The following is a 108991-nucleotide window of genomic DNA, read 5'->3' as shown; positions in this document are numbered from 1 at the left end:
ATAGGATCCGCGGCCGTAGCGGCGGTCGTAGTCGTCGCGGGCCCGCTCATAGGCGGCGCGGTCGCTCTCCCACTAGCGGCGCTGGGCGTCGTAGTCGGCGACATCCCTCGAGTCGTAGTTCTGGCCGCTGGTGGCGAAGCGGCGGGCTTCGTCGGGGTAGCGGCGGTCGTAGGCGCCGCGGCCGTTGCGACGGTCATAGGCGTCGCGCGTGCGCTGATAGGCGGCGCGGTCGGCCTCGAACTGGCGCTGTTCGGCGTAGTAGTCGCCGCTGGTGGGGTAGGCCGGCGTGCGCCAGCGACTGGCTTCGCTAGGATAGCGGCGGTCATAGGCCCCGCGGCCATAGCGGCGGTCGTAGTCGTCGCGGGCGCGCTCATAGGCGGCCCGGTCGGCGTCGTACTGGGCCTGGCGGCTGTCGTAGTCCGCGCGGCGGGCCTCGTAGGACGAGCGCTGCTGCTGATAGGTCTGCAATTGCTGCTGGTAGGCGCTATCGCTCTGAGTTTCGTACTGCGCCATGGCGGGCGCGGCCGAGGTGATGGCGACGGCGCCGGCCATCAGCCAGGCCAGACGACGGGAGGTCATGGGGAAGTCTCCGTTCCGACGAACGGATCGGGCGCTCCGCCCCACGAGAGGCGCCGATCCAGGTTCCAAGTCCCTGCGGCGAAATAAGCCGCAGCGAAGGTCAAGGTTCCCGGAAAAGGTCTCGAAAAAGGACTGGGATCAGTCGGTCAGCCAGGTGACGGCGAAGCGCTCGCCGGTCCAGACCGCCACGGCCATGGACGCTTCCTCGGTTCCGAACGACAGGGTCGGGGCCTTCAGCTCGACCTGGCGCGGCTCGTCGGCGGCGCAGGGCGCGCCGACGTCCTTGGCGCAGGTGGTCGGATAGGTCCCGGCCGGCTGGGCGGCGATGAAGAAGTTGGACGCGTCGGCGACCAGGGTGACGGTCTCGGGCTTGCCGGGCGCGGCGCCGCGCTCGACCACCAGCACATGCGCCCCGCCACGCGGCTCCAGCTTCGCCAGGTCGGCCTTGCCGTCGCCGTCGAAATCCCCGGCCAGCGAAGGCAGGGCGGCGGCGAGGGCGAGCAGCAGGGCGGGCATGGGGAGTACTCCAGGGTTACAGCCGGAGGTTGGCGCGCGGCCGCGCGGCGTCAAGCCTCTTTCAGGGCGGCCTTGATGCGTTCCTGTTCGAGCGCTTGCTCAACCGCTATGCGAACGGCTTCATGTGGCGTGCAGCCGAGCTGGCGCGCCAATTCATAGATCCTCGACAGGATCTTCTGGTCGCTGATGATGAGCGGTCCAGTCTCGGACATGACGCAGTTTTACCGCGAACCCCGTTCGGCGTCACGCCGCCGGCTTGGTGACCGTCATCATGTAGTTGATGTCGACGTCGGTGGAGCGGCTCCAGCGGCCGGTCAGCGGGTTGTAGGCGACGCCGAACGGGCCGTGCATCTCGACCGGCTCGCCGGCCAGGAAGGCGCGCAGCTCCTCGGGCTTGAGGAACTGCTTCCACTCGTGGGTGCCGGGCGGCACCCAGCGCAGCACGTATTCGGCGCCGATTTTCGCAAGCGCCAAAGCCTTCAGCGTGCGGTTCAGGGTGGCGACGATCATCAGGCCGCCGGGCTTGAGCAGCTGGGCGCAGGTGCGCAGGAAGGCGCCCGGATCGGCCACGTGCTCGATGACCTCCATGGTCAGCACGACGTCGAACGGACCCGCGCCCTCGGCGACCAGCTGTTCGGCGGTGGCGGGGCGGTAGCCGATGGAAAGGCCCTGCTCGGCGGCGTGGGCCGCGGCGGTCTTGATGTTGTTTTCCGAGGCGTCGATGGCGGTGACGGTGAAGCCCAGGCGCGCCATCGGCTCGCTCAGCAGGCCGCCGCCGCAGCCGATGTCGATCAGGGACAGGCCCTCGAACGGCGTGCGCTCGTTGCCGTCGCGGCCGAAGCGCTCCAGCGCCTGCTCCCGGATGAAGCCCAGCCGGCAGGGATTGAACACATGCAGCGGCGCGAACTTGCCCTTCGGGTCCCACCACTCGGCGGCGATGGCCGAGAACCGCGCCACGTCGGCGGGGTCGATGCTCCAGTTGGGCGTATTCGGGGCGCTCTGAGTCATGGTCAGCGTATGAGCACGACTTCGACCGGCAGGTCCAGATCGCTCCAGGCCCGATCGGTCGTCATGACCGGGAGACCTTCCCTGATGGCCAGGGCGAGGCAGGCGCGGTCGCCGAGCGACAGGCCCTTGTGGCGGGTGGCGGCGCGGAGAAGGCCGGCCTGGATGGCGAGGTCGCCATCGAAGTCAGCGATGTTCAGCGCCAGCGTCGAGAGGCGGCCTTCGACGTCCGAAGGCGTTGCGCCGCGCTCTATCAGCTTGGTGACCACTTCAGCCAGGTTGACGGTGGATATCCGGGCGTCCTTGAGCGCCGCGGCGGCGCGATCCTGGCCGGATTCGCCAAACAGGATCGCCAGGACGGCGGAGCAATCCATGATGAATTCAGTCGTCATGGCGGCGTTGAGCCTCCCAGGCCCGGGCTTCCTCTTCCTCCTGGGCGGCCTCTCGGCGGCGATCTTCGATCAACTCGTCGGACGCCAGTTTGTCGGAGGGGATAGCGAAGCTCGCCACCCAGTTCTGCAGACGACGCACGGACTCCGGAAGGCTGATGAGCTTGAAGAACTCGCCATCCAGCTCGGCGATGATCACGCCGTTCGCTCCAGCGCCGAGCGCCGCGAGCACCTCGGGTGGAAGCGTCAGCGATCCGTTCCTGAGTTCCAATCGGTAGCTCTTCGGCCGATCGTGGACAAAGGCTCCGGCGTCGCCTTCCGCCATTCCTATCGGCGCGACCGTCTCAGCCGGACGGGCCTCCTCGAGCACATTCCGCACGTGCTGGTAGCGCTTGCCGAGGATGCGGGCGATGTCGGCGCGCTTGTAGCCGGCGGCGGCCAGGGCGCGGATCTTGCCGGCGACGGTGGTCTGGCCGGCCAGCAGGCGTTCGACCTCGGGCGACATGGCGCTTTCCGATCGTCTGTGGACAGGTAGATAGTCAGTCAGGTTGCGCCCTGCGTCAAATCCTCGCCCCATCGCGAGAAAAAAGACACATCCGCGACATTGCCGTTGCGCCAAGGCCCCGCTAGAAGGCGCGGGCTTGCGCGGAAGGACGGGTTCCGACCGCGAAGGCGCAAGAAAAAACCGCTTTGGTTCGAGGATTTAGAGACGTGTCACGTCTGGTGATGAAGTTCGGCGGCACCTCGGTGGCCGACCTGGAGCGCATCCGCCGGGTGGCGCGCCTGGTCGCCGCGGAAGTCGCCACGGGCAAGCAGGTCGCCGTCGTCGTTTCCGCCATGTCGGGCAAGACCAACGAGCTGGTCGCCTGGACGGACGGAGCCGGCCGCGCCGCCGCGGGCCTTCCCGCGTCTGACGACGAGTACGACGCCGTCGTGGCGTCGGGCGAGCAGGTGACCGCCGGCCTGCTGGCCATGACCCTGCGCAACATGGGCCACAAGGCCCGCTCGTTCCTGGGCTGGCAGGTGCCGATCCTCACCAACGAGGCGCACGGCAGCGCCCGCATCGAGGACATTCCGCCGGCCAATCTGGAAGCCTGCTTCGAGGCCGGCGAGATCGCCGTCATCGCCGGCTTCCAGGGCGTGACCAGCAAGCAGCGCATCACCACGCTGGGCCGTGGCGGTTCGGACACCAGCGCCGTGGCCATCGCCGCCGCGGTGAAGGGCGCCTGCGACATCTACACCGACGTCGATGGTGTCTACACCACCGACCCGCGGATCGAGAGCAAGGCCAAGCGCCTGGCCAAGATCAGCTACGAAGAGATGCTGGAAATGGCCTCGCTGGGGGCCAAGGTGCTGCAGACCCGTTCGGTCGAGATGGCCATGGCCCATCGCGTCCCGGTGCGGGTGCTGTCGAGTTTCGTCGAGCCGGGCGAAGCCCCGGGCCAAGGTACGATCGTCTGCGACGAGGAAGAAATCATGGAAAAGCGCATCGTCTCGGGCGTCGCCTACAGCCGCGACGAAGCCAAGATCACCCTGCTGGGCCTGCCCGACCATCCGGGCGTGTCCTCGCAGATCTTCGGCCGTCTGGCCGACGCCAATGTGAACGTCGACATGATCGTGCAGTCGCGCGCCCGCAGCGCCGACACCGCCAACATGGAGTTCACCGTCGGCAAGCGTGACGCCGCCCGCGCCGTCGAGATCGTCCGCGCCGCCCAGGTCGAGATCGGCTTCGAGGACGTGGCCGTCAACGAGGACGTCGCCAAGGTGTCGGTGATCGGCGTGGGCATGCGTTCGCACGCCGGCGTCGCCCAGTCGATGTTCGCGGCCCTGGCCGAGAAGAACATCAACATCCAGGTCATCTCGACCTCGGAGATCAAGATCTCGGTCCTGATCGACGCGGCCTACACCGAGCTGGCCGTCCGCGCCCTGCACGCCGTGTACGGCCTGGACCAGCTGTAAGAACGCGCATCCCCTCGTCCCAGGCGGGGCGAGGGGATCGCCGTTGCCTAAACGTCGTGCTCTGACGTTATGAAGGCGCACCAGCCTTCGAGAGTCCCATGTCCGACGTCTTCAAGTTCGATCCCGCCGCCAAGACCGTCACCTTCCACGGCGACGCCGGCCTCGAGCTGCTTTACGACCTGCTGCTGCGCGCCAAGTTCGGCGACGGCTACGAAAAGCCGCTGCTGGTCAGCCCGTGGCTGGCGGCGCTGCTGCGCCAGCTGGACCAGGCGCTGCCGGACGACGGCCAATGGTTCCCCGAAAAGCCCGGCCAGCCGATCTTCGACACCGACGACCTGCTGGCCATGGGCGACGCCGTGATCGAGGAAGGCCACACCGTCGGCTGGTGGACCATGACCGAGCCGGAAAAGCGCGACTACCTGCGCGACGTCGTCGCCGCGCCGCACCCGCTGACCGACCTGCAGGTCGAGTTCATCGAGAGCGACATCGACGCGGCCCTGGAGCAGGCCCGCCGCCTGGTCATGGACGCCGAGGAGCCCCTGGCCCTGCCGGGTCACGGCTGAGTTCGCTATAGTGAGGTCATGGGCCACGACCTGACCGCCCCCGCCGAGCTGTCCTTTCGCCGCTACAGCGTCGAAGCCATCTCGCACGCCCACGACTTCGACCAGATCGTGCTGCCGCGTCGCGGCGTTCTGGAGATCGAGATCGACGGCCGCGGCGGCCGGGTCGATCCGGGCAGCGCGGCGGTGATTCCGCCGGGCACGCGCCACGTCTGCGCCGCCGACGGCGAAAACCTGTTCGTGGTGGCCGACATCGGGTCCTCCCTGATGGCGCCGTTCGAGCGCCTGCGCGAAAAGCCGTTCGCCTGCGTCACCAGCCCGGTGCGCGGCCTGCTGTCGTTCCTGTCGGGCGAGGCGCCGGGCGGGATCGACGACGGCGTCGCGGGGCTGTGGACGCCGCTCCTGCTGCGCGGCCTGTCGAGCGGCCCGATCGCCGTCGATCCGCGCCTGGCCCGCGCCGCGGCGATGATCGAGGCCCGCTACCACCAGCCGCTGACCGTCCGCGACCTGGCGGCCGAGGCCGGCATGAGCCAGAGCCGCTTCTTCGACCGCTTCGCCGCCGCCTACGGCGCGACCCCGCACGCGGCCCTGATCCACGCGCGGCTGCGGGCCGCCCAGCGCCTGCTCGACGATCCTCTCCTCTCCGTCGCGGAGATCGCCGTCCGCACCGGTCACGGCGACCAGAGCACCCTGACGCGCCGCATGAAGGCCGCCCTGGGTGTCACGCCCGCGGCCTGGCGCAAGGGGCGGCGCTAGCCCCGGCCATACGTCCCGATCTGGCGTGGGGGGATGGTGCTCTTGGGGCTCCAACGCCCCCGCGCCGTGCGGTGGCTCCAAACAAAAGGAGCTCCAAGGATGACCGACGAACCCGTCTCCGACTTCATGAAACCCATACTGCTGTCGCCCGACGCGACGGCGGCCCGCGCCGGTTTCGGCTTTACCGGAACCGACAAGCTTCTGGGCTGGGGCAGCTATTTCCTGCCTTCGGCCGATAGCGCGGTCGACAAGCAGTTCGCCGTCGTGCAACGCCAGCAGCAGCCGGGCGGCGTGCTGGGCGCGATCTACGGCCAGAAGGTCTCGGACTATACCGGCGGCTCGTCCAGCGACGCCGACGCGCCGGTCAACGCCGCCGTGCACGGCTACAACCAGGTCGGCGCCAACGTGACCTACTGCAACGAACTGGGCGGTCTGTTCGTGACCGACAACTACTCCTATCACGGCCAGGGCTCGGGCGTGTTCTGCCAGGGCAACGCCAGGCATGGCGGCCGCGCCTGGGGCGTGCTCGGCGAGGGCAAGGAGTGGCCCGAACTCCTCACGGCCACGGCCGGGCAGACCCATTTCGACGTCCCGAACCATGTCCCCGGCAAGGTCGTGGTGCTGAAGAACAAAGTGGCGCTGCAGCGTGGGACCGATTTCACCGACAGCGACGGGCAGAAGATCGTCCTGAGCTCGCCGGCGGCCGCCGGCGACGAGATCAGGGCCTATCGCGAAGATCCGGCCTACGCGGTCATGGGCGCGGAGCTCGACGTCTACGCCGGCGCCGGATCGGACAACGCCAATCCCATTTCGGGTAACCGCGTAGGCCTTTCGATCTTCGCCTACCGGCTGTTCAAGGATGTCGTGCTGCCGGCCAGGGTCGGCACGCTGCTCAACCTGGTGTCCGATCCGGCGGACGGCGAGAACGTTACCGTCGACCGAGGGGTGCTGTTCCAGGGCAGGTTCGCCGCCGGGATCGATTTTTCGGCGACCAACGCCGCCTTCACCGACTACCTCATCAAGTTCCGCAACGGGGCCGGGGTCTCGGAGGCGGGCAACCTGGCGATCGGCGACGCGCCGCCGCTAGACACGCCCGGCCATGCGACTATCCGGGTGCGCAACGACACGTCGGGCGGTCTGATCGAGGTCGGCGGCGGCCAAACCCTCGGGCGCGTCCAGGCCTCGAACGGCTCCGGCGTCGTCTTCGGCTCGGATACCGACACCGACGTGCTGGTGACGCGCAAGGGCCTCGAGAGGCTGCGTGTGGGGGCAGGGGCGATCACCGCTTCGGTTCCGATCCGGCATCCGACCTACATCCGGTCGACCGCGCCCAGTCCGGCCATCGGCGCGGGCGCCGAGATCTACGTCTCCGACCTGACCGGCGGCGCCGAACTTTGCTTCTCGGACGGGGTGAACTGGCGTCGCAACTCCAACCGCGAAGTCATGTCCTGAGCCGGTCATTACGATTGAGACCAGGATCCATCCCTATGAACTGCTGATCCGCTGGACCGACGGCGTGATGACCGGCGCGCACTATGTCGAACTGGTCCAGACCGTGCGCGACGGGGTGGTGATCTCCACGGCTCCGACCGCCCCGCGCAGCATCGTCGACGCGGGGCGGCTGGCGGGCGAAGTGCTGGGCGTCGTCCAGGCCAGCGCCGTCGCCGACAAGCTGCGGGCGGAGGCCGAACTGGCCCTCGCTCTGGAGCGTATCGCCGTCCTGGAGGCGGGGCGCTAGAAGCCGCCGGGATCGGGCGCGGGCGGGAGCCTTCGCCCGATCTTCGGGAGTTTTCGCCAAAGCCAGGGCTTCACGCGCCTGCTAGGTCCGGGGTCATGATCAGTCCCCGGAACCTTCTGCTCGGTCTTCTCTACGGTCTCGTCGCCGGCGCCCTGTGGGGCGGGGTGTTCCTGGCGCCGAAGCTGCTGGAGGCGTTCACGCCGCTGCAGATGACCGCCGGTCGCTACATCGCCTACGGCCTGGCCGCCGCCGTGCTGCTGGCCCCGAGCTGGACGTCGGTGATGGCGCGGATGGACCGCCGCGACTGGCGCGATCTCGCCGGGCTGAGCCTGCTGGGCAACCTTGTCTACTATGTGGGCCTGTCGGTGGCGGTGCAGACGGCGGGGGTGGCCCTGGCCTCGCTGATCATCGGCCTGCTGCCCGTGACCATCACCCTGGCCGGCGCCCGGAAAGGCGAGGGGGCCCCACTGCGGGCCCTGGCCGCGCCGCTGGCCCTGATCATCGCCGGCGGGGTCTGCATCAACGTGGCGGTGTTCACGACGCCGTCGGACGTCCCGGTCGGCAAGCTGATCCTCGGCGTGCTTGGCGCGACCCTGGCCCTGGCGGTCTGGACCGCCTACGCCGTCTGGAACGCCCGCCGCCTGGCCGCGACCCCGAAGTTCAGCAGCCACGAATGGTCGCTGCTGACGGGCCTGGTCACGGGCTTGCTGTCGCTGGTGCTGGTGGTTCCGGCCTTCCTGATGGATGGCAAAGTTCATCCGCCGGCCGCCTGGGGCTGGTTCTGGATGGTCAGCTTCGCCGTCGCCATCGGGGCCTCGGTGATCGGCAACGGCCTGTGGAACGGCGCCAGCCGCCTCTTGCCGCTGTCGCTGTCGGGGCAGCTGATCGTGTTCGAGACCCTGTTCGCCCTGCTCTACGGCTTCCTGCACGAGGGCCGCTGGCCGCACGTGCTGGAGTGGTCGGCCATCGTGCTGATGCTGGCCGGCGTGCTGTGGTCGGTGCGGCTGCATCGACCGGGGGCGGCGCACGCGGGGGAGTAGCCTACCCCAAACCGTAAAATCCCCGCGAAAGCGGGGACCCAGGCTTTTTCTGAAACCCTCAGCGCTCGACGATAAAACACCTGGGGCCCCGCTTTCGCGGGGAGGGGAGCGCTGAAAAGCTCCGGAAAAACCTGACACCAACATGAACAGGCGCGTTCAGGTCGGGTTCAAACGACAAGGCTCATAAACATCCTCAACAGCGCCGCCTCCGGGTTTGGCGACGCTTCTGGAACAAGGAGCACTGCCATGAAGACCTTCGGTAAGTTCAGCAAGATCGCCATCAGCGCCACCATCGCCGGCGCGCTGGTCCTGCCCGCCACGGCCGCCTTCGCCGGCGATCGCGGCAAGAGCAACAAGACCGAGCGCGCGATCCTGGGCGCGGTCCTGGGCGGCGCGGCGGGCGCCATGCTGGGCGACGGCGACGGCGGCGCGATCGCGGTCGGCGCCCTGGCCGGAGGCGCCATCGGCGCGGCCACCGCCAAGGACAAGCGTCATCACCGCTACAGCAGCCGCTACGACGAGCGTCGCCCGTACTACAGCGACACCCGCTACGGCTATAACGACCGCTACGACCGTCGCGACCATCGCGATCGCTACGACAGCCGCTACGACTATTACGGTCAGCGCCGCTAAAGCTTGACCGCTGACAAGCTAGGCAAGACGCCGCCCCTTTCCGGAGGGGCGGCGTTTTTTGCGCTTAAGGGTCGAGGAAAAACACCGCGCTCACTGTGCGGCGCGCGAAATCTGCTATAGCGCGCATGACAGGACGACGTGCTTCGACGCGTCGGAACCAAGGGAGCGCACGACAGGCGACATGGCAGGCCCCGGCATCGCCGTTCGAGGACCCAGAAGCCTGCTTCGCCAGATCCGCGAGGCCATGGCCGGCGGCGGACCCGCCCAGGCCAAGCTCGACATGGTGGTGCGCACCATCGCCGTCTCGATGGTCGCGGAAGTCTGCTCGATCTATCTGCGCCGCGCCTCGGGGGATCTCGAGCTCTTCGCCACCGAGGGCCTGTCGCGCGACGCCGTCCACGTCACCCGGATGAAGCCGGGCGAAGGCCTGGTCGGCGAGACCATGCGCCTGGGCCGGCCGCTGAACCTGTCGGACGCCGCCAGCCACCCGTCGTTCTCCTATCGTCCGGAAACGGGCGAAGATCCCTACCACGCCTTCCTGGCGGTGCCGCTGCTGCGCGGCGGCCGGGCCATCGGCGTGCTCGTCGTCCAGAACCGCACCGAGCGGGTCTATGAGGACGAGGAGGTCGAAGACCTGCAGATAATCGCCATGGTGCTGGCCGAGATGGTCAGCTCCAGCGAGCTCCTGGGCGCCGATGAGCTCAAGGACGTCGAGCTGGCGCCGCACAAGCCCGAGCGGCTGAAGGGCGCGCGCTTCGCCGAGGGCCTGGCTTATGGCGTGGCCGTGCTGCACGAGCAGCCGGTGGCCCCCGAACAGCTGCTGTCGGACGACGCCCTGGCCGAGGAGGCCCGGCTGAAATGGGCCATCGAGGCCCTGCAGACTCAGATCGACGAGATGCTGGACGGCCAGCACGGCCTGGTCGGCGCCAGCTACGAGGTGCTCGACACCTATCGCCTGTTCGCCCACGACCGGGGCTGGAACCGGGGCCTGCAGGAGGCCGTGCGCTCCGGCCTGACGGCGGAAGCCGCGGTGGAGCGCGTGCGCTCCGAGCACCGCGCGCGCCTCGGCCAGGCCCGCGACCCCTATCTGCGCGAGCGCCTGCACGACCTGGAAGACCTCAACGACCGGCTGCTGCGGCACCTGTCGGGCGATGTCCACGCCGTGCGCCAGCTGCCCGAGGACGCCATCCTGATCGCGCGGAACCTGGGTCCCGCCGACCTGCTGGAATACGACCGCACCAAGCTGAAGGGCATTCTGCTCGAAGAAGGCTCGGCCGCCAGCCACGCCGGCATCGTCGCCCGGGCGCTCGACATTCCGTGCGTCGGCCGCCTGGCCGGCCTGCGCGACCGGGTCAGCGAGGGCGACCCGGTGGTGGTCGACGCCGAGACGGCCGAGGCCTGGCTGCGCCCGCGCCCCGACGTCGTGAAGGCCCTGAAGGCCCGGATGGAGGTCCGCGCCCAGCGCAAGGCCGAGTTCGCCCGCCTGCGCGACACCCCGGCCTTCACCCGCGACGGCTCGAAGATCACCCTGCTGATGAACGCCGGCCTGGCCGTCGATCTCGACATCCTGGGCGAGACGGGCGCGGAGGGCATCGGCCTGTTCCGCACCGAGTTCCAGTTCATGGTCGCCGAGGAGATGCCGCGGCTCGAGGCCCAGACGTCGCTCTACGAGAAGGTGCTGGAGGCCGCGAACGGCATGCCGGTGACCTTCCGCACGCTCGATCTCGGCGGCGACAAGCTGCTGCCGTACATGGAGCTGGAGCGCGAGGACAATCCGGCCCTGGGCTGGCGGGCCGTGCGCATGGGGCTGGACCGTCCGGCCCTACTGCGTCTGCAGATCCGCGCCCTGATCAAGGCCGCCGCCGGCCGCGAGCTGCGGATCATGTTCCCGCTGGTGGCCAATGTGGACGAGTTCCGCGCCGCCCGCGCCTTCGTCGACCAGGAAGTCGCCTGGGCCCTGAAGCGCGGCCGCCCCGCGCCGGCCCGCCTGGACGTCGGGGCGATGGTCGAGGCCCCGTCGCTTCTGTGGCATTTGGACGCGTTGCTGCCGATGACCGACTTCGTTTCGGTCGGCACCAACGACCTGATGCAGTACCTGTTCGCCGCCGACCGGGGCAATCCGCGGGTGTCGGACCGCTACGACCCGCTGTCGCCGGCGGCTCTGCGCGCGCTGAAGACCATCCAGCAGGCCTGCGAGGACACTGGCACGCCGGTGTCGGTGTGCGGCGAGATGGCGGGCCGTCCGCTGGAGGCTTTCGCCTTGGTGGCCTTGGGTTTCGACCGCCTGTCGATGCCCCCGGCCGGCATCGGTCCCGTCAAGCAGATGGTGCTGTCCTGCGACCGCGAGGCCGCCCGCCGCAACGTCGAAGCTCTGCTGAAAGGGTCCGGCGGGTCCTTGCGGGGCGAGATCGAAACCTTGGCCAGGAAGCTCTATGTCGCCGTCTAGACTGAGGGCGCGTTAACCTTGCGGCCAAGTTTAGTGCATTGAATCCGGCTACTTACTTTGATATCCACAATCAAATGTTAACAAAGGCCGGCTAGAGTCGGCGCAAGATCGGTCGGACTCTCGTGCGACGCGAATTTTCTGGGGTGATCTGTTCGTCATGCCGCTCGACACGGGCAGGGTGAGTCATTTGAGTCTGGTCGCCGAGGGCGACCGGGACGAGGCTGGGGCCATGACGGCCGGTCAGCCTTCGGTCGATCACGGCGTCGACCTGGGCGAAGCCCTGCGCGCCGCCCGCCTGTTCCACGGCATGACCTTGCAGGACGTGGCCGACGCCACCCGCATCCGCCAGGCCTATGTCGAGGCGCTGGAGGACATGCGCCTGGACGAACTGCCCTCGCGGCCGTTCACCATCGGCTACATCAAGGCCGTGGCCAACCTGCTGCACCTGGACGCCGAGGCGGCCGTGGCCCGCTTCAAGCTCGAAGCCCACGACGACGTCGAGCCCCTGCGCGCGCCGATCGGCGTGCATCGCCAGCGCGACCCGCGCCTGGGCCTGCTGCTGGCCGGCGGCCTGCTGGTCGGCGGCGCCATCGTGCTGTGGAACGTCGCCCAGCGCGCCATGACCCATGACGCCGAGCCCAAGGCCCAGGTGGCCGCTGGCGCGGTCCCCCAGAACACCCCGACGGCCGTCGCCGCCGGCGGCGCTGGTGGTGACGGGGGCGGCTCGGTGTCGCTCGGCGCGCCGCTGCCGGCTCCGGTCGAGTCGACCACCCCGACGCCTTACGTGACCCCCGGCCTGGAAGCCGCCGCCGCCGCCGGCGGTTCGGCCGACGCCGTGGCCGCCGCCGCCAAGGCCCGCAAGGAAGCCGAGGCCCAGGCCGCGCCCGAGGCGATCGCCAATCTCGGCGCGCCGTTCAAGTCCAAGGGCGCGATATACGGCGCGGCTGCGGCCGACTCGTCGGGCGTGATCCTGCAGGCCCGCAAGTCGACCTCGCTGGTGGTGCGCGGCGCCGACGGCGCGGTCTACTTCACCCGCTGGCTGTCGGCGGGCGACGCCTTCCGCGCCCCGCGCACGCCGGGCCTGGTGGCCGACATCGCCGAGCCGGGCGCCGTCGACGTGTTCGTCGGCGGGGTGCTGACGACGCGCCTGTCGGCCCCGCAGACGCCGCTGGCCAAGCTGGTTCCGGTCGCGCCCAAGCCCGTCGCGACCCCGGCCGCTCTGGCGCCGGCCAAGCCGCAATAGGGTCTTTGGTCGAAGCCTTCGCGCTCGGGCCTTCTATCCGTCACCAAGACCCACTAGATTGGCGCCATGGCCGCTGACCACACCCACGTTCGTCCCTGGCGCATGATCGAGCGCCGCAAGTCGCGCAAGATCCGCGTCGGCAGCGTCGAGGTGGGCGGCGACGCGCCGATCTCGGTGCAGTCGATGACCAACACCCTGACCAGCGACGCCGCCGCGACGCTGAATCAGATCCGCCAGCTGGAAGAGGCGGGCGCCGACATCGTCCGTGTCAGCTGCCCCGACGTCGACAGCACCGCGGCCTTCAAGACCATCGCCCGCGAGGCGAAGGTGCCGCTCGTGGCCGACATCCACTTCCACTACAAGCGCGGCATCGAGGCGGCCCAGGCCGGCGCGGCCTGCCTGCGGATCAATCCGGGCAATATCGGCAGCCCCGACCGCGTGCGCGACGTCGTCAACGCCGCCAAGGACCACGGCTGCTCGATCCGCATCGGCGTCAACGCCGGCTCGCTGGAGCGCGAACTGCTGGAAAAGTACGGCGAGCCGTGCCCCGACGCCATGGTCGAGAGCGCGCTGAACCACGCCCGCATCCTGCAGGACCACGACTTCCACGAGTTCAAGATCAGCGTGAAGGCGTCCGATCCGTTCATGACGGTGGCGGCCTATCACCAGCTGTCGGAACGCATCGACTGCCCGCTGCACCTGGGCGTCACCGAGGCCGGAGCCCTGCGCACCGGCACGGTGAAGAGCGCCATCGGCATGGGCTCGATGCTTTGGGCCGGCATCGGCGACACCATCCGCGTCAGCCTGGCCGCCGATCCGGTGGAAGAGATCAAGGTCGGCTTCGACATCCTGAAGTCGCTGGGCCTGCGCCACCGCGGCGTCAACATCATCGCCTGCCCGTCCTGCGCCCGTCAGGGCTTCAACGTCATCAAGACGGTGGAGCAGCTGGAAGAGCGCCTGGCCCACATCGCCACGCCGATGTCGCTGTCGATCATCGGCTGCGTGGTCAACGGCCCGGGCGAGGCGCTGATGACCGACATCGGCTTCACCGGCGGCGGGGCCGGGGCGGGCATGGTCTACATGGCCGGCAAGCCCGACCACAAGCAGTCCAACGAGGGCATGATCGACCACATCGTCGAGCTCGTGGAGAAGAAGGCCGCCGAGCTGCAGGCGGCCCAGGCCGCCAAGGCGATCGCGGCGGAGTAGAGCGGGCGGCGGGAGGCCTCTCGCCGACGTCGTCGCAAAAGCTTCAATTTTTCAAGGGCGTGCGGGCTGTCGCCGCCTCCTGTCGGTTTGAATTATTTCGATAACGACACTATGTTGCAGCTAGACTGTGCAATTGACCGCGTCTAGGTTGAGCTCTGTAACTTTGAGTTGGGGGCTACATGAACACCTATCTTCGCGGCGCGTCGCTGTTCCTGGCGGCGGCCTCCCTGAGCGCGTGCGCCACCGTCACGCGCGGCACCACCCAGTCCTTCACCGTCGAATCCTCGCCGCCGGCCGAGGTGAAGACCTCGACGGGCTTCAGCTGCCCGTCGACGCCCTGCACCCTGAAGCTGCCCCGCAAGGAAGGCTTCACGGTCACGGTGACCAAGGCCGGCTACAAGACCCACACTTCGGAAGTCGTCAGCAAGATGAGCGGCGGCGGCGGCGCGGCCCTGGCCGGCAACGTCCTGGCCGGCGGCATCATCGGCATGGGCGTCGACGCCTCGAGCGGCGCGCTCAACGACCTGACGCCCAACCCGCTGAAGGTGGTGCTGGAGCCGGAAGTCGCCACGGCGCCCGCGGCTGAAGCCGCCGCCGCCCCGGCCGCGAGCGGCACGCCGTGAGCGCGCTTCGCACCTTCGCCCGCGTCTCGCGCGCGGCCCTGGTCGGCGCCGGCCTGCTGACCCTGGCCGCCTGCGCCAGCGCCTCCAAGCCCGAGCAGATGACCATCACCGCCAGCACGGTTCCGGCCGCCGCTCCCGGCGCGCCGGGCTACAAGGCGTTCCGCGTGGCCGCCGTCCAGGGCGGCGGCGAGACCAACCCGCTGTGGATGTCCAACGTCTCCGACAAGGACTTCAAGCTGGCGCTGGAAACCTCGCTGAAGGGCCTGAACTATCTGGCCGACAGCAGCGACAAGGCTTCGCTGGAACTGAAGGCCAGCATCGTCGACCTGCAGCGGCCGATGGCCGGCATCGACATGTCGGTGACCTCGAAGGTGCGCTACAGCGCCATCCCGGTCGGCGGCGGCGCGCCGGTGTTCGACGACACGGTCGCGGCCACGGGCACGGCTCACTTCGGCGAGTCCCTGCTGGCCGTCGAGCGTCTGCGCAAGGCCAACGAGGCGGCGATGCGGGCCAATATCGAGGCCTTCGTCAAGCGCCTGCAGGAAGGCCTGAAGACCAAGGGCGGCGCCAGCAGCGCCAGCATGTACCAGCAGTAGGCGCTCGCGCCTTCGGCTGTGACGCAAGGACCCGGCGACGCCATGCGTCGCCGGGTTTCCTGTTTCCGGAGGGGAGCGGCTTCAGATCACCGGCCTCAGATCACTGGTCTCAGATCACCGGTCGGGCGCGCTCGTCGACGTCGGCCAGGGCGGCGGCGACGATCCGCAGGCCCTCTTCCAGCTCGACCCGGTCGGCCGCCGCGCCCAGCGCCAGGCGCACGCCGGTGACCAGGCCCGGCTCGACGATCGGCGCGGCGGGCGGGGTGACCTCGGCGCCGCCGCGCAGGGCGCGGCCGGCCAGGCGCTCGGCCTCCAGCTCGCTCATCGGCAGCCACAGGTGCGGCGCGGTCGGGGTGGCAGGGCCGGAAAGGGCGTTGCCCAGGATCGAGCGGGCCAGGGCGACGCGGGCGGCGGTCTCCTCGCGGATCTCGGCCAGGATGGCGTCGGCCGTGCCGTCCTCGATCCATTGGCCGGCGATCAGCATGCCAAAGCCCGGCGGGGCGTAGGCGATGGCGCGCATGGTCTCGAGGATCCGCTCCAGGGCCGCGTCGTCGGGGGCGATCACGAAGCCGGCCCGCAGGCCCGGGGCCAGGGTCTTGGACACGCCCGAGACGTGGAACGTCCGCTCGGGCGCCAGCATGGCGAGGGGGGGCGGGGCGCTGGGCGCATAGGCGCCGTAGATGTCGTCCTCGATCAGGATCAGGTCGAGGCGGCGGGCGACCGCGACGATCGCCTCGCGCCGGGCCAGCGACATGATCCGCCCGGTGGGGTTCTGCAGGGTGGGCAGCACGGCGACCACCCGCGCGCCGGTGGCGGCGACGGCGGCTTCCAGGGCGTCGGGCCTCAGGCCCTCGTCGTCCATGGCCACGCCTTTGAGACGATAGCCGGCGTGGGCGGCCAGGGCGCGGATGCCGTGGAAGGTCGAGGCCTCGCACAGCACCGCGTCGCCCGGCCGCGCCACCGCGCCGAAGGCCAGGGCCAGGCCCTGCTGGGCGCCGGCGCAGCAGACCAGGCGTCGCCAGTCGGCGGTCTCGAAGCCAGCGCTACGGGCCAGCCACTCGGCGGCGGCGCGACGATGCCGCTCCAGCCCGGCGGCGGGCGAATAGTCCAGATGGTCGGCGAGGTCGGGGCGGCGACGCAGGCGCTGCATCGTCTCGCTGATCACCCGCGAGGCCGGCCAGTTGAGGGCGACGTTCTGGGCCAGGTTGATCGGCCCCTCGCGGCGGCGCGGCGAGCCGATCGCGCCGGGGGCGTTGACGAAGCTGCCCCGGCCGACATGGGCGCTGACCAGTCCCGCCTTCTCGGCCTCGACATAGGCGCGCGTGACGGTGCCCAGGCCCAGGCCCAGCCGGTGGGCCAGGTCGCGCTGCGGCGGCAGGCGGGTTCCGGCCGGCAGGGCGCCCGAGGCGACGTCGGCGCGCAGGGCCTCGACCAGGCGCTCGTAGATCGGCGCGTCGCCATCGGGCAGGGCGGGGGTCCAGGCGGCGGCCATCGGGCGCTCCAGCTACATTGTCACTGTATCAATATAAGTTTTGACTCATGGATCAATCAAAATCATCACCGTGACATTCCTGTCCAGGGAGGTCCCGATGACCCCGCAACTGATCCTCGCCTTCGTGCTGTTCGCCTTCGCCACCGCCGGCACGCCCGGTCCCAACAACATGATGCTGCTGGCCTCGGGCGCGAACTTCGGGTTCCGCCGCACGATCCTGCACATCCTGGGGATCAGTCTGGGCCTGGGGGCGATGGTGCTGGCCATGGGCTTTGGGCTGTCGGGCGTGTTCAAGGCCTGGCCGGTGCTGCACGAGATCCTGCGCTGGGTCGGGGCGGGCTACATGCTGTGGCTGGCCTGGAAGATCGGCACGGCCAAGGGGGTGTCTGAGCGCGAGGCCGGCGGCAAGCCGATGGGCTTCTGGGCCGCGGCCGCCTTCCAGTGGGTCAATCCCAAGGCCTGGGCCATGGCCTTGGGCGCGGTGACCACCTATGCGCCGGAGGGCGGTTCGATCCTGGTCGTGCCGATGCTGGCGGGCCTGTTCATGCTGGTCGGCGCGCCGTGCAGCGCCGCCTGGGCCGGCTTCGGCATGGCCCTGCGCCGGTTCCTCGATCGGCCGGCGGTCCTGCGCGGCTTCAACATCACCATGGCCGTGCTGCTGGTCGTGTCGCTCTACCCCACGATCTTCGGCGGCGGCCATGCGCCGAAGACCGCGCCGCGCGACCTGGCGCTGATCAGCAAGCCCCTGGTCTTCGCCTGGCGCGGTTGAGGGGTCTTGCTACTGGACTCGGCGACGACCGTCTCCCAAGCTTGGCTTCTCAAGGGGGAGAGGTGCATGCCAGACGTTGGCGAGAGGATTTTTCGACGGTTCGCCAAGCTCTTCGGAGCGCTGTGCTTCGTCTATGCGGCGGTGTGCGCGTTCAGGACGACAGCGCACACGCTGGACCCGAGCCGGTTTCCTGATGAAGGAGGTTTGGACAAGTTCCTGATCTTCATCGCCCTGGGTTATGGCCTGCGCCTGCTGGCGCGGATCGACCAGAAGCTCGACGAGCGTCTTGCAGCGCCGTCGAACTGCAAGACGGACTGACTTGCGCCGGCGCGCCGCGCGGGATCACATCGTCGGGTCCTTTGGAGTTTCCTCGATGCGTCTCGCCGCCGCCCTCGCCGCAACCGTCCTGGCGCTCGCCCCCGCCGCCTTCGCGCCTTCGGCCTGGGCCCAGGACATCAAGGTGACCGTACAGGGCCGCGACAGCATCGTGCTGACCCCGGCCGACTTCGCCGCCCTGCCGCGCGGCAAGGCGACCATGGTCGAGGGCGGCAAGAGCGCGGTCTACGAGGGCGTGCTGCTGAACGCCGCCCTGGTCCAGGCCGGCGTGGTGCACGGCGACCGGCTGATGGGCCGCTACCTGAACCAGGTGGTGATCGTGAAGGCGGCCGACGGATACACCTCGATCCTGTCGCTGGCCGAGACCGACCCGTTCTACCGCGACAATCCGGTGGTCATCGCCGACCGCAAGAACGGCCAGCCGCTGGACGCCCGCGAGGGTCCCTACCGGGTGGTGGTGGATGGCGACAGGAAGCCCTCGCGCTCGGCCAGGCAGGTGAGCGCCATCGAGGTGCGGCCGGCCTACTGAGCCTGGACAATCGACGCGAACCGGCGAAGCCTGCTCGCTAAACGATTGTGGGGCTTTCCGTGACCAAGCTTATCCTCAACCGCCGCGGCCTGCTGGCGGCGACCCTGGCCTTCGCCGCCGCGCCGGCCCTGGCGCACGCCGCGGCGGCGACTTCGACCACCACCCTCAAGGTCGGCGACCGCGACGTCGAACTGACCATCGTGCGCCCGGAGGGGCCCAAGGGCGTGGTGATCTTCTCGCACGGGGCGGGCGGCTGGCCGGCCGCCTACGGCGCCCTGTTCGATCTGTGGAGCCAGGCCGGCTTCATGGTGGTCGCGCCGCTGCACGTCGATTCCCAGAAGAACCCCAATCGCGCCGACCTGCGCACGGCCTTCCCCTTGCGCCTGGCCGACCTGGCCGCCGCCGCCGACTACGCCGCCAAGGCCGCGCCGGGCCTGCCAATGGCCTCGGCCGGCCACTCCTACGGCTCGCTGATGTCGCTGATCCGGGGCGGGGCGCTGGAGGGGATGATCCCGGCCCAGGACCCGCGCACCAAGGCCGTGCTGTGCTTCTCCAGCCCCGGCGTCATCAAGGGTCTGATCGGTCCGACCGCCTATCAGGGCGTCAAGGGACCGATGATGATGATCACCGGCGACAAGGACGTGCTGCCGGGCATGATCGAGGACTGGCATGAGCACCTCTATCCGTTCGACACCAGCGCGGCCGGGGGCAAGTACCTGTGGGTCGGCAAGGGAGTCGGCCACAGCATGTCCTACCAGCCTCAGGCGCTCGGTTTTCCCGAGGCCTCGGCGCTGAGCGTGGCCTTCCTGAAGGCCAAGGTGCTGGGCGACGCGGCCGCCGAGGCCGCGCTGGCGGCGCAGGCCTCGACGCCCCTGGCCGACTGGAAGACGCGATAGGGCTGGCGGGCGGCCCTAGGCCGCCCGCACCCGTTCCGCGCCGAGGTTCAGATAGTCGCGCTTGCCCAGCGGCACGCCGTGATGGCGCAGGATGTCGTAGGCGGTCACGACGTGGAACTGGAAGTTCGGCAGGGCGAACTCCAGCAGGTAGTCCAGCCCCGTGAAGCCCAGGGTGAGCGGCCCGGCGGGGAACACCACCTCGCGGGTCTCGGCCCCTTCGAAGGCTTCGGCCGGAACGCTTTGCACATAGGCCAGGCTGCGGGCCACGCGATCCTGCAGCTGGGCGAAGGTGGTCTCGTCGTCGGTCATGGGCGGGGCGATGCCGCCACTTAAGCGGGCCATGGCGCCGCGGGCCGCGTCGGAAGCGCGCTGGATCTGGCCGGCCAGCGGCAGCATGTCTTCGAACAGACGGGCCTGGACGAAGGCGTCCGGGTCGGCGCCGGCGGCTTCCGCATGGGCTTTCGCCTTGTCGAGCAGGTTCGACAGCGTGGTCAGGCCGCGCGTGAAGGCGGTGGCCGTGACGTGGTGGATCGAGAAGGACATGGGCGTTTCCCTGGCAGGCCGCGTCGCGCGGCCGGCTCTTCACCTAGCTAATCCCAGTCCGGTAAGTTTTCAAACGATACTGATGACGATGAGCGTCAGCAGCCGACGGCTCGGCCGCGCCTCCATTCCCTTCCCTCCGGAAAGGGCCTAGAGAAGCCGGCCCCATCCTTCAGCCGTGCGATCTCTTCCCTTGCGACTGCCCCAGGCCCGCCTCGACCAGGTTCTCGACCGTTTCCGCGAAGTGGAGGCCCGCATGGGCGCGGCCACCGACGGCGGCGAGATCGTCAAGCTCTCCAAGGAGCACGCCGAGCTGCGGCCGGTGGCCGAGGCCGTCGAGCGCCTGGCCAAGCTGAGCGCCGAGCGCGCCGAGCTGGACGAGATGGCCGCCGATCCCGAGATGGCCGCCATGGTCCGCGACGAGATCGAGGCTCTCGACGAGCGCCTGCCGATCCTGGAGCGCGAGCTGGCCTTGATGCTGGCTCCCAAGGACAAGGACGAGAACGCCTCGGCCATTCTCGAAGTGCGGGCCGGCACGGGCGGCGACGAGGCGGCCTTGTTCGCCGGCGACCTCTTCCGCATGTACCAGCGCTACGCCGTCACCCAGGGCTGGCGGGTCGAGGTCGACAGCGTCTCCGAAGGCGAGATGGGCGGCTACAAGGAAATCATCGCCTCGATCACCGGCGACGGCGTGTTCGGCCGGCTGAAGTTCGAGAGCGGCGTGCACCGGGTGCAGCGCGTGCCCGAGACCGAGGCCCAAGGCCGCATCCACACCTCGGCCGCGACGGTGGCCGTGCTGCCCGAGGCCGAGGACGTCGAGATCGACATCAAGGAAAGCGATCTGCGGATCGACACCTACCGCTCGTCCGGCGCCGGCGGCCAGCACGTCAACAAGACCGACTCGGCCGTGCGCATCACCCACTTGCCGACCGGCGTGGTGGTGACGTCGTCGGAAAAGAGCCAGCACCAGAACCGCGCCAAGGCGATGAAGAACCTGAAGGCGCGGCTCTACGACATGCAGCGCCAGGCCCTGGACGACGCCCGCTCCGACGCCCGCAAGAGCCAGGTCGGCAGCGGCGACCGCTCCGAGCGCATCCGCACCTACAACTTCCCGCAGGGCCGGGTGACGGATCACCGCATCAACCTGACCCTCTACAACCTGGCCAAGGTGATCGAAGGCGAGTCCCTGGACGACGTCATCAACCCGCTGATCGCCGAGGACCAGGCGGCGAGGCTGGCGAGCCTGGAAGACTAAGGCCCTTCTCCCCTTGCGGGAGAAGGTGTCGGCGCAAGCCGACGGATGAGGGGTTTCTCAGAAATCAGACGCCGCGAAAGCTGATCGGCTTTCGCGGCGTTTCTGTGCGTGCGACCCCTCACCCGACCTCCTTCGGAGGCCACCCTCTCCCGCAAGGGGAGAGGGATCAGATGGCTTTTTCCATCACCACGAACGCCAGATCATCCCGCAGCGGCTTGCCGAAGCGGTCGTCGCCGTGGGGGAAGGGGCGGGTTTCGCCGGTGAGGGCGTAGCCGCGGCGTTCGTACCAGGCGATCAGGGTGTCGCGGATGTGGACCACGGTCATCTGCATCCGGACCGCGCCGCGCTCGCGGGCGAAGGCCTCGCCGGCCGCCAGCAGGGTGCGGCCCAGCTGCCGGTCCTGCAGGTCGGGGCGGATGGTCAGCATGCCCAGGTACCAGACGCCCGGCTCGGCCGGCTCCAGCCAGACCGAGCCCAGGATCGGGCCTTCCGCCTCATCGCGGGCGGTCAGGATCACCGCGTCCGGCGAGGCGGCCAGATCGGCCTGCAGGCTTTCCAGGTCGATGCGCTGGCCGTCGATATAGCCAGCCTCGGTGGTCCAGCCGGCCTGGGCGCCCTGGCCGCGATAGGCGGAATTGACCAGGGCGACGAGGGCGTCGTGTTCGGCGGGGAGCGCGGGGGCGAAGATCATGACCGCGAGCTAAGCCATGGGTCGCGCGCGGCGCCAAGCCCGGGTCTTGAGGCCTCAGGGCTCGGTCGGCGGCGGTTCCTTGCGGCCCATCCGCGTCGCATGCCCCCAGTAGCGGCCGCCGATGCGTTTGACCGTGCCGGCCTCGCGCTTGATCATCTCCCAGGGATGGAAAGCCAGGCCGACGGTGTCGGCCATGGCCGCGCCGCGCGCGCCCATCGGCTTTTCGGGGCCGGTGGTGGAGTCGTGGGCGGTCTGGTGCTCGATCTCGGCGTTGAGCTCGGCCCCGATCAGCACGGTCATGATCGAAAACCACACCCAGACCATGAAGGCGATCACCGCGCCCAGCGGGCCGTAGGTGGCGTCGTAATGGGCGATGCGGTTGACGTAGAGCGAGAAGCCCAGCGAGCCGATCAGCCAGGCGGCCGCCCCGAACAGCGCGCCCAGCACCACCCAGCGCCAGCGCGGACGGGCCCGGCAGGGGGCGAAGCGGTAGAGCATGGCGAAGGCCAGGGCGGTGACCAGCCACACCGTCAGCCAGCGCAGCGGGATCCACAGGGCGGCGATCGCGCCCAGGCCCAGGCGTTCGAAGGCGATCGGCAGGGCGATCAGCACCGCGGCGATGAACACCGCATAGACCAGGGCGCACAGGGTGAAGCCGTAGGTCAGCAGGGTCTTGCCGACGAAGTGGCGTTTCTCGTCCTCGTCATAGGCGACGTTCAGCCCGTCGAAGAGCGCCTTCATGCTGGCGTTGGCGCTCCAGATCGACAGCAGCAGGCTGACCACGAAGGCCAGGCCCAGCTTGCTTCCCTCCTGGCTGGCCAGGCGCAGCATCTGCTCGCCGACGATCTGGACGACGCTGGCGGGGAAGACGGTGGCCATCTCCTGCAACTGCTTCTCCACCGCCCCGACGTCGGCGAACAGGCCGTAGAGCGAGACGAAGGCGCCGATGGCCGGGAACAGGGCCAGCAGGGTGTAGAAGGTCACGCCGCCGGCGACAGAGGGCAGCTTGTCGACGCTGATCTCGCGGGCGGTGCGCCAGAGGATGTCGCGCCAGCCGAGCAGGGGAATGCCATGGGGATGCCGGGCGGCGCGGCCGCGCCGGGGCTCGGCGGCGTCGAACTCGTCGGGCGGCATGGTCCGGTCTTCCGACAAGCCGGGCGGAGGGGCGTGGGGCTCCTCGACCGGCTCCAGCCGCTTGGGGAAGGCGAACGGCGCGACCGCCAGCAGCAGGATCCAGGGCGCGAGGTGATAGGGCCGCGTGGCCAGCCACGACCGGATGGGGCGTCGCGGCGCGGTGTCGGTCATGAACGGGTCTCCCGGGCTTGGGAAATTCGCGAGCGGGCGCTGCGTTCCTTGATCTTGCCAAGCCCCAGTTGCGCGACCACCTTGCCGCCATGCAAGCCCAGGTCGCCTCGCTCTATCGTCATCCCGTCAAGGGCTTTACGCCCGAGCGCCTGGAGGCGGCGACGCTGAGCGCGGGCGCCTGCTTCCCGTGCGACCGGCTCTATGCGGTCGAGGACGGTCCCAGCGGCTTCGACGCGGCCGCGCCGGGCCACCTGTCGAAGATGAAGTTCACCGTGCTGGCCAAGATCCCGCACGTGGCCAGGGCCCGCACGGCCTATGACGAGGAAAGCGGCGTGCTGACCGCTTCGGCCGAAGGGCTGGACGCCTTCGCCGGCGATCTACGCGGTGCGGAAGGCCGGCGCGGTTTCGAGGCCTGGCTCGCGGCCCTGCTGGGCGACGAGGCGAGAGGTCCGCTGCGGGTGCTGGAGGGGCCGGGCGCGCACCGGTTCATGGACAGCAAGTCGGGCTTCGTCTCGATCGTGAACCTGGCCAGCGTGCGCGACCTTGCCGAAAAGGTCGGGCGTCCGGTCGATCCCCTGCGCTTCCGCGCCAACCTCTATGTCGAGGGCTGGCCGGCCTGGGCCGAGAACGACTGGACGGGAAAGACGGTGAGCGTCGGCGCGGCGACCGCCCAGGTTCTCAAGCCCATCGTCCGCTGCGCGGCCACCCACGTCGACCCGATCACCGCCGAGCGCGACATCCAGGTGGTGAAGGCCCTGTTCGACAACTACGGCCACACCTTCTGCGGCATCTACCTGAACGTCACCGAGGGCGGCGCGGTGGGGCAGGGGGATGCGGTGGTGGTCGCGGCCTGAGGGCGAGCGCTCAGCGCCAGAGCGTCAGCGCGGGGTCCTCGCGCACGGGTGCGAACAGCGGATCGTCTCGCTCCATCGCCGCCCATTTCGGATTGAGGCGATGCAGGGCCGAGAGCGCCTGAACGGCCGCGGCGCGGTCGCCCATCGACATCTGCAGGCGCGCGGCCCGGCGCCAGACGCGGTCCCAGTCGCCGCCCAGGCCGATGGCGACGGCGATGTCGCTTCTGGCGGCGTCCAGACGGCCCCGGCGCGCGGCGCGCTCGGCGCCGGCCAGCCGTTCGTTGGCCTGGCGAAGGTTCAGCAGCCGGCGAAGGTCGGCGATCGGGGCGTCGGAGGCGTCCACCCGCAGGTCGACGTCGCTCCAGCCGCCCTCGACGGTGCGGACCAGAAGGGCCGCCGACATCCGCCCGGTGGTCTGGCCGCCCGCCGCCTCGCCGGCTTCCAGGGCGGCGAGCAGGCGATCGGGCAGGGGACCGGCGGTCCGCGCGAACGCCGCCCGCATCGCCTCGAGCACCTTGGCGCTTTCCAGGCCGTTGCCCTGGACGCTGTAGCCGGCCAGCGCCTGATGACCGGCCCAGGCCGAGGCGGCCGCCTTGTCGCCGGTGAAGGCGAAGGCCCGTCCGTCGGCCGCGACCACGGCGACCTGGCGCCAGCTCTGGTCCTGGTCCTCGAAGCCGCCGTCCTCGGCCAGCAGAGTGGCGACGACCTTCTGCGGATCCTGGCCCTGGGCAAGCAGGCGCAAGCCCTTGGGACCGTAGTGCGGATTGGTCTCGAACTGGGTGACGACCGCGCCGACGCCGCCCTCGGCGTAGGCCACGCTGGCGCCGACGGCCAGGTTGTTGGTGGCGACCGCCACCCCGCAGGTCTTCTGCGCGTCGCAGGCGGCGATGGAGAAGGTGGCGCTGGCGGGCGTGGCCAGGGCGACGAGGCCGCAGCCGGCGAGACCCGCGATGATCGAACGAAACACGTCGTCTTCCCCCTCAACTGCACCGCGACTGTTCGTGATCGCGTCGCCGGGTGTCACGTGAAAAGCGGTTCATGCCGAGGGGGCGGTCCATGGCAGGTCCGGACAAGCAACGGCGCATCGCCGACGCTAATCCATCTGCAATCTCGCCCTCGCCGCCGCGACGCGCTATTGGAGCCGCCATGACCCTCACTCTCGTCAAAGCCTGGAACGGCGCCAAGGAGCGCCTGAAGGAAGCCGGCATCGATCAGCCCGCCATCGACGCGCGCCTGATGCTGGAAGTCGCCGCCGGCGTCAGCCGCACGGACATCATCACCGACCCCTATCGCGAGCTGACCGCCGAGCAGGTGGCCACGCTGGACGACTACCTGGAGCGCCGCGCCCGCCGCGAGCCGGTCAGCCACATCATCGGCCGCAAGGGGTTCTGGAAGATCCTGCTGTCGGTGACCAAGGACGTGCTGACCCCGCGCCCCGAGACCGAGGTCATCGTCGACGAGGTGCTGAAGGCCTTCCCCGAGACCATGGCCTTCAACCTGCTGGACCTGGGCGTCGGCTCGGGCTCGATGCTGATGGCCATCCTGGCCGAGCGTCCGGCCGCCAAGGGCCTGGGGATCGACATCTCCGAGGAGGCCCTGGCCGTGGCGCGCGAGAACGCCGCCAACCTGGACCTCGACGGCCGCCTGGCGCTGATGCGCGGCGACTGGACGACGGGCCTGGGCGATGCGTCGTTCGACGTGGTGGTGTCCAACCCGCCCTACATCCCGACCGCCCATATCGACACCCTCGAGCCGGAAGTGCGCGACCACGAGCCGCGCCTGGCGCTGGACGGCGGGAGCGACGGCCTGAGCGCCTATCGCGCCCTGGCGCCCGAGATTCTGCGGGTGCTCAAGCCCGGCGGCCTGTTCTGCGTCGAGATCGGTTTCGACCAGTCGGCGGACGTCGAGATCCTGTTCAAGGCGGCCGGCGCGCAGAACGTGCGGACGGTCAAGGACCTCTCCACCCACGACCGCGTTGTCACGGGGTTCAAAAACCCCTTGGAAACGGCCGCGTGAGGCGCTAGACGAAAGGGGTCTCCTTCCAAATCGCCGGGTGACGGGAAGAGCGGTCGTTTCGACGGTCGCCAGACGCATCCGGCAGGCGCGAACGGCCGACGAGGCCGAAAGCCGCGCCCGATCCGGACGGAGACTCTACGGAAACCCAGGTCTCAAGAACATCGAAGGCGAGCCCGAGACGGGCCCACCCAGTCTCAAGAGACCGAATACCGATCGAGGCAAAGCTTCCCGGTCGGACAGGTTCAGAAGAGAAGATGAGAGATTTCAAGGGCATGAAGCGCCAGCGTGGCCGCAACAACCGCGGGGGCGGTGGTGGCAAGCCACAGCAGCACAACGCCAACCGGGCCTTCGATTCGAACGGTCCCGACGGCGTGAAGGTCCGCGGCGCGGCCCAGAGCGTCTATGAAAAGTACCAGCAGCTGGCCCGCGACGCCTCGTCGTCCGGCGACCGGGTGCTGGCCGAGAACTACCTGCAGCACGCCGAGCACTATTTCCGTGTGCTGCGCGCCATCCAGCCGAATCGTTCGGTCAGCGACATCATCGGCAAGGACGCCTACTCGGCGTACGAGATCGACTTCGAGGCCGAGCCGGAAGAAGTCGTCGAGGCCCCGGCCGCCGTCGAGACGCCCGCCGAGGGCGCTGAAGGCGGCGAGGGCGGCGAAGGTCAGGGCGAACAACGCCGCGACCGTAACCGCGACCGCTTCGAGAACCGTGACCGCGATCGCAACCGCGACGACCGTCCCCGCGACGGCCAGGGCCAGGGCGAACAGCGCCGCGACCGTTGGCGCGACCGCGACGACCGCGACCGCAGCCGCGACGACCGTCCCCGTGATGATCGCCCGCGCGATGATCGTCCCCGTGACGACCGCCCGCGTGACGACCGTCCCCGCGAAGACCGCTTCCGCGACCGCGACGATCGCCCCCGGGATGACCGTCCTCGCGACGACCGTCCCCGCGAAGAGCGCCAGCCGCGTGAAGAGCGTCCGGCGGCCGAAGGCGGCGAATTCCAGGGCGAGGCCCGCGAAGGCCGCCGCTCGCGCCGCGACCGGGATCGTGACCGCAATCGCGACCGTGACCGCGGCGAGCGTGATCCGCTGGCCGTGATCGAGCCGGAAGCCGCCCCGCTGGGCGGCGGCGAGGCCTCGGTGAGCGAAAGCTCGCCGGTGCTGCGCGGCCAGGACGGCGCGGTCAGCCACGCCCCGGCGTTCCTCGGCCGCAAGTCCGAGCCGAAGGCCGCCAAGGTCGAGGCCGAAGCCGCTCCGGCGGCCGAGACCCCCGCCGCTCCGGCCCCCGAGGCCGCCGGCGAAGAGGTCAAGAAGCCCCGTCGTCGCCGCGCCCCGCGCAGCTTCGAAGGCGGCGACGCTCCGGCTTCGGAATCCGAAGAAGCTTGAGACATCCTCCGCCCATTTCAAGGCTTGGAGCGCGCCTTGGCGCGCTCAGGGCCTTGGCTATTGCTAAACCCATAGGCTAGGCTCTCCTGGACGACAGGAGAGCCGGCCATGGGCGGGCGTGGAGCTAAGGCCGGCGGCGCGGGCGAAGAGGCCCGCTATCGCGCCATCGTCGATACGGCGGTGGACGCGATCGTCGTGATCGACGAGCACGGCCGCATCGAGGCGTTCAATCCCGCCGCCGAGCGGCTGTTCGGTTACACCGCCGCCGATATGATCGGGTCCAACGTCAAGGCCCTGATGCCCGAGCCGCATCACGCGGGGCACGACGGCTATCTCGAGACCTACCGCGCCACCGGCGAGCGCCGGATCATCGGCATCGGCCGCGAGGTGTTCGGCCGCCGGCAGGACGGCTCGACCTTTCCCCTCGAACTTTCGATCGCCGAATGGCGCTCGGGCGGCCGGCGGTTCTTCACCGGCGTGATGCGCGACGTCACCGAGCGCAAGCGGACCGAGGAGCTGCAGAGGCTGCTGGTCAACGAGCTCAATCACCGGGTCAAGAACACCCTGGCCACCGTGCAGTCGGTGGCCGGCCAGACCCTGCGCAACGCCGCCGACCTGGGCGACGCCCGCGAGTCCCTGACCACCCGCCTGCTGGCCCTGGCCCGCACCCACGACATCCTGACCCGCGAAAGCTGGGAGGGCGCGGACCTGCGCGACATCATGGCCGGGCTGATCGAGTCCTATGGCGACGCCACGCGCTTCACCCTGTCGGGACCCTCGGTGCGGCTGTCGCCGAAGACCGCCCTGTCGCTGTCGCTGGCCCTGCACGAGCTGATGACCAACGCCACCAAGTACGGCGCCCTTTCCACCCCCGCCGGCCAGGTCACGATCGGCTGGAGCCGGGAAGGCGAGGGCGATGACGAGCGCCTGCGGCTGGGCTGGAAGGAGAGCGGCGGGCCGCTGGTCTCCCCGCCCGAGCGCCAGGGCTTCGGCAGCCGCCTGATCACCCGGGGCCTGGCCCTGGAACTCGATGGCGAGGCGACCCTGGACTACCAGCCCGACGGGGTGGCCTGCGCCATCGTCGCCCGTCTTCGTCGCAAGCCGGCCGCCAACGCCGTACCGGCCCGAGGAGCCGCCTGAATGCGCGTTCTGATCGTCGAGGACGAGATCATGGTGGCGATGCTGGTCGAGGACCTGCTGACCGACCTGGGCTGCGAGGTCACCGGCCCCGCCGTCTCTGCCGAGACCGCCGTCGAGGCCGCGCGGCGCGAGCAGGTCGACTTCGCCCTGCTCGACGTCAATCTGGACGGCGGCACCTCGTTCGCGGCCGCCGACGTGCTGCGCGAGCGCGGCGTGCCCTTCGCCTTCGTCACCGGCTATGGCGACCAGGGCGTGCGGGCCGACCTGCGCGACGCGCCGATCCTCAGCAAGCCGGTCGATCCCAAGCACCTGGCGCGGACCATCGCCGCGGCGCGCTGAGGGCGCCCCCTCCGACCCTTCGGGCCACCTCCCCCGGAGGGAGAGGATCTTTGTTGCGCGCCGCGACCTCAGTGCCTTAAGTCGGCGTCCCGACAACAATAACGCGTGCCGCCCATGCGCCTTCGCCCGTCGCTTGTCCTGATCGCCGGCCTGATGCTGTCCGGCTGCGCCTACAACGCCGAGCTCGGTCGCGACCAGTTCGCCGTCGTCGACGATGCGGCCCTGGCCCGTTCGGGCGAGCAGGCGTGGGGCCAGGCGCTGCGCACCGGCAAGATCTCGCAGGACCCCCGGCTGAACGCCCGGGTCGAGCGGGTGGGCCAGCGAGTGGTCACGGCCGCGGGCCTGGCTGATCGTCCGTGGGACTATGTGGTGTTCGACAACCCCGTGCCCAACGCCTTCGTACTGCCGGGCGGCCATGTGGGCGTCAATTCGGGGCTGGTGCAACTGGTCGACAACGACGACCAGCTGGCCGCCGTGCTGGGTCACGAGGCGGCCCACGTCGTCGCCCGTCACGCGGCCGAGCGCTATTCGCAGCAGATGAGCACGCAGTTGGTGCTGGCCATCGCCCAGGCCGCGGCCGGAGGCGGGGGCAGCGACGGCGGCAAGGCCGTTTCGGCCCTGGGCGGGGCGGGGGCTCAGGTCGGCTTCCTGCTGCCGTTCTCGCGGAAACATGAGCTGGAGGCCGACCGCCTGGGCGTCGACTTCATGCAGCGCGCCGGCTACCGGCCGCGCGAGGCCGTGGTCCTGTGGCGCAAGATGCAGGCCCAGGGCGGTTCGAACCGCGCCGAGTTCACCTCGACCCACCCGTCGGACGCCACCCGCATCCAGGCCCTGGAAACTTATATCGCCAGCCGGGGCTGGTGACGCCTTGTGTGGCCTGAAGGTCACACTACATCCCCTGACAGGTCGGGCTGCGCTCATCGGAGGCGGCCTGGTCTGATCCGCCTAACAAGGGGACGTTCAGAGTGAAGATCGACATCTATTCCGACCGCGCCAAGCAGGCCGTGCAGTCCGCGCAGAGCCTGGCCCTGGCCCGTGGTCACCAGCAGCTCGGGCCCGAACACCTTCTGAAGGTGCTGCTGGAAGAAAAGGACGGGCTTTCGCGCACCATCATCGTCAACGCCGGCGGTCGCCCCGACGCGGCCGACGCGGCTGTGGACGCGATCCTGGCCAAGAACCCGCGCGTCGACGGCGCCGGCGGCCAGCTCTACATGAAGCCCGACACCGCCCGGGTGTTCGCCACCGCCGAGGACGGCGCCAAGAAGGCCGGCGACGCCTTCGTCACCACCGAGCGCCTGCTGGTCGCCATCGCCAAGGACGGCGCGGACAGCGCCAAGGTGCTGAAGGACGCCGGCGTCTCGGCCCAGAGCCTGGAGACCGCCGCCGCCGCTCTGCGCAAGGGCCGCACCGCCGACAGCGCCAACGCCGAGGAAGGCTATGACGCGCTCAAGCGTTACGCTCGCGACCTGACGGCGGCCGCCCGCGACGGCAAGATCGACCCGGTGATCGGCCGCGACGAAGAGATCCGCCGCACCATCCAGGTCCTGTCGCGCCGCACCAAGAACAATCCCGTCCTGATCGGCGAGCCCGGCGTTGGCAAGACCGCCATCGTCGAAGGACTCGCGCAGCGCATCGTCAACGGCGACGTGCCCGAGAGCCTGAAGGACAAGAAGCTCCTGTCGCTCGACATGGGCAGCCTGATCGCCGGCGCGAAGTATCGCGGCGAGTTCGAGGAGCGGCTGAAGGCCGTGCTCGGCGAGGTCACGGCCGCCGAGGGCTCGATCATCCTGTTCATCGACGAAATGCACACGCTGGTCGGCGCGGGGAAGAGCGACGGGGCGATGGACGCCTCGAACCTGCTCAAGCCCGCCCTGGCGCGCGGCGAGCTGCACTGCGTCGGCGCCACCACGCTCGACGAGTACCGCAAGCACGTCGAAAAGGACGCCGCTCTGGCGCGTCGTTTCCAGCCGGTGTTCGTGCAGGAGCCGACGGTGGAGGACACCGTCTCGATCCTGCGCGGCCTGAAGGAGAAGTACGAGGTCCACCACGGGGTGCGGATCAGCGACAGCGCCATCGTGGCCGCCGCGACGCTCAGCAACCGCTACATCGCCGACCGCTTCCTGCCCGACAAGGCCATCGACCTGGTGGACGAGGCGGCCAGCCGCGTGCGCATGGCGATCGACAGCAAGCCCGAGGAGCTCGACGAGATCGACCGCCGCCTGGTGCAGCTGAAGATCGAGCGCGAGGCCCTGTCCAAGGAAACCGACGCCGCCTCCAAGCAGCGCCTGGAGAACCTGGAGGTCGAGATCGACGACCTGCAGTTCCGGTCGGACGAGATGACCGCCCGCTGGAAGGCCGAGAAGGACAAGGTCGGCGGCGCCGCCCAGGCGCGCGAGGCTCTGGACCGCCTGCGCGCCGACCTGGCCAACGCCCAGCGCGCCGGCGACTTCGCCCGCGCCGGCCAGCTTCAGTACGGCGAGATCCCGGCGCTGGAAAAGCGCCTGGCCGACGCCGAGGCCGGCGAGACCGGCGGGGAGAAGGCCCTGACGCCGGAAGTCGTCGACGCCGAGCAGATCGCCGCCGTCGTCAGCCGCTGGACCGGCGTGCCGGTCGAGAAGATGCTGGAAGGCGAGCGCGAGAAGCTGCTGCAGATGGAGGTCGCCCTGCGCTCGCGCGTCGTCGGCCAGGACGAGGCCCTTGAGGCGGTGTCCGACGCCGTCCGCCGCGCCCGCGCCGGCCTGCACGACCCCACGCGCCCGATCGGCTCGTTCCTGTTCCTAGGTCCGACGGGCGTGGGCAAGACCGAGCTGACCAAGGCCCTGGCCGAGTTCATGTTCGCCGACGAGCATGCGATCACCCGCATGGACATGTCGGAATACATGGAGAAGCACTCGGTCAGCCGTCTGATCGGGGCGCCTCCCGGCTATGTCGGCTACGACGAGGGCGGGGCGCTGACGGAGGCTATCCGTCGCCGTCCGTACCAGGTGGTGCTGTTCGACGAGATCGAGAAGGCCCACCCGGACGTCTTCAACGTCCTGCTCCAGGTGCTGGACGACGGTCGCCTGACCGACGGCCAGGGCCGCACGGTCGACTTCCGCAACACGATCATCATCATGACCTCCAACCTCGGCGCCGAGTTCCTGGCCAACCAGGAGGACGGGGCCGACGTGGAAGAGGTCCGGCCCCTGGTCATGACCACGGTGCGCGGTCACTTCCGTCCGGAGTTCCTGAACCGGATCGACGAGATCATCCTGTTCAAGCGGCTCGACCGCTCGAACATGAGCGACATCGTCCGCATCCAGCTGGGCCGGGTGGAGAAGCTGCTGGCCGATCGCCGCATGAGCCTGGCGCTGGACGCCGGCGCCCTGCAATGGCTGGCCGACAAGGGCTACGACCCGGTCTATGGCGCGCGCCCCCTCAAGCGCGTGATCCAGAAGGAGCTGGTCGATCCGATCGCCCGCCGCCTGCTGGCCGGCGAGCTTGAGGACGGCGGCGTCATCGCGGTGGGAGCGGATGCCGAGGGCCTGTCCTTCGGCCGGGCGACCTTGCAATAGGCTCTGGGCAGTAGGCCCTGGGCAGTAAGCCCTGGCCGATCGATTTCGACGAAGCGCGCGCTCCGGCTTCCGGGACGCGCGTTTTTCGTTTGAAGTCGCGCGAAAGCTCCCTACATCTGGAGGACGAGCGATGCGCCGCCGCGCCCGTTTCAGGCCGGCCGGCGATTCCGTCCGATGTCCTTTCGGGACCCGTCGGGGGCTCCCGGGCCCCTTCGAGCGGCCAAAAATCCCCATCCCATTCGAAAATAATTCGTGGAACCAAACCGGCGTTCGCACGATCGCGCGCGGTCTATAAAGTCACCAAGAACATAGGTTCAAAGCGGCGCCAATCGCGACAAGAACACGCCCATTTTTCGCCTCTGTCACCTGACGGTTTCGTAATGCGAAAGCTGAACGACCCGGATGGAGTGTGTAGGTCCAAGGTCAAGCTTTATTGGATCAATGAAGAGAGAAGGCGAACAATGATCGGCCAAGTCAAAGGCAGCTTGAAGATGGCGGCGGTGGTCGCGCTGGTGGCTGGGGGCCTGGCGGTCAGCGGCTGCGCGACCAAGAAGTACGTCAACACCCAGGTCGGCGGGGTCGCCACCCGCGTCGACGGGCATGACACCCAGATCGCTGAACTGGACAAGACCTCGCGCGAGGCGCTGGAGCGCGCCACGGCGGCCGGCAAGCTGGCCGAGGGCAAGTTCATGTACTCGATGGTGCTGTCCGACGATTCCGTGAAGTTCCCGACCGACCAGGACGCCCTGTCGCCGGAGGCCGAACAGCGCCTCGCCGACTTCGCGTCGAAGCTCAAGGAAGAGAACAAGAACGTCTACCTGGAGATCCAGGGCTACACCGACGCCACCGGCGAGACCGGCTACAACGAAAAGCTCGGCCAACGCCGCGCCGACGCGGTGCGCAAGTATCTGTCCCGTCAGGGCGTGGCCCTGAACCGGATGGCGACCATCTCGTACGGCTCGGAAGACCCGATCGCCCCGAACGAGACCAAGGAGGGCCGGGCGCAGAACCGCCGGGTCGTGATCATGGTGCTCGCCTAGGCCTAACCGCCCAGGACGCCAAGACCGGCGGGCGAGGACTCCACATCTCGCCTGGCCGGCCCGAGCGCCAGACTGAACCTTGGGCGGTCCCGGAAACGGGGCTGCCTTTTTTCGTGGTCTGATCTTTGGGCGAGGCGACTTCCGCCCGCTGATCCTTCCCCCAAATCCGTCTCTCCCCGCGAAGGCGGGGACCCAAGCTGGCTTTCAGGATGGGGCGTGGCCGTGGATCATCCGCAGACTCGGCTTGGATCCCCGCCTTCGCGGGGACGCGCGGTGAAAAAGCGCTTCGGTTTCCGAATGGCCAGCCGTCAGGCCAGGGCGGGGAAGCCGCCGGTCTGGCGAAGGGCCTCGGCCAGCGCCATGCCCGCGGTCACCGAGACGTTCAGCGAGCGGGCCTCGGGGCGCAGGGGAATGACCAGCCGGGCGTCGACGGCGGCGTGCACCTCTTGCGGGGCGCCGCGACTCTCGTTGCCGAACAGCAGGGTGTCGCCGGGCTGGAAGGCGAAGTCGTGGAAGCTTGTGTCGCCGCGGGTGGTGAAAAGCACCAGGCGCCCCTCCGTCCGCTGCGGCGCCGCCAGGAACGATTCCCACGAATCATGTCGCGTCAGGTGCGTCAGCGGGCCGTAGTCGAGGGCCGCGCGCTTCAAGCTCTTGTCGTCCAAGGGAAAGCTGCAGGGTTCGATGACGTCGAGCCCGACCGAGAGGCAAGCCGAAAGCCGAATCGCCGCGCCCACGTTCTGGGGAATGCCGGGTTGAAAAAGGGCGAGACGCATTCTAACGAACCAACCATGGGGCTAGTAGGGGCATTGCTGCGCATCGAAAGGGCTTGCGAACTCTGTTCGCCCATCCGATAGGGAGCATGCCCCTTGTGGCGAAGATCCGCTTGCGGGTCGAATAAAAGATACTGCGCCGAAATGGCGCTTCCTGGTCGGGTCGCTCGCCGGTCCGACGGAAACGAAGGGTGGAACAAGGTGGCCGACACCGCCGTGGGCGCAAAGACCGAGTCTGGGTCCGATCCCAGCCGACGCGATTTCATTTACATCGCGGCCATTACGGCCGCCGCCGGCGGCGCCGCCGCCATTGCCTGGCCGTTCATCGACCAGATGAATCCCTCTGCGGACACGCTGGCCCTGGCCTCGACCGAGTTCGACCTGACCAAGGTCGCCGACGGCCAGCAGGTCACGCTGAAGTGGCGCGGCAAGCCGTTGTTCGTGCGTAACCGTACGTCGGCCGAGATCGCCCGCGCGGTGAAGGACGACCATGATCCGGGCCTGCGCGACCCGCAGACCGACGCCGAGCGCGTGAAGCCGGGCAAGGCCCAATGGCTGGTGCTGATCGGTTCGTGCACGCACCTGGGCTGCGTGCCCACCTTCGGCGGCGGCGACTACGGCGGCTGGTTCTGCCCGTGCCACGGCTCGCACTACGACACGTCCGGCCGGATCCGTAAGGGCCCCGCTCCGAAGAACCTGGTGGTTCCGGAGTACGCCTTCCTGTCCGACACCAAGGTCAAGATCGGGTAAGCCAGATGAGCGGACATTCGACCTACCAACCCAAGACCGGTATCGAGCGCTGGCTCGACGCCCGTCTGCCGATCGTGCGCCTGGGCTACGACAGCTTCGTCGACTACCCCACCCCGCGTAACCTGAACTACTGGTGGACCTTCGGCGGCATCCTGTCGCTGTGCCTGGCCAGCCAGCTGATCACCGGCATCATCCTGGTGATGCACTACACGCCGAGCGCCGACCACGCCTTCGCCAGCGTCGAGCACATCATGCGCGACGTGAACTACGGCTGGCTGATCCGCTACATGCACGCCAACGGGGCGTCGATGTTCTTCATCGCCGTCTACGTCCACATGCTGCGCGGCCTCTACTACGGCTCCTACAAGGCGCCCCGCGAGGTGCTGTGGATCCTGGGCTGCGTGATCTATCTGCTGATGATGGCCACGGCCTTCATGGGCTACGTGCTGCCCTGGGGCCAGATGAGCTTCCACGGCGCCGTCGTGATCACCAACCTGTTCGGCGCCCTGCCGATCGTCGGCCCGTCGATCACCACCTGGCTGTGGGGCGGCTTCGCCGTCGACAACGCCACGCTGAACCGCTTCTTCTCGCTGCACTACCTGCTGCCCTTCATGATCGCGGGCGTCGTGATCCTGCACATCTGGGCGCTGCACGTGGTCGGCCAGAACAACCCGACCGGCGTCGAACCCAAGTCGAAAGCCGACACCCTGCCCTTCACGCCGTACGCCACGGTGAAGGACGCCTTTGCGATGAGCGTCTTCATGATCCTCTTCGCGGTGTTCGTCTTCTACCTGCCGAACGCCCTGGGCCACGCCGACAACTACGTCGAGGCCAACCCGCTGGTGACGCCGTCGCACATCGTGCCCGAATGGTACTTCCTGCCGTTCTACGCGATCCTGCGCGCCGTTCCGGACAAGCTGATGGGCGTGCTGGCCATGTTCGGCGCCATCGCCTGCCTGTTCGCCCTGCCGTGGCTGGACACCTCGAAGGTGCGCTCAATGCGCTACCGCCCGACCGCGAAGCTCTATTTCCTCATCTTCGTGGTGGTGTGCTGCATCCTGGGCCTCTGCGGCGCCAAGCTGCCGGACGATCCGGTGCTGGGTCACTTCAAGACCTTCACCCTGATCGACTCCGACCTGAACAGCTTCGTGTGGCTGAGCCGGTTCGCCTCGCTCTACTACTTCGCGTTCTTCCTGGTGATCCTGCCGGTGCTGGGCCTGGTCGAGAAGACCCTGCCGGTGCCGGACTCCATCGCCTCGCCCGCCCTGTCGCACCCGGCCGCCGCGCCGGAGCAAGCGACCGCCGCGCCTGAAATGAAGGGCTGATCCCGATGCTGCGCAAACTCTTCGCCATCGCAGCGGTCGCGGGTCTGCTGACGGCTGGAGCCTCGGCTCCGGCCCTGGCCGCCGGTCACCCGCTGGAACCCGAGAAGATCCACTGGTCGTTCGAGGGACCGCTCGGCAAGTTCGACCAGGCCCAGCTGCAACGCGGCTACAAGGTCTATCGCGAGGTCTGCTCGGCCTGCCACTCCATGAAGCTGGTCAGCTTCCGGAACCTCGGCGACAAGGGCGGCCCGTTCTATAACGACAAGTACCCGAACTCGAACGACAACCCGTGGGTCAAGGCGATCGCCAAGGAGTTCGAGGTCGCCGACATCGACTCCGAGACCGGCGACGCCATCAAGCGCCCGGCCACCAGCGCCGACCGCTTCCCCTCGCCGTTCCCGAACGAGGCCGCGGCCCGGGCCAGCAACGGCGGCGCCCTGCCGCCGGACATGTCGCTGCTGGCCAAGGCCCGCGAAGGCGGTCCGGACTACATCCATGCCATCGTCACGGGCTACAAGGACGCCCCGGCCGGCCTGAAGGTCGGCGTGGGCCAGCACTACAACCCGTACATGGCCGGCGACCTGACCTCGTACTGGAGCGGCTCGCACGAGCATGTTCCGCCGGGCGGCTTCATCGCCATGGCCCCGCCGCTGAAGGCCGGCCTCGTCACCTTCGACGACGGCACGCCCTCGACGATCGACCAGCAGGCCAAGGACGTCTCGGCCTTCCTGATGTGGGCCGCCGAGCCCAAGCTGGAAGAGCGCAAGCAGACCGGCTTCGCCGTGCTGATCTACCTGATCCTGTTCGCGGGCCTGCTCTATGCGGCCTACCGCCAGGTCTGGAAGAACGAGTCGCACTGAGCGGCGCGTTCGGACTGAGAACGAAGAAGGGCCCGGCGGCGACGCCGGGCCCTTTTTTGTTTTGGAACCTCCCCCTCTGGGGGAGGCGATCGCGTAGCGATCGGTGGGGGGAGTGATTGCGAGGTGGGCCGACATCTCGGAAGCTGAAAACGGCCCCCCACCGGCCTTCGGCCTCCTCCCCCAGAGGGGGAGGTTTCCTGAGGCTTTCACCCCCGCTCCAGCACCGTATCGATCGTGAACCCGCCCTTCAGGGCCAGGGTCACCGGCGTGCGCTCGACGACGTCGCGCAGGCGGGCGACGGCGGCTTCGTTCAGGTCGCCGGTGGCGGCCACCTTGCGGTCGATCCTGGGCTTGTCGCCGTGGGTGTCGAGCGCCAGGTCGACGGTGATGGTCACCTCGCCCCAGCCCTTGCGGTCGGCGTACATCCGCAGCGTGGTGGCGGTGCAGGCGGCCAGGCCCGCCAGCACGAAGCCGAACGGCGGCGGGCCGGCGTCCTGGCCGCCCAGGGCCGGGGGCTCGTCGCCGACCAGCTTGTGGCCGTTCACCTCGAGCAGGATCGTGTGGCGCGGATCGGCGGTGACGGCGTGGGCGCGCGAGGCCATGGGGGAAGCTCCGTACAGGGAAGAAGAAGGATCAGGGCGTCAGCCACAGGGCGTGGGCGGCCGGGTCCAGCCGCAGGCGGCCCCGGGCCAGCACCTCGACGCCCAGCGCCCCGACCACGCCGGGCGGCAGGTCGCCGGCCTTCACGGCCCGGGCGCGCGGATAGAGGCGGCCGTCGAAGGCCAGGGCCGCCACCGTGCCGGCCGGTTTCTGGCGCGGCCCATCGGCCGGTCCCCGGGCCCGCAGCACGCCGCCCGAGGCGGTGTCGAGGGCGAAGGGGCCCTGGACGCTGGTGAAGCCGTCCGAAGCGGTCGCCCGCACGGTCGGCACCCCGCCGATCATCTCGACGGGCAGGGCGCGTCCCGAAGGCCTCGCGAGCCCGTCGGCGGGCGCCAGCGTCAGGCGGCAGGGGGAGAAGTCGATCACCACCGTGTAGCGGGCCAGGACGTCGGCCCCGATGACCCCGGCGATGGGGGCGACGAAGCCGACGCCCCGATAGTCGAGGTCGATGACGGCCACCGGCTGGGCGGGCAGGGTCTCGCCGGCGACGCGGATGGGCAGGGAGAGATCGGTCGCCTCGAAGCCGCCGGCCTGGGCCTTGGTCTCGTGCAGCAGGGTGCGGGGCGCCGACAGGTCGATGACGAAGTCGCCGGTCATGTCGCCTATCGCGGCCGGGGCGACGACCGCGCCGTTCTCGAACCAGCAGGCCGTCTCGCCGGCCCGCGCCGAGGCGGCGGTCGCGAGGATCAGGGCCAGGGCGAGGAGCGGGGCGCGCATGGAGGGAGACTAGAGCGTGTTCAGCCGAGAGGGGAAGCGGGGAGGGGGATAGCCCGAACCGATGGCGCATGGCTTGAACGAAAGAGGGCGGACGCTGTCGCGTCCGCCCCCCTCCGGCCCTCTGGGCCACCTCCCCCAGAGGGAGAGGATCTTGGCGCACTAGATGCTCCCCCTCTGGGGGAGCTGTCGCGAAGCGACTGAGGGGGTTTTGCCCCCTACTTCAGCAGCCCCACCGGCACGGTCTGCGCCGCCACCGTCGCGGTCGCCTTGGCGCTGATCGCCGCCGAGGACGCCCCCAACTGCACCTCGTAGTCGCCGGCAGCGACCTTCCAGCCGTGGGCGGCGTCGTCCCAGACAGCCAGCAGGCGCGGGTCTACGGTCAGGGTGACGGCCCGGCTGGCGCCGGGGGCGAGGGCGACTTTCTGGAAGCCGGCCAGGCGGCGCGGGGCTTCCCAGCCGCCCGCCTTGGGCGAGACATAGACCTGCGGCACGTCCTTGCCGGCCCGCTTGCCGGTGTTGGTCACCTTGAACGACACGGTCAGCTTGCCGCCGGCGCTCGCCGTCTTCAGGTCCGAATAGGCGAAGCTGGTGTAGGACAGGCCGTGGCCGAACGGGAACAGCGGCTGCAGGCCCTTCTTGTCGAACCACTTGTAGCCGATGGCCGCGCCCTCGATCGAATAGTCGACCGAGAACAGCGCGTCCGGCGTCTTCGGATCGCCGTCGAGCGTGGGGCGGGGCAGCTGGGCCTCGCTGGCCGGGAAGGTCACGGGCAGGCGGCCGGAGGCGTCCACCTCGCCGGTCAGCACGCGGGCGATGGCCTCGCCGCCGTTGGTGCCGGGATACCAGGCCTGCAGCACCGCGCCGACGTCGTTAAGCCAGGGCATGGTGACCGGGCCGCCGGTCTCCAGCACCACGACCACCTTCTTGCCGGCCTTGGCGGCGGCGGCGATCGTCGCGTCCTGGTTCTTGGGCAGGGTCAGGGACGGAGCGTCTTCCGACTCGGTGGTCCACTGGTCGGCGAAGACGATGACGAGGTCGCTGTCGGCGGCCAGCTTGGCCACGGCGGCCGGGTCCTTGCCGTCGTCATAGGTGAACTTGGCCTGCGGGGCGCGGGCCTGCAGCGCCTTCAGCGGCGAGGACGGGTAGTAGATCACCGGGCCCGGCCAGGTCTTGGGCTCCAGGCCCTGCACGGCGCGGCCGCCGGCCGGATAGACCTGCGAGGAGCCGCCGCCCGACAGCACGCCGACATTGGCGTAGGCGCCGATCACGGCGATCTTCTGGGCCTTCAGCGCCAGGGGCAGCAGGCCCTTGTCGTTCTTCAGCAGGACGATGCCTTCCTCGGCGTCGGCCTGGCTGACCTTGCCGTTGGCGGCCAGGTCGATCGGGGCGATCTTCACCGGATGGTCGACCGCGCCGCTGGCGAACAGCGAGCGGACGATGCGGCGGGCCATGTCGTCCAGGCGCGCCTGGCTGACCGCGCCGCTGGCCAGATCGGCCTTCAGCACGCTCGCCAGGAAGGGCTGCTTGTCGAAGGCGTCGCCGGCCGATTCCTGGTCGAGGCCGGCGTTGACCGACTTGGAGCCGGAATGCACCGCGCCCCAGTCGGACATGACGTAGCCCTTGTAGCCCCAGTCCTGCTTCAGCACCTTGTTGAGCAGCCAGTCGTTCTCGCAGGCGTAGTCGCCGTTGACGCGGTTGTAGGCGCACATCACCGAGTGCGGCTCCGACGCCTCGATGGCGATCTGGAAGGCCAGCAGGTCGGAGGTGCGGGCGTCGGCCTGGCCGATCCTGCTGTCGACCACGAAGCGGCCGGTCTCCTGGGCGTTCAGGGCGTAGTGCTTGATGGTCGAGACGATCTTGGCCGACTGGATGCCCTTGATCTGGGCTCCGACCATGACGCCGGCCAGCAGCGGATCCTCGCCGCCATATTCGAAGTTGCGGCCGTTGCGCGGCTCGCGGACCAGGTTGACGCCGCCGGCCAGCATGACGTTGAAGCCCGAATTGCGGGCCTCCGAGCCGATCATCGCGCCGCCCTTCTGCGCCAGTTCCGGGTTCCAGGTGGCGGTGGTGGCCATGCCCGAGGGCAGGGCGGTGCGTTCGCGGAACTCGGCGGCGCTGCCCTGGGTGGCCACGCCGACGCCGGCGTCGGTTTCCCACTGGGCCGGGATACCCAGGCGCGGCAGGCCCGGCACGTAGCCGGCCGAGCCGGGCAGCGAGCCTTCGATGCGCGTGTATTTGGGCTTCATGTCGGCGCCGAAGTAGCCGTAGACCAGGGTCAGCTTCTCGTCCTGGGTCATGGCCTTGAGCACGAGGTCGGCGCGCGTGTCGGCGTCGAGCTTGGGATCAAGCCAGGGCTGGCTTGCGGGAGCCGCGGCGTGGCCGGCGTGATCCTGGGCGCAGGCGGGCAGGGCGGCCAGGCCCCCGAGGGCGATGGTCAGGGCCAGGGCGCTGGCGCGGAAACGCGAGTTCATTCTACCTCCCACACGGATCTTATTGGCCGGCTTGGCCGGCGGTGCTTGTCGCGGACGGAGCGCTCCGTCAGCTGGTCTTGGCCGGCGGACCCTTGCGGGCCGGGCCGGTGGATTCGCGGATCACCAGGCTGTGCTGGGCCAGGAACGGTCCGGTGCGCAGGCCGGATTCGCCGCTGTTCCAGGCCGCGAAGGTCTGCAGGGCGCGCAGGGCCATGGGCTCGAACGGCTGGCGGATGGTGGTCAGGGTCGGCCAGATGACCCCGGCGATGGGCGCGTCGTCGAAGCCGACCACCGAGATGTCGTCGGGAATGCGCAGGCCGCGGCGCTGGGCCTCCATGCAGGTGGCGGCGGCCATCTCGTCGTTGGCGGCGAAGATCGCGGTCGGCGGCTCGTCGATCTCGAGCAGCAGCCTGGCGGCGTCGAGGCCGGTCTTGAAGGTGAACTCGCCCTGGACGATCAGCTCCGGGGCCGGGCGTGGCAGGCCGGCGGCGGCGTAGGCCTCGAAGAAGCCGTTGCGGCGATGGGTGCTGGCGGCGTGGTCGGGGTGGCCCGAGATGTGGCCGATACGGGTGTGGCCCAGGCTGAACAGGTGCTCGACCACCTCGCGGGCGGCGGCGCGGTCGTCCATGGCGATGGCCGGGAAGTGCGGGTCGGGCGTGGTCGGCGAGATCAGCACGCAGCGCACTTCCAGCTCGCGCAGCAGCGCCTTCAGCGGGCCGAAGTCGCATTCGGGCGGCAGCAGCACGACCTCGCGGATGCCGCCGTCCTCGACGAAGGCGCGGATGCGGTCCTGCCAGCCGGCGATCGGGCCGTCGAACAGCTCGACCGTCAGGTGGCGGCCGGTCTCCAGGCAGGCCAGCAGCAGGGCGTGGTGCGTGCGGGTGTGATAGCCGCCGCTGGGGTCGCCCATCAGGGCGCCGACAGCCGACGAGCCCTGGGCGCGGAACTGGCGGGCCACGGCGCTGGGCTGATAGCCGAGGGCGGACATGGCCTCGCGGACCTTGTCGCGGGTCTTGGCGGTGACGCTGGCGTGGTCGTTGAGGACCCGCGAGACCGTCTTGGCCGAGACCCCGGCCCGCTGGGCCACATCGTGAATCGTCGACATTTAGAGGATCCGCACCCGACTCGGCCGTCGCCGCGCGCCCGGCAGGACGGCGGCCGGACGGCTCCCTTGACCAGCCATACCGCAGCTGGATCGGCTTGTCATGCGATGGGACAGGTTCGGGTCAAAAATTGTCTTGCAGTCGGACATTGTGTTGTCCTGTAAATGTCTTATCGGACATTTCGGTGTGGCCTCGGCGTCCTTGTCGCCCGCGTCCTGCGGTTTTGATTCCCTTCGTGGCCTCGCCCGTAGATTTTATTGAGTTGAGGCGAAGTGGGGTTGGCAGCGCTGTCTCCTTTGTCGCTCAGGCCGAAGTGTGTGAGATAAAATGCCTTATATAATAGGGAATTATCTCGTCTCTCGGGCTCGATCTGATCGGGCCTGAGCGCCCCGCAGGTATGTTGCGTTCCGGCGATTTTCAGAAATGACAACGTTGACATTCTTGTTGACTTGCTCGGGACATTTGGGAATGTAGCCACCGTGAGCGGCGACTGAGGGCTGTCTCGCAGCACCGTTCCGGCGCCGGGGGTCGCCGACAGGACATCACCGGGTCAAGGCCGCCAGAAGCAGGTTGGCGTGAAGGCCAAGGCCCGGGCTCAAGACCCACCGCGGCGCGCAAAGAGCGTCGCGGCCCGAACGCAAGAACAAAGACATTGGGGAGCGATCGACTTGACCACACCACGTTCGAAGTCCGTCTGGACTCGCGGCTTGACCCTGGCCTTGCTGGCCGGCGCGTCTCAGGCCGTCATCACCACAACCGCCCTGGCGCAGACCACCGAAGAGACCGCGGTCGACGAGATCGTCGTCACCGGCGTGCGCGGCTCGCAGCTGAAATCCGTCGACGTCAAGCGCAAGCAAGTCTCGATCGTCGACGCCATCTCGTCGGAAGACATCGGCAAGCTGCCCGACGTCACCATCGTCGACTCGCTGCAGCGCATCACCGGCGTACAGATCCAGCGTGACGCCGGCGAGGGCAAGACCGTCAACATCCGCGGCCTCAAGCAGGTGATCACCCTGCTGAACGGCGAGCAGTACCTCAGCGCCGGCAACATGGGCGAGGCCCAGCCGAACCTGCTGGACGTGCCCTCACAACTGATGAACCAGGTGCTGGTCTACAAGTCGACCGACCCGAACAACGCCCTGTCGGGCATCTCGGGCACCATCGACCTGCGCACCCGCCGGCCGTTCCAGATGTCGGAAGGCTTCACGCTCGCCGGCGCGGTCGAAGGCCAGCGCGGCGACCGCACCAGCGAAGACGACTACCTGGGCAACATCCTGGCCAGCTGGCGCAACGACCGCGTCGGCCTGCTGGTGTCGGCCGCCCAGAGCAAGTCGAACCTGGGCAACAACTATTCGGGCACCGTCGCGCTGTCGGGCAACAACGACTGGGGCGGCACCAACCCCAACTCGTTCATCTCGCCGCACGGCTACGAAAGCTTCAACCGCGTCGTCGAGCGCAAGCGCACCGGCGTCAACGTCTCGTTCGAGGCCGACCTGGGCGAAGGCTTCACCCTGATCGCGGAAGGCTTCTACGCCAAGCTCGACGAATACAACCGCGCCATCGGCATCAACATCTCCAACCGCTGGGACGGCGGCGCCTTCGGCAACTGGACCAAGCCGACCGACTTCCAGCCCGTGGGCATCGGCGGCTGGCAGGCCGTCAGCGAGTACGACATCGACGCCTGGTGGATCAATTCGTTCAGCGTCAACCGCGTCACCAAGTCGGAATCGAAAAACTACAACCTCGAACTGAAGTACGACAACGGCGGCAAGTTCACCTCGGAGGTGCGGGCCATCCGCGCCAACGGTGAAAAGCTGAGCATGAACGGCCAGGCCCAGGGCGACCTCAGCAACTGGCAGTACGCGCCCAACCGCTTCAACCTGTTCCGCAACGCGCAGGACCGCACCCGCGGCCCGTTCTATCCGAAGGCCATCTGCGACCAGTACCCGGCCAGCCAGCGCAGCAACGCCGTGGCCGGCTCGGCCGGCGGCTGCTACCTGACGCCCAACCCGCAGGGCTACGGCGAGAACCCGCAGCTGCACTACGACATCAGCGGCGGCCACCCGGTGTGGAGCGGCTTCGACACGCCGATCTCTGGCGGCCTGGGCGCGGGCAAGACCCTGCGCGACTACATGGCCAACAAGGACAGCTACGCGATCGGGGCCTTCTCGTCGGAAGGCAACAACGAGGTCGAGTCGGACATGAACGTGTTCCGCGCCGACGGCCACTACCGCTTCGACGACAAGTTCCTGGGCTTCATCACCAAGGTCGACGCCGGCGTCCGCCAGAGCGACCGCTCGATCAGCGTCGAGCAGTTCCACCTGTTCTCGTCGTTCTACGGCGGCGTGGCGGGCGCGGTGCAGAAGAACGGCACGGCCGTTCCGGCCGCCGGCTGCATGGCGCAGTGGAAGGCCATCGACGTGGCCATGGACAACAACCAGTGCTCGGCGGGCGAGTTCGTGCCCAACCCGATCACCGGCGTGCCCGAGTTCCAGCCCTACACCGTCAACCGTCCGACCAAGCTCTACACCTACAACAACATCCAGTTCGTCACCGACCTGGGCGGCGTCACCTCGGGCATGCCCGGCTTCTGGGCCATCGACCCGAAGGACTTCGACGACATCGTCGCCTTCCAGAACAAGGTGTTCGGCGGCGCGACCCGCGTGCAGGTGCCCGGCCAGACCTACGACGTCGATCTGAAGGAGCAGAGCGCCTACGGCGCGGCCGACTTCTCCATCGGCAACCTGTCGGGCAACTTCGGCCTGCGGGTCATCCAGACCGAACTGCTGGTCAAGCAGAACAACACCGGCGACACCCTGGCCTACGGCGACACCAACGCCGACGTCGGCGACACGGTCACCCGCCGCAAGTACACCGACTGGCTGCCGTCGCTGAACGCGGTCTACGACCTGGGCGACCACTGGAAGTTCCGCTTCGCCTTCTCGAAGACGATGCAGCCGCTGGACCTGGGCAACTACGGCGGCGGCCTGTCGATCTTCACCGCCGACTGCGGCTCGGTGAAGCCGGGCGTGCGCTGCGTCACCGGCGCCAGCTCGTCGGGCAATCCGATGCTGGATCCGTGGCGCTCGGACAACTTCGACGGCGCGGTCGAGTACTATTTCGGCCGGGCCTCGATGTTCAACCTGTCGGCCTTCAAGCTGAAGATCGACAGCTTCGTGACCAGCGGCGTCACCACCGGCCGGTTCACCAACGGCGACGGCTCGCTCAGCGATCCGGTCAACGTCTCGCTGCCGGTGCAGGGCCAGAGCGGTTCGGTCGAGGGCGTGGAAGTGGGGGCCAAGATCGCCTTCACCGACGTGATCCCCGACATGCCGATCCTGTCCAACTTCGGCATCGACACCAACTACACCTACTCGCCGAGCGAGGAGTCGCGCGTCGGCCTGGACGGCCACAAGCTGCCCTTCGTCGACAACTCCAAGCACCAGTGGAACCTGGTCGGCTGGTATCAGGACGACAAGCTGCAGGCCCGCGTGGCCTACAACTATCGCAACGATCGCCTGGCCGAGGTGATGAGCAACAACATCCCGATCTACCAGGACGCCACCGGCTACGTGGACGTGAACGTCAGCTACAACATCCGCGACAACGTCACGGTCTATCTGAACGGCTCGAACGTCTCGGGCGAGATCGAGACCTATTACGCCCGGTTCGCCAAGGGCAAGACGCAGTACATCAAGCAAAACGAGTTCGAGCCTCGCTACACCATCGGCCTGCGCGCCAAGTGGTGATCTGACTTTCCTCCTGCGCCCGTCGCGGCGGCTCCCCTAGGGCCGCCGCGACGGGTCTTTTTTGTTTCAGCAGGTGCTTTCCGTTTGCGCCTTCGGGCGCCAGTTTCGGTCGGGGAGGATCGGCCATGAGCCAAGACGTCCGCGAAGGGCGCATCCGCAGCATCGTCATCGTCGGCGGCGGCACCGCCGGCTGGATGGCGGCCGCGGCTCTGCGTCGCCACTTCGGCCAGGCGCCGATCGACATCACCCTGGTCGAGAGTTCCGAGATCGGCACGATCGGGGTGGGCGAGGCGACCATCCCCACCATCCGCGCCTTCTACCGCAACCTTGGTCTCGACGACCTGGAGGTGCTGCGCGCCACGCAAGGCACCTGCAAGCTCGGCATCCGCTTCAAGGACTGGATGGCCCCGGGCTCGGCCTTCATCCATCCCTTCGGCCTCTACGGCCAGGACCTGAACGGGGTGGCCTTCCAGCACTATTGGGCCAAGGCCCGCGCCAGCGGCGATGTCGGGGCGTTCGGCGAATACTGCCTGGGCGCGTCCCTGGCGGCGGCGGGCAAGTTCACCGTGCCTGCGGCCAATCCGCCGTCGAGCCTGTCGGTTTTCGACTGGGCCCTGCATTTCGACGCCAGCCTGTTCGCCCAGCTGATGCGCCGCGTGGCCGAGGCCAACGGCGTCAAGCGCATCGACGCCAAGGTCGTGAAGGTCAATCTGCGCCCCGACGACGGCTTCGTCGCCTCGCTGGACCTGCATACGGGCCAGACCATCGAGGGCGACCTCTTCATCGACTGCTCGGGTTTCCGGGGCCTACTGATCGAGGAGGCGCTGGAGACCGGCTACGAGGACTGGTCGCAATGGCTGTTCTGCGACCGTGCCCTGGCCGTGCAGAGCCAGCCTGCAGAGGGGGCGGAACCGCCGCCCTATACCGACGTCACCGCCCATGACGCCGGCTGGCGCTGGCGCATCCCGCTGCAGCACCGCTACGGCAACGGCTATGTCTATTCGAGCCGCCATATCGACGACGAGGCGGCCAAGGCCGAGCTGGTCGCCGCCGTGCCCGACAGGCTGCTGCACGAGCCGCGCCTGATCCGTTTCACGCCGGGCCGCCGCAAGCAGGTGTGGAACCGCAACGTCGTGGCCCTGGGCCTGGCGTCGGGGTTCCTGGAGCCGCTGGAGAGCACTTCGATCGCCCTGATCGAGACCGGGATCGAGAAGCTTAAAGCCCTGTTCCCGGACCGGCGCTTCGACCCGGCGGTGATCGACGAGTTCAACGACTGGTCGCGGCGCGAGATGGAGCGGGTGCGCGACTTCGTGATTCTGCACTACAAGGCCGCCCAGCGGGGCGACACGCCGTTCTGGCGCACCACCCGCGACGCCGACATCCCCGAGACCCTGGCCCGCAAGGTCGAGCTGTTCCGCGCCCGCGGCCACGTGGCCCGCTATCGCTGGGAGATGTTCCAGCCGCCCAGCTGGCTGGCGATCTTCGACGGCTTCGACATCCGCCCCGAAGGCTGGGATCCGGCGCTGGACGGGATCGACGGCGCGGCCCTGGCCGCCAGCCTCAACCAGATGCGGGCGGGCGTGGCCCGGGTGGTCGCCGAGGCCCCCTCCCACGGCGAGTTCCTGCGCCGCTACGTCGCCGCCCAGCCGGCGGCGGCCGAATAGACGACAACGATAAAAGACAAGACGACGGGAGAGGCCCGATGGCCAACAATCTGCGGAAGATCGTGATCGTGGGCGGCGGCTCGGCCGGCTGGATCACGGCGGCCATGCTCAGCCACTATCTCAAGGACAGCCCCTGCGAGATCGAGCTGATCGAGTCCGAGCAGATCGGCATCATCGGCGTCGGCGAAAGCACCATCCCGCCCTTCCTGCAGCTGATCCGCGGCCTCGGCATCGACGAGGTCGAGTTCATGCAGGAGACCCAGGCCGCCTTCAAGCTGGCCATCCGCTTCGAGAACTGGCGCCAGAAGGGCGAGGTCTACTACCACCCGTTCGGCCTGATCGGCGGGCCGGTGGACGTGCACGAGTTCTATCAGGTCTGGCTGCGCGGCAAGGCCGAAGGGCATCCCGCCGCCCTGCAGGACTTCGCCCCGGCCTCGGTGATGGCCGACCGCTGGAAGTTCATGTCGCCGGCCATGGCCCCGCGCACCATGATCGCCAACGCCAACTACGCCGTGCACATCGATGCCGCCCTGCTGGCCAGGTTCCTGCGCAAGTTCGCCGAGGCCCGGGGCGTCAAGCGCACCGAGGGCATCGTCAGCGACGTGGCCACGCGGCCCGACGGCTTCATCGAGAAGGTGATCCTGCAGGACGGCCGCGAGGCCTCGGGCGACCTCTTCATCGACTGCTCGGGCTTCCGCTCGCTGCTGAACGGCAAGACCCTGGGCACCGAGTTCCTCGACTGGTCGGACGTCCTGCTGTGCGACCGCGCCATCGCCGTGCAGACCGCCAACATCCGCGACCCGCACCCCTACACCTTGGCCCAGGCCCAGGACTCCGGCTGGCGCTGGCGCATCCCGCTGCAGCACCGGGCCGGCAACGGCTACGTCTATTGCAGCCAGTTCTGCAGCGACGACGAGGCTCGGGCCACGCTGATGAGCCGGGTCGAGGGCGAGGCCGTGCGCGAGCCGTGGCTGGTGCCGTTCAAGACCGGCATGCGCAAGCAGCTGTTCAACAAGAACTGCGTGGCCATCGGGCTTGCGGGCGGCTTCATCGAGCCGCTGGAGTCGACCGCCCTGCACCTGATCTATCGCGGCGTCGACTACCTGCTGCGGTTCTTCCCCGACCGCGACTGCGACGCCACCCTGGCGGCCGAGTACAATCGGCGCATGCGGGCCGACTACGAGGAGATCCGCGACTTCATCGTGCTGCACTACTTCACGACCAAGCGCGACGACACGCCGTTCTGGCGGGCCTACCAGCAGGTGACGCCGCCCGAGAGCCTTCGCGAGCGGATCGCGCTGTTCAAGGCCGGCGGCGTGCTGCGCGACGGCGTCGACGACATGTTCCGCGCCCCCAGCTGGCAGTCGGTGATGGAAGGCATGGGCATCCGGCCCCAGCGCTACCAGCAGCTGGTCGACACTCTGCCGGCCGGGGTGGTGAAGGGCCTGCTCGACAAGTCCGCCCCGATGCTGAGCGATCTCGTCGACACCCTGCCCAGCCACGGCGACTTCCTGCGCCAGTACTGCCCGGCCCCGGTTCCGGAGGCGCTGAGAAAGGCGGGGTAGATTTTCTTCCCTCTCCCAGAGGGAGAGGGAGGGGCCCAGGCGATAGCCTGGGAGGGTGAGGGGTTAGGGACCTTTCCGGACAGGGCAGGGATCAACGGTGGCGGGACCGCCGACAGCGTACGCCCTCACCCTCCCACCGCTGCGCGGCGGGCCCCTCCCTCTCCCCACGGGAGAGGGTTTCGCGCGTCCTAAACCTCGGCCCACATCCGCAGCAGGTTGTGGTACGTCCCCGTCAGCGACAGCACCGAGGCGTCGCCCTGGCCGACCTGGCCGGCCAGGCGCTGGATCGAGACGTCCATGTCGAGCAGCAGGCTGCGCTTGGCGTCGTCGCGCACCAGGCTCTGGATCCAGAAGAAGCTGGCCGTGCGCGCGCCGCGCGTGATCGTGGTCACGTGGTGCAGGCTGGAGGCCGGATAGAGGATCAGCGAGCCGGCCGGCAGCTTGACCAGATGGCTGCCGTAGGTGTCCTCGACCACCAGTTCGCCGCCGTCGTAGTCGTCGGGATCGGTCAGGAACAGGGTGGCCGACAGGTCGGTGCGGATCTGGGCGCCCGTGGCGGGGTTTCGGCGGATCGAGTTGTCGACGTGGTCGCCGAAGCCCATGCCCTCGCCATAGCGGTTGAATAGCGGCGGCAGGATGGTGTGGGGCAGGGCGGCCGAGACGAACAGCGGGTTGCTCTGCAGGGCCTGGACGATGATCGCCCCGACCTCGCGGGCGGCCGCGCCGTCCTGCGGCAGCTGCTGGTTGTTCTTGGCCATGGCCGCCTGGAAGCCCGAGGTGGCGTTGCCGTCGACCCACGGGGCGGCGTCGATGATCGCGCGGCAGCGGGCCACTTCATCGGGGCTCAGCACGTCGGGGATCTGCAGCATCATGGCGGTCGGCCTTCGTCGTCTCGTGCTCAGGCTTTAGGGCCTGAGGCGGCCCTGGGCAATGCGAACGGCTCGCAGAAGATTGCGTAAGGGTGGTCCTTCTCCCCTTGCGGGAGAAGGTGGCGGCCGAAGGCCGACGGATGAGGGGTCTCTCAGATTTGAGACGCCTCACCAGACCTGTCTGCCGCACGCGGCTTTGAATTCTGAGAGACCCCTCACCCGACCCGGCTCCGCCGGGCCACCCTCTCCCGCAAGGGGAGAGGGATCAGAACAGCCAACGCCGCGGATACTTGTCCCCCAGCGCCCGCGCCTCGCCGGTCTTCAGGCCCAGTTCGCGCATGCGGTAGGCGAGGATCTGGCGCATGGCGTCGACCGGTTCGCGGCCGTCGACGGGGCTGGAGGCGATGGTTCCGGCCTGCTGGGCCAGGTCGGTCGCCGCCCATTCGGCCAAGGCCCGGTCGGCCTTGCCGACGGCGAAATAGTGCGGGACGGGCGTGCGCTCGCCGGCGACCTCGACCATCACGGCGATCACCCAGCCCTGGGGGATCATGTCGGCGTCGGGGCGCTGTCGGAACATGGGCCGGATGTAGCGGTCCGGCGGCCCAGGTTCAATTGCCGTGCGCGGGAGCGGTCTCGTCCTTGCAGATCCCGGTGATCACGCAGAACTGGGTGTCGAGCAGGTTGCGGATCGAGGCCCCGGCCGCCTGGGCCTCGTTGCCGGCCTGGTAGCGGAAGTTTCCCTGGGCCCGCACGAGGGCCTGTCCAACCGGGCCCTCGTAGAAGGCGACGGCGGCTTCCAGGTCGGCCGAGCTCATTTCGCGGGCCAGGGCGACGCCGGCGGCCTCGACCACGATCTGGCGCGCCTTGGGGCGCGTTTCCTGCAGCATCTCGTACAGCGCGCGCCGCTGCTCGGGCGGTACGGGCCTGTCGGTGCGATAGAGCATGGTGGCGCCGTAGGCCATCAGCTCGGCTTCCGCGTCGTCGCCGATGCGCAGGGCCAGCGCCAGCCGGCGACCGAGCAACTGGTCGGCCAGCGCGGGCATCGGACCGGCGGCGACCTTGCGCTCGGCCGGTGGCGAGAAGGTGATGGGGATCGTCACGGTGGACGAGGTCGGCTTGCCGCAGCGGAGTTCGGGCATGAACTCCATCAGGGGGCGAAGACTGACGGCGGCTTCGCCGAAGCCGAATCCGGTCGGCGTTTCGGAGACGACGAAGCATTCGGTCGCCTTGCCCAAGGTGTCGATCGTGCACTGGATCACGGCCTTGCCGCCCTGGCGGGTGGCCACGGCCTGGGGCGGATAGGCCCACATGACGCTGTCGGCCGACAGGGGCGTCTTCCAGTTGGCGCGGACCCGCGGAATGGACGGATCGCCGCCGGCCGGACAGTCCGCGCCGGCGGTCGCCGCCGCCATCATCATCGCCGCGATCAGCAAGCCCATCACCCGTCCCCCGACGTTCCGTGTCGTTGCTAGTGGAGCTTGGCTGCTGGAGCAACCAGGGTGCGAGTTCGCTATCGACTGTTCTTCGATAGGCAAGGAAACCGGGCGCCGCCCGGGCGGTCCGAACCGTCTCGGGGCTTCGATGATCAGGTCATTGCGACGGTGTCGCCCGGCGGGTAGCGTCGCCGCGTTGCGAATGGGGGTTGCATCATGCGTTTGGGTCTCGCGCCGCTGATGGCGGTGGTTGTCGCCTTTGGCGGCTTGTCCTCGATGGCCGTCGCGGCGGACGCCGGCTACAAATCCGTCAGTGCGGCCACGGCGAGGGCGCTGGACAAGGCGCGGACGGCCGCCAAGAAAGGCGACCACGCCACCGCCATCGCCGCCTATGACGAGGCGCTGAAGCTGGAGCCCAATTTCGCGCCGGTGATCACCGAGCGCGCCTTCATCCGCGAGGCCTCGGGCGATCTGGCCGGCGCGGCGGTCGACTACGCCGAGGCGGTGCGCCTTGCGCCGACCCGGCCGAACGCATGGAGCCACGTGGCCTGGATCGAGGCCTTGCGCGGCGGCGATCTCGACCGCGCCCTCGCCGACAGCGAAAAGGCGGTCAGTCTTGGCGCGACGAGCGATGCAGTGGATACGCGCGGGTTCGTGCGCTTTCGGCGCGGCGAGTACGCCCTGGCCCTGGCTGACTACCAGGCGGTGCTCAACGCCTATCCGCGCGTAGCCTCGCCTCTGTTCATGCGCGGCGTCGTCAAGCGTCGGATGGGACTGGACGCCGAGGGCGACGCCGACATCGCCCGCGCCTTGAAGATCGACAAGACGGTCGAGGCGCTGTGGGTTCGCCGGGGCGTGACGCGGTAGACGGGCCCAGGCGCAAAGAAAAAGGGCGGAGCCTCGCGGCCCCGCCCTTCTCTTTGGTTCAGCTGGTGCTGACCGGATTTCTTAGAAATCCATGTCGCCGCTCGGGATCGGCGTGCCGATCCCGATCTCTTTCGAGGATGGGCGACATGGATTTCTCTTAGAAATCCATGTCGCCCATGCCGCCCGGCATGCCGCCGCCGGCCGGAGCGCCGCCGCCCTTCTTGGGGGCTTCGACGATCGCGGCTTCCGTGGTGATCAGCAGGCCGGCCACCGAGGCGGCGTTCTGCAGGGCGGTGCGCACGACCTTGGCCGGGTCGATGACGCCGTCGGTCACCAGGTCGACATACTGCTCGGTCTGGGCGTTGAAGCCGAACGAGGGGCTGTCGTTTTCCAGGATCTTGCCGACCACGATCGAACCTTCGACGCCGGCGTTCTCGGCGATCTGGCGGATCGGCGATTGCAGGGCGCGACGGACGATGGCGATGCCGGCCGTCTGGTCGTCGTTGTCGCCGGTCACGCCGGCCAGGGCCTTGGAGGCCTTCAGCAGGGCGGTGCCGCCGCCGGGGACGATGCCTTCATCGGCGGCCGCGCGGGTCGCGTTGAGGGCGTCGTCGACGCGGTCCTTCTTTTCCTTCACTTCGACTTCGGTCGAGCCGCCGACGCGGATGACCGCGACGCCGCCGGCCAGCTTGGCCAGACGCTCTTGCAGCTTTTCCTTGTCGTAGTCCGAGGTGGTGTCTTCGATCTGGCGCTTGATCTGGGCGATGCGGGCCTCGATCGCGTCCTTCTCACCGACGCCGTCCACGATGGTGGTGTCGTCCTTGGTGATCGAGACCTTCTTGGCGCGGCCGAGCATGTCGAGCGACACGTTCTCGAGCTTGATGCCCAGGTCTTCCGACACCACTTGAGCGCCGGTCAGGATGGCGATGTCTTCCAGCATGGCCTTGCGGCGGTCGCCGAAGCCCGGAGCCTTGACGGCGGCGACGCGCAGGCCGCCACGCAGCTTGTTGACGACCAGCGTGGCCAGGGCCTCGCCTTCGACGTCTTCGGCGATGATCACCAGCGGGCGGCCCGACTGGACGACGGCTTCCAGCACCGGCAGCAGCGGCTGCAGCGACGACAGCTTCTTTTCGAACAGCAGGATGAGCGGCTCTTCGAGCTGAACTTCCATCTTGTCGGCGTTGGTGATGAAGTACGGCGACAGGTAGCCGCGGTCGAACTGCATGCCTTCGACGACGTCGAGTTCGGTTTCGGCGGTCTTGGCTTCTTCGACGGTGATGACGCCTTCGTTGCCGACCTTGTCCATAGCCTTGGCGATCATCTCGCCAACTTCCTTGTCGCCGTTGGCCGAGATGGTGCCGACCTGGGCGATTTCGCCGTTGGTGGTGACCTTCTTGGAGGACTTCTTGATGTCCTCGACGGCGATGGCGACGGCCTTGTCGATGCCGCGCTTCAGGTCCATCGGGTTCATGCCGGCGGCGACCGACTTGAGGCCTTCCTGGACGATGGCTTGAGCCAGCACGGTGGCGGTGGTGGTGCCGTCGCCGGCCTTGTCGTTGGTCTTCGAAGCCACTTCGCGGATCATCTGCGCGCCGAGGTTCTCGAACTTGTCAGACAGTTCGATTTCCTTGGCGACCGAGACGCCGTCCTTGGTGGTGCGCGGGGCGCCGAACGACTTTTCGATGACGACGTTGCGGCCCTTCGGACCGAGCGTCACCTTCACGGCATTGGCGAGAACGTTGACGCCGCGCAGCATCTTGTCGCGCGCGTCGGAGCCGAAATAAACGTCTTTAGCGGCCATGGTGGGCGCCTTTCTAATCTTGAGAATTTCGTGAGGAAGGAAGCCGTCGGGAAGGGAAGCCGATTAGGCTTCGACCACGCCCAGGACGTCGCTTTCCTTCATGATCAGCAGGTCCTTGCCGTCGACCTTCACTTCGGTGCCCGACCACTTGCCGAACAGGATGCGGTCGCCGGCCTTCAGGTCGAGAGCGACCAGGTCGCCCTTGTCGTTGCGGGCGCCGGGGCCGACGGCGACGACTTCGCCTTCTTGCGGCTTTTCCTTGGCGGTGTCGGGGATGATGATCCCGCCCTTGGTGGTGGTTTCTTCTTCGACGCGCTTCACGAGGACGCGGTCGCCCAGGGGACGAAATTTCATGTGTCTTCTCCGTCGGAACGGTTTCTGTAAAAGGCTTCGTTAGGCCGAGGGAGCGTCGCTGTTAGCAGTCGCTCCCATCGAGTGCCAACGCCAGGCACGAGTTAGGCGCCGGCCCTTGGGGAGTCAAGGACGACGCCGGCGAACTTTTTACGATCGCGGTAAACGACGCGGCGAAACGGGGACGAAAAGGGAGGGTCTTCGATGTTCGATCATCTGGGGTTCGATGTGGCCGATTTCGAGCGCTCGGCCGCTTTTTACGACGCGGCCCTGGCGCCGCTGGGGATCAAGCGCCTCTACGCCGTGCCCAAGGAGCACACCGGCGGGATCGACGTGGTCGGCTACGGCGCCCAGCGTCCGCAGTTCTGGATCTCGGGCGGCGGCGGGACGAGCGGCAAGCTGCATGTATGCTTCGCGGCCAAGAGCCGGGCCGAGGTCGACGCCTTCTACGCGGCGGCGATCGAGGCCGGCGGGACCGACAACGGCGCGCCCGGACTTCGCCCTCATTACCACGAACATTATTACGGCGGCTTCGTTCTGGACCCGGACGGGTTCAATGTCGAAGCCGTCTGCCACGCGCCCGCCTGAGTCCTTTCGGAGACCGCCCCTTATGTCGAGCTACGCCCTGTCGCTGATCCTGGCCGTGGTCGCTTGCGTGATCGGGGGCGTGCTGGGCGGGCTGGTGCTGGCGCGGCCGGATTCGATGCTGGGCCTGGCGGGCCTGAAGAGCGAGGAAGAGAGCGCCGCCGTCACCGAGGGCCGGGCCTTCGGCGGACTGCTGATCGCCTCGCACGGCGCGGCGGCGTTGTTCCTGGGCTGGCAGTCCAGCGCCGGCGCGGCCATGGCCCTGGTGCTGGCGGTGGCCTGGTTCGGCGCGGCCTTCGGGCGTTTCGTCTCCATGCTGATGCAGAAGGCCGGCGGCCGCTTCAACTACGGCAGCATCGTCCTGGACCTGCTGATGGGGATCACCCTGGCCCTGCCGTTCTTCAACCAGGGCGCCCTGCCGCTGCATCGCGTCGGCGCCAGCATGCTGGTCTAGGGGTGGGCGAAAGGCGGACTCGCTTCATCGCACCATCAATGGTCGCCTCCCTCGCCCTTGTGGCGAGGGTCCATGCCGGCGACCGCTCAGACCCTGGACATGTTCGAAAGGTCTGAGCGGCTGAACGATGGGTCCTGGGCACAAGGCCCAGGAAGGCGATCAGAGAAAGCCGCAAGCCGGTCAAATCGCTGACCGTGTCTCCGCTACCGCGCGCCCTCGTGCGCCAGCAGCCAGGCCTTGCGTTCGACGCCGCCGCCGTAGCCGGTCAGCGAGCCGTCCGCGCCGACCAGGCGATGGCAGGGCACGACGATGCTGAGCGGGTTGGCGCCGTTGGCCGCGCCGACCGCGCGCACGGCCGCCGGGCGTCCGATGCGGGCGGCGAGGCCGGCATAGGTCAGGGTCGTTCCCGCCGTCACCTCGCCCAGGGCCCGCCAGACGCTTTCCTGGAAGGCCGTGCCGCCGGTCGCCCACGGGATGGCCGACAGGGCGGCGAGGTCATCTTCGAAATAGGCCGCCAGCGCCTGGCGGATCGCGGTGGGCGCCGGGCCGCTCGCCAGCGGCGTCTGGCCGTAGTGCAGCCGCAGCAGGCGGTGCAGGCGATCCTCGTGATCGTGGAAGTCGGCCGCGCGCAGCCGGCCCTCCTGGTCGGTGACCAGCAGCATCTCGCCGATCGGGCTGGGCGCGCGGTCGAAGATGAGGCGAGGGCTCGGCGTCGGCATGGCGACATTATGGCGGGGCCAGCCTTCGGTGTCCGCCCGCTTCTTGCGATCGCGCGTTTCTCTTGCGGCGGTTGAATGGCCGTCTGCATTGCGTCGTATTTGTAGAATGTCGGTTCGGCGACATAAGGGCTAATGATTTGTCGTGTCTCTGACTTACTGAAAACTTCGCCGTTCAGGTGCGACATTATGCGCACGAAAACTGATCGAATACATGTCGGTTAAAGGGTGATTCACCACGCCGATTACGATGTCGTCAACCGCGCCGGCCGCCCAATGCCCTCGAAGTCGGGAGGCCTTTGGGCATGGCGTGGAACAAGCATTGGATGGTGGCTGGCGCGGCGGTTGTCGCCCTGGCCGTGGGTGGGCTGGCGACAGCGCGCCAGGAGCGTGAAGCGCCGGGCGTCAGCCTGGCCCAGGACGTGGTGGCCGCGGCCAGCGCCTTCGAGACCTATACCCGCGGCGCCGGCGCGATCTCGCCCGCGGCCTTCACCGACGGCGAAGGCGTCGCCGGGGCCCTGAAGGCCGGCGCGGCCTACAAGGCCGAGCAGTTCGAGGCCGGCATGATCGCCTACGGCGCCATCGCCGCCCTGCAGGAGCCGACCTTCCTGGAAGGCGTGCGCCGCGCGGCCCGCGAGACCTCGCGCGAAGCCCTGGTCGAGCGCCTGCTGGCCTCGCCCGAGAGCGTCGTCGAGATCGAGGGCGTCGGCCTGGCCGCCGCCCGGGCCCAGACCGCCCTGCAAGGCCGGGGCGCGCCCCTGGCCGTCGCCGGCCGCTCGGTCAAGCAGTCGGCCTACGACATCCAGCGCCAGACCTGGTCCAAGGGCGCGGTCGCCGACAACGCCGGCCGCCTGGCGCGGGTCAAGCAGCTGTCGGCCACGGTGTTCACCCCTGGCCGGGACGACGCAGGCCGGCTGATCCAGGCCGCGACCGGCGCGGGCGGCGGCGGCTTCGCCGAGGGCGGGCGGGTGTTCACCCCGGTGACGGTGCGCTCGGCGGCCCTGGCGGCCCTGGCCGTGCTCGACGCCGCCGGCGACGCCGACGTGGCCCGTCTGGCCCCGGTGCTCAGCGAGAAGAAGGCCAACTTCTGCATGAAGATCGCCAAGCTGAACCTCTACCAGTGCCTGGCCGTCGCCGGTCCGCACTACGAGGACGTCTTCTGCCTGGGCCAGCACGCGCTGATCGACACGGCCCAGTGCGTCAACGACGCGGCGGGCGCCGGAGCGGTCGCGCCGGCCGCCGCGCCTTCGCCGCCGCCGCGTCCGCAGGGCTTCGTGATCCCGGTCGCCAGCGTCTCGCCGGCGGTGCTGGCCGAAGGCTCGCGCTGAGCCCGGCGTGAAGAAGGCTTGATCGCCGAACGCCGTCATCGTTAACCTTTCCCCCGGCGCAGGCCCCAGGGGACGGGGGCGGGGGGCGGGGATGAAGGCGAGAAAGTACGAACTGTTCGCGAGGGCCAGGCGCCCGCGCCCCAGCCGGGCGCGGGAGATCCTGGCCTATCCGGCCGAGGCCCAGTTCGTGTTCGACGCGGGGACGCCGCCGGCGCGTCCGGCCCGGGCCGACGAGGGCGACCTGCTGGACGCCTATTCCAACGCCGTGGTCCGGGCCGTCGAGACGGTCGGCCCCAGCGTGGTGCGCATCCACCCGATGCTCGACGACCCCAACCTGCAGGGCGTGGGCTCGGGCTTCGCCGTGGCCGAGGGCGGGGTGCTGCTGACCAACAGCCACGTGGTGCAGGGCGCGCGCCGCTTCGTGGTCATCACCGCCGACGGCCGCAGCCTGACGGCGCGCTGCATCGGCGATGATCCCGACACCGACCTGGCCCTGCTGAAGATCGACCAGCCCGTCGATCTGCCGCCGGTGCGGCTGGGCGATTCCAAGGCCCTGCGGCGCGGCCAGCTGGTCATCGCCATCGGCGCGCCGCTCGGCTTCGAGGCGACGGTGACCACCGGGGTGGTCTCGGCGCTCGGCCGCAGCCTGCGCGGCGAGCGCGGGCGGCTGATCGAGGACCTGATCCAGACCGACGCCGCCCTCAATCCCGGCAACAGCGGCGGGCCGCTGGTGGCCTCCAACGGCGAGGTGATCGGCGTGGCGACCGCCGTCATCGTCGGCTACCCGGGCCTGTGCTTCGCCGTGGCCGCCAACACCGCCCGCTTCGTGATCGGCGAGCTGCTGGCCCACGGCCAGGTGCGGCGGGCCTCGATCGGCGTCGTCGCCCAACAGGCCCCGGTGCCGCCGCTGCTGGCCCGCTCCACCGGCGTCACCCAGGGCTATGCGGTGTTCGTCGCCCAGGCCGACCCGGGCGGCCCCGCCGCCAAGGCCGGGGTGCGGGCCGGCGACCTGCTGATCAAGGCCGGCGAACGCCCTTTGACCGGCCTAGACGACATGCTGCGGGTGCTCGACCACGCCTGCATCGACGTGCCGACGCCCTTCGTGCTGATCCGCGAGGGCCGGCTGATGACCACGACGATCACGCCGAGGCTGCGGCGCAGGGGCGGCTAAGGGGGCGGCTAGTTCGCGCTCTCCGGCGTCGTCACCTTGAAGCCGCGCGCCCGCAGGGTGTCGAGCACGCCGCCCTGGGCCACCAAGCTGCGCAGCGAGAAGATCGCCACCGCCTTGCCGGGCGTGTCCATGGCCTGGCTGATCGCCTCGACCTGGGCAGCCGAGCTCTTGCGCAGCCGGTCGGCGACGCCCGGCAGAACCATGGCGCAGCGCTCGCCCTGGCGCGGGACCGCGAGCGCGCCGCGCACGTCGCCCTCGGCCCAGGCGCGGGCGGCGCGGCGTATGGGCTCGGGGCCGGCCTCGACCTCGTCCAGCACGCCTTCCAGACAGGCCAGGCCCGCGGCGTCGGAATGCTGGGCGACCACGGCTTCGAGCAGCGGCGTGGCCTCGTAGATCGCCGCCGGCCGCATCGGAACCCTGTGCTTGCGGGCCAGGCGATTGATCGTGCGGTCCGGCTGACTGGTCGTCAGCCTGGCGTCGTTGCGGGCGGCGGCCGACAGCATCAGCCCCGCCCCCAGCGGCTTCCAGTCACGCCAGTCGCCGCTGGCGTGGGTCCTGTTCCAGGCCCGGTCGAGACGGGCCGCCAGATCCGGGGCCACCTGCGTCAGGGACGAGCCGTCCTTCAACCGGCGGCGCGTCCCGAGGAAGATGGGCAGGTCCGCCAGCTGGGTGCGGTTCACCGCCGGGGTCAGCAGGACGAAGGCGCCGTCCAGCCGCCGGTCGAGCACCGAGGTGTCCCAGTCCAGGCGTTGGGGCACGCTGCCGGGGATGCCCAGCACGTAGATCGTCGTGTCGCCGTCGCTGACCTTCCACCAGGCCGGGCCGGGCAGCTTGGCCTGGACCACCAGGGACTCGACGACATTGGCCTCGGGGTCGTCGATGACCTGGGCGCATGCGCCGGAGGCCGCCGCCAGAGCCGTCAGGGCGGCCAGGATCAGGGTCAGTTTCCGCAAGATGTTTCCCCCTTCTGGCGCGCTTGGCCTCGTGTCACTCGCCCCGTGTCACTTGTCGGGCGTCACTCGTCCGGCGTGGAGACCTTCAGGCCCTTGGCCCGCAGCTGGTCGAGCACCCCATCCTGGGCCAGAAGCGAACGCAGTTCGATGACGGCGACGGCCTTGCCCGGCTTTTTCAGGGCCGCCTCGATCGCTTTCACGGCGTCGTCGCGGCCGTCGCGCAGTTCGCGGGCGATCGACGGGGTCGAGTCCAGGCAGCGCTGGAAGCCGCGATCGGCCGCGACCACGTCGCGCACCTGGCCCTCGGCCCAGCGCCGGGTGGTGACCTTGATCCCGCCTTCGCCGCTCTCGGCCTGGCGCAGACCCGCGTCCAGGCACAGCAGCTGGAGGGGCTGCGGCGCGGTCGCCAGGGCCTTGATGGCGTCGGCGAGGCTGTAGTTCGAAAGGTTCTGGATGCGGGGACGCTTGGCGATGTCCTTGCTTCTGGCGATGTCGCGGATGCGATCGGTGACGCCGCCGACGCTGATCGAGACGCTGCCCTCCTGGTTGTTGGCGACCAGGAAGCCGGCGAAGGCGGGCTTTGTGTCGTCCATCGAGTCCGGCTTCTGCTTCATCGCCTTCAGTCGCGCCTCCAGGCGTTGGCGCAGGTCCGGCGGCAGGGTCTGGCGCATCGGCTGTTCGGAGACGAACTGCTTGCGGCCGCCCATGGCCAGGGAGATCAGGCGTACGACGCTGATATCGGCCTCCTGGCCCATGATCAGCACGTTGGCGCCGTCCAGCCGCCGGCGCAGCACCGACTCTTCGGCCTTGGTGTCGGTGGGGACCATGGCAGGAACGCCCAGCACGTAGACGGTGGTGTCGGCGTCGCTGACCTTCCACCAGGCCGGCCCGGGCAGGCGGGCGTTGACGATCAGTTCCTCGACCAGGTTCTCGTTGGGATCGACCCTTTGCAGCGCGATCGGCCCGGAGGCGTCGACCGCCTGCTGCGCCAGGGCGGGACCGGCGGCGAGCGCCAGGAGGAAAGCCGCGAGGGCGGGGGCTGCGGCGACGCGATGGATCACTATCTCTCGTCCTCGGCTTGTTCGGAATCGTTCTAGAATGGCGGTTCGTCGCAAGCTGAACCGTTCTCAACCGAGGCGGTCAAATTAAGTCGCCGCAATGCAGGCCCGTCCTGCGCCGAAAGTCCGTTCCATGCCGATCCGCCGCCTGCCGCCCGAGACCGTCAACCGCATCGCCGCCGGCGAGGTGGTCGAGCGGCCCGCGAGCGCCATCAAGGAGCTGGTCGACAACGCCATCGACGCCGGCGCCACCCGCATCGAGGTGGAGGCCCATGGCGGCGGCCTGACCCGGATCCTGGTCGCCGACGACGGTTGCGGCATGAGCGCCGAGGAACTGCCCGTCGCCATCGAGCGCCACGCCACCTCCAAGCTGGCTCCCGACGACGAGGGCCTGTGGGACCTGCTGCGCATCCACACCATGGGCTTCCGGGGCGAGGCCCTGCCGTCGATCGGCTCGGTGGCGCGGCTGCAGATCAGCTCGCGCGCCAAGGGCCAGCGCGAGGCCTGGTCGATCCTGGTCGAGGGCGGCCGGGTGGACGACGTGGCTCCGGCCGCCTTCGCCGGCGACAACGGCACCCGGATCGAGGTGCGCGACCTGTTCTACGCCACGCCGGCGCGACTGAAGTTCATGAAGTCCGAGCGGGCCGAGGCCCAGGCGATCACCGAGGAACTCAAGCGCCAGGCCATGGCCCACGAGTCGGTGGGCTTCAGCCTCGACATCGACGGTCGCCGCATCCTGCGCCTGCCGCCCGAGCATCCGGGGCCGCAAGGGCGCCTGGCGCGCCTGGCCGCCGTGCTGGGCCGCGACTTCCAGGACAATGCGCTGGAGATCGACCAGACCCGCGACGGCGTGCGGCTGTCGGGGTTCGCGGGGCTGCCGACCTACAACCGCGGCAACGCCGCCCACCAGTACCTGTTCGTCAACGGCCGGCCGGTGCGCGACCGGCTGCTGCAAGGCGCGCTGCGGGCAGCCTATGCCGACTTTCTCGCGAGGGATCGCCACCCCAGCGCGGCGCTGTACGTCACGCTCGACACCTCGGAGGTGGATGTCAACGTGCACCCCGCGAAAGCGGAGGTGCGCTTCCGCGATCCGGCCCTGGTGCGAGGCCTGATCGTCGGGGCCCTGCGCCACGCCCTGGCCGGCGCCGGCCACCGCGCCTCGACCACCACGGCCGCCCAGGCGCTGGACAGCATCCGCGCGCAGAACGTGTACCCCGGATACCAGCCGGGGCCGTCACCGGCCGGCTTCTCGGCCTGGCGCGAGGGCGGCTGGACGCCGCCGACCCAAAGGCCGATGGACCTGCCGGGGCTGTCGGACGTCTCGGCCCGCCACGAGGCGCGGCCGGAGGAGGCCTATCAGACGCTCGGTGGTGGATTTGCCGGGGGCGGCGTCGCCGAGGCCGTGCGCGAGGCGGCCTATGGCGGCTACGACGCGCCGCCGTCGGTGGCCTATCCCGGGCAGGACTACGTTCCGAGCCAGCCGTTCGACCCGATCGACTTCCCGCTGGGCGCGGCCCGGGCCCAGGTGCACGAGACCTATATCGTCGCCCAGACCCGCGACGGCGTCGTCATCGTCGACCAGCACGCGGCCCACGAGCGCCTGGTCTACGAGCGGATGAAGCACGAGATGGAGGCCGGCGGCGTCGCCCGCCAGACCCTGCTGCTGCCCGAGGTGGTCGAGCTGGATCCGGCCGAGGCCGAGCGGGTCGTGGCGCGGGCCGAGGAGCTGTCTTCGCTCGGCCTGGTCCTGGAAAGCTTCGGTCCCGGCGCGGTGCTGGTGCGCGAGACGCCGGCCCTGCTGGGCAAGGCCGACGCGGCCGGCCTGGTGCGCGACATCGCCGATGATCTGGCCGAGAACGGCCAGGCCCTGGCCCTGAAGGAGCGCCTGGAGGAGGTCTGCTCGACCATGGCCTGCCACGGCAGCGTCCGCGCCGGCCGCCGCCTCAACGCCGCCGAGATGAACGCCCTGCTGCGCGAGATGGAAGCCACGCCCCACTCCGGCCAGTGCAACCACGGCCGCCCGACCTATGTGGAGCTGAAGCTCTCGGACATCGAGAAGCTGTTCGGGCGACGCTGATTTCCTTCTCCCCTTGCGGGAGAAGGTGGCGCAAAGCGCCGGATGAGGGGTCTCTCAGACATGAGACGCTCCACCCGGCCTGACCGCTTTGCGCGGTTTCGAGTTCTGAGAGACCCCTCACCCGACCTCCTTCGGAGGCCACCCTCTCCCGCAGGGGGAGAGGGATCTAAGCCATGTGCGGATCCAGCGACTGCACGTCGTGCCAGTCGTGCAGGGGCAGCATCGGCCGGGCGAAGGGCGAGACGGTGGCGGGGGCGTGCAGCAGGTCGGTGACCTCGGGGCCGGTGACGAACGGCACCTCGTGGTCGACGCAGGCCAGCAGTTCGCGGCGGCGCGAGACGCCGGTGACGCCCTGCCAGATGCGCTTGCGGCGATAGGTCGGCCCCTCGCGCATGAAGCGGTCGATGGCCGCCAGCCGTTCGCCCTCCGCCGCGTCGGGCAGGTCGAGGGTGACGCTGCTGGCGAAGTCGGGCGGCAGGTCCTCGACCCGGAAGGCCGGATCGCGCACCCGCAGGTCCAGCCGCGAGAAATAGGGCGCCAGGAACGACTTGATCTGCGACAGCGCCGAGAACGACGGCGCGCGCGGGGTGTCGTAGATGCCGGCCGCCAGGCGGCCGCGCGCCGAGGCCGGCAGGGCCGAGAGGCCAACGGTCAGAAGGTTGCGGCCGCTCGGCTTGACCAGGCTGGAGAAGCAGATCGGCACGAAGATCACGCCGGCCTCGTCGGCCTTCAGCAGGCCGGGCAGCGCGGCCAGGGCCGCCGCGTCGGCGTCCTCGGCCTCGGCGTGGACGTCCTGGTCGAAGGCGCGGCGCTCGACGAGGGCGTGCACGACGACGCTGCCGACGAACAGTTCGCGTTGCAGGTGATAGACGCCGCGGAAGCCCAGCGGGCCGGTCGGTTCGGGGCGCGAGACGATCTTGGGCAGGGCTTCCATCGGCGGCTCGCCGGCCACCGGTCCGCCGGGCGGGGCCAGGGAGACCACGCCGTCGGGCGTGACCTTGCAGACCCGGCCCAGGCCCTCGGGATAGGCTCCATCGACCATCAGGGCCCGCACGGCCGCCAGCGACATGCCGCCGAAGCGCATGACCTCGGTCTGGTCGCCCTCGACCAGCAGCAGGCTGACCTCGCCGTCGCCCTCGACGCCGAACAGCTTGCGCTGCATGTCGCGGGCCATGGCCTGCAGTTCGCGGGCGTCGAGCCGCGTGGCGCGGGGATCGGCCAGGACGAAGGTGAACGGCGCCACCAGGCCATAGCGGCGCGGATGCAGCCAGGTGGTTTCCAGATAGGCCCCGGCCACCTTGGCCACGAGGGCGGCCATGGCGTCGTTGTCCGCGAACCGGAGTTCGTCGCCGACGAAGATCTTCAAGCACGCTACGGCGGTCATGGGAGCAACCTTCGCGCGCGGTGGTTACCGACAGGCGCCTATGCGGTTGCGGCCAGACGTCGCACGAACCTCGATCTTGCCGACGCGTTGTGGCGGGGGAGGAGATCGTCATGCAGATCCATCGCGGCCGGCTGATCGACCACGTCCACCTGCGCGCCAGGGACCTGGAGGCGACCAAACGCTTCTACCAGGCGGTGCTGGAGGCGCTGGGCGTTCCTTTCGACGACGCCGAGGATCACCTGTCGGCCGACGAGTTGTGGATCGACGCCGGCGAGCCGGCCACCCACGTGCATCTCGCCTTCCAGGCCGGCGACCAGGAGGCCGTGCGGCGCTTTCACGCGGCGGGCCTCGCGGCCGGCGGGCGCGACAACGGCGGCCCGGGCGAGCGGCCCTACCATCCCGGCTACTACGCCGCCTTCCTGTGGGATCCGGACGGCAACAACATCGAGGCGGTGTTCCACGGCCCGGCCCGCCGTTCGGCGGACAGCGTGGTGTTCACGTTCTGAAGGGTGCCGCCCCCAAATCCGTCCTTCCCCGCGAAGGCGGGGATCCAAGCTGACTCTCGGGGTGAGGCGCGGCCGTGGACTGACTTCGAACTCGGCTTGGATCCCCGCCTTCGCGGGGATGCTCGGAGAAAAATTAGCCCAGGTCGTGAATGTCGATTGGCCCTAAGCGGCCGCCTCGGCGGTCCAGCCGTAGAGCGGCAGCTGGCCGCGCGGATAGGGCGCGACGGTGGTCGGGGCTTCCAGCAGCTCGGTGACCATGCCGCCGCTGACGAACGAGGCGCCCTGGTCCAGGGCGGCGGCCAGTTCGCGGGGGCCGCGCAGGTCGCTGACGCCTTGCCAGACCTGACGGCGGCGATAGAGCGGGCCGTCCTTGAGGAAGCGGGCGATGGCGGCCAGGCGGTTGGCCTCGGTGTCGCCCTCGGGGGTGAAGGTGATGCTGGCGGCCAGGGTCGGGGGCAGGTCCTCGACCTGGAAGGCCGGGTCGCTGACCCGCAGGTCCAGCCGGCTGAAATAGGGATCAAGGAACGCCTTGAGCTGGCGCAGGGCGGCCAGGGACGGGGCGCGGGGCACGCCGTAGACCCCCGCCGCCAGTCGTCCGCGCAGGTCGCCGGGCAGGGCGCGCAGGCGGCTCTCCAGCTCGGCCCGCAGGCCCGGCTTGAGCACCGAGGAAAAGCCGATCGGCACGTAGGCGACGCCGGTGTTGGGGCCGAGGGCGGCGATCGCGCCCTTGAGGATCGCCATGTCGTGCAGGGCGCGCTGGCCGTCGACATAGGTTTCGTAGGCGACGCCGGCATGGCCCGCCTCGCGCCAGACGGCGACGTTGCCGACGAAGAGCTGGCGGCCGGTGTGATAGACGCCGCGCCAGGCGACCCGGGCCGGCAGCGGGCGCGGGCACAGGCGGGCCAGGGCCTCCATGGTCGGCACGCCGGTGATCGGGCCGCCCATCGGCATGACCGAGCGCACCTCGCGCGGGGTGATGCGGCAGACGCGGCCGGCCAGGGAGGCGTCCTCCTCGCCGGACAGCAGCAGGGTGAGCTGGCGGGCGGGAAGGCCGGCGAAGCGCATGACTTCGTGCTGGTCGCCCTCGAACATCAGCATGACGATCTCGCCGGCGTCGTCGTCGCCGAACAGGCGGTGCTGGAGAGCGCGGGCCAGGGCCTGGAGTTCGCGGGCGTCCAGCCGCGTGGCGCGCGGGTCGGCCAGCACGAACGAGAACGGGGCCACCAGCCCATGGCGGCGCGGCGCCGTCCAGGCGGTCTTCAGGTGCTCGGCGGCGACCTTGGCCACGAGGGCGGCGTTACGCTCGGTCTCGGCGGGATCGTCCCCGACGAAGACCTTCAGGCAGGCGATGGCGGTCATGACGCGCAGGTTGCGCGAACGAGGTTATCACGCGTTATAGGTCAGCTGCGACCCAGCGTCGCGAACGCCGGTTTCTGAAGTCTTCAGGCGGCCCGGAGCGGCAGTTCCTGGGTCGCGCCCAGGGCCGGCGGCTTGTCGAGCAGGGCGCTGACGGCGGGGCCGGCGGCGAAGCGCAGACCGGCGGCCCGGCAGGCGTCCAGCTCCTTGGCGCTGCGCACGCCCAGCACCGCCTGGCGCACGCCCTTGCCGCGATAGATCGACTGGCGCGAGGCGAAGAGGGCGATGGCCTTGATCCGCTCGGCGTCAGACTCGTCGCCCAGTTCCAGCGAGATGCTGGAGGCGATGTCGCCCGGCAGGGTGTTCACCGGGAAGTTCGGATCGGAGATGCAGAGGTCGATGAAGGCGAACGAGCCCTGCAGGAAGCCGCGGATCTGCTGCAGCAGGCCCATCGAGGGCTCGCGCGGGGTGTCGTAGACGCTGGCCCCCAGGCGCGGCTGCAGGTCGAGCGGGAAGCGCGACAGCCGGCGCTTGTAGGCCTCCTGCGAGGCCGGGGTAGTCAGGTTCCAGAAGCTGAGCGGCAGGAACAGCGCGCCGTCGCCATTCTTGACCGTCGGGAAGCCGAACTGGGCGTCGTTGAGGCCGGTGAGGTCGCGGGCCAGCAGGTCGGAATCTTCGGTCGGACGCGGCGCGGCGAGATCGGCCTTGTGGCCCAGCAGGGCGCCAACCACGGTCTCGCCGGGCAGGTGGTAGATGGCGCTCCAGCCGGTGGTCAGCGGCGCGGCGGCCTTGGGCGGTGCGACGGCGGCGATGGGGCGGATCGGGGCGGCCGGCTTGGCGGCGGCTTTCGTGGGGGCGGGCGCCGGCTCGGGCGCGGCGGCCGGAGCGCTGGGCACCGCGCGGATTTCCTCGGCGGTGATCACCTGCACGTGGCCCGGGGCGCCGGAATAGCCGCGGCCGGCCATCAGGCCCGCCAGTTCGCCTTGCGACAGGCTGGCGAACTGCAGCACGGCGTTCTCGTCGCCCTCGAAAGTCATCAGGCAGACCTGACCGCTCTTGCGGCCGGGGAACAGCGAAGTCTCCAGCTCGATGGCCAGGGCCTGCATCTCGGTGGGATCAAGCTGCTCGGCCTTGGTGTCGGCCAGCACGAAGGCCAGGGGCGCGACGACGCCGTAGCGGCGCGGGGCCTTCCAGCGATGCTTGAGATAAAGGTCGGCCGCGACCTCTACCTGAGCAGGAGGAACGCTGGCGCCCGCCGTCTCCGCGGCGGTGAGCAGGATACGCAGGCAGGCAATGGCCGTCATGATCGGCAATCTGACGGCCAATGCTTGGCGAAATCCTTACAAAGCAAGGATAACGTCGGTTTTTCTTATTTCACCCAGGTATAGCTGCGGCAGGTTGTCGCGATCGCCGGAAGCTCTACCTGACGACGACCCGCCGCGACAGGCTCAGACGAAGTCCTCGCTGAGGCGGAACTCCAGGCGCTGCTTGACGCCCGGCCAGTCGAAATCGGTGATCGAGAACACGGCCGTGTCGCGCACGTGGCCGGTCCAGGTGATCTTGTGGCTGCGCAGCACGCCTTCCTTGCTGGCGCCCAGCTTCTCGACCGCGGCCTGGCTGCGGGCGTTGCGGACGTCGATGTTGAACTCCACGCGGATGACGCCGGAGTCGAAGGCGTGGCCCAGCAGCAGGCGCTTGGACTCCGGGTTCACCGGGCCCGAGCGGGCGCTGGGGTGCAGGAAGGTCGAGCCGATCTCCAGGCCCTTGTGCAGGCGGCGGATGTTCAGATAGCTCGACGTGCCGACGATCTTGCCGTCCGACTTGCGGCGGATGGCGAAGCCGACGCGCTCGCCGCGGTCGCTCTCGCCCAGCAGCGCGCCCCACCAGTCCTCGAAGCCTTCGCCGCAGCCGTTGACCGACATGATCTCCCAGCTCTCGGGATCGCAGTCGATGGCGCCGCGCAGCTCGTCGCGCAGTTCGGGGGTGATGGGCTCCAGCCGGACGTAGCGGCCTTCGAGGGGCTTGATGGTCAGGTTCATGGCGGTGTTTTCCGTCAGGAGCGAGCGGCTGACAAGCCGCCAGGCGAGGATCCGGGGCCGAAGCGGCGGGATCGTTCAAAATGGCCCCGCATCGCCCGCTTGCCGCGCCCGTAAACTCGGTGTTACAACATCTTCAAACAAGTGTTTGAACCAGGGATCGGGAACGCCATGGACTTCGACATCTCTCCCCGTCAGCGGGAATTCCTCGACCGGGTGAACGCCTTCATCGAGGACCACGTGCGGCCGGCGATCCCGACCTACGAGGCCGAGATGGACGTTCCCGCCGACCAGCGCTGGAAGGTCGTCCAGGTGCTGGAAGAGCTGAAGGGCAAGGCCAAGGCCGCCGGCCTGTGGAACTTCTTCATGCCGCCGCACAGCGGCCAGGTGCATGTCGACGACACCTTCGAGTTCGAGGGCGTGCAGCTGACCAACCTCGAATACAGCCTGATCGCCGAACAGCTGGGCAAGATCGGCTTCGCCTCCGAGGTCTTCAACTGCTCGGCGCCCGACACCGGCAACATGGAAGTGCTGATGCGCTACGGCACGCTGGCGCAGAAGGAGCGCTGGCTGCGGCCGCTGATGAACGGCCAGATCCGTTCGGCCTTCCTGATGACCGAACCGGAGGTGGCCAGCTCCGACGCCACCAACATCGAGACCCGCATCGAGCGCGACGGCGACGACTACGTGATCAACGGCCGCAAGTGGTGGTCCTCGGGCGTGGGCGATCCGCGCTGCAAGGTCGCCATCGTCATGGGCAAGACCGATCCGACCGCCTCCACCCACCAGCAGCAGAGCCAGATCCTGGTGCCGCTGGACGCGCCGGGCATCGAGGTGGTGCGCATGCTGCCGGTGTTCGGCTTCGATGACGCGCCGCACGGCCACGCCGAGGTGATCCTGAAAGACGTCCGCGTGCCGGTCGAGGACGGGCTGATCCTGGGCGAAGGGCGCGGTTTCGAGATCGCCCAGGGCCGCCTTGGCCCCGGCCGCATCCACCACTGCATGCGCACCATCGGCGCGGCTGAGGTGGCGCTGGAGAAGATGGTCAAGCGCCTGATGACCCGGAAGGCCTTCGGCAAGTACATCTCCGAGCAGTCGGTGTGGGAGCAGCGCATCGCCGAGGCCCGCATCGACATCGAGATGTGCCGCCTGCTGTGCCTGAAGGCCGCCGACATGATGGACAAGGCCGGCAACAAGGCCGCCCGGCTCGAGATCGCCATGATCAAGGTCGCCGCGCCCCGCATCGCGCTCAAGGTCATCGATGACGCCATCCAGGCCCACGGCGGGGGCGGCGTCACCACCGACTTCGGCCTGGCCAAGCTCTATGCCGGCATCCGCACCCTGCGCCTGGCCGACGGCCCGGACGAGGTGCACTGCCGCACGATCGCGCGGATGGAATATTCGAAGTACGGCGACCTGGCCTTCAAGCAGAAGGCCGAGCGCGAAGCGGCCCTGCACGTGCCGGGGATCCGCTAGGGCTTAGGAGCGGCCGCTTTAGCCATCTTGATCCTGACGACGAGGAGTCGGGCGTCGCCGATGGTTTCGAGCGGCGCCCGCTTCGCGCAGGCGCTGGCCCAGATCGCCTCGGTCGGGCCGCCCGCCAAGACCGGGGCGGCGGGCTCGGTGATCTTCTGTAGAGCCGGCCCCGGTTCTTCGTCGCTAGCTTCGAACGGCCAGCGCCGCACGGTCTGGATCGCAATCGTCTTGTCGCGGCAGTCGGCCTCGAAATCGCGGAAGGCGTAGGCGGGGCGGTCGTCGTGATTTTCCGGGACTGTCGAGGTCATGGTCCAGATGGATCGTCCTCTCACCTTGTCGTTCTTCTTGTCGGCGAAGGTGGCGGCGGGCGATGTCAGCACCATGCGCTGCGGCCCCGACCATATGAGATCGTAGGACGCTCCGGCGCCCTGAGCCTTTACGGGGGTGTCGACGCTTCTTGGGGCGGCGTTCATCAGGAGCGGAGCTTTGGGGCGGTGCGTGAAGGCGTCCGCCGCGTCGGCGTAGCCCAGTCGCTGCGCGCCCTCTTCCATCGTCGCGGCGATGTCCATCCCGCCCTGGGGCGCTTCTCCGCGACAGGCCTGACGAGCGATCGTCGCTACGGCGTCGTCGTCGAAAAGGAAGCGCCAAGCGTCCCAGGCGGGAGCTTTGGCGTTGGGGTTGCGATTCCCGGTGGCGGGGAGCCTTTCGATCCAGGCGTTTGACTGCGCGCGCCAGCCGCAATCGAGCCGAACGGCGATGAGGTTGGCGCGCCCATTGTTGGCCTTGGTCTCGCCCGGTGTGAGGACCAGGGTCTCGAACTCCACCATGTCGCCGTTGCGGGCGATTGTGGCGGGGTTCCAGTAGGTCAGATTCTTTGACGTCGACGATGCGGCCGGCTCGGTCGGAAGCCAACCGGCCGCAGCCGGGGTGGCGGCCGCGAGCGCCGCGAGCAGGCCGACGATGGAAAATGTCTTCGGCATGCGGCGGCTCTCCATAGTTGAGCTTGGAGATCTAGAGTGCTTGCTGCGGGAGTGGCAAGCGCCGTGCCGTCAGAACGTCGGCGCGACGATCGCTCGGGCCTGGGTCTCGTCGCAGCGGATCTGGTCGATCATCAGCTCGATGCTGTCGAACTTCAGTTCGGGGCGCAGGAAGGCGATCAGCTGGGTTTCGATGACCTGGCCGTAGAGGTCCTCGTCGAAGTCGAACAGCCAGGTCTCCAGCCGGGTCTCGACCTCGCCGGTGGTCGGGTTGTTGCCGAGGTTGGCCACGCCTGGGATCACCCGGCCGTCGGGCAGGCGGGTGCGGGTGGCGTAGACGCCGAGCTTGGGCACCACGTAGTCGACGATCTCGACATTGGCGGTGGGAAAGCCCAGCTGGCGGCCCAATTGCTGGCCGCGGCGCACCACGCCCTCGATGGCGAAGGGACGGCCCAGGATCCGGGCGGCTTCCTCGGGCTTGCCGGCGCGCAGGGCCTCGCGCACGCCGGTGGACGAGAACTTCTCGCCGTCGCGGTTGGCCACGGGTTCGGCGACCGAGACCGAGAAGCCCAGCTCCTCGCCATAGGCCTTCATGGCCTCGGGGCTGCCGGTGCGGCCCTTGCCGAACGAGATGTCGAAGCCGACGGCCACGTGGCGGATGCCCAGGCCGTCGTGCAGCACGCGCTCGGCGAAGGCCCGGTCGTCCAGGGTGGCCATCTCGAAGTCGAACGGCAGCAGGTAGAGGAAGTCGACGCCAAGGTCGCTGAGCAGGCGGGCCTGCTGCTCGACCGTCATCAGCCGGAAGGCCGGCTCGGTGGGGCGGAACAGGCGCCGGGGGTGCGGGTCGAAGGTGACCACGCCCAGCGGGACCTTCAGCTCGCGCGCGGCGCGGGCGGCCTCGGCGATCACCTGCTGGTGGCCGCGATGGACGCCGTCGAAATTGCCCAGGGCCACGGCCGCGCCCTTCTCCTCGGGCGACACGTCCTTCCAGCCGTGGACGATCTTCAGGCGCACGCGCGGATCCATGCTCAGGCGCCCTTCTTCGGAACCAGGACCACGGCCTCGCCGTCGACCACGGCCTTCTTGCCGACGATGCAGGTGGTGGAGAGGGTGACGCGGCCCTTGGCCTCGTCGATGGCGGTGACCGCCACCTTGACCACGACGGTGTCGCCGATACGCACCGGCCGCTTGAAGTTCAGCGATTGCGACAGATAGACCGCGCCCGGACCGGGCAGGCTGGTCCCCAGCGCCGCCGAGATGTAGCCGGCCGACAGCATGCCGTGGGCGATGCGCTCGCCGAAGCTGGTGCTCGCCGCGTAGTCGGCGTCGAGGTGGACGGGGTTGGTGTCGCCGGTCACGTCGGCGAAGGCCTGGATGTCGGCCTCGCCCACGGTGCGGCTGAGTTCGGCGCTCTGGCCGACGCTCAAGTCCTCGAGAAAGAGACCCATGCGATCCCCGATCCTGCGTTCTTATTGCTCTTAGACGGGCTTTGTAGCGCGCCGGGCGGGGTTCACCAGACCAGATCGGCGATGGCGTGGGTCGCGCCGACGCTTTCGGCGGCCAGCAGCTTGGCCACGGCCTCGGGCGACAGCAGGCCGTCGGGGCCGAGGGCCTTTTCGCCGTGGATGCCCTTGGCGATGAACAGGCAGGCCAGCTTCTGGTTCTCGGCGCCCAGCACGTCGGTGATGACGCCGTCGCCGATGCACAGCACGCGCGAGCGATCCACCGGGCCGCCCTTCAGGCGCTCGGCCTGCGCCAGGGCCAGGTCGTAGATCGCCGCGAACGGCTTGCCGGCCATCACCACCTTGCCGCCGAGTTCCTCATAGAGGTCGGCCAGGGCGCCGGCGCAGTAGATCAGCTTGTCGCCGCGCTGCACTACCCGGTCGGGATTGGCGCAGATGAACAGCAGGCCGCGGTCGGCGGCCACCTTCAGGCGGTCGCGATAGTCCTCGGGGACTTCGGTCTCGTCGTCATAGAGGCCCGAGCACAGGATGAAGTCGGCGTCCTCGCAGCCGGCCAGCGTCAGGTCGAGGCCCGCCCACAGCGGCGCGTCGCGGTCGGGGCCGACCTTCCAGACCTTCTTGCCGGCCTGGGGCGTCAGCAGCGAGCGGGTGGCGTCGCCGCTGGTGACGAAGGCGCTCCAGGCCTCGCGCTGCACCTTCAGGCCGTCCAGCTGCGACAGCACGTCGGGCGAGGGGCGGGGGGCGTTGGAGATCAGCACCACCGGGCCGTGGTCGCGGTTGAAGCGCTCCAGGGCGTCGCAGGCTTCCGGGAAGTTGCGCACGCCGTTGTGGATCACGCCCCACACGTCGCAGAGCACCACGTCGTAGCGGTCGGTCAGGGCGGAGAGGCCGGCGGGAAAGTCGATCATGGCAGGGCGGGTACCGGGCGAGAGTCCGAGCGTCAATGGCGGGCGAGCGGCGAGCCGGAGAGGGGCGCGGCCACGCTTCGCATGTGGTGATCACGCACGAGGATATCAACAGCTTCTGTTGATAGGTATTCTTCTCAAAATGGGAAGTAACGTTGTTCGTTATTGTAGGTAATTTATCTACGGAATTTAATAATCTGCGATTCACCTTACAATAAGAAATGGCGACTATTTCTCATCGACAGGGGGCGGCGGAAGAATTCCGAGCCTGTTTTGTAAGTGAGTTAGTATAGTGCGTAACGTTGCTAAGAAGTCGGCTCTGTTTTGCTCGGCCGTCGTGATCTCGATCTTCGCCGCTCAAGGCACCTTTGCTCAAACCACGGCCGGCACCGGCGCGACCGCCACGGGCTATGACACCGCCGCCGTCGGCGCGTACGCCACGGCCAGCGGCGATTACGCCAACGCCGTGGGCGCGGGCGCCACGGCCAGCGGCAGCCACTCGGTGGCGATCGGCCACTACGCCACGGCCAGCGGCGAATCCTCGATCCAGATCGGCTCGCACGGCACCGCTTCGGGCGCCTACTCGACCGTCGTCGGCAACTATTCCTCGGCGAGCGGCGACTATAGCTCGGTGCTCGGCGCCAACGCTTCCGCCACGGGGACCAACAGCGTGGCCATCGGCTACGGCTCGATCGCCGATGAAGACAACACCGTCTCGGTCGGCACCTCGACCTCGACCCGCCGCATCACCAACGTTTCGGACGCCGTCAACGACACCGACGCGGTGAACCTGCGCCAGCTGGAAAGCTACAGCGCCTCGACCCTGTCCAGCGCCAACGAATACACCGACACGGCCGTGGCCGGCGTGGTCAGCACGGCCAACGCCTACACCGACACCGTCGCGGCCCAGACGCTGACGACCGCCAACACCTATACGGACACGGCCGCCGCCGCCGCCGTGACCACGGCCAACGCCTTCACCACGGCCACCGCCGCCACGACCCTGAGCTCGGCCAACGCCTATACCGACACCAAGGCCGCCGCGACGCTGACCGCCGCCAACGCCTATACCGACTGGCGCGTCGACACCTTGGCCACCCAGATGGACAACCGCATCAACGAGGTCTCCAGCCGCCTGAACGGCGTCGGCGCCATGAGCTCGGCCATGTCGATGATGGCCGCCAACAACGCCGGCCAGGGCGCGGGCCTGACCAACCGCCTGGCCGTGGCCGTCGGCGGCTATCGCGGCCAGGGCGCCATCGCCGTGGGCTACTCGCACAACAGCCGCGCCGTCAGCTACAACGTCGGCTTCTCGGCCACGGGCCGCGACGTGATGAGCGGCGGCAGCGTCGGCTTCGCCTGGTAATCCAGCCCCGATAATTCGGGGCGCAGAAGCGCGAGCCACGCAGAAGGCGTGAAACGACAAGGCCCCGGAGCTTGCTCCGGGGCCTTTTCGCATCGGCGCTCAGGCCGCGTCGTGGAAGATCACGCCGAGGGTGCGCCGCGTTCCGCCGCGCACCTCGCTGACGCCGTGGCGCAGTATCCGGCGATGGACGCCCCGGCTCCCTTCCGCCGGCCGTTCGCGCACGGCGAAGATCACGCCCTCGCCCTGGGCCAGCGGCACGACCTGAGCGGCCGATTGCTGGCGCGGGCGCTGCTCGACCAGCACGAACTCGCCGCCCTCGAAATCGCGCCCCGGCTCGTCGAGCAGGAAGGCGGCCTGCAGTGGGAAGATGTGCTCGCCGTAGAGGTCCTGGTGCAGGCAGTTGTAGTCGCCGGGGCCATAGGTCAGCAGCAGGGGCGTCGGCCGAGCCTGGCCCGCGCCGTGACAGCGGTCGAGCATGGCCGCCAGATCCTCCGGAAAGCGGCGCTCCTCGCCCAGCCGCTGCATCCAGCCGTTGGCGATGCGGGCCAGCGGCGGATAGAGGCCGGCCCGCAGCTTCTGCACCGTCTCGGGCAGGGGATAGGCGAAGTACTTGTATTCGCCGCGCCCGAAGCCGTGGCGGGCCATGACCACCCGGCTGCGGAACGGCGCCTCCTCGGCATAGAGCCCGGCCAGGCGGCCGCAGGTCTCCGGCGTCAGCACCGGGCCCGTGGTCGCCCAGCCGCGGGCGTCGAGTTCGGCGGCGATGCGGGTCCAGTCCAGGTTCAAGCCGCGCGCTCCCCTTGGGCGCCTTCCCGGGCCAGCAGGGCCTGCTTGCGCTCGACGCCCCAGCGGTAGCCGGACAGCCCGCCGTCCGAACGCACCACGCGGTGGCAGGGCGTCAGCACGGCGACGGGATTGGCCCCGCAGGCCTGGGCCACGGCCCGCACGGCCGAAGGCCGGCCGATGGCGCGCGCCACTTCGGCATAGGAGGCGGTGGTTCCGGCCGGGATGTCGCGCAGGGCCTTCCAGACGGCGCGCTGCAGGTCGGTGCCGCGTTCGTCGAGCGCCAGGGGGAGCGCCAGATCGCCCGGGCGGCCGCTGTCGATGGCGGCGACCAGGGCGGCGAGGGCGGGGCCGGCGGCGGCGTCATCCTCCAGCAACCGGGCGCGGGGGAAACGGGCGGCCAGGTCCTCGCGCATCTCCGCGCGGTCCCAGCCCATGATCAGCAGGGCCAGGCCCGTTTCGGAGATCGCCGCCAGGGCCAGGCCCAGCGGCGTGTCGCCGAAGCCGTAGCTGAGGGTCTCGATCGGCTCGTCGGGCCGGCAGCGCAGGCAGGGACGCAGGCCCGCCGCCCGGGCGGCCTCGCGGGTGTCATGGAAGGCGACGTTCTTGCGCAGCGGGCGTCCCGAGCAGCTGGGGCGGCAATAGACGCCGGTGGTGCGCACGCCGCAGAAGAAGGCGCCGTCGGCGGCGCGGTCGCGGCGCTCGATCGCGGCCCAGCGGGCTTCGTCGGTGGAATAGGCGTTGGTGAGATCGGCGGTGGTCATGTCGGGCTCCTTTCGGATCTGAGCCCACCATCGCGCCGTCGCCCGCGCCCGTCATTCCGATGCTTGCGGTCTCAGCGTTCCGCCGCCGTGGCCGGGCGATGGCCGTAGCTGAGCACCCGCGTGGCGATCCAGGTCTCGCCCTCCCGCTTCCAGACGATCACGAACTTGGCGATGCCGGCGCAGCCCTGGTCCTTCTGGCAGAAGCGGTGCTCGCCCTCCTCGACCGCGCCGAAGTCCTTGATCGGATAGATGCGCAGCGTGCCGGGGATCAGTTCGCGCCGCACCTTGCCGCAGATGTACTTGCGGGTGTTGTCGATCACCGACTGGCGCTCCCAGGTGACGCCGCCCTCGTCGTGATAGAACTCGACGTCGGGCGCGAAGGCCGCGCCGAAGGTCTCCAGGTCGCAGGCGTTGTAGGCGTCGAAGACCCTGCGGTCCTGGGCCGTGATCGTCTCGGTCAGCGACGGTTCGGTCGCCCATGCCGCGCTCGTCCCGCCAATCGCCGCCAGCAGCGCCGCCGCCATCATCGCCTTGCGCATGATCCCCTCCCTGTCATGTCGTCAGGAGCTTGGCCGGGCAGGGGGCGAGAGCCGAGTGAATTCCGGCTCATGACGCAGGCTTAATGCGAAACCGCCGCCCGGGGTGGCCCGGACGGCGGTCGAAAGGATCAGGTTTCTGGAAGGCCTACCAGTTGGCGGCGCGGCGGCGCAGCGGGGCCTGGACGAAGTCGGCCGGCGGGGCGGTCTCGGCCAGGACAGCGTCGCGGATGGCCCGCGGCTCGCCGAACAGGTGGCCCTGGCCGTAGCCGATGTCGAGATCGAGGATCTCGGCGATCTGGCGCTCGCTCTCGACCTTCTCGGCGATCACCTCGACGCCGTAGCGGCGCATCAGGGCGGCGAAGTCGGCGGCGTTGAGGTCGGGCAGCGAGCTCAGCACCAGCTTGCCGTCCTGCTCTTCCAGCTGCTCGAGGATCATCTCGGCGCCGACCTTGACGAACTTGACGTCGGCGCGGGCCAGATCCTGGAAGTCGAGGTCCAGGTCGACGATCTTGTCGAGGCTGAACTGGAAGCCCAGGCTGGCCAAGCGGGCCATGTGGCGGGCCTCGACCGGGCCGCGCTGGTTGAAGGCGGTCTGGCCCAGTTCGAAGATCAGCGAGCCGGCCAGGTCCTTGTGGCCCTGCAGGAACTCGAGGAACTGCGGGAAGAAGCTTTCGTCGGCCAGGCTGGCCAGCGAGATGTTGCAGAAGATGCCGACCTTGCGGTCCTGCTTGGCCAGGCGGCGGACGATCTGCACGCAGCGGAACAGCAGCAGGTTGTCGATGGCCGTCATCAGGCCCTCGGACTCGGCCACGGCCAGGTACTCGGCCGGCATCATCACGCGGCCGGTCTCGTCGCGCAGGCGCGAGAAGCTTTCGTAGAAGACCGTGCGGCGCTGGGGCAGGCTGACGACCGGCTGCAGGTAGAGGTCGACGCGGTTCTCGGCCAGGGCGTCCTGGACGATCTCCAGCATGGCGTTGACCGGGGCGGCGACGCGGGCGTTGGCGCTGGCGCTGTGACGGGCGGCCGCGACCTGGTGGGTCAGCTGGCTTTCCAGGCGCTCGCTCATGCGCTGCATCAGGTCTTCGAGCTGGTGGACTTCGCTGGTCAACTCGGCCGAGCGCTTCTCGGCGTCCTCGGCGACGGTCTCCACCAGGGTGGTCATGCGCGCGTCGATCTTCTCGATCTGCTCGACCAGGATGGAATGGGCTTCGCGGACGGTCTCGATGTCCAGCTTCAGCTGGGCGTTGTCGAAGACGTTGCTGATGATGCCGTGGAACGCGAAGCACAGGCCCAGCGACCCGATGAAGGCCGACAGGCCGACAGCGGGGGTCGCGCCCATGCGCCACAGCAGCAGGGAGACGATCAGAGCCAGGCAGAGATAGGCGCCGGTCAGAAGAGCCAGCTTTAGCCTTCGCATTTCAGGTCCCTACGAATCGCTTGCAAAAATTAATGCAACCGCTGCGGCCTTGAGTCGAATAGATTAACGCTGCTGGGCCATTACGCCGCGCATCCCCTGTTGATTTTTTTCGAGACCGCCGTTCGCGGCGGTCATCCTTTCGTCGACAGTGGCGGTTAGGGCTGATAATCGTTCGCAACTTTTTGCCGCGAGGCCCCAGATGACCGACGCCGTCCTCACCGCCGACGCCTCCATAGCTTCCGACGCCCCGACCCGCGCCCTGAGCACGGCCGCGCGAGGCGACAAGGGCGTGATCGTGGCGGTGCGCGGCGAGACCGGTTCGCCCGAGGCGGTGGCCGCCGAGGAGCTGGAGCGGCGCCTGCTGGAGATGGGCTTCGTCGAAGGCGCCCGCATCGAGATCCTGCAGGAAGGCCTCTTTGGCCGTGATCCCATCGCCGTACGGGTGGACGACACCCGCGTGGCCCTGCGCCGCCGCGAGGCGCGCGCCGTGACCGTTCAGTTCGACGGAAAGACGCTTTGACCGACACCGCTATCCGGCCCTCGCGCATCGCGCTGGTCGGCAATCCGAATTCCGGCAAGACCGCGCTGTTCAACGCCCTGACCGGGGCTCGCCAGAAGGTCGCCAACTACGCCGGCGTCACCGTCGAGCGCAAGGAAGGCCAGCTGGTCACGCCGGGCGGCCGCACCGTCAGCGTGCTCGACCTGCCGGGCACCTATTCCCTGCGAGCCCGCAGCCCCGACGAGGTCGTCACCCGCGACGCCGTGCTGGGCCGCCTGGCCGGCGAGACCGCGCCCGACGTGCTGGTCTGCGTGGCCGACGCCACCAACCTGCGCCTCGTCCTGCGCCTGGTGCTCGAGCTGAAGCAGGTCGGCCGGCCGTTCGTCCTGGCCCTCAACATGTTCGACATCGCCCAGCGCCAGGGCCTGCGGATCGACGTCGAGCAGCTGGCCCGCGAGGTCGGCGCGCCGATCGTGACCACGGTGGCGACCCGCAAGCGCGGCCTCGACGAGCTGCTGACCCAGGTCGACACCCTGACGCTGACCCACTCGAACGTCGGCGACAACACCTGGCGCGAGCCGAGCGCGGGCGAGATCCGCGCCGCCCACGCCGAGGCCCAGCGCATCTTCAAGACCTGCGTGCGCCCGCCCGAGCGGCCCGACACGGTGACCGGCAAGATCGACGACGTGCTGCTGCACCCCGTCGCCGGCCTGGTGATCCTGTTTGGCCTGCTGTTCGTGATGTTCCAGGCGGTGTTCACCTGGGCGACCATCCCGGCCGACGCCATCGACGGCGGCTTCGCCGCGCTCGGCGCCTTCGTCACCGCCCACCTGCCCGAGGGGCTGCTTTCCAGCTTCATCGCCGACGGCCTGATCGCCGGCGTCGGCAGCGTGCTGGTGTTCCTGCCGCCGATCCTGATCCTGTTCTTCTTCATCCTGCTGCTGGAAGACAGCGGCTACATGACCCGCGCGGCCTTCCTGATGGACAAGATCATGGGCGGGGCGGGCCTGCACGGCCGGGCCTTCATCCCGCTGCTGTCGAGCTTCGCCTGCGCGATCCCGGGGATCATGTCCACGCGGGTGATCGACAACAAGCAGGACCGGCTCACCACCATCCTGGTGGCTCCGCTGATGACCTGCTCGGCGCGGATCCCGGTCTACACCCTGATCATCGGCGCCTTCATCCCGCGGACCACGGTCAACGGCCTGTCGCTGCAGGGCCTGGTGATGTTCGGCCTCTACGCCGCCGGCATCGTCTTCGCCCTGCTGGTGTCGTTCGTCATCCGCCGCATCTTCTGGCGGGGCACGGTCGAGCCGTTCATGATGGAGCTGCCGACCTATCGCTGGCCCGAGCCGCGCAACCTGCTGCTCAACCTGTGGACCCGCGCCAAGATCTTCCTGAACCGCGCCGGCCGCATCATCATGCCTCTGATGGTGCTGGTCTGGGTGCTGTCGACCTTCCCCTATCCGCCGGAAGGCGCGACGGGGCCGGCCATCGACTACAGCATCGCCGGGCGCCTGGGCCATTTCCTGGCCCCCGTCATGCAGCCCATTGGTTTTAATTGGCAAATGACCGTGGCCCTGATCCCCGGCATGGCGGCCCGCGAAGTCGCCGTGGCGGCGCTGGGCACGGTCTACGCCGTGGGCGGGGCCGACGGCTCCACCGACGCCCTGTCGGCCACCTTGAACAGCCAGTGGTCGCTGGCCACGGCCCTGGCCTTCCTCGCCTGGTACGTCTTCGCGCCGCAGTGCATGCCCACCCTGGGCGTGGTCAAGCGCGAGACCAACAGCTGGATCTGGCCGACCGTGATGTTCGTCTACATGGTCACCCTGGCCTACCTGGCGGCGTTCGTCGTCTACCACGTGGCCGTGGCGCTCGGGGCGGGGTGAGTCGTCGAGCGGGCGAGGCCGTGTTAGGCTTCGCCCATGACGATCCGGTTCGACATCGCCAAGCACAACAGCCTCGACGAACTCCTGGCCGTGATCGACGCAGGCGAGGACATGACGCTCATCCGCGATGGCAAGGTCATTGCGACGGTGAATGTCGAGAAGATCCCCGAAGAGCGCGATGCGCCCAAGGCGCAGCGCCGGCTGGGCGTTTGGGAGCACCTCAAGCTGGACCTGCCGGCTGACCTCTTCATCGGCCCCGATCCCGAGATCGAAGCCTTGATGGACAAGCCTATCTTTCCGCGGAAGTAGGCTGATCAGGTCCGGGGCGTGGAATGCGGCTGCTGATCGACACTCACGTCCTGATCTGGAGCCTGAGCGATCAGGCGAGACTTTCGCCAGCGGCGTCCGCGGCGATGCTCGATCTGGACAACGAAATCTTTGTCAGCGCCGTGTCGATGTACGAGGTGCTCTACAAGCGACTGAGGGCGCGTGGAGCACCCCTTGAACGCATGCCGGTCGATCTCGAGAAGGCGGTAGAGGATCAGGGCCTTTCCTGGCTTCCGATCCTCCCTGGCGACTGCGCGACCGCCGCCGCGCTGCCGGACCATCACCGTGACCCGTGGGATCGCATCCTGGTCGCGCAGGCGCAGCTTCGCGGCCTTCACCTCGTCACCGTGGACGAGGACGTGCGGGCCTACGACGTTCCGATCCTCTGGTAGTCCGACGCGTCTAGAGCCTGCTGATCAGCAAGCTCCAGATTCAAATGCTTAAAGTGCGCCCCGGACGGGTTAGCCGCATGCACCTAACCCTGGCGCCCTTAGCGCGTCGGGACCGGGACCTCGCCGCGGTAGTCGTAGAAGCCGCGGCCGGTCTTCTTGCCCAGCCAGCCGGCCTCGACGTACTTCACCAGCAGCGGGCAGGGGCGGTACTTGCTGTCGGCCAGGCCTTCGTAGAGCACGTTCATGATGCTCAGCACGGTGTCCAGGCCGATGAAGTCGCCCAGTTCCAGCGGGCCCATAGGGTGGTTGGCGCCCAGCTTCATGGCGGTGTCGATGGCGTCGACCGTGCCGACCCCTTCGTACAGCGTGTAGATCGCCTCGTTGATCATCGGCACCAGCACGCGGTTGACGATGAAGGCGGGGAAGTCCTCGGCGTTGCTGGTGATCTTGCCCAGCGACTTGGCGAAGGCCACGGCCGTCTCGTAGGTCGGCACGTCGGTGGCGATGCCGCGAATGATCTCGACCAGCTTCATCAGCGGGACGGGGTTCATGAAGTGCAGGCCGATGAAGCGCTCGGGGCGATCGGTGGCCGAGGCCAGGCGCGTGATCGAGATCGACGAGGTGTTCGAGGCCAGCAGGGTGTCGGGCTTCAGGTGCGGCTGCAGACCGCGGAAGATGGCCTTCTTGAGCTCTTCGTTCTCGGTGGCGGCCTCGATGGCCAGGTCGGTCTGGCCGATGGCCTCGATGGCCTCGGCGGCCGAGATGCGGGCCAGGGCGGCGTCGGCCGCGTCCTGGTCGATGATGTTGCGGGTGACCTGGCGGGCGAGGTTCTTTTCGATCAGGGCCAGGCCCGCGTCGATGCGCTCGCGCGAGATGTCGTGCAGGCGGACGTCGTAGCCCGCGAGAGCGCAGACATGGGCGATGCCCGAACCCATCTGACCGGCGCCGATTACGCCGACCGTCTTGATATCAACCATGAAAATCCAAGCCTTCGCTCACGATCGCGCAAGCTCCCGGCAGGGCGCGCTGTACCGTCGCCGAAGTTCTAGCACGAGGAACCGCACGCTCGCCAAGGGCTTTGCTGCGCCGCAAACGTCGGGTGAGCGACGTTCCCCGTCCTGTTCCCGGATTATCCGCCTGTCGGAAGGCGTCAGGCGATCAGTTCGGGGTCGTTTCGCCGCAGCCAGGCGGCGGCGTAGGAGCAGAGCGGGGTGATCCGCATGCCCTCGGCCCGGGCCACCTCGGCGACCTTGACCATCAGGCGGCCGGCGGCGCCGGTGCCGCGCAGGGCGGGATCGGCCTCCACGTGCGGGATGACCAGGCGATGGCCGCTGCGCTGGTAATCGGCGAAGGCGATCAGGCCGTCGACGTCCAGCTCGTAGCGGCTCTTGGCGGGGTTGTGGCTGAAGAGGTCGTCGCTCATGGGCCTGAAACGCGAAAGGGGCGAAGGTGGATGCAGCGCAGCATCACCTTCGCCCCTGACATGGCGCTTAGTCTTGAACGATCAAGCCCGCAGCTTGCCGCCCGCCTTCTCGACTGCGGCGACGACCTTGGCCGACAGGGCCTCGATCTCGGCGTCGGTCAGGGTGGCGTCGCGCGGCTGGACCAGCACCTCGATGGCCACCGACTTGGAGCCCTCCGGCACGCCGGGGCCTTCATAGACGTCGAAGACGCGGGCCGAAGCGATCAGGGCCTTGTCGGCGCCGATGGCGGCCTTGACCAGGTCACCGGCCGCCTTGGCCTTGTCGGCGACGAAGGCGAAGTCGCGGCTCAGCGGCATCAGGGCCGAGGGGCTGAAGGCCGGCTTGGTCTTCACGGCCTTCTTCTTCGGCTCGGGGATCGCCTCCAGGGTGATCTCGAAGCCGTAGACCGGGCCGGCGACGTCCAGGGCCTTGAGCACCGCGGGGTGGATCTCGCCGAACTCGGCGATCACCGCCTTGGGGCCCAGCTGCAGGCGGGCCGAGCGGCCGGGGTGCCACCACGACGAGGCCGAGCCTTGGGCGGTCTGCAGCGAGGCGACCGGCGCGCCGATCTCCTCGAGCAGGTTCAAGAGGTCGGCCTTGATCGTGAACACGTCCTCGGCCGAGCGCTTGTCCCAGGCGCGCGGCGGGCGCGGGGCCAGGATGCCGGCGACGACCGTGCGCTGGTCCTTGGGGCCATCGCCCAGGAACACCGGGCCGACCTCGAACAGGGCCGCGTCCGGGAAGCCCTGGCGGGCGTTGCGGCCGGCGGCCTCGATCAGGTTGGGCAGCACCGACGGGCGCATGCAGTCCAGTTCCGAGGCGATCGGATTGGCCAGCACCAGGGCGTCGGCGCCGCCGCCGAACAGCTGGGCGGTGGCGCGGCTGGTGAAGCTCCAGGTCACGGCCTCGGCGTAGCCGGCCGCGGCCAGGGCGCGACGGGCGGCGCGGGCGCGCACCTGGCGCGGGGTCAGCACGCCGCCGACGGCGCGGGCGACCTCGGGCAGGGGCGTCGAGGGCAGGGCGCCGTAGCCGGCGATGCGGGCCACTTCTTCCACCAGGTCGGCCTTGCCGTGGGCGTCGCGGCGGAAGCTCGGCGGGGTCACGCAGACCACGCTCTCGGCGTGGGTGGCGAACTCGGCGACCGGCGTGTCCTTGGGCGGCTCGACCTTGAAGCCCAGGGCCTGGAGGATCTCCAGGCTCTTTTCCGGCGCGATCTCCAGGCCCGACAGGGCCTGCACATAGGCCGGGTCGAACAGGATCGGGCCGGGCGCGGCCGGGGCCTCGCCGGCGACGACGACTTCCGAGGCCTCGCCGCCGCACAGTTCCAGGATCAGCCTGGTGGCCAGGTCCAGGCCCGGAACCACCGAGCCGGTGTCGACCGTGCGGGCGAAGCGGTACTGGGCGTCGCTGTTGATGCCGGTCTCGCGGCCGGTCTGGGCGATGCGGATCGGCTCGAACCAGGCGCTTTCGACGAAGACGTCGACGGTGGCTTCCGAGCAGCCGGTGCTCTCGCCGCCCATGACGCCGCCGAGGCCGATCGGACGCTCGCCGTTCGCATCGGCGATGACGCACATGGCCGGGGTCAGCTCGTAGGTCTTGCCGTCCAGCGCGATCAGGTGCTCGTCGCCGTTCAGGCCGTGACGGCCCAGGCGCGTCTCGATCTTGGTCCCCGACAGCAGGGCCGCGTCATAGACGTGCAGCGGCCGGGCGCGGTCGTACGAGATGTAGTTGGTGATATCGACCAGGGCCGACTTCGGATTGATGCCGATGGCCTTCAGGCGGTCCTGCAGCCACTGCGGCGAGGGGCCGTTCTTGACGCCCTTGATCAGGCGGCCGGCGAACACCGGGCAGGCCTCGCCATCGACTTCGATCGTGATCGGGCAGGGGAAGGTTCCGGCGACCGGAGCGATCGACTGGTCCTTCAGCTTGCCCACGCCCGCGGCGGCCAGGTCGCGGGCGATGCCGGCGACGCCCAGCCAGTCGGGACGGTTGGGGGTGACCTCGAAGTCGATGACGGCTTCCAGGCCCAGCGCCGTGGCGGCCGGGGTCCCGACGGCCAGGTCGTTCGACAGTTCCAGAATGCCTTCCGAACCGTCGTCGGCCTCGAGCTCCGAGCCCGAGCACAGCATGCCGTTGGAGACGACGCCGCGCACCGGCTTTTCGACCAGGGTGACGCCCAGGCCCGGCACATAGGCGCCGATCGGGGCGTAGATGGTGGTCAGGCCGACGCGGGCGTTCGGCGCGCCGCAGACGATCTCCTTGCGGCCGTCGATCGTATCGACCTGGCAGACCCGCAGGCGGTCGGCGTTGGGGTGCTGAACGGCCTCGACGATCTTGGCGACGCTGAAGGCGGCCAGCTTGGCGGCCGGGTCGGTGACGTGCTCGACCTCGAGGCCGGCCATGGTCATGGCGGCGACGACCTGCGCGGCGGTCGCTTCGGTGTCGAGGTGATCCTTGAGCCAGGAAAGGGTGAACTTCATTTCGTGGTTTCCAACGCCAGGATCTGCTGCAGGAAGGTCTCGGGGCCGGTGAAGCCGACCGCGAAGAACTGGCAGCCGATGAAGGCGCAATCCTTGAAGGGTAGGGCGCCGATGACCTTTTCACCGGCCGGGCGCAGAACGAGATTGGCGATGTCGCCGCCGTGGAAGCCGAAGTTGGTCGAGTCGAAGGTCACGCCTTCCAGCGCCAGCATCACCACCGGCCCGTGCAGGCGGCAGTTCTTGAAGGTGCGGCCGGCGACCATGTTGACGCCGCTCTGAAGCTGGGCGCGGAACAGGTCGATCAGCGAGATCTCCAGGTTCTCGAAGACCTTGGCCGAGCCGTCGATGGTCGGACGCGCGTTCATTAGCTGAGCCCCGAGGCGGGGTTCGGCGCGGCGAAGCCCGAGAAGCCGTAGTGGGCGAGCCACCGGCTGTCCGACGACCACATGTCGCGCAGGTCCGGCATGCCGTACTTCAGCATGCCCAGGCGATCGACGCCGACGCCGAAGGCGAAGCCCTGGTACTCGTCCGGATCGATGCCGCAGGCGCGCAGCACGTTCGGATGGACCATGCCGCAGCCCAGGATCTCCAGCCACGACGTGCCCTGGCCGATCTTGATCTCGCCGCCCGAGCGGTCGCACTGAACGTCCATCTCGGCCGAGGGCTCGGTGAACGGGAAGTGGTGCGGGCGGAACTGGGTGGTCACCGCGTCGGTCTCGAAGAACCGCGCCAGGAAGGTCTCCAGGGTCCACTTCAGGTGGCCCATGTGGATGCCCTTGTCGATGACCAGGCCCTCGACCTGGTGGAACACCGGCGTGTGGGTGGCGTCGTTGTCCACGCGATAGGTGCGGCCCGGCGCGATGATGCGGATCGGCGGCTTCTCGCTGACCATGGTGCGCACCTGCACGGGGCTGGTGTGCGTGCGCAGCAGCATGCGTTCGCCGTCTTCCTTGCGATTGAAGAAGAAGGTGTCGTGCATCTCGCGGGCCGGGTGCTTCTCGGGGAAGTTCAGGGCCGTGAAGTTGTGGAAGTCGTCCTCGATGTCCGGACCTTCGGCCACGGCGAAGCCCATCTCGGCGAAGATCGAGACGATCTCGTCCATGGTCTGCATGGTCGGGTGGACGGATCCCTTGCGGCGATAGGGGCCGGGCAGGGTGAGGTCGAGGGTCTCGCGGGCCAGGCGCGCGTCGAGTTCGGCCGCTTCCAGCGCGGCCTTCTTCTCGGTGATCGCCGACTGCACGCGGTCGCGCAGGGCGTTGATCGCCGCGCCGCGTTCCTTGCGCTCGTCGGGGCTCATCGCGCCCAGGGTCTTGAGCAGGCCCGAGATCGAGCCGGTCTTGCCCAAAGCGGCCACGCGGACCGCGTCTAGCGCTTGCAGGTCGGCCGCGCCGGCCACTTGGGCCAGGACGTCGGATTCGAGGGTGTTGAGATCGGTCATGACGGGGTTCCGTCTAGAGGATTTGCGGCCGGGGGGCGACCCCCTCAGTCGGCTTTGCCGACAGCTCCCCCAGAGGGGGAGCATCTTGGTGGCGCGGCGTGGATCCTCCCCCGTTGGGGGAGGTGGCCCGGAGGGCCGGAGGGGCCGCCGACAGGCGGACAGCAAAAAGCCCTCCGGCTCGCGCCGGAGGGCTTTTAAAGGATCGTTCGAGCGGTGAGGCTCGGAAGTTCCTTAGGCCAGGGCCGCGCGAACCTTGTCGGCGATGGCCTTGAACGCGACGGCGTCGTTGCCGGCGATGTCCGCCAGGACCTTACGGTCGATCACGATACCCGCCACGTCCAGGCCGTGGATGAATTGCGAGTAGGTGAAGCCTTCGGTGCGGGCGCCGGCGTTGATGCGCTGGATCCACAGCGAACGGAAGGCGCGCTTGCGCACCTTGCGGTCGCGGTAGGCGTATTGGCCGGCCTTGTCGACCGCGGCCTTGGCCGTACGGATGGTGTTCTTGCGGCGGCCGTAGAAGCCCTTCGCCTGTTCAAGAACCTTCTTGTGCTTGGCGTGGGCGGTGACGCCACGTTTAACGCGAGCCATGTGTCAGCGCTCCTCTTAAAGGCCGTAGGGCAGGTACGAACGGATGGTCTTGGCGTCAGCCTCGCTCATCACCTTCGTTCCGCGGTTTTGGCGGATGTACTTGCCGTTGTGGCCGATCAGGCGGTGGCGCTTGCCGGCGACGCCGGCCTTCAGCTTGCCCGTGGCGGTGATCTTGAAGCGCTTTTTGGCGCCCGACTTCGTCTTCAACTTAGGCATTTCGCGTCGGAGCGTTTAACGGCCCCGTCCTCTGGATAGCGAGACGAACCGCCATGGCATGCCAAATTGGCCAGGCGGTTCCGGAAAGGCGGGGTGAATACGGGAACCCCGGGTGAAAAGCAAGGCCTGGCGGACTCTTATGCCCAACTGCCGCTCCCGGTCAGGGCGCGGCCTTGGCGCGGCGGCCCACCGTCACCGCCAGGGCGACGGCCGGCACGGTCAGCAGCGCCCCGAACCAGTAGGGACCGGCCATGGTCAGGCCAAACAGCGGACCGGCGATCATCGGACCGCTCATCCGCGCCAGGGAGCCGCCGGCCATGTTGAGGCCCAGCATGGCGCCCTGCTGGTCGGGCGGCGTCGCGCGCGAGATCAGGGCGGCGATGCACGGGAACACCAGCGACTGGCCAAAGGCTGTCAGGCCCACGAACAGCGGCACGAAATGGCCGCTGGGCACGAACGGGGTGATCGCCATCGACAGGCAGATGATGGCCAGGCCCGTGGTCAGCACCTTGGGCTCGCCGTAGCGGCGGGCCAGGCGTCCGGTCAGCACGCCCTGGCCCAGCGAGGCCACCACGCCGATGACGGCGAAGCACAGCCCCACCTGCTGCGGGCCCCAGCCGAAGCGGGCCGAGGTCCACAGGCCGAAGATCGCCTCCATGCCCGAGAAGGCGGCGGTGGAGACGAAGGTGACCATCAGCACCCGCGACAGCACTGGATGGGCGAAGGCGGCCTTCAGGGCCTCGCGCCGGGGCGGCGGGGGCGGGGCGTCCTTGCGGGGCGCGCGGCTCTCGACCACGAACAGGAAGACGCCCAGCGAGGCCGCCGCCGCCAGGCCCGCGGCCACGAACAGCGGGATCTGGAAGCCCAGGCGTCCGGCGTCCGGGTGGGCCAGCAGGCCGCCCAGCGCCGGGCCGACCACGAAGCCGGCCCCGAAGGCGCTGCCCAGCAGGCCCATGCGCCCGGCCCGCTTCTCGGGCGGGGTGACGTCGGCCATGTAGCCCTGGATGGTCGAGATGTTGCCGCTGGCCGCGCCGCTGAAGAAGCGGATGACGAAGGCCACCGCGATGGTCGGGGCGAAGGCCAGGGCCACGTAGGACAGGGTGTTGGCCAGGATGGTGACGATCAGCACCGGCCGCCGGCCGATGCGGTCGGACAGGCGTCCCCAGAACGGCTCGGCCAGGAACTGGCCCAGCGAATAGGCCGAGAACAGCGCCGTCACCTGCCACGGGCTGGCGTTCAGCGCCTTGGCGTAGAAGGGCAGCAGCGGGATCACCAGCCCAAAGCCCACCAGGTTGATGAACACCACCAGCAGCAGGACGTAGAGGGCGCGGGAGCTGTGAACGGGCGCCGGCGCAGTTGCCGGAGCGGAGAGCGTGGACATGACGGGAACCTTCGAGGCGGCTCCTCTACGCCCGATGCCTTGGAAAAGCGACTGAAATGTCAGTTTCCGGATGCGGACGATTCGTGGGGAGCCGCCACTAAGAGGCGGGCGTCTGGTCCGCCCGCGTCACCAGGATGGACTTGGCCTCGAACCGGGCGTCGCCGAAGGTCGCGGCGAACGGCACGTCGGCGGCGTCGCGGCCAAAGCCGATGGGGACCAGGCCTCCCAGCGGCGCGCGGCGGGTGGCGTCGAAGGTTCGCCAGACCCCGTCCAGATAGACCTGGAACACCGCGTGGAAGTCGGCCGGCTGAAGGTCCAGCGCGTAGCAGGCGGCGAAGCGGGCCGGCATGTCGAGCGCCCGGCACAGGGCGATGCCGATGTGGGCGAAGTCGCGGCAGACGCCCTTGCGGTCGACCAGGGTGTCGATGGCCGAGGTGGTGTCGCTGCTGGTCCCGGCCTCGTAGGTGATGGTCGCGGCGATCCAGTCGGCGATCGCCTGGACCTGGCCCAGGCCCTGGGGGCGGGCGCCGAAGGTCTGGCGGGCGAAGGCGGTCAGGCGGTCGGACGGGCAGTAGCGGCTGGGGTTCAGATAGGGCAGCACCGTCGCGGGCAGGTCGTTGACCACGTCGCCGCCGATGAAGCCGCGCTGATCGACCAGCGCCCGTCGTTCGACCTGGGCGATGTAGCCGATGTCCAGCGGCCCGGGCTGGGCGAGAAAGCGGATGAAGCGGTTGCCGGCGAAGGCGTCGACGAAGAAGTCGGCGCTCACGCCCGGCGGCAGCAGGATGGTCTCGTCGAGCACCCTCTGGTCGGCGCCGTCGGCGGCCTGGATCGCCAGGATGAAGCTGGTGGGGGTCCGCACCTCGTAGCGCAGGCGGCAGTCGATCGAGAGACGCATCGCGCGGAATTCCAGGCTGGAGCGGAAGGTGGCGTCGCTAAACGCCCGACGTCGTCATTCGGACCCGCGTCGCCGCGCGCGCGTCTTCGGCGTCGGCCAGATCGCTCCAGGTGCGGGCGGCGTGTTCGTGCTTGGCCTGGACGTGGGGCAGGCCGCACTTGCCGGCCGCTTCGAGAGCGGCGGCGGCCAGCGCGCGGTACTCCGGCGCACGAAGGGGATGTCTCAAGGGGGAAGCTCCTCGCCGGCGGCGAAGTCCGAGGCGGGCTCCACGCTCCATCATATGGGGCGGAACGTCGCCGAAAGCGAGCGGGCGTGGCGGATGGGCCGAAGACGGTGCGATGGTGTGATGTCCTTTTCTGTCCGCTCTTCGTCCGCCAGCTTCCTTATTCGCCTTGAAGGGCGTGGGTAGCTTGCGGCATCGTCATCGCCACGGAGTTACGCAAATGTCCGCCGCCACCGCCCTGATCGTCGTCGACGCCCAGGACTCCTTTCGCCAGCGCGCCTCGTGGGATCCGGCCGTGGCCGGGGTCTATCTCGAGCGCCAGCAGGCCTTGATCGACGGTGCCAAGGCCAGGGGCCTGCCGGTCGTGCAGATCCTGCACGTCGAGGAAGAAGGGCTGTTCAGCCTGGCCTCGGGCCATGTGCGCACGGTCGAGGGACTGTCGTTCGACCCCGACGTCACCTTCCACAAGCCCGCCCACAGCGCCCTGGCCGGCACCGGCCTGCTGGTCTGGCTGATCCGCAACCGCATCGGCAAGGTGATCGTCAGCGGCATCCGCACCGAGCAGTGCTGCGAGACCACCACCCGCCACGCCTCGGACCTGGGCTTCGCCGTCGACTACGTCACCGAGGCCACCCTGACCTTCGACATGACCGACCGCCACGGGCGGGTCTTCACCGTCGACGACATCAAGACTCGCACCGAGCTCGTTTTGCACGAGCGCTTCGCCCGCATCGCCACCGTGGAAGAGGCCCTCGAAGCCGCATGAGCCAGCCGCCCGCCGTCATCCCCGTCTTCGTCGTCCTGCCGCCGCGCACCCTGCTGCTCGACGTGGCCGGACCGCTGGAAGTGCTGCGGCGGGCGACGTTCGAGCCCGGCGCGCCGGGCTTCGCCGTGACCTATGTCGCCGCCCGGCCGAGCGTGGAAAGCTCCATCGGCCTGACTCTGGCCGGGATCCAGCCCTTGCCCGACGCCCTGCCGGACGGGGCGCTGGTCATCGTCTCGGGCAATGTCGATCAGGTGCTGGGCGGTGACGGGGCTTCGGTCGCGGACGGCGAGGACGAGGCGGCCATCGTCGCCTGGTTGGCCCACGCGGTGCGACCGGGGGTGACCCTGGCCTGCATCTGCTCGGGCAGCCTGCTGGCGGCGCGGGCGGGGCTGCTGGCCGGCAGGGCCTGCACCACCCACCACGCCTGCACCGAGGAGCTGGCCCGCCTGGCGCCCAGCGCCCGGGTGCTCGAGGACCGCCTGTTCGTCGAGGACGGCGAGCGGCTGACCAGCGCCGGCGTCACCTCGGGTGTCGACTTGATGCTGCATCTGGTCGCCCGGCTGCGCGGCCCGGCCCAGGCCGTGTCGATCGCCCGCCAGATGGTGGTCTATCTGCGCCGGGGACCGTCCGACCCGCAGCTGTCGCCGTGGCTGGAGGGGCGAAACCACGTCCATCCGGCCATCCACCGGGTGCAGGACGCCATCGCCGCCGACCCGGCCCGCGACTGGAGCCTGGAGATCCTGGCCGACCTCGCCGCCGCCAGCCCGCGCCACCTGTCGCGGCTGTTCAACGCCCATGCCGGCATGAACCTGACCGACTACGTCAACCGCCTGCGCCTGGCGCTGGCCAGCGAGATGCTGTCGGCGACGCGGCTCGACATGGAAAGCGTCGCCGAGCGGGCCGGCTTCGCCTCGACCCGCCAGCTGCGCCGCGTCTGGGCCCGCCATCACCCCACGCCGCCCAGGGCGGCGCGGGGCGCGACGAAGGGCTTGGCCTAGCGCGCGGCCGCCGTCTGGGCCGGGGCGGCCGGATCGGGCGGATTGTACTTTTCGAGGAACTGCACGGTGGCGGTCAGCATCTGCTGCCGGCTGGCGCCGCGTGACAGCCAGTGGTCCTCGCTGGCCAGGGTGACCAGTTCGGTCGGCTTGCCGGCCCTGGCCATGGCGTCGGCCATGATCTTGCTCTGCACATAGGGAACGACCGTGTCGTCCTTGCCGTGGATCAGCAGGATCGGGATGTCGATCTTGTCGGTCAGCTTGGCCGGCGAGATCGCCGCCAGGTCGGGATCGCGGATGCCGTCGGCGCCCATGAAGCGCAGCCAGTAGCGCAGGGTCGAGTTGTTGCGCGACAGGTGGCGTTCCTGGTCGTCCTGCAGCATGCGCTTGAGGTCGGCCGGGCCGGCCACCGACACGGCGCAGCGATAGACGCCGCGATCGAGCGCCGCGCCGGCCAGGGCCGCGTAGCCGCCGTAGCTGGCGCCGACGATGCAGACGCGCTTGGGATCGGCGATCCCCTGCTTCTCCAGCCAGCGGACGCCGTCCGACAGGTCGGTCTGCATCTTGCGGCCCCACTCGCCGAAGCCGGCCTTGATGAAGTCCCAGCCGAAGCCTTCCGAGCCGCGGAAGTTGGGCTGCAGCACGGCGTAGCCGCGCGAGGCCAGGCCCTGGGCCCACCAGTCGAAGCCCGGCGTGTCGCGGCCTTCGGGACCGCCGTGGGGCAGCACCACCAGCGGCAGGTTCTTCGGGTCCCGGCCCTTGGGCAGGGTGAGGTAGCCGGTGATCTCCAGGCCGTCGGCGGCCTTGTACTTCACCGGGCGGACCTCGGCGATGTCGGCGGCGGCCAGATCCTTGTACTCGTCGCCGATCCAGGAGGCGGTCTTGGCCGTCATGTCGACCAGGGCGTAGGCCGGGCCGTCGGTCGGCGAGTCGACGCGGACGACCACCTTGCTGCGATCGGCCGACCACGAGGCCAGCGACACCCGCGAGCCGGCGAAGCCCTTCTCGACGGCGTTCCAGCGCGACTGATCCTTGGGATCGAAGAAGACGTAGCGGGTCTTGTCGCCGACCAGCGACACGCCGCCGATGAGGGCGTCGTTGCCGGGATCGCGCAGCAGGCCGTCGAACGGGATCTCCATCGGCACGTCGACCTGCGAGCCGTCGGCGGCGTATTCGCGATAGACGGTCTCGTTCTTGTCGTTCACGCGGGCCACCAGCACCGACTTGCCGTCGCGGCCCAGGCCCGAGACGCCGTAGGAGCCCATCGGGCTGACCGCGCGGTCGACGATGGCCCAGCCCTTCGGACCCTTGATGCGCAGCACCCAGGTTCCCTTGCTTTCGTCGTACTGCGACTGGGCCAGGGGGACGCCGTCGCCGCCGACCAGCCAGTCGTCGGTGTCCTCCGAGCGCGCCTCGATCATGCGGGTGCGGCCGGTCTTCACATTGACCGCGAACAGGGTGTTGCGGCCGAAGTTGTCGACGAAGTGGATGCCCTGCACGAAGGCCGTCGGCGCGCCGTCGATCGAGCGCAGCGAGGCGGCGCTGAGCACGACGTTCATCGAATCCGGCTGGTTGTCGAGCAGCAGGCGCGCCTTGTCGGTGTCCAGGTCGTACAGCGAGGTCATCCAGTACTCGCGCTTGGGCCCTTCCAGCCCGACCACGCTGGCGGTCGACGAGACGGTGACCAGAAGGTGCGAGGCGTCGGCCCACTGCACCCAGCGCAGCTTGTTGTTGCCCATCCGCAGGGCCTTGATCAGCTTGTTGTCGGCCGCGTTGTGGATGGTCAGCACGCGCTGCTCGCCGTCGGTCAGCGACACCGCCAGGCGCGTGCCGTCCGGCGAGATCTCGACATCCTCGATCGTCGGCAGCTTGCCGTAGGTCGACAGCGGCGCGGCCTTGGCCTGGACGCCCGACAGCAGGGCGGTCGCGCAGATGGCGATCGCAAAATCCTTGATACGCACGAAACTACAGCCCCCAGAAGAGTCCCCGGGGCGAGTATAAGCTCTACCTTGCCGGGAGGTCGAGCGGGGCGCGTGAAATCAGCGTCGAGAGCGGATCCAGCCAGTGAGCGACAGGCGCGGGCTCGCCGCGTGCGGCGTGACGTAGGTCACGGCGTGCTTCTGCGGCACCCGGAAGATGTTGAGGGCGTTGAAGCTGGGCTTGTAGCCCTCGGCCACGTGGCCGTCGCCATCGAGGAACAGCAGAAGCCCGCCCCAGTCGGCCCGCCAGTTCGGCGTCAGGTTGAGGACGTAGGCGTAGAGCCGGTGCTTGCCGTCGGCGTGGTCGTCGTGCTCGGTCAGGAAGTGGCCGGGGCGATAGCGGGTGGCCTGGCTGTCGCAATAGACGGGGCGGTCGTCGCCGGTCAGCTCGCGCACGAAGTCCAGAAAGGCCTCGCCGTTCAGCAGGTCGTAGGCGGCCTCGACCAGCCGGCCTTCGCGACGGCCGGCCTCGACCTCGTCGCTGACCCGGAAATTGTCGAACCGGAAGCCGAAGCCGTTGCGGGTTTCCTCGGCCACCTGGCGATCCAGCGCCAGGTCGTCGGCGGGCGACAGGGCGCCGGGGCCGTCCAGCGGCAGGTTCCACAGCTTCTTACCGACTCCGACCACGCCGCTCCACGGCGTGTCGAGGGTCAAGGCCGCGTGCAGGCGGGCGGCCGAGTCGGCGGTCAGGATCCCCGGCACGTGCAGCCGGCCGTTGCGGGCGAAGGCGTCGCGCCAGGCCCCGGGCGTCAGGCCGGGGTCCAGGGACAGGGGAGCTTGCTGGGCGGGCTGGGACATGGACGATACCGGAAACGAAAAACGCCCCGGTGGTGACCGGGGCGTTTTCGAAGATAGAGCCGAAGCTTAGCGGGGCGCCAGGATCATGATCATCTGACGGCCTTCCATGCGGGGCTCGTACTCGACCTTGGCGATCTCCTCGAAGTCGGCCTTGACCTTGAGGAGCAGCTTCATGCCGAGTTCCGGGTGAGCCATTTCACGACCGCGGAAGCGCAGGGTGACCTTGACCTTGTCGCCTTCCTCGAAGAAGCGGTGCATGGCCTTGGCCTTCACCTCGTAATCGTGGATGTCGATGTTCGGGCGGAGTTTGATCTCCTTGAGCTCGACCACCTTCTGACGCTTGCGGGCCTCGTTCTTCTTCTTCTGCTCCTGGAACTTGAACTTGCCATAGTCCAGGATCTTGCAGACCGGCGGGTTCGCGTTCGGAACGATTTCGACCAGGTCCAGGCCAGCCTCTTCGGCCGCTTCCATGGCGGAGGCGGTCGGCATCTCGCCCTGCTTCTCGCCGTTCTGGTCGATCAGCAGAACTCGGGGGACGCGGATTTCATCGTTGATACGCGGTCCATCCTTGACGGGCGGCGCTTGCATGGGACGGCGAATAGGGGCGGCTCCGGAATTGTTGTAGAGGATTTCGCGCGGCGCCCATGGGGCGTCGCGTTCAGATGATATATGACGCCAGACACGGGCGCTATCAAGCGCTCGCCGCGACAAGACCGTTCCTCGACCGCGGATAAGTGGCGAAAGGGACGGCGGGACGGGAACGCGATCGGGACGGGACGCCCTTTTCCCTTCCTCCAGACGCGACTCGACCCTGCCTTGACCGCCGCCGCTCCCGACATGCCCGCCACACGCCATACGCTGATCGAAGACGTCCACGCTCTGCTGATCGGCACGAGCTTCATTTCCGTGGGCCTGATCCTGTTGAAGGCCGCCGGCCTGGTGACCGGCGGCATCGCCGGGATCGCCCTGATCGTCTCCTACCTGACCGACTGGCCGGTCGGGATCGTGTTCTTCGTGCTGAACCTGCCGTTCTACATCTTCGCCCAGCGGGCGCTGGGCTGGGTGTTCACGGCCAAGACCCTGGCCACCAACGTGCTGCTGGCGGCGCTGAGCCTGGCCCTGCCGCACTGGCTGAAGCTTGTGGGCGTCAATCCGGTGTTCGCGGCGGTGTTCGGCGGCACCATCATCGGCATGGGCATACTGGCGCTGGCCCGCCACCGCTCGTCGGTCGGCGGCGTCGGGGTGCTGGGCCTGTGGCTGCAGGAAAAGCACGGGATCAGCGCCGGCAAGGTGCAGATGGCCACCGATGTGCTGGTGGTCGGCGCGGCCTTCATGGTGGTCAGCTTCGACAAGCTGCTGCTGTCGATCCTGTCGGCCGTGGCGCTGAGCATCGTGATCATCGCCAACCACAGGCCGGGGCGCTACGCCGGCTACTGACGCCACTACTACTGACTACGATGTCGACAGGCCCTCTGTTCGAGAGCGGCCGGAACTGGCATATGACGCACCGTAAAGCTCAGGTTAGCGCTAACATAACAATGGGTTCCCAATGACACGTCCCGTCCTGGCGACCGCCCGCGCCCGCGTCGAACTGCTGCCGCAGGTGGGCGGTTCGATCGGCCGCTTCGTGTTCGACGGCCGCGACGTGCTGCGCCCGACGCCGGAGGGCGCGACCGACGCGCTCGACGTCGGCTGCTTCCCGCTGGTCCCGTTCTGCAACCGCATCCCCCATGGCCGCTTCTCGTTCGAGGGGCGCGAGGTGATCCTGGCCCCGAACCTGGCCGGCCATCCCCACCCGCTGCACGGCCAGGGCTGGCGCGCGGCCTGGACGGTCACCGGCCTGTCCGACACCCGCGCCGTCCTGACCTATGACCACGCCCCGTCCGACTGGCCCTGGGCCTATCGCGCCGAGCAGATCCTGGTGCTGTCCGACGAGGGCCTGCGCATCGAACTGTCGGTGACCAACACCGGAACTGAGGTCATGCCGGCGGGCCTGGGCCTGCACCCCTATTTCGCGGCCCGCCCGGGCGAGAGCCTGCAGGCTGGCGTCGACGGCGTCTGGATGGTCGACGCCGACGTCCTGCCCACCACCCACCACGACGGCGTCTGGAGGCGCGACTGGAACGCCGGCGCGCCGACCGCCACCGACAGCCTGATCGACAACTGCTGGACCGGTTTTTCCGGCAAGGCCGTGCTCTCGGCCCCGGGCGGCGCCTCGACGATCATCGAGGCCTCCGAAAACTGCCGCTGGGTGCACGTCTATTCGCCGCCGGGCGCCGACTTCGTCTGCGTCGAGCCCACCGCCAGCCGCCCGGATCCCTTCGGTGAAGGCGAAACCGGGATCGTCGCCCTGGCCCCGGGCGAGACGACGTCGGTCTGGATGACCCTCAAAGTCGCATGATCGCCGACCTGCTGGATTTGCGTCAGATCAAGGCGCGCTGGGCCGACGCTGGCTTGAATGGCGCGATGAGCGCCCCTTCGCCCGCCCGTCCGCTGGTGGTCGTCGTCGAAGCCGACGCGGCCCTGCGCGAGGCCCTGGCCTTCGCCCTGGAGACCGAGGGCTACTGGATCCGCGCCTTCGCCGGGGTGGACGAGGCGTCGCTGTCGGAGATGATCGCCGCCGACTGCTTGGTGCTGGACGTCGATTTCCTGGCCCTGGCGGCCCTGCGCGGCAAGGGCGTGCGCACCCCCGCCGTGCTGCTGGCCGACGGCCCGGTCGACCTCTCGGCCGCCGACGCCCTGTGGGCCGGCGTCGCCCACAAGCCCCTGATCACCGACGCGCTGAGCCTGCAGGTGAAAAAGGCGGTCGGGGCTTAGAAGGTCACCGCCTCCCAAATTATCCCGTCATTCCCGCCCCCTCTCCTCCCGTCATTCCCGCCCTTGTGGCGGGAACCCCTCTGTCAGCCACAAGGGCGGGAGGGGCGGCGTGCTCAGCACGCCGCTAGCGCTTCACATGCGAGCGGAACCAGGGTTTCCCGCCACAAGGGCGGGAATGACGGGAGTTGGGGGAGGGGTGTGAGCTCGCTCCCTCACCCCCGAAAAGCCGGCCGGATCACCTGGATGAAATTCCTCAGCGCCGGGCTCGGCGTCTTCGTGGCCGCCAGGCTGAGGCGCGCCACGGGGGTCTGGCCGGCGATGTCGCGGTAGGCCACGCCCTCGACGGCCAGCTGGCGCATCGAGACGGGCACGATCGAGACGCCCAGTTCGGCCGCGACCAGCACGATCACCGAGGCCATCTGCGGCGCCGGCTGGCCCATCACCGGCTCGACGCCGGCGGCGCGGAAGGCCTCCACCGCCGCGTCGTGCACCGTGGGGCCCAGGTGGCGCGGCGTCATGATCAGCGGCTCGCCCCTCAGCAGCGACAGGTCCACCGGATCGGAGGCGGCGGCCGGATGGCCCGCCGGCAGCACGGCGATCATCGGCTCGTCGACCAGGTCGTGCACGGAAAGGCCCTCGAGGCTCACCGAGCCCGGCCGCAGGAAGGCCGCGTCCAGCGCCCCCTCGGCCAGGTGGTCGGAAAGGTGGGTGCTGTTGCTCTCGGTCAGCGACAGCTCGACCTCCGGATAGAGCCGGCGATAGGCCCGCACGGCTGTGGAGACGACGGGATGCAGACTGGCCGAGCCGGTGAAGCCCAGCCGCAGCGAGCCGGTCTCGCCCCGCGCCGCCCGCCGGGCCAGCACGGCCGCCGCGCCGGCCTGGTCGGGCAGGGTGCGCACGGCGGCGTGGAAGGCCTTGCCGGCCTCGGTCAGCTCGGCCCCGCTGGGGATGCGGCGGAAGAGCTGCACGCCAAGCTCCGCCTCCAGGTCCTTGATCTGCTGGCTCAGCGGCGGCTGGCCGATGCCGACCTTGGCGGCGGCGCGGGTGAAGTTGCGCTCCTCGGCCACGGCCAGGAAGTAGCGGATGTGGCGCAGCTCCATGCCATCTCCAAAAGCGATCAAGAAAGCCTTCGCCATATATTGGACTATGGGGCGGCCGACTTCTAGATCGACGCCATGACCGCCATCGACCCCGCGACCGATCTTTCGCCGCCGCGCATCGCCGCCGGCACCGCGCGGTTTAGGCGCATGTCGCTGGCCCTGTTCCTGGGCGGTTTCTCGACCTTCAGCCTGCTCTACTGCGTGCAGCCCCTGCTACCGACCTTCGCCCGCGATTTCGGCCTGACCCCGGCCCAGAGCTCGCTGGCCCTGTCGCTGACCACCGGGGCGCTGGCGGTGGCGATCCTGCTGGCCGGAGCGGCCTCGCAGAGCCTGGGGCGCAAGGGGCTGATGTTCGCCTCGATGAGTCTGGCGGCCCTGCTGAACCTCGCCGCCGCCTTCGCGCCGAGCTGGCCGATGCTGCTGCTGGCGCGGGCGGCCGAGGGCTTCCTGCTGGGCGGGGTGCCGGCCGTGGCCATGGCCTATGTCGGCGAGGAGATGGAGCCGCGCGACCTGGGCGCGGCCATGGGCCTCTATGTGGCCGGCACGGCCTTCGGCGGCATGGCCGGCCGGGTCGGCATGGGCCTGCTGGTCGAGGTCGGTTCGTGGCGCTCGGCCATGGCGACGATCGGGGCGCTGGACTTGCTGGCCGCCGCCGCCTTCTTCCTGCTGCTGCCGCGCTCGCGCCACTTCCAGCCGACCCCGGCCCGCGACCGCGCCGCCCAGGCCGCCGCCTGGGGCCAGGCCCTGGCCGACCGGCGGCTGCTGGCCCTGTTCGCGGTGGGCTTCTGCCTGACCGGCGTGTTCGTGACGATCTTCAACTACGCCGGCTTCCGGCTGGAGGACCCGCCCTATGGCCTCAGCCAGGGCCAGACCAGCCTGATCTTCCTGGTCTACGCCTTTGGGGTGGTCGCCTCGTCGACGGCCGGCAAGCTGGCCGATCGCTGGGGGCGGCGCACCCTCCTGGGCGCGGGCCTGGCCGTCATGCTGGCGGGCGTGGCCCTGACCCTGCCGGCCGGCTTGCCGTGGATCGTGGCGGGCGTGGCCTTGGTCACCATCGGCTTCTTCATCGCCCACGCGGTGGCCAGCGGCTGGGTCGGCGCGCTGGCCGGCAAGGCCAAAGGCCAGGCGGCGGCGTTGTACCTGCTGTTCTACTATGTCGGCTCCAGCCTGGCCGGCTCGGCCGGCGGCGGCTTCTGGCGCGTGGGCGGCTGGCCGGCGGTGGCGGCCTTCACCGTCGTGCTGGCCGTGATCGCCGGCGTCCTGGCCCTGCGTTTGAAGGAGACCCGCCATGGCTGATCTCGCCCCGCTCGTTCTCCTGCCCGGCCTGCTGTGCGACGCCCGTCTGTGGCGCGAGCAGGCGCTGGCCCTGCACGACGTCGCCGATATCCAGATCGCCGACCTGACCCTCGACGACAGCGTTTCGGCCATGGCCGCTCGCGTGCTGGCCGCCGCGCCCGAGCGCTTCGCCCTCGGCGGCCTCTCCATGGGCGGCTATGTCGCCTTCGAGATCCTGCGCCAGGCGCCGGAGCGGGTGACGCGCCTCGCATTGTTCTCGACCAGCGCCGCGCCCGACAGCCCCCAGCGCGCCGAGCAGCGCCGCCGGGCCATGGCGGCCCTGTCGGTCGGGCGGTTCCTGGGCGTCACCCAGCAGATGATGCCGCAACTGCTGCCCCCGTCGCGGCTGAACGATCCCCTGGCCGGCGAGGTCAAGGCCATGGCCGGCCGGGTCGGCGGCGAGGCCTTCCTGCGCCAGCAGCAGGCGATCCTGGGCCGGCCGGACTCGCGTCCCGGTCTTGCCGACATCCGCGTGCCGACCCTGGTGGCGGTGGGCGATCTCGACCGCCTGACGCCCCCGGCCGAGGCCCAGGTGATCCACGAGGGCGTCGCCGGCTCGACCCTGCACGTCTTCGCCGACTGCGGCCACCTGCCGGCCATGGAGCGGCCGGACGAGACCACGGGCCTGCTACGCGCCTGGCTGACGGAGGCCTGAGGATGATCGCCATCGACCGCCTGGACCACTTCGTGCTGGTCGTCGCCTCGATCGAGGCCAGCGCCGCCTTCTACGAGCGGGTGCTGGGCGCCGAACGGGTGGTGACGCCCGGCAAGCCGACGGCCGTGCGCTTCGGCCGCTGGAAGATCAACCTGCACACCGCCGACGCCCCCTTCACGCCCAAGGCGGCGGCTCCTGTGGCCGGCGCGGCGGACTTCTGCCTGATCACCGAGCAGCCGATCGAGGCGGTGATCGCCCACTTGGAAGCGTGCGCCGCGCCGTTGGAACTGGGACCCGTCGAACGCAACGGCGCGCTGGGGCCGATGGCCTCGGTCTATTTCCGCGATCCGGACGGCAATCTGGTCGAGGTCAGCCGCTATCACGACGAGGCCGCCCGCTAGGCGTTCAGGTATCTGGATTACGCTTGTAGATTTAAGGGTCGCTTCGTAAGCTCCTCCGAAACGGGAGGAGGCGTGATGCGACAGTCTTGGTTGATCGGCCTGGCGGCGGCCTTGGCGCTGGGCGCGGCGCCGGCGGCGCGGGCCTGCTCCCCGGCCTACGGCTATGTCCGGCCCAGCAATTTCGAGCTCGTGCAGGTCGCCGAGGCCATCGTCGTCGCCACGCCGGTGTCCGCGCCGCCGTTGGCGCCGGAGGCCTCGCCCTGGGACGCGCCGATGCGTCTGCGGGTGAGCGAGACCCTGAAGGGCGATCTGGCGGGCGAGATCGAGGTGCGGGGGCTGCTGATGGGACGCACCGTGCGCAGCGACCCCGACGACGTCACCTTCTCCCATCCCGAAGGCCACAACGGTCCCTGCAACCGCATGACCCTGGCCAAGGGCGGCAGCTACCTGCTGCTGCTCGGGCATCGGGGCGAGAGCCTTGGCGTGCTGCCCTTTGCGTTCTCGCGTGTGAACGAGGACTATGCGGGACCGGACAGTCCGTGGTCGCGGATGGTGCGGACCTATCTCGACATCCAGCGCGATCCCGACCCTATGGCCCGGCTCGCACGGCTGGAGGCGCTGAAGGCGCAGCTCGACGCCAAGCCGGGCAAGACGCCCTACGAGACGGCGCTGGCCCGCGACATCGGCGGCCACCTGGGATCGATCTCGCCGTGGAAACCGACGCCGTTCCTGCTGGCCGCCTATGACGACCTCAAGGCCGGCCGACCGCCGCGTTACGCGCCGCGCGATGCGGCCTTCGACGCCGAGCAGTCTGAAGCAGCGGCTTTCACCGACCTGATCATGGCCGAGCTGACCGGCGGCCGGCCGCCGGTCAAGCCTGCGCGCGACCCGCGTGAAACCGCCATACTGGAAGCGCTGATCGAGGAGGGGCACGCCGACGCCGCGCCGGTCTTCGAACCGTTTCTGCGCGACGACGCCTCGCTCGCCGACCTCGACATCGGCCTGCGCTTCCTGGCCGTCAACGGCCAGTACAGACGGGCCTACGACCTGATCGAGGCGCGCGTTCCCGCCCGGCTGGCGGCGGCCGCCTCGGCCGACGAGGCCAAGGCCCTGCTGGCCATGGTGGCGCGGGTGCAGGAGGACCCCTACGGTTCCGAGCCGCCACGCTGGCGTTCGGAGCCGTCGGTCGCCTCCCGCTGGCCGCGCTTCTCCCTGGCGCTGGCGAACGAGGCCAAGGCCCGGTTCGACGTCGAAGCCGATTTCGCCCAAGGACCCAAGGCCTTGCTGACCGCCGACTATCGCGCCGATCCGGCCCTGACCCTGATGCTGTCGGGCCACTACAACGAGATCACCGATTGGGCCAACGCCGAGCTGATCCGGCCCGAGGTGCTAGCCTCGCCGGCCGTCGGCGGGCCTGGCGATCCCCTGACGCTGCCGCTGGACGTGGCCCTGCGCTGGTACGGCGTCGGTCGAGACGAGGCGGATGAAGCGGCGGCGACGCGGGTGTTCTGCGCCGGTCCAGGCCCGCGCGCGGCGATGATCCGGGCCTGGGGGCGGTCTGGCGGCTCCTTCAGCATCGGCCTGGCCAAGCAGATGGCGGTCTCGCCCGCGCTCGACGCCGGCGATCGGACCCTGCTGGCGCAAGCCGCCGAGGCGTGGAAGCGCCGCGAGGCCAAGGAGGCGATCGGCGACCTGCCCGACGATCCGGTGCTGAGCAAGTTGCTCGCGGGCGAGGCGCCGAGCCTCAAGGCGATCAAGCCGCTGAAGCCGATCCGCTGCCCGGCGGCCTAGGGCGTATCGACATTCAGCCGTTCGCGACCTTCAAATCCGTGTCTCCCCGCGAAGGCGGGGATCCAAGCTGGATTTCAGGATGAGGCGCGGCCGTGGATCGATTCCGACCTCGGCTTGGATCCCCGCCTTCGCGGGGATGCTCGGTGAAAAATGAGCTCAGGCCGGTAAATGTCGATCCGCCCTAGGTCGACATCAGCCCCGCACCGACAGCGTCATCCGCACCAGGGCGGCCAGGTTGTCGGCGTGCATCTTGCTCATCAGCTTGGCGCGGTAGATCTCGACAGTGCGCGGGCTGATGCCCAGGTCGCGGGCGATGATCTTGTTGGGCTGGCCGGCCACGACGCCGTCGAGCACCTGGCGCTCGCGCTCCGACAGGGTTTCGATCCGGGCCAGCACCTGGGCCTGGTCGTCGCTGACCGTCGGCTGGGCCGGGGCGGCGCTGGCCAGGGCGCGGTCCAGGGCCGCCAGGATGCGAGCCTCCGAGAACGGCTTTTCGATGAAGTCGACCACGCCGTCGCGCATGGCCTCGACGGCCATCGGGATGTCGCCGTGGCCGGTGATCATCACCACCGGCAGGGCCGAGGCTTCGGTCCTCAGGCGCTTGACCAGTTCCTGGCCCGACATGCCGGGCATGCGCACGTCGGTGATCACGCAGCCGGGCTCGGCCTGGGGCAGGGCGGCCAGGAAGGCCTGGGCGTCGGGATAGGTGCGCACCCGGAAATCGGCCGTCTCCAGCAGGAAGGCCAGGGAGTCGCGGGCGTCGGCGTCGTCGTCGACCACGTGCACAACGGCGTCGCTCATCGGGTGGTCTCCTGGTCGGTCTTGTCGGCTTGGTGCGGTGCAGGCGGCAGGGTGAAGCGGAACACCGTGCCGCCGCCTGGATTGGCGTCGGCCCAGATGCGGCCGCCGTGGGCCTCGATGATCGAGCGCGAGATCGACAGCCCCACCCCCATGCCTTCGGCCTTGGTGGTCATGAACGGCTCGAACAGCCGCGCGCGGAACGCGTCGTCGACGCCCGAGCCGGTGTCGGCCACGGCCACCTCGACGACCCCGTCGTCCTGCCGGCGGCTGGTCACCGAAAGGCGGCGGACCGGCCGGCCGTCCATGGCCTCGACGGCGTTGCGGATCAGGTTGACCAGCACCTGCTGGATCTGCACCCGGTCGGCGAAGACGGCGTCGCAGGCCGGGTCCAGGGCGATGCTGACCTCGGCCTGGCCCTCGCGCACGCCGATCAGGGCCAGGGCCCGGGCGTCGTCGACCAGTTCCGACAGGCTCTCGACGTCGCGCTCGGTGGCCCCGCGGCGGACGAACTCGCGCATACGGTGGATGACGTCGCCGGCCCGCAGCGCCTGGTCCGAGGCGCGGTCGATGGCGTCGCGCACCTTGGCCTGGTCCTCGGGGCGGCCGCGATCCATCAGCCGGCGCGAGCCGGTCAGCAGGTTGGCGATGGCCGACAGCGGCTGGTTCAGTTCGTGGGCCAGTGTGGTGGCCATCTCGCCCATGGCCGTCAGCCGCGAGACGTGGACCAGTTCGCCCTGCAACTCCTGCAGCCGGCTTTCGGTGGCGTGGCGCTCGGTCAGGTCGCGGATGAAGCCGGTATAGGCGCGGGTGGGGCCCTTGGTCTCGCCGACCGCCAGCTCCATCGGAAAGGTCGTGCCGTCGCGGCGCAGGCCGGTGACGATGCGGCCGATGCCGATCACTCGCTTGTCGCCGGTGCGCTCATAGCGCTCGAGATAGGCGTCGTGGGCGGTCTGGTGCGGCTCGGGCATCAGCATGCTGACGTTCCTGCCGATCACCTCCGGGGCGTTCCAGCCGAACAGTCGCTCGGCCGCCGGGCTGAACGAGGTCATGATCCCGCGCGGATCGATCACCACCACGGCGTCGGGCACGGTGTCGAGCACCGAGCGCAGGTGGTCGGTGATGTCGGCCATCCGCCGGCGGGCGGCGTGGAACCAGCCGCCGCCGATCGACATGCCCACGCCGATCATCAGGAACACCAGGCTGGAGACCGCCGTGGCCTGGTCGGGCTGGGGCGAGAAGGTCAGGAACCAGACCATGGCCGAGGCCAGGATGGTGGCCACCAGGCCGGGGATCAGTCCGCCCAGCGCCGCGCTGATCAGCACCGACGGCACGAACAGCAGGAAGGTCGCCGGGGCGGCGTAGCGGCTGGGCAGGGCGAAATAGAGCAGGGCGCAGCCGGCCACCAGGCCGGCGGCGGCCATGAAGACGCCGAGGCGAAGCTCGCTGTACAGCGGCGCGGGCGGGCGCTGGGGCGCGGCCATGATCGTCTAGAGCGTCGCCGTCGTGGTCATGGGCGCGCTTATAGCCGGTCCGGCGGCCGGGGACACCGTCTCTGGCGAGACGCTCCGTTCACAGAGCGCCAGCGGCGCCTGGCGATGGCTGACCAGCACCAGGCCCTGCCCCGTGGCGCGCAGGCGGGCGTTCAGCCGCGCGACGACGCGGGCTTCGGTTGTGGGGTCCAGGCCCTCGGTCGGCTCGTCCAGCAGCAGCCAGGGCGCGTCGCGCAGCAGGGCGCGGGCCAGCGACAGGCGACGGCGCTCGCCGCCCGACAGCCGCTCGCCGGCCTCGCCCAGCCAGGTGTCGAGCCCTTGCGGCAAGGCGCGGACACGGTCGGCCAGGGCGGCGTCGTCGAGCGCGGCCCACAGCGTCTCGTCGTCGGCCTTGGGCGCGGCGAGCTTGAGGTTCTCGCGCACCGTGCCGGCCAGCAGGGCGGCGTCCTGCGGGGCGTAGGCGAAGGCTTGGCGCAGTTCGACGGGCGACAGGGTCGCGCCGTCCACGCCATCGAGCGCGAAGGCGCCAGCGGGGGCGTCGCGCAGGCCCAGCAACTGCTCCATACGGGTAGTCTTGCCGCAGCCGGTGGGGCCGACGATCGCCAGCCGCGCGCCGGACGCGAGGTCCTGGCCCAGCAGGCGCAGGGCGGGACGGCCGACGGCGACTGGCGTTGCGGTCACGGACGTGTGCCGCAGGATGGCGTCCAGCCGCTCGCCGGCGGCCTCGGCGGCGCCGTCCTGCTCGAAGGCCCGCGCGATGGGGCCGACGGCCTCGATGGCCATCACCGCGGCCAGGGCCGCCAGCGCCGCCAGCGGGGCGCCGGCCGGCGCGGCCAGGGCCAGGACGGCGGCGACGGCGAGGCCCGTGAGCGCGCCTTCCGACAGGGCCAGCACGCCCTGCGCCCGCACGGCGCGCACCTTCAGGGCGTCGAGCCTGCCGCCGAGCTGCGCGATGCGGTCGAGGGCGGGACCTTGCGCGCCATAGACCTTCAGCTCGGGCGCTGCGGCGGCGAAGGCGGCCAGGGCCTCCTTCAGTTTGCCCGCCGCCGCCTGGATCGCCGCGCCGGCCGGGGCGCTGAGCCTGCGGGTCAGCAGGCGGGCGAGGATCAGGTGCAGGGCGACGGCCAGGGCGATGGCGACGGCGGGCCCGACCCCGGCGATCGCCGACAGCGCCACCGCCAGCCCGACCCCGGCGGCCGCGCCCCAGGGGGCGGACAGGCGCACGAAGCGGGTCTCGACGGCGTCGACGTCCTGCACCAGGCGGGCGGCGGCCTCGCCGCGCGAGACGGCCAGGGCCTCGCGCGGCGGGGCGGCGGCGAGGGCGGCGAACAGGCGCGGGCGGATGGCGGCCAGGGCGTCCAGCGCCGCGGCGTGGCCTTGCAGCCGCTCGCCGTAGCGGGCGCCGGTGCGCAGGATCGCCAGCAAGCGGATCATGGCGCTGGGCAGCAGCACGTTGAACGCCTGCGCGGTCGCAAGGCCCGCGACGCCGGCCAGGGCCGCGCCGGTGATGAACCAGCCCGAGAGACCGAGCAAGGTGGTCGAGGCCGCGCCGACCACGGCGGCGCAGGCGGCGGCCAGGATCAAGGGTTTAGCCTGGCGGCGGCGCTGCTCGGCGACGAGCCTGGAAAGGGCGCTGGCGGTCTTCACAGGCGCACCACCTGGTCGGCGACGGCGGCCAGGGCCTCCGAATGGGTGGCGATCAGGGTCGTGCGGCCGGCGGCGGCCTCTCTGATCGCGGCGATCATCGCGGCCTCAGCGGCGGCGTCGAGATCGGCGGTGGGCTCGTCCAGCAGCAGGATCGGGGCGGGCTTCAGCAGGGCGCGGGCGATCCCTAAGCGCCGGCGCTCGCCGCCCGACAACCCGCCGCCGCGCTCGTCGAGCGGCGCATCCAGGCCGCCCCGGCGGTCGAGCAGGTCGGACAGGCCGGCGCGGCGAGCGGCGGCTTCGAGCTCGTCGCGGGAGGCGCCCGGGCGGGCAAGCGCCAGGTTGTCAGCCAGCGAGCCGGCCAGCAGCAGCGGCGACTGCCCGGCCCAGGCCAGGTCGGCGGCGAAGGATCCGGCGGCCGACAGCTTCGCGTCGCCGACCCGCACCTCGCCGGCGGTGAGCGGGGCGAGACCCGTCAGCAGGTTCAGCACGGTGGTCTTGCCACAGCCGCTGGGGCCGAGCAGGGCGGTGATCGTCCCACCGGCGGCGATCAGGTCGAGGCCTTCGAACACCGCCGCCTCGCCGCCGGCATAGGTCACGCCGACGCCCTGGAAGCGGATGTTCGGCGCCTTCGTCAGGGCCAGCGGAGCGGCGGCGGGGGCGGACTTGGGCAGGCGGGCCAGGGTCAGGGCGGCGGCCTCGGCGGCCTGGCGGTCGTGATAGGCGGCGGCCAGCCTGCGCATCGGGGCGTAGACCTCCGGCGCCAGGGCCAGGGCGAAGAAGGCCCGCTTGAGGTCCAGCGCCTCGGGAACCGGGAAGGGCAGCAGCCGCAGCAGGTTGAAGCCGCAATAGACCGCCACCAGCGCCACCGACAGGGCGGCGAAGAACTCGAGCGCCGCCGACGAGAAGAACGCCACCCGCAGCACCGCCTGGGTGCGCTTGGAAAGGTCCAGCGCCGCGCCGGCCAGGCCGGTCGTCACCCGCCCCTCGGCCTGGAAGGCCAGCACCACCGGCAGGGTCCGCACCCGGTCGAGGAACAGACTGGACAGCCGCTCCAGGGCCAGGAACTGCCGGCGCGAGGCGTCGGCGGCGGCCATGCCGGCCAGGGCCATGGCGGCGATGAAGGGCAGCAGGGTGAAGAGCTGGATGCCGGCGCAGACCGGGCTGGCGACGGCGGTCAGGGCGATCAGCAGCAGCGGCGCGATCGCCGAGGCGCTGCGGGCGGGCGCGAAACGCGAGACATAGCCGTCCAGCGCCTCGACGCCTTCCATCACGGCGGTGACGGCGGCCCCGCCGCGCGGCGCGCCGGGCGCCAGCAGCGAAGCGGCGGCTTCGCGCCGGGCGTGGGCCTTGGCCTGGGCGGCGGCCTGCGCGCCCGCCTTGCCGGCCTGCGCCGCCATCGCCCCGCGCGCCAGGGCCGAGCCGAGGGCCAGCGCCAGGAAGGGCAGGGCCTCGTTCAGGCTCCGCGTCAGGGCGTCGATCCCGAAGGCCAGGCCCGCCGCGAAGCCCGTCGCCCCGGCCACGTCGGCCAGCCGCCACAGCACCGCCGATCGCCCCGCGTTTGCGGTCATCTTGTTCAAGCCGCGCAGCCACGGGCGCGCGAGCGTGAGGATCTCGGTCTCGACGGGGGAGCGGGCGGTCATGAGCGGGGTCTAGCGCTCCATCGGAGGGCGGCCTTGATCGGGATCAAAGACCCCTTCCGCCGACACGCCTAAGGCGAGATGCTCGTCCGGCGCGACCGATCGCCGTTCGACCCCGGAGCTACCCATGGATCCCGCCGTCGTCGATTTATCCCGCCTGCAGTTCGCCCTCACGGCCCTGTACCACTTCCTTTTCGTGCCCCTGACATTGGGGCTGTCCTTCATGCTGTTCATCATGGAGGCGGTCTACGTCATGACCAAGCGCCCGATCTGGCGCACGGTCACCAAGTTCTGGGGCACGCTGTTCGGCATCAACTTCGTCCTTGGGGTCGCCACCGGCGTCACCATGGAATTCCAGTTCGGCATGAACTGGGCCTACTACTCGCACTATGTGGGCGACATCTTCGGCGCCCCGCTGGCCATCGAGGGCCTGATGGCCTTCTTCCTCGAAGCCACCTTCGTGGGGCTGATGTTCTTCGGCTGGGACAAGCTGAAGCCGGTGACCCACCTGCTCGTCACCTTCCTGGTGGCGCTGGGCACCAACCTGTCGGCCCTGTGGATCCTGATCGCCAACGGCTGGATGCAGAACCCGGTCGGCGCGGCCTTCAATCCCGATACGATGCGGATGGAGGTGACCGACTTCAAGGCGGTGATCTTCAACCCGGTGGCCCAGGCCAAGTTCGTGCACACCGTCAGCGCCGGCTACACCATCGCCGCCGTCTTCGTGCTCGGCGTCTCGGCCTTCTACCTGCTGAAGGGCCGGTGGACGGGCGTGGCCAAGCGGTCGATGACCGTCGCCGCCGCCTTCGGTCTCGCCTCGGCCCTGTCGGTCGTCGTGCTCGGCGACGAGAGCGGCTACGCCCTCACCGACAACCAGAAAATGAAGCTCGCGGCCCTGGAAGCCATGTGGGAGACCGAGCCCGCCCCGGCCGGCCTGACCGCCTTCGGCATCCCCAGCCTCGCCGACCGCAAGACCCACGCCGAGGTCAAGATCCCCTACGTGTTGGGCCTGATCGCCACGCGCAGCATCGACAAGCCGGTCGAAGGCATCTTCGAACTGGTGGCCTCGGCGCAGGACCGTATCGAACACGGCGTCGTCGCCTATGACGCGCTGGAGAAGCTGAAGGTCAATCCGAAGGACATCGAGGCCCGGGCCGTCTTCGAGCTGAACCGCCGCGACCTCGGCTACGCCCTGCTGCTCAAGCGCCATGTCGCCGACCCGCGCACGGCCTCCAAGGAGCTGATCGCCAAGACCGCCTGGGACACCGTGCCCAACGTGC

At 69.5% G+C, this 108991-nt stretch carries 108 protein-coding genes (1 of these 108 cut by a window edge); 54 read left to right on the top strand and 54 right to left on the bottom strand.

Annotated features, from left to right (window positions below; translation table 11 throughout):
• Positions 1-72: 72 nt before the first annotated feature.
• The 6 genes from AC1RRS_RS02000 to AC1RRS_RS01975 all read right to left on the bottom strand — a co-directional run bounded on the left by AC1RRS_RS02000 (position 73) and on the right by AC1RRS_RS01975 (position 2994).
• A complete protein-coding gene (locus AC1RRS_RS02000) occupies positions 73-579 on the bottom strand; it encodes a hypothetical protein (protein WP_492853718.1) in 507 nt (168 codons plus the stop codon).
• 138 nt (positions 580-717) lie between these two features.
• Positions 718-1095, bottom strand: a complete 378-nt coding sequence (locus AC1RRS_RS01995) for a hypothetical protein (protein WP_492853717.1) — start codon at positions 1093-1095, stop codon at positions 718-720.
• 50 nt (positions 1096-1145) lie between these two features.
• Complete coding sequence (locus AC1RRS_RS01990) at positions 1146-1307, bottom strand: hypothetical protein (protein WP_492853716.1); 162 nt, start codon at positions 1305-1307, stop codon at positions 1146-1148.
• A gap of 31 nt (positions 1308-1338) precedes the next feature.
• Positions 1339-2103, bottom strand: coding sequence for a bifunctional 2-polyprenyl-6-hydroxyphenol methylase/3-demethylubiquinol 3-O-methyltransferase UbiG (gene ubiG / locus AC1RRS_RS01985; protein ID WP_492853715.1), 765 nt, complete (start codon positions 2101-2103; stop codon positions 1339-1341).
• A gap of 2 nt (positions 2104-2105) precedes the next feature.
• The gene (locus tag AC1RRS_RS01980) at positions 2106-2492 is read right to left on the bottom strand and encodes a type II toxin-antitoxin system VapC family toxin (protein ID WP_492853714.1); all 387 of its coding nucleotides are present in this window, start codon (positions 2490-2492) and stop codon (positions 2106-2108) included.
• Positions 2482-2994 (bottom strand): AbrB/MazE/SpoVT family DNA-binding domain-containing protein, encoded by a 513-nt coding sequence (locus AC1RRS_RS01975; RefSeq protein ID WP_487288092.1) that lies wholly within the window; start codon positions 2992-2994, stop codon positions 2482-2484. Before AC1RRS_RS01975 ends, AC1RRS_RS01980 begins: the two co-directional genes overlap by 11 nt.
• A gap of 206 nt (positions 2995-3200) precedes the next feature.
• Here AC1RRS_RS01975 and AC1RRS_RS01970 point away from each other — a divergent pair, with 206 nt between their 5' ends.
• The 12 genes from AC1RRS_RS01970 (at position 3201) to AC1RRS_RS01915 (ending at position 15289) form a co-directional block, all read left to right on the top strand.
• Positions 3201-4448 carry an aspartate kinase gene (locus AC1RRS_RS01970; protein ID WP_110120202.1) on the top strand — a complete coding sequence of 416 codons (1248 nt, stop codon included), beginning with the start codon at positions 3201-3203 and terminating at the stop codon, positions 4446-4448.
• 98 nt (positions 4449-4546) lie between these two features.
• Positions 4547-5011, top strand: a complete 465-nt coding sequence (locus tag AC1RRS_RS01965; RefSeq protein ID WP_487288094.1) for a hypothetical protein — start codon at positions 4547-4549, stop codon at positions 5009-5011.
• 18 nt (positions 5012-5029) lie between these two features.
• Positions 5030-5764 carry a helix-turn-helix domain-containing protein gene (locus AC1RRS_RS01960; protein WP_492853713.1) on the top strand — a complete coding sequence of 245 codons (735 nt, stop codon included), beginning with the start codon at positions 5030-5032 and terminating at the stop codon, positions 5762-5764.
• 99 nt (positions 5765-5863) lie between these two features.
• On the top strand, positions 5864-7216 hold the full coding sequence (locus AC1RRS_RS01955; protein ID WP_492853712.1) for a hypothetical protein: 1353 nt from the start codon (positions 5864-5866) through the stop codon (positions 7214-7216).
• A 67-nt stretch (positions 7217-7283) separates the two neighbouring features.
• Positions 7284-7502, top strand: coding sequence for a hypothetical protein (locus AC1RRS_RS01950; RefSeq protein ID WP_492853711.1), 219 nt, complete (start codon positions 7284-7286; stop codon positions 7500-7502).
• 95 nt (positions 7503-7597) lie between these two features.
• Positions 7598-8542, top strand: a complete 945-nt coding sequence (locus tag AC1RRS_RS01945; protein ID WP_492853710.1) for a DMT family transporter — start codon at positions 7598-7600, stop codon at positions 8540-8542.
• 246 nt (positions 8543-8788) lie between these two features.
• Entirely contained in the window at positions 8789-9175 is a 387-nt protein-coding gene (locus AC1RRS_RS01940) for a hypothetical protein (RefSeq protein ID WP_492853709.1), read from the top strand.
• Positions 9176-9356: 181 nt separating this feature from the next.
• Entirely contained in the window at positions 9357-11621 is a 2265-nt protein-coding gene (gene ptsP / locus AC1RRS_RS01935) for a phosphoenolpyruvate--protein phosphotransferase (RefSeq protein ID WP_487288099.1), read from the top strand.
• A gap of 229 nt (positions 11622-11850) precedes the next feature.
• Complete coding sequence (locus AC1RRS_RS01930) at positions 11851-12864, top strand: helix-turn-helix domain-containing protein (RefSeq protein ID WP_492853708.1); 1014 nt, start codon at positions 11851-11853, stop codon at positions 12862-12864.
• A gap of 66 nt (positions 12865-12930) precedes the next feature.
• Positions 12931-14070 carry a flavodoxin-dependent (E)-4-hydroxy-3-methylbut-2-enyl-diphosphate synthase gene (gene ispG, locus AC1RRS_RS01925; RefSeq protein WP_487288101.1) on the top strand — a complete coding sequence of 380 codons (1140 nt, stop codon included), beginning with the start codon at positions 12931-12933 and terminating at the stop codon, positions 14068-14070.
• 179 nt (positions 14071-14249) lie between these two features.
• Entirely contained in the window at positions 14250-14693 is a 444-nt protein-coding gene (locus AC1RRS_RS01920; RefSeq protein WP_492853707.1) for a translation initiation factor 2, read from the top strand.
• A complete protein-coding gene (locus tag AC1RRS_RS01915; RefSeq protein WP_492853706.1) occupies positions 14690-15289 on the top strand; it encodes a hypothetical protein in 600 nt (199 codons plus the stop codon). Before AC1RRS_RS01920 ends, AC1RRS_RS01915 begins: the two co-directional genes overlap by 4 nt.
• A gap of 109 nt (positions 15290-15398) precedes the next feature.
• Here AC1RRS_RS01915 and AC1RRS_RS01910 read toward each other — a convergent pair whose 3' ends face one another.
• The gene (locus tag AC1RRS_RS01910; protein WP_492853705.1) at positions 15399-16781 is read right to left on the bottom strand and encodes an aminotransferase-like domain-containing protein; all 1383 of its coding nucleotides are present in this window, start codon (positions 16779-16781) and stop codon (positions 15399-15401) included.
• 97 nt (positions 16782-16878) lie between these two features.
• Between AC1RRS_RS01910 and AC1RRS_RS01905 the strand changes: the two genes are divergently transcribed.
• From AC1RRS_RS01905 to AC1RRS_RS01890, 4 genes are all read left to right on the top strand, one after another.
• Positions 16879-17550, top strand: a complete 672-nt coding sequence (locus AC1RRS_RS01905) for a LysE family translocator (protein ID WP_492853704.1) — start codon at positions 16879-16881, stop codon at positions 17548-17550.
• Positions 17551-17616: 66 nt separating this feature from the next.
• Complete coding sequence (locus AC1RRS_RS01900; protein WP_492853703.1) at positions 17617-17868, top strand: hypothetical protein; 252 nt, start codon at positions 17617-17619, stop codon at positions 17866-17868.
• 55 nt (positions 17869-17923) lie between these two features.
• Positions 17924-18415: a molybdopterin-dependent oxidoreductase gene (locus AC1RRS_RS01895; RefSeq protein ID WP_492853702.1), complete on the top strand. Its 492-nt coding sequence runs from the start codon at positions 17924-17926 to the stop codon at positions 18413-18415.
• A 59-nt stretch (positions 18416-18474) separates the two neighbouring features.
• Positions 18475-19311, top strand: coding sequence for an alpha/beta hydrolase (locus AC1RRS_RS01890; RefSeq protein ID WP_492853701.1), 837 nt, complete (start codon positions 18475-18477; stop codon positions 19309-19311).
• A 15-nt stretch (positions 19312-19326) separates the two neighbouring features.
• On the opposite strand, the gene AC1RRS_RS01885 is transcribed toward AC1RRS_RS01890, so the two are convergent.
• Positions 19327-19854, bottom strand: coding sequence for a DUF1993 domain-containing protein (locus AC1RRS_RS01885; protein WP_492853700.1), 528 nt, complete (start codon positions 19852-19854; stop codon positions 19327-19329).
• Positions 19855-20044: 190 nt separating this feature from the next.
• Here AC1RRS_RS01885 and prfA point away from each other — a divergent pair, with 190 nt between their 5' ends.
• Positions 20045-21106 (top strand): peptide chain release factor 1, encoded by a 1062-nt coding sequence (gene prfA, locus AC1RRS_RS01880; protein ID WP_487288110.1) that lies wholly within the window; start codon positions 20045-20047, stop codon positions 21104-21106.
• Positions 21107-21272: 166 nt separating this feature from the next.
• Here the strand turns inward: prfA and AC1RRS_RS01875 are convergent, their stop codons facing one another.
• Together AC1RRS_RS01875 and AC1RRS_RS01870 are read right to left on the bottom strand one after the other, a co-directional pair.
• Positions 21273-21797 carry a GNAT family N-acetyltransferase gene (locus tag AC1RRS_RS01875; protein ID WP_492853699.1) on the bottom strand — a complete coding sequence of 175 codons (525 nt, stop codon included), beginning with the start codon at positions 21795-21797 and terminating at the stop codon, positions 21273-21275.
• Positions 21798-21851: 54 nt separating this feature from the next.
• Positions 21852-23102 carry a YihY/virulence factor BrkB family protein gene (locus AC1RRS_RS01870; RefSeq protein WP_492853698.1) on the bottom strand — a complete coding sequence of 417 codons (1251 nt, stop codon included), beginning with the start codon at positions 23100-23102 and terminating at the stop codon, positions 21852-21854.
• 89 nt (positions 23103-23191) lie between these two features.
• On the opposite strand from AC1RRS_RS01870, the gene AC1RRS_RS01865 reads away from it, so the two are divergent.
• The gene (locus AC1RRS_RS01865) at positions 23192-23956 is read left to right on the top strand and encodes an MOSC domain-containing protein (RefSeq protein ID WP_492853995.1); all 765 of its coding nucleotides are present in this window, start codon (positions 23192-23194) and stop codon (positions 23954-23956) included.
• A 10-nt stretch (positions 23957-23966) separates the two neighbouring features.
• Here the strand turns inward: AC1RRS_RS01865 and AC1RRS_RS01860 are convergent, their stop codons facing one another.
• A complete protein-coding gene (locus tag AC1RRS_RS01860; protein WP_492853697.1) occupies positions 23967-24923 on the bottom strand; it encodes a DUF1028 domain-containing protein in 957 nt (318 codons plus the stop codon).
• 179 nt (positions 24924-25102) lie between these two features.
• On the opposite strand from AC1RRS_RS01860, the gene prmC reads away from it, so the two are divergent.
• The 7 genes from prmC to AC1RRS_RS01825 all read left to right on the top strand — a co-directional run bounded on the left by prmC (position 25103) and on the right by AC1RRS_RS01825 (position 33436).
• Positions 25103-25972, top strand: a complete 870-nt coding sequence (gene prmC / locus AC1RRS_RS01855) for a peptide chain release factor N(5)-glutamine methyltransferase (protein ID WP_487288115.1) — start codon at positions 25103-25105, stop codon at positions 25970-25972.
• 254 nt (positions 25973-26226) lie between these two features.
• Positions 26227-27363, top strand: a complete 1137-nt coding sequence (locus tag AC1RRS_RS01850; protein ID WP_492853696.1) for a DUF4167 domain-containing protein — start codon at positions 26227-26229, stop codon at positions 27361-27363.
• A gap of 108 nt (positions 27364-27471) precedes the next feature.
• A complete protein-coding gene (locus AC1RRS_RS01845) occupies positions 27472-28503 on the top strand; it encodes a sensor histidine kinase (protein WP_492853695.1) in 1032 nt (343 codons plus the stop codon).
• A complete protein-coding gene (locus AC1RRS_RS01840; protein ID WP_487288118.1) occupies positions 28504-28842 on the top strand; it encodes a response regulator in 339 nt (112 codons plus the stop codon).
• 114 nt (positions 28843-28956) lie between these two features.
• Positions 28957-29706: a M48 family metallopeptidase gene (locus AC1RRS_RS01835; protein WP_492853694.1), complete on the top strand. Its 750-nt coding sequence runs from the start codon at positions 28957-28959 to the stop codon at positions 29704-29706.
• Between the two features lie 101 nt (positions 29707-29807).
• Positions 29808-32396, top strand: coding sequence for an ATP-dependent chaperone ClpB (gene clpB, locus AC1RRS_RS01830; RefSeq protein WP_492853693.1), 2589 nt, complete (start codon positions 29808-29810; stop codon positions 32394-32396).
• 461 nt (positions 32397-32857) lie between these two features.
• Positions 32858-33436 carry an OmpA family protein gene (locus AC1RRS_RS01825; RefSeq protein ID WP_492853692.1) on the top strand — a complete coding sequence of 193 codons (579 nt, stop codon included), beginning with the start codon at positions 32858-32860 and terminating at the stop codon, positions 33434-33436.
• Between the two features lie 308 nt (positions 33437-33744).
• Here the strand turns inward: AC1RRS_RS01825 and AC1RRS_RS01820 are convergent, their stop codons facing one another.
• Positions 33745-34209 (bottom strand): tRNA (cytidine(34)-2'-O)-methyltransferase, encoded by a 465-nt coding sequence (locus AC1RRS_RS01820; RefSeq protein WP_492853691.1) that lies wholly within the window; start codon positions 34207-34209, stop codon positions 33745-33747.
• 198 nt (positions 34210-34407) lie between these two features.
• Between AC1RRS_RS01820 and petA the strand changes: the two genes are divergently transcribed.
• The 3 genes from petA to AC1RRS_RS01805 are packed head-to-tail and all read left to right on the top strand — an operon-like array spanning position 34408 to position 37141.
• Positions 34408-34956 carry a ubiquinol-cytochrome c reductase iron-sulfur subunit gene (gene petA / locus AC1RRS_RS01815; protein ID WP_110120228.1) on the top strand — a complete coding sequence of 183 codons (549 nt, stop codon included), beginning with the start codon at positions 34408-34410 and terminating at the stop codon, positions 34954-34956.
• Positions 34957-34961: 5 nt separating this feature from the next.
• Positions 34962-36281, top strand: a complete 1320-nt coding sequence (locus AC1RRS_RS01810; RefSeq protein WP_487288122.1) for a cytochrome b — start codon at positions 34962-34964, stop codon at positions 36279-36281.
• A gap of 5 nt (positions 36282-36286) precedes the next feature.
• Positions 36287-37141, top strand: a complete 855-nt coding sequence (locus AC1RRS_RS01805; RefSeq protein ID WP_492853690.1) for a cytochrome c1 — start codon at positions 36287-36289, stop codon at positions 37139-37141.
• A gap of 206 nt (positions 37142-37347) precedes the next feature.
• Here the strand turns inward: AC1RRS_RS01805 and AC1RRS_RS01800 are convergent, their stop codons facing one another.
• The 4 genes from AC1RRS_RS01800 to AC1RRS_RS01785 form a co-directional block, all read right to left on the bottom strand.
• The gene (locus AC1RRS_RS01800) at positions 37348-37743 is read right to left on the bottom strand and encodes an OsmC family protein (protein WP_492853689.1); all 396 of its coding nucleotides are present in this window, start codon (positions 37741-37743) and stop codon (positions 37348-37350) included.
• Between the two features lie 31 nt (positions 37744-37774).
• Entirely contained in the window at positions 37775-38518 is a 744-nt protein-coding gene (locus AC1RRS_RS01795) for a hypothetical protein (protein ID WP_492853688.1), read from the bottom strand.
• A 215-nt stretch (positions 38519-38733) separates the two neighbouring features.
• On the bottom strand, positions 38734-40989 hold the full coding sequence (locus AC1RRS_RS01790; protein WP_492853687.1) for a beta-glucosidase family protein: 2256 nt from the start codon (positions 40987-40989) through the stop codon (positions 38734-38736).
• A gap of 67 nt (positions 40990-41056) precedes the next feature.
• On the bottom strand, positions 41057-42094 hold the full coding sequence (locus AC1RRS_RS01785; RefSeq protein WP_110119074.1) for a LacI family DNA-binding transcriptional regulator: 1038 nt from the start codon (positions 42092-42094) through the stop codon (positions 41057-41059).
• 666 nt (positions 42095-42760) lie between these two features.
• Between AC1RRS_RS01785 and AC1RRS_RS01780 the strand changes: the two genes are divergently transcribed.
• From AC1RRS_RS01780 to AC1RRS_RS01770, 3 genes are all read left to right on the top strand, one after another.
• The gene (locus tag AC1RRS_RS01780; RefSeq protein WP_492853686.1) at positions 42761-45841 is read left to right on the top strand and encodes a TonB-dependent receptor; all 3081 of its coding nucleotides are present in this window, start codon (positions 42761-42763) and stop codon (positions 45839-45841) included.
• A 125-nt stretch (positions 45842-45966) separates the two neighbouring features.
• Positions 45967-47505, top strand: coding sequence for a tryptophan halogenase family protein (locus AC1RRS_RS01775; protein WP_492853685.1), 1539 nt, complete (start codon positions 45967-45969; stop codon positions 47503-47505).
• 38 nt (positions 47506-47543) lie between these two features.
• Positions 47544-49070 (top strand): tryptophan halogenase family protein, encoded by a 1527-nt coding sequence (locus tag AC1RRS_RS01770; protein ID WP_492853684.1) that lies wholly within the window; start codon positions 47544-47546, stop codon positions 49068-49070.
• Between the two features lie 188 nt (positions 49071-49258).
• Here the strand turns inward: AC1RRS_RS01770 and AC1RRS_RS01765 are convergent, their stop codons facing one another.
• The 3 genes from AC1RRS_RS01765 to AC1RRS_RS01755 all read right to left on the bottom strand — a co-directional run bounded on the left by AC1RRS_RS01765 (position 49259) and on the right by AC1RRS_RS01755 (position 51378).
• Positions 49259-49942, bottom strand: coding sequence for a Fe2+-dependent dioxygenase (locus AC1RRS_RS01765; RefSeq protein ID WP_492853683.1), 684 nt, complete (start codon positions 49940-49942; stop codon positions 49259-49261).
• 262 nt (positions 49943-50204) lie between these two features.
• Positions 50205-50516 carry a hypothetical protein gene (locus tag AC1RRS_RS01760; protein WP_110119078.1) on the bottom strand — a complete coding sequence of 104 codons (312 nt, stop codon included), beginning with the start codon at positions 50514-50516 and terminating at the stop codon, positions 50205-50207.
• 31 nt (positions 50517-50547) lie between these two features.
• A complete protein-coding gene (locus AC1RRS_RS01755; RefSeq protein ID WP_492853682.1) occupies positions 50548-51378 on the bottom strand; it encodes a TonB family protein in 831 nt (276 codons plus the stop codon).
• Positions 51379-51588: 210 nt separating this feature from the next.
• Here AC1RRS_RS01755 and AC1RRS_RS01750 point away from each other — a divergent pair, with 210 nt between their 5' ends.
• On the top strand, positions 51589-52239 hold the full coding sequence (locus AC1RRS_RS01750; RefSeq protein ID WP_492853681.1) for a tetratricopeptide repeat protein: 651 nt from the start codon (positions 51589-51591) through the stop codon (positions 52237-52239).
• A 157-nt stretch (positions 52240-52396) separates the two neighbouring features.
• Here the strand turns inward: AC1RRS_RS01750 and groL are convergent, their stop codons facing one another.
• Both groL and groES read right to left on the bottom strand, forming a co-directional pair.
• Positions 52397-54040 carry a chaperonin GroEL gene (groL, locus tag AC1RRS_RS01745; RefSeq protein WP_487288134.1) on the bottom strand — a complete coding sequence of 548 codons (1644 nt, stop codon included), beginning with the start codon at positions 54038-54040 and terminating at the stop codon, positions 52397-52399.
• A gap of 63 nt (positions 54041-54103) precedes the next feature.
• A complete protein-coding gene (gene groES / locus AC1RRS_RS01740) occupies positions 54104-54394 on the bottom strand; it encodes a co-chaperone GroES (protein ID WP_110119081.1) in 291 nt (96 codons plus the stop codon).
• Positions 54395-54595: 201 nt separating this feature from the next.
• Between groES and AC1RRS_RS01735 the strand changes: the two genes are divergently transcribed.
• Together AC1RRS_RS01735 and AC1RRS_RS01730 are read left to right on the top strand one after the other, a co-directional pair.
• Positions 54596-54979: a VOC family protein gene (locus AC1RRS_RS01735; protein WP_492853680.1), complete on the top strand. Its 384-nt coding sequence runs from the start codon at positions 54596-54598 to the stop codon at positions 54977-54979.
• A 22-nt stretch (positions 54980-55001) separates the two neighbouring features.
• Entirely contained in the window at positions 55002-55430 is a 429-nt protein-coding gene (locus AC1RRS_RS01730; protein ID WP_492853679.1) for a DUF4345 family protein, read from the top strand.
• A gap of 203 nt (positions 55431-55633) precedes the next feature.
• Here AC1RRS_RS01730 and AC1RRS_RS01725 read toward each other — a convergent pair whose 3' ends face one another.
• Positions 55634-56149 (bottom strand): methylated-DNA--[protein]-cysteine S-methyltransferase, encoded by a 516-nt coding sequence (locus tag AC1RRS_RS01725; RefSeq protein WP_492853678.1) that lies wholly within the window; start codon positions 56147-56149, stop codon positions 55634-55636.
• A gap of 302 nt (positions 56150-56451) precedes the next feature.
• Here AC1RRS_RS01725 and AC1RRS_RS01720 point away from each other — a divergent pair, with 302 nt between their 5' ends.
• Positions 56452-57474, top strand: a complete 1023-nt coding sequence (locus tag AC1RRS_RS01720) for a hypothetical protein (protein WP_492853677.1) — start codon at positions 56452-56454, stop codon at positions 57472-57474.
• Positions 57475-57565: 91 nt separating this feature from the next.
• Positions 57566-58645: a S1C family serine protease gene (locus AC1RRS_RS01715; protein WP_487288139.1), complete on the top strand. Its 1080-nt coding sequence runs from the start codon at positions 57566-57568 to the stop codon at positions 58643-58645.
• An 8-nt stretch (positions 58646-58653) separates the two neighbouring features.
• On the opposite strand, the gene AC1RRS_RS01710 is transcribed toward AC1RRS_RS01715, so the two are convergent.
• On the bottom strand, positions 58654-59598 hold the full coding sequence (locus AC1RRS_RS01710; protein ID WP_492853676.1) for a TraB/GumN family protein: 945 nt from the start codon (positions 59596-59598) through the stop codon (positions 58654-58656).
• Positions 59599-59660: 62 nt separating this feature from the next.
• Positions 59661-60659, bottom strand: a complete 999-nt coding sequence (locus AC1RRS_RS01705) for a TraB/GumN family protein (protein WP_492853675.1) — start codon at positions 60657-60659, stop codon at positions 59661-59663.
• Between the two features lie 130 nt (positions 60660-60789).
• Between AC1RRS_RS01705 and mutL the strand changes: the two genes are divergently transcribed.
• Positions 60790-62733, top strand: coding sequence for a DNA mismatch repair endonuclease MutL (gene mutL / locus AC1RRS_RS01700; protein ID WP_492853674.1), 1944 nt, complete (start codon positions 60790-60792; stop codon positions 62731-62733).
• 166 nt (positions 62734-62899) lie between these two features.
• Here the strand turns inward: mutL and AC1RRS_RS01695 are convergent, their stop codons facing one another.
• Positions 62900-64117, bottom strand: a complete 1218-nt coding sequence (locus AC1RRS_RS01695) for a hypothetical protein (protein WP_492853673.1) — start codon at positions 64115-64117, stop codon at positions 62900-62902.
• Between the two features lie 110 nt (positions 64118-64227).
• Between AC1RRS_RS01695 and AC1RRS_RS01690 the strand changes: the two genes are divergently transcribed.
• On the top strand, positions 64228-64623 hold the full coding sequence (locus AC1RRS_RS01690) for a VOC family protein (RefSeq protein WP_492853672.1): 396 nt from the start codon (positions 64228-64230) through the stop codon (positions 64621-64623).
• A 162-nt stretch (positions 64624-64785) separates the two neighbouring features.
• Here AC1RRS_RS01690 and AC1RRS_RS01685 read toward each other — a convergent pair whose 3' ends face one another.
• From AC1RRS_RS01685 to AC1RRS_RS01675, 3 genes are all read right to left on the bottom strand, one after another.
• Positions 64786-65982, bottom strand: a complete 1197-nt coding sequence (locus tag AC1RRS_RS01685; RefSeq protein WP_492853671.1) for a hypothetical protein — start codon at positions 65980-65982, stop codon at positions 64786-64788.
• An 83-nt stretch (positions 65983-66065) separates the two neighbouring features.
• Positions 66066-67283: a hypothetical protein gene (locus AC1RRS_RS01680; RefSeq protein ID WP_492853670.1), complete on the bottom strand. Its 1218-nt coding sequence runs from the start codon at positions 67281-67283 to the stop codon at positions 66066-66068.
• 144 nt (positions 67284-67427) lie between these two features.
• On the bottom strand, positions 67428-68018 hold the full coding sequence (locus AC1RRS_RS01675) for a GNAT family N-acetyltransferase (protein ID WP_487288147.1): 591 nt from the start codon (positions 68016-68018) through the stop codon (positions 67428-67430).
• A 168-nt stretch (positions 68019-68186) separates the two neighbouring features.
• Between AC1RRS_RS01675 and AC1RRS_RS01670 the strand changes: the two genes are divergently transcribed.
• A complete protein-coding gene (locus AC1RRS_RS01670) occupies positions 68187-69491 on the top strand; it encodes an acyl-CoA dehydrogenase family protein (RefSeq protein WP_110119093.1) in 1305 nt (434 codons plus the stop codon).
• Here the strand turns inward: AC1RRS_RS01670 and AC1RRS_RS01665 are convergent.
• The 4 genes from AC1RRS_RS01665 to AC1RRS_RS01650 all read right to left on the bottom strand — a co-directional run bounded on the left by AC1RRS_RS01665 (position 69488) and on the right by AC1RRS_RS01650 (position 72839).
• Entirely contained in the window at positions 69488-70471 is a 984-nt protein-coding gene (locus AC1RRS_RS01665; RefSeq protein WP_492853669.1) for a hypothetical protein, read from the bottom strand. The two genes, AC1RRS_RS01670 and AC1RRS_RS01665, sit on opposite strands and share 4 nt — an antisense overlap.
• Before the next feature lie 69 nt (positions 70472-70540).
• Entirely contained in the window at positions 70541-71482 is a 942-nt protein-coding gene (locus AC1RRS_RS01660) for a bifunctional riboflavin kinase/FAD synthetase (protein ID WP_487288149.1), read from the bottom strand.
• A 14-nt stretch (positions 71483-71496) separates the two neighbouring features.
• Positions 71497-71916 carry a MaoC family dehydratase gene (locus tag AC1RRS_RS01655; protein WP_487288150.1) on the bottom strand — a complete coding sequence of 140 codons (420 nt, stop codon included), beginning with the start codon at positions 71914-71916 and terminating at the stop codon, positions 71497-71499.
• Positions 71917-71978: 62 nt separating this feature from the next.
• A complete protein-coding gene (locus tag AC1RRS_RS01650) occupies positions 71979-72839 on the bottom strand; it encodes a TIGR01459 family HAD-type hydrolase (protein ID WP_492853668.1) in 861 nt (286 codons plus the stop codon).
• 289 nt (positions 72840-73128) lie between these two features.
• Between AC1RRS_RS01650 and AC1RRS_RS01645 the strand changes: the two genes are divergently transcribed.
• The gene (locus tag AC1RRS_RS01645) at positions 73129-74202 is read left to right on the top strand and encodes a YadA-like family protein (RefSeq protein WP_492853667.1); all 1074 of its coding nucleotides are present in this window, start codon (positions 73129-73131) and stop codon (positions 74200-74202) included.
• A 99-nt stretch (positions 74203-74301) separates the two neighbouring features.
• Here the strand turns inward: AC1RRS_RS01645 and AC1RRS_RS01640 are convergent, their stop codons facing one another.
• From AC1RRS_RS01640 to tipF, 4 genes are all read right to left on the bottom strand, one after another.
• Positions 74302-74988 carry a 2OG-Fe(II) oxygenase gene (locus tag AC1RRS_RS01640; protein WP_492853666.1) on the bottom strand — a complete coding sequence of 229 codons (687 nt, stop codon included), beginning with the start codon at positions 74986-74988 and terminating at the stop codon, positions 74302-74304.
• A complete protein-coding gene (locus AC1RRS_RS01635; RefSeq protein ID WP_492853665.1) occupies positions 74985-75749 on the bottom strand; it encodes a methylated-DNA--[protein]-cysteine S-methyltransferase in 765 nt (254 codons plus the stop codon). Before AC1RRS_RS01635 ends, AC1RRS_RS01640 begins: the two co-directional genes overlap by 4 nt.
• Positions 75750-75820: 71 nt before the next feature.
• The gene (locus AC1RRS_RS01630; RefSeq protein ID WP_492853664.1) at positions 75821-76288 is read right to left on the bottom strand and encodes a nuclear transport factor 2 family protein; all 468 of its coding nucleotides are present in this window, start codon (positions 76286-76288) and stop codon (positions 75821-75823) included.
• 145 nt (positions 76289-76433) lie between these two features.
• Entirely contained in the window at positions 76434-77705 is a 1272-nt protein-coding gene (gene tipF / locus AC1RRS_RS01625; RefSeq protein WP_110119100.1) for a flagella assembly cyclic-di-GMP phosphodiesterase TipF, read from the bottom strand.
• A 199-nt stretch (positions 77706-77904) separates the two neighbouring features.
• On the opposite strand from tipF, the gene AC1RRS_RS01620 reads away from it, so the two are divergent.
• The 4 genes from AC1RRS_RS01620 to AC1RRS_RS01605 are packed head-to-tail and all read left to right on the top strand — an operon-like array spanning position 77905 to position 80812.
• A complete protein-coding gene (locus AC1RRS_RS01620) occupies positions 77905-78225 on the top strand; it encodes a FeoA family protein (RefSeq protein ID WP_110119101.1) in 321 nt (106 codons plus the stop codon).
• Entirely contained in the window at positions 78222-80093 is a 1872-nt protein-coding gene (feoB, locus tag AC1RRS_RS01615; RefSeq protein WP_492853663.1) for a ferrous iron transport protein B, read from the top strand. The genes AC1RRS_RS01620 and feoB overlap by 4 nt, the downstream gene beginning before the upstream one ends.
• A gap of 36 nt (positions 80094-80129) precedes the next feature.
• On the top strand, positions 80130-80402 hold the full coding sequence (locus AC1RRS_RS01610; RefSeq protein ID WP_492853662.1) for a hypothetical protein: 273 nt from the start codon (positions 80130-80132) through the stop codon (positions 80400-80402).
• Positions 80403-80425: 23 nt separating this feature from the next.
• Complete coding sequence (locus tag AC1RRS_RS01605; protein WP_492853661.1) at positions 80426-80812, top strand: type II toxin-antitoxin system VapC family toxin; 387 nt, start codon at positions 80426-80428, stop codon at positions 80810-80812.
• 98 nt (positions 80813-80910) lie between these two features.
• On the opposite strand, the gene AC1RRS_RS01600 is transcribed toward AC1RRS_RS01605, so the two are convergent.
• The 10 genes from AC1RRS_RS01600 to AC1RRS_RS01555 form a co-directional block, all read right to left on the bottom strand.
• Entirely contained in the window at positions 80911-81789 is an 879-nt protein-coding gene (locus tag AC1RRS_RS01600; protein WP_492853660.1) for a 3-hydroxybutyryl-CoA dehydrogenase, read from the bottom strand.
• Between the two features lie 173 nt (positions 81790-81962).
• On the bottom strand, positions 81963-82235 hold the full coding sequence (locus AC1RRS_RS01595) for a GNAT family N-acetyltransferase (protein ID WP_110119106.1): 273 nt from the start codon (positions 82233-82235) through the stop codon (positions 81963-81965).
• A gap of 81 nt (positions 82236-82316) precedes the next feature.
• Positions 82317-84755, bottom strand: a complete 2439-nt coding sequence (gene pheT / locus AC1RRS_RS01590; RefSeq protein ID WP_492853659.1) for a phenylalanine--tRNA ligase subunit beta — start codon at positions 84753-84755, stop codon at positions 82317-82319.
• Positions 84752-85120 carry a hypothetical protein gene (locus tag AC1RRS_RS01585; protein ID WP_492853658.1) on the bottom strand — a complete coding sequence of 123 codons (369 nt, stop codon included), beginning with the start codon at positions 85118-85120 and terminating at the stop codon, positions 84752-84754. The genes pheT and AC1RRS_RS01585 overlap by 4 nt, the downstream gene beginning before the upstream one ends.
• The gene (gene pheS, locus AC1RRS_RS01580; RefSeq protein WP_110119110.1) at positions 85120-86193 is read right to left on the bottom strand and encodes a phenylalanine--tRNA ligase subunit alpha; all 1074 of its coding nucleotides are present in this window, start codon (positions 86191-86193) and stop codon (positions 85120-85122) included. Before pheS ends, AC1RRS_RS01585 begins: the two co-directional genes overlap by 1 nt.
• 231 nt (positions 86194-86424) lie before the next feature.
• A complete protein-coding gene (gene rplT, locus AC1RRS_RS01575) occupies positions 86425-86781 on the bottom strand; it encodes a 50S ribosomal protein L20 (RefSeq protein WP_058347692.1) in 357 nt (118 codons plus the stop codon).
• Between the two features lie 15 nt (positions 86782-86796).
• Positions 86797-86997 carry a 50S ribosomal protein L35 gene (gene rpmI, locus AC1RRS_RS01570; RefSeq protein ID WP_018061454.1) on the bottom strand — a complete coding sequence of 67 codons (201 nt, stop codon included), beginning with the start codon at positions 86995-86997 and terminating at the stop codon, positions 86797-86799.
• 160 nt (positions 86998-87157) lie between these two features.
• On the bottom strand, positions 87158-88378 hold the full coding sequence (locus AC1RRS_RS01565) for an MFS transporter (RefSeq protein WP_492853657.1): 1221 nt from the start codon (positions 88376-88378) through the stop codon (positions 87158-87160).
• Positions 88379-88475: 97 nt separating this feature from the next.
• Entirely contained in the window at positions 88476-89276 is an 801-nt protein-coding gene (locus tag AC1RRS_RS01560) for a transglutaminase-like domain-containing protein (protein ID WP_492853656.1), read from the bottom strand.
• Positions 89277-89313: 37 nt separating this feature from the next.
• A complete protein-coding gene (locus AC1RRS_RS01555) occupies positions 89314-89502 on the bottom strand; it encodes a hypothetical protein (protein ID WP_110119113.1) in 189 nt (62 codons plus the stop codon).
• Positions 89503-89719: 217 nt separating this feature from the next.
• On the opposite strand from AC1RRS_RS01555, the gene AC1RRS_RS01550 reads away from it, so the two are divergent.
• Positions 89720-90265 carry a cysteine hydrolase family protein gene (locus AC1RRS_RS01550; RefSeq protein WP_492853655.1) on the top strand — a complete coding sequence of 182 codons (546 nt, stop codon included), beginning with the start codon at positions 89720-89722 and terminating at the stop codon, positions 90263-90265.
• Positions 90262-91263, top strand: a complete 1002-nt coding sequence (locus AC1RRS_RS01545; protein ID WP_492853654.1) for a GlxA family transcriptional regulator — start codon at positions 90262-90264, stop codon at positions 91261-91263. The genes AC1RRS_RS01550 and AC1RRS_RS01545 overlap by 4 nt, the downstream gene beginning before the upstream one ends.
• Here AC1RRS_RS01545 and AC1RRS_RS01540 read toward each other — a convergent pair.
• The 3 genes from AC1RRS_RS01540 to infC all read right to left on the bottom strand — a co-directional run bounded on the left by AC1RRS_RS01540 (position 91260) and on the right by infC (position 94625).
• On the bottom strand, positions 91260-93221 hold the full coding sequence (locus tag AC1RRS_RS01540; protein WP_492853653.1) for an alpha/beta hydrolase family protein: 1962 nt from the start codon (positions 93219-93221) through the stop codon (positions 91260-91262). The two genes, AC1RRS_RS01545 and AC1RRS_RS01540, sit on opposite strands and share 4 nt — an antisense overlap.
• 78 nt (positions 93222-93299) lie before the next feature.
• On the bottom strand, positions 93300-94037 hold the full coding sequence (locus AC1RRS_RS01535; RefSeq protein WP_492853652.1) for a 2OG-Fe(II) oxygenase: 738 nt from the start codon (positions 94035-94037) through the stop codon (positions 93300-93302).
• Positions 94038-94103: 66 nt separating this feature from the next.
• Positions 94104-94625 carry a translation initiation factor IF-3 gene (gene infC / locus AC1RRS_RS01530; protein ID WP_110119117.1) on the bottom strand — a complete coding sequence of 174 codons (522 nt, stop codon included), beginning with the start codon at positions 94623-94625 and terminating at the stop codon, positions 94104-94106.
• A gap of 249 nt (positions 94626-94874) precedes the next feature.
• Between infC and AC1RRS_RS01525 the strand changes: the two genes are divergently transcribed.
• From AC1RRS_RS01525 to AC1RRS_RS01515, 3 genes are all read left to right on the top strand, one after another.
• Positions 94875-95474 carry a YitT family protein gene (locus tag AC1RRS_RS01525; RefSeq protein WP_492853994.1) on the top strand — a complete coding sequence of 200 codons (600 nt, stop codon included), beginning with the start codon at positions 94875-94877 and terminating at the stop codon, positions 95472-95474.
• 112 nt (positions 95475-95586) lie between these two features.
• Positions 95587-96438 carry an aldose 1-epimerase gene (locus AC1RRS_RS01520; protein WP_492853651.1) on the top strand — a complete coding sequence of 284 codons (852 nt, stop codon included), beginning with the start codon at positions 95587-95589 and terminating at the stop codon, positions 96436-96438.
• Entirely contained in the window at positions 96435-96854 is a 420-nt protein-coding gene (locus tag AC1RRS_RS01515) for a response regulator transcription factor (protein WP_110119119.1), read from the top strand. Before AC1RRS_RS01520 ends, AC1RRS_RS01515 begins: the two co-directional genes overlap by 4 nt.
• 212 nt (positions 96855-97066) lie before the next feature.
• Here AC1RRS_RS01515 and AC1RRS_RS01510 read toward each other — a convergent pair whose 3' ends face one another.
• The gene (locus AC1RRS_RS01510; RefSeq protein ID WP_492853650.1) at positions 97067-97954 is read right to left on the bottom strand and encodes a LysR family transcriptional regulator; all 888 of its coding nucleotides are present in this window, start codon (positions 97952-97954) and stop codon (positions 97067-97069) included.
• Positions 97955-98029: 75 nt separating this feature from the next.
• Between AC1RRS_RS01510 and AC1RRS_RS01505 the strand changes: the two genes are divergently transcribed.
• From AC1RRS_RS01505 to AC1RRS_RS01490, 4 genes are all read left to right on the top strand, one after another.
• A complete protein-coding gene (locus tag AC1RRS_RS01505) occupies positions 98030-99250 on the top strand; it encodes an MFS transporter (protein ID WP_492853649.1) in 1221 nt (406 codons plus the stop codon).
• Positions 99243-99944, top strand: coding sequence for an alpha/beta fold hydrolase (locus AC1RRS_RS01500; RefSeq protein ID WP_492853648.1), 702 nt, complete (start codon positions 99243-99245; stop codon positions 99942-99944). The genes AC1RRS_RS01505 and AC1RRS_RS01500 overlap by 8 nt, the downstream gene beginning before the upstream one ends.
• Positions 99945-99946: 2 nt before the next feature.
• Positions 99947-100345 (top strand): VOC family protein, encoded by a 399-nt coding sequence (locus AC1RRS_RS01495; RefSeq protein WP_492853647.1) that lies wholly within the window; start codon positions 99947-99949, stop codon positions 100343-100345.
• A 75-nt stretch (positions 100346-100420) separates the two neighbouring features.
• Positions 100421-102136 carry a hypothetical protein gene (locus tag AC1RRS_RS01490; protein WP_492853646.1) on the top strand — a complete coding sequence of 572 codons (1716 nt, stop codon included), beginning with the start codon at positions 100421-100423 and terminating at the stop codon, positions 102134-102136.
• Positions 102137-102328: 192 nt separating this feature from the next.
• Here AC1RRS_RS01490 and fixJ read toward each other — a convergent pair whose 3' ends face one another.
• From fixJ to cydD, 4 genes are read right to left on the bottom strand one after another with little or no spacing between them, the layout of a single operon-like run.
• A complete protein-coding gene (gene fixJ, locus AC1RRS_RS01485) occupies positions 102329-102937 on the bottom strand; it encodes a response regulator FixJ (protein WP_492853645.1) in 609 nt (202 codons plus the stop codon).
• Positions 102934-104418 carry a PAS domain S-box protein gene (locus AC1RRS_RS01480; RefSeq protein WP_487288176.1) on the bottom strand — a complete coding sequence of 495 codons (1485 nt, stop codon included), beginning with the start codon at positions 104416-104418 and terminating at the stop codon, positions 102934-102936. The genes fixJ and AC1RRS_RS01480 overlap by 4 nt, the downstream gene beginning before the upstream one ends.
• Positions 104419-104424: 6 nt before the next feature.
• Positions 104425-106074 carry an ATP-binding cassette domain-containing protein gene (locus AC1RRS_RS01475; RefSeq protein ID WP_492853644.1) on the bottom strand — a complete coding sequence of 550 codons (1650 nt, stop codon included), beginning with the start codon at positions 106072-106074 and terminating at the stop codon, positions 104425-104427.
• Positions 106071-107714 carry a thiol reductant ABC exporter subunit CydD gene (gene cydD, locus AC1RRS_RS01470; RefSeq protein ID WP_492853643.1) on the bottom strand — a complete coding sequence of 548 codons (1644 nt, stop codon included), beginning with the start codon at positions 107712-107714 and terminating at the stop codon, positions 106071-106073. Before cydD ends, AC1RRS_RS01475 begins: the two co-directional genes overlap by 4 nt.
• A 124-nt stretch (positions 107715-107838) precedes the next feature.
• On the opposite strand from cydD, the gene AC1RRS_RS01465 reads away from it, so the two are divergent.
• A protein-coding gene (locus AC1RRS_RS01465) for a cytochrome ubiquinol oxidase subunit I (RefSeq protein ID WP_492853642.1) crosses the window boundary here: on the top strand, positions 107839-108991 show its 5' portion. Its footprint extends 413 nt past the window's final position; the window shows 1153 of its 1566 coding nt (coding positions 1-1153); it begins with the start codon at positions 107839-107841; its stop codon lies beyond the right edge, outside the window.

This window comes from Caulobacter sp. GW821-FHT12A07 (genome assembly GCF_058807655.1).
The sequence above is the reverse complement of the archived record's forward strand: the minus strand, read 5'-3'. Positions and strand labels throughout refer to the sequence as shown.

Excerpts from the sequence above, each read along its gene's own strand:
- fixJ (WP_492853645.1), bottom strand. The coding sequence starts at position 102,937 with ATGAGCGACGCCGTTGTGCACGTGGTCGACGACGACGCCGACGCCCGC.
- AC1RRS_RS01760 (WP_110119078.1), bottom strand. The coding sequence starts at position 50,516 with ATGTTCCGACAGCGCCCCGACGCCGACATGATCCCCCAGGGCTGGGTG.
- rplT (WP_058347692.1), bottom strand. The coding sequence starts at position 86,781 with ATGGCTCGCGTTAAACGTGGCGTCACCGCCCACGCCAAGCACAAGAAG.
- AC1RRS_RS01875 (WP_492853699.1), bottom strand. The coding sequence starts at position 21,797 with ATGATCTTCGCCCCCGCGCTCCCCGCCGAACACGACGCCCTCGTCGCC.
- AC1RRS_RS01515 (WP_110119119.1), top strand. The coding sequence starts at position 96,435 with ATGATCGCCGACCTGCTGGATTTGCGTCAGATCAAGGCGCGCTGGGCC.
- ispG (WP_487288101.1), top strand. The coding sequence starts at position 12,931 with ATGGCCGCTGACCACACCCACGTTCGTCCCTGGCGCATGATCGAGCGC.
- AC1RRS_RS01565 (WP_492853657.1), bottom strand. The coding sequence starts at position 88,378 with ATGTCCACGCTCTCCGCTCCGGCAACTGCGCCGGCGCCCGTTCACAGC.
- AC1RRS_RS01610 (WP_492853662.1), top strand. The coding sequence starts at position 80,130 with ATGACGATCCGGTTCGACATCGCCAAGCACAACAGCCTCGACGAACTC.
- AC1RRS_RS01840 (WP_487288118.1), top strand. The coding sequence starts at position 28,504 with ATGCGCGTTCTGATCGTCGAGGACGAGATCATGGTGGCGATGCTGGTC.
- AC1RRS_RS01955 (WP_492853712.1), top strand. The coding sequence starts at position 5,864 with ATGACCGACGAACCCGTCTCCGACTTCATGAAACCCATACTGCTGTCG.
- AC1RRS_RS01525 (WP_492853994.1), top strand. The coding sequence starts at position 94,875 with ATGCCCGCCACACGCCATACGCTGATCGAAGACGTCCACGCTCTGCTG.
- AC1RRS_RS01730 (WP_492853679.1), top strand. The coding sequence starts at position 55,002 with ATGTCGAGCTACGCCCTGTCGCTGATCCTGGCCGTGGTCGCTTGCGTG.
- AC1RRS_RS01735 (WP_492853680.1), top strand. The coding sequence starts at position 54,596 with ATGTTCGATCATCTGGGGTTCGATGTGGCCGATTTCGAGCGCTCGGCC.
- AC1RRS_RS01480 (WP_487288176.1), bottom strand. The coding sequence starts at position 104,418 with ATGGCCGCGCCCCAGCGCCCGCCCGCGCCGCTGTACAGCGAGCTTCGC.
- AC1RRS_RS01765 (WP_492853683.1), bottom strand. The coding sequence starts at position 49,942 with ATGATGCTGCAGATCCCCGACGTGCTGAGCCCCGATGAAGTGGCCCGC.
- AC1RRS_RS01510 (WP_492853650.1), bottom strand. The coding sequence starts at position 97,954 with ATGGAGCTGCGCCACATCCGCTACTTCCTGGCCGTGGCCGAGGAGCGC.
- AC1RRS_RS01930 (WP_492853708.1), top strand. The coding sequence starts at position 11,851 with ATGACGGCCGGTCAGCCTTCGGTCGATCACGGCGTCGACCTGGGCGAA.
- AC1RRS_RS01605 (WP_492853661.1), top strand. The coding sequence starts at position 80,426 with ATGCGGCTGCTGATCGACACTCACGTCCTGATCTGGAGCCTGAGCGAT.
- rpmI (WP_018061454.1), bottom strand. The coding sequence starts at position 86,997 with ATGCCTAAGTTGAAGACGAAGTCGGGCGCCAAAAAGCGCTTCAAGATC.
- AC1RRS_RS01495 (WP_492853647.1), top strand. The coding sequence starts at position 99,947 with ATGATCGCCATCGACCGCCTGGACCACTTCGTGCTGGTCGTCGCCTCG.
- AC1RRS_RS01500 (WP_492853648.1), top strand. The coding sequence starts at position 99,243 with ATGGCTGATCTCGCCCCGCTCGTTCTCCTGCCCGGCCTGCTGTGCGAC.
- AC1RRS_RS01545 (WP_492853654.1), top strand. The coding sequence starts at position 90,262 with ATGAGCCAGCCGCCCGCCGTCATCCCCGTCTTCGTCGTCCTGCCGCCG.
- AC1RRS_RS01770 (WP_492853684.1), top strand. The coding sequence starts at position 47,544 with ATGGCCAACAATCTGCGGAAGATCGTGATCGTGGGCGGCGGCTCGGCC.
- AC1RRS_RS01870 (WP_492853698.1), bottom strand. The coding sequence starts at position 23,102 with ATGACCGACACCGCGCCGCGACGCCCCATCCGGTCGTGGCTGGCCACG.
- AC1RRS_RS01505 (WP_492853649.1), top strand. The coding sequence starts at position 98,030 with ATGACCGCCATCGACCCCGCGACCGATCTTTCGCCGCCGCGCATCGCC.
- AC1RRS_RS01990 (WP_492853716.1), bottom strand. The coding sequence starts at position 1,307 with ATGTCCGAGACTGGACCGCTCATCATCAGCGACCAGAAGATCCTGTCG.
- AC1RRS_RS01595 (WP_110119106.1), bottom strand. The coding sequence starts at position 82,235 with ATGAGCGACGACCTCTTCAGCCACAACCCCGCCAAGAGCCGCTACGAG.
- AC1RRS_RS01750 (WP_492853681.1), top strand. The coding sequence starts at position 51,589 with ATGCGTTTGGGTCTCGCGCCGCTGATGGCGGTGGTTGTCGCCTTTGGC.
- tipF (WP_110119100.1), bottom strand. The coding sequence starts at position 77,705 with ATGCGAAGGCTAAAGCTGGCTCTTCTGACCGGCGCCTATCTCTGCCTG.
- AC1RRS_RS01810 (WP_487288122.1), top strand. The coding sequence starts at position 34,962 with ATGAGCGGACATTCGACCTACCAACCCAAGACCGGTATCGAGCGCTGG.
- cydD (WP_492853643.1), bottom strand. The coding sequence starts at position 107,714 with ATGACCGCCCGCTCCCCCGTCGAGACCGAGATCCTCACGCTCGCGCGC.
- AC1RRS_RS01665 (WP_492853669.1), bottom strand. The coding sequence starts at position 70,471 with ATGCCGAAGACATTTTCCATCGTCGGCCTGCTCGCGGCGCTCGCGGCC.
- AC1RRS_RS01785 (WP_110119074.1), bottom strand. The coding sequence starts at position 42,094 with ATGTCGACGATTCACGATGTGGCCCAGCGGGCCGGGGTCTCGGCCAAG.
- AC1RRS_RS01685 (WP_492853671.1), bottom strand. The coding sequence starts at position 65,982 with ATGACCGCCATCGCCTGCCTGAAGGTCTTCGTCGGGGACGATCCCGCC.
- AC1RRS_RS01535 (WP_492853652.1), bottom strand. The coding sequence starts at position 94,037 with ATGTCCCAGCCCGCCCAGCAAGCTCCCCTGTCCCTGGACCCCGGCCTG.
- AC1RRS_RS01845 (WP_492853695.1), top strand. The coding sequence starts at position 27,472 with ATGGGCGGGCGTGGAGCTAAGGCCGGCGGCGCGGGCGAAGAGGCCCGC.
- AC1RRS_RS01630 (WP_492853664.1), bottom strand. The coding sequence starts at position 76,288 with ATGCGCAAGGCGATGATGGCGGCGGCGCTGCTGGCGGCGATTGGCGGG.
- AC1RRS_RS01520 (WP_492853651.1), top strand. The coding sequence starts at position 95,587 with ATGACACGTCCCGTCCTGGCGACCGCCCGCGCCCGCGTCGAACTGCTG.
- AC1RRS_RS01720 (WP_492853677.1), top strand. The coding sequence starts at position 56,452 with ATGGCGTGGAACAAGCATTGGATGGTGGCTGGCGCGGCGGTTGTCGCC.
- infC (WP_110119117.1), bottom strand. The coding sequence starts at position 94,625 with ATGCAAGCGCCGCCCGTCAAGGATGGACCGCGTATCAACGATGAAATC.
- AC1RRS_RS01650 (WP_492853668.1), bottom strand. The coding sequence starts at position 72,839 with ATGATCGACTTTCCCGCCGGCCTCTCCGCCCTGACCGACCGCTACGAC.
- AC1RRS_RS01920 (WP_492853707.1), top strand. The coding sequence starts at position 14,250 with ATGAACACCTATCTTCGCGGCGCGTCGCTGTTCCTGGCGGCGGCCTCC.
- AC1RRS_RS01755 (WP_492853682.1), bottom strand. The coding sequence starts at position 51,378 with ATGGGCTTGCTGATCGCGGCGATGATGATGGCGGCGGCGACCGCCGGC.
- pheT (WP_492853659.1), bottom strand. The coding sequence starts at position 84,755 with ATGAAGTTCACCCTTTCCTGGCTCAAGGATCACCTCGACACCGAAGCG.
- AC1RRS_RS01865 (WP_492853995.1), top strand. The coding sequence starts at position 23,192 with ATGCAAGCCCAGGTCGCCTCGCTCTATCGTCATCCCGTCAAGGGCTTT.
- AC1RRS_RS01805 (WP_492853690.1), top strand. The coding sequence starts at position 36,287 with ATGCTGCGCAAACTCTTCGCCATCGCAGCGGTCGCGGGTCTGCTGACG.
- pheS (WP_110119110.1), bottom strand. The coding sequence starts at position 86,193 with ATGACCGATCTCAACACCCTCGAATCCGACGTCCTGGCCCAAGTGGCC.
- prmC (WP_487288115.1), top strand. The coding sequence starts at position 25,103 with ATGACCCTCACTCTCGTCAAAGCCTGGAACGGCGCCAAGGAGCGCCTG.
- AC1RRS_RS01725 (WP_492853678.1), bottom strand. The coding sequence starts at position 56,149 with ATGCCGACGCCGAGCCCTCGCCTCATCTTCGACCGCGCGCCCAGCCCG.
- AC1RRS_RS01670 (WP_110119093.1), top strand. The coding sequence starts at position 68,187 with ATGGACTTCGACATCTCTCCCCGTCAGCGGGAATTCCTCGACCGGGTG.
- AC1RRS_RS01655 (WP_487288150.1), bottom strand. The coding sequence starts at position 71,916 with ATGGGTCTCTTTCTCGAGGACTTGAGCGTCGGCCAGAGCGCCGAACTC.
- AC1RRS_RS01680 (WP_492853670.1), bottom strand. The coding sequence starts at position 67,283 with ATGACGGCCATTGCCTGCCTGCGTATCCTGCTCACCGCCGCGGAGACG.
- AC1RRS_RS01995 (WP_492853717.1), bottom strand. The coding sequence starts at position 1,095 with ATGCCCGCCCTGCTGCTCGCCCTCGCCGCCGCCCTGCCTTCGCTGGCC.
- AC1RRS_RS01800 (WP_492853689.1), bottom strand. The coding sequence starts at position 37,743 with ATGGCCTCGCGCGCCCACGCCGTCACCGCCGATCCGCGCCACACGATC.
- AC1RRS_RS01825 (WP_492853692.1), top strand. The coding sequence starts at position 32,858 with ATGATCGGCCAAGTCAAAGGCAGCTTGAAGATGGCGGCGGTGGTCGCG.
- AC1RRS_RS01715 (WP_487288139.1), top strand. The coding sequence starts at position 57,566 with ATGAAGGCGAGAAAGTACGAACTGTTCGCGAGGGCCAGGCGCCCGCGC.
- AC1RRS_RS01690 (WP_492853672.1), top strand. The coding sequence starts at position 64,228 with ATGCAGATCCATCGCGGCCGGCTGATCGACCACGTCCACCTGCGCGCC.
- AC1RRS_RS01560 (WP_492853656.1), bottom strand. The coding sequence starts at position 89,276 with ATGCGTCTCTCGATCGACTGCCGCCTGCGCTACGAGGTGCGGACCCCC.
- AC1RRS_RS01795 (WP_492853688.1), bottom strand. The coding sequence starts at position 38,518 with ATGCGCGCCCCGCTCCTCGCCCTGGCCCTGATCCTCGCGACCGCCGCC.
- groES (WP_110119081.1), bottom strand. The coding sequence starts at position 54,394 with ATGAAATTTCGTCCCCTGGGCGACCGCGTCCTCGTGAAGCGCGTCGAA.
- AC1RRS_RS01635 (WP_492853665.1), bottom strand. The coding sequence starts at position 75,749 with ATGACCACCGCCGATCTCACCAACGCCTATTCCACCGACGAAGCCCGC.
- AC1RRS_RS01675 (WP_487288147.1), bottom strand. The coding sequence starts at position 68,018 with ATGAACCTGACCATCAAGCCCCTCGAAGGCCGCTACGTCCGGCTGGAG.
- AC1RRS_RS01905 (WP_492853704.1), top strand. The coding sequence starts at position 16,879 with ATGACCCCGCAACTGATCCTCGCCTTCGTGCTGTTCGCCTTCGCCACC.
- AC1RRS_RS01885 (WP_492853700.1), bottom strand. The coding sequence starts at position 19,854 with ATGTCCTTCTCGATCCACCACGTCACGGCCACCGCCTTCACGCGCGGC.
- AC1RRS_RS01975 (WP_487288092.1), bottom strand. The coding sequence starts at position 2,994 with ATGTCGCCCGAGGTCGAACGCCTGCTGGCCGGCCAGACCACCGTCGCC.
- AC1RRS_RS01960 (WP_492853713.1), top strand. The coding sequence starts at position 5,030 with ATGGGCCACGACCTGACCGCCCCCGCCGAGCTGTCCTTTCGCCGCTAC.
- AC1RRS_RS01980 (WP_492853714.1), bottom strand. The coding sequence starts at position 2,492 with ATGACGACTGAATTCATCATGGATTGCTCCGCCGTCCTGGCGATCCTG.
- AC1RRS_RS01835 (WP_492853694.1), top strand. The coding sequence starts at position 28,957 with ATGCGCCTTCGCCCGTCGCTTGTCCTGATCGCCGGCCTGATGCTGTCC.
- AC1RRS_RS01940 (WP_492853709.1), top strand. The coding sequence starts at position 8,789 with ATGAAGACCTTCGGTAAGTTCAGCAAGATCGCCATCAGCGCCACCATC.
- AC1RRS_RS01895 (WP_492853702.1), top strand. The coding sequence starts at position 17,924 with ATGCGTCTCGCCGCCGCCCTCGCCGCAACCGTCCTGGCGCTCGCCCCC.
- AC1RRS_RS01820 (WP_492853691.1), bottom strand. The coding sequence starts at position 34,209 with ATGCGTCTCGCCCTTTTTCAACCCGGCATTCCCCAGAACGTGGGCGCG.
- AC1RRS_RS01910 (WP_492853705.1), bottom strand. The coding sequence starts at position 16,781 with ATGGCCGCCGCCTGGACCCCCGCCCTGCCCGATGGCGACGCGCCGATC.
- AC1RRS_RS01965 (WP_487288094.1), top strand. The coding sequence starts at position 4,547 with ATGTCCGACGTCTTCAAGTTCGATCCCGCCGCCAAGACCGTCACCTTC.
- AC1RRS_RS01900 (WP_492853703.1), top strand. The coding sequence starts at position 17,617 with ATGCCAGACGTTGGCGAGAGGATTTTTCGACGGTTCGCCAAGCTCTTC.
- AC1RRS_RS01600 (WP_492853660.1), bottom strand. The coding sequence starts at position 81,789 with ATGGTTGATATCAAGACGGTCGGCGTAATCGGCGCCGGTCAGATGGGT.
- AC1RRS_RS01490 (WP_492853646.1), top strand. The coding sequence starts at position 100,421 with ATGCGACAGTCTTGGTTGATCGGCCTGGCGGCGGCCTTGGCGCTGGGC.
- AC1RRS_RS02000 (WP_492853718.1), bottom strand. The coding sequence starts at position 579 with ATGACCTCCCGTCGTCTGGCCTGGCTGATGGCCGGCGCCGTCGCCATC.
- AC1RRS_RS01620 (WP_110119101.1), top strand. The coding sequence starts at position 77,905 with ATGACCGACGCCGTCCTCACCGCCGACGCCTCCATAGCTTCCGACGCC.
- ptsP (WP_487288099.1), top strand. The coding sequence starts at position 9,357 with ATGGCAGGCCCCGGCATCGCCGTTCGAGGACCCAGAAGCCTGCTTCGC.
- mutL (WP_492853674.1), top strand. The coding sequence starts at position 60,790 with ATGCCGATCCGCCGCCTGCCGCCCGAGACCGTCAACCGCATCGCCGCC.
- AC1RRS_RS01790 (WP_492853687.1), bottom strand. The coding sequence starts at position 40,989 with ATGAACTCGCGTTTCCGCGCCAGCGCCCTGGCCCTGACCATCGCCCTC.
- AC1RRS_RS01775 (WP_492853685.1), top strand. The coding sequence starts at position 45,967 with ATGAGCCAAGACGTCCGCGAAGGGCGCATCCGCAGCATCGTCATCGTC.
- AC1RRS_RS01585 (WP_492853658.1), bottom strand. The coding sequence starts at position 85,120 with ATGAACGCGCGTCCGACCATCGACGGCTCGGCCAAGGTCTTCGAGAAC.
- AC1RRS_RS01550 (WP_492853655.1), top strand. The coding sequence starts at position 89,720 with ATGTCCGCCGCCACCGCCCTGATCGTCGTCGACGCCCAGGACTCCTTT.
- ubiG (WP_492853715.1), bottom strand. The coding sequence starts at position 2,103 with ATGACTCAGAGCGCCCCGAATACGCCCAACTGGAGCATCGACCCCGCC.
- AC1RRS_RS01850 (WP_492853696.1), top strand. The coding sequence starts at position 26,227 with ATGAGAGATTTCAAGGGCATGAAGCGCCAGCGTGGCCGCAACAACCGC.
- AC1RRS_RS01945 (WP_492853710.1), top strand. The coding sequence starts at position 7,598 with ATGATCAGTCCCCGGAACCTTCTGCTCGGTCTTCTCTACGGTCTCGTC.
- AC1RRS_RS01950 (WP_492853711.1), top strand. The coding sequence starts at position 7,284 with ATGACCGGCGCGCACTATGTCGAACTGGTCCAGACCGTGCGCGACGGG.
- AC1RRS_RS01695 (WP_492853673.1), bottom strand. The coding sequence starts at position 64,117 with ATGACCGCCGTAGCGTGCTTGAAGATCTTCGTCGGCGACGAACTCCGG.
- groL (WP_487288134.1), bottom strand. The coding sequence starts at position 54,040 with ATGGCCGCTAAAGACGTTTATTTCGGCTCCGACGCGCGCGACAAGATG.